Here is a 109,894-nt window from a genome sequence, read left to right as displayed (position 1 = left end):
GTGGCTGAGTTCAGGCCGGCTGGTGGACGCGCAGAATCGCGTGCTCGTCCTGCGGCCCATGGCTGCGTTCGTGATGACGCAGGCCGTGATCGGCGTGATTCGCAGTGCGCTTGCGCAGGACGAGACGCTGCTTGCCAGCCCGGAGATGGAAGAGGACCTGGTGCGCTTGATCCGGGGCTTCCTGCGCGAGAGCGTTTCGCCGCATCAGGCGGCCGCCGGGGGCATCGCCTGATGCGGTTCCTGTCTACATCAGGATGATGTCGTACTGTTCCTGATGGAACGTCGATTCCACCTGCAGCGAGATCGGCTTGCCGATGAAATCGCCGAGCATGGCCAGGTGCTGGCTTTCTTCCTCGAGGAACAGGTCGATGACTTGCTGCGAGCCGAGGATGCGGAATTCGCGCGGGTTGAACTGGCGCGACTCGCGCATGATCTCGCGCAGGATGTCATAGCAGACCGTGCGCGGGGTCTTGACCTGGCCCTTGCCCGTGCACACGGGGCATTGCTCGCACAGCACGTGCGCCAGCGACTCGCGGGTGCGTTTGCGGGTCATCTCCACCAGCCCCAGTTGCGAGAAGCTGTTGACGGTGATGCGGGTGCGGTCGCGCGACAGCGCGCGCTTGAGCTCCGAGAGCACCTGGTCGCGGTGCTCGGTGTTCTCCATATCGATGAAGTCGATGATGATGATGCCGCCGAGGTTGCGCAGCCGCAGCTGGCGCGCGATGGTATGCGCCGCTTCGAGGTTGGTCTTGAAGATGGTGTCGTCGAAATTGCGCGCGCCGACATAGCCCCCGGTGTTGACGTCGATGGTGGTCATGGCCTCCGTCTGGTCGATCATCAGGTAGCCGCCGGATTTCAGGTCGACCCGGCGCGACAGGGCTTTCTCGATCTCCGCGTCGATATTGAAGAGGTCGAAGACCGGGCGCTCGCCGGTGTAGTGCGACAGCCGCGGCAGCACCGCGGGCGTGTACTCCTCGGCGAATTCGACCAGCTTCAGGTAGTTCTCGCGCGAATCCACCTGGATCACGTTGGTGGCGTCGTTGACGAAGTCGCGCAGCACGCGCTGGGCCAGGTTGAGGTCCTGGTAGAGCAGGCTGGGCGCGGGCAGGGTGGTGGCGTTCTGGCGGATCGAGGCCCAGATCTTGCGCAGGTAGGCGATGTCGTTGCCGAGTTCCTCGTTGCTGGATTCCTCGGCGATGGTGCGCACGATAAAGCCGCCGCGCTCATCCGCCGGCACCAGCCCCTGCACGCGCGAGCGCAGCGCTTCGCGGTCGACCTCGCCCTCGATGCGCTGGGAGATGCCGATGTGCGGGTCCTGTGGCAGGTAGACCAGGGTGCGCCCGGCAATGCTGACCTGGGTCGACAGGCGCGCGCCCTTGGTGCCGATCGGGTCCTTGATGACCTGCACCATCAGCGCCTGGCCTTCGTAGAGCGTCTTCTCGATCGCCAGCGGCGCGGTGTTGCCGTTTTTTTCGGGGTCGCGCGGATGCCAGATATCGGCCACGTGGAGGAAGGCCGCGCGTTCCAGGCCGACATCGATGAAGGCGGATTGCATGCCCGGCAGCACGCGCACGACCTTGCCGAGGTAGATGTTGCCGACCAGCCCGCGCGACAGCGTGCGCTCGACATGGAGTTCCTGCACGGCGGCCTGCTGCACGATGGCCACGCGCGTTTCCTGCGGTGTGATGTTGACGAGGATGTCTTCAGTCATAGTGGATGAAACTCGTCGCCGGCTGACCGGCCAGATGGTTGTCCGCACTTTGCCGCCACGCGCTCCGGGGGCGACGTCACGGCCATGGGGTGACGGCCATGGGGTGACGGCCACAAGGTGACGGAAGGTCGATGGCGGGGTTCTCAGAACCGCAGTTGGGCCTGTCTGAGCAGCGCAGCCGTCTCGAACAGGGGCAAACCCATGATACCCGAATAGCTGCCGCCGATTCGCGCCACGAACTCGGCGGCGCGGCCCTGGATGCCGTAGGCGCCGGCCTTGCCGGCCGGCTCGCCGCTGGCAACGTAGGCCGCGATCTCGCCAGGGGTCATGGCGCGGAAGCTGACCTCGGAGACCGATAGGGCATGGCGCAGGCCGAGCGTGGACACTACCGTCACCGCCGTCAGGACGCGGTGGGTGGTGCCGGACAGCGCGGCCAGCATGCGTGCCGCGTCGGCGTCGTCGGCGGGTTTGCCGAGGATCTCGCCGCCGAGGCAGACGGTGGTGTCCGAAGTCAGGATGGGCGCGTCCGGCAGGGCCCGCCGTTCGCGCCGGCGCAGCGCGGCCTCGGCCTTGAGCGCGCACACGCGCTGCACGTAGTCGTCGGGGCTTTCGCCAGGGAGTACGGCTTCCAGCGCCTCGGCGTCTTCATCGCCATCGGCCAGCAGCAACTCGTAGGCGACGCCAAGCTGGGTGAGCAATTCGCGCCGGCGCGGGCTCTGGGAGGCGAGATAGAGGAAGGAATGGGTCACGGCAGGCAGTCGGGGAATCCGGGTAGGGGAGCGCCAGCGGGCGGTATGCGCCGCTCCGGCCGCATTGTACCTGCCTGCCCTGGGCAGCCGGCAGGACGGCAGGCGCAAGCCGCTCAGACCCGGTGATACGGATGGTTCTGCGTGACCGACCAGGCCCGGTAAAGCTGTTCGGCCAGCAGCACGCGCACCATGCCATGCGGCAGGGTCAGGCTGGAGAGCCGGATCAGGGTCTGGGCACGGGCTTTCAGGGCGGGATCGAGCCCGTCGGCGCCGCCGATCAGGAAGGCGACATCGCCGCCTTCGCGCTGCCAGTCGCCCAGTTGCCCGGCAAGCTGCACTGTCGTGAGATCGCGCCCGCGCTCGTCCAGCGCCACGATGCGGCATTGCTTGGGCAGCGCCGCCTCGATGCGGGCCGCCTCCCGCTGCATCACGGTGGTGGCGTTATTGCTGGACGAGCGCGCTTCGGGCTTGATTTCGCGCAGCTCGATGCGCAGCTCCGGGGGCATGCGCTTGGCATACTCCGCGAAGCCGGATTCGATCCAGCCGGGCATCTTGTGGCCAACGGCCACGATCAGCAACTGCATGGCGGGAGGCGGCCCGGCCCGGCTCAGGCCGAGCGGGTGGTGCGCTTGCGCGCGGCCGGGGCCTTGGCGGCAGGTGCCTTGGCAGCCGTTTTGGTGGCCGTCTTGGTGGCGGTCTTGCGTGCCGCGCCGGTGCCGGCAGCGGTCTTGCGCGGTGCGGCGGACTTGGCCGGCGCCTTGCGTGCCGGGGCCGAGCCCAGGGCGCTGGTCAGGCGCTTTGCCACGGCCGGGGCGCGGTTGGTGGCGATGGCATCCGGATCGGTGTCTTCGTGGCCAAGCGGCGGCGAAGGCTCTTTCATGCCTTCCGGCAGGCGGGCCAGGGCGGGGCGCAGGCCGCTGGCGCGGCGCGCGGTGCGCACCACCGGGGCGGCGTCGTCTTCCTCGTCCATCGGCTCGCTGGCCTTGGCCAGGCCCTTCTTGGCGGCGGACAGCTTCAGGCGTACCGGCTTGTCGCCCCAGATTTCCTCGAGGTTGTAGTACATGCGCAGTTGCGGCTGCATGATGTGCACGACCGCGTCGCCGCAATCCACCAGCACCCATTCACCCGTTTCCAGCCCTTCCACCGCGATGATATGGCCGCCGGCATCCTTGACGGTATCGCGGACCGAGGCGGCCAGCGCCTTGGTCTGGCGGTTCGAGCTCCCGCTGGCGATCACCACCCGGTCGAACAGTTCGGTCAGGTGGGTGGTGTCGAACACCTTGATGTCCTGCGCTTTGACATCTTCGAGGCCGTCGACGATGGCGCGTTGCAGTTTGCGAATATCCATGGTGCTTTTCAGTTCAGCTGAGATCGGTTTTGGGGCGGGCCGGGATGGGCAGATCCGACTGGGTCGGCCGATACAGGCCGCGGCTCGCGATGTAGTGTGCCACGCCGGGCGGCAGCTGGTCATCTGCCGGTTGTCCGGCAGCCAGGCGTTGGCGTAGGGCGGTGGAGGAGAGGTCGACGGCAAGCGTCTGGTCGATCCACATGCGGCCGGAGGGCATGGATTGTATCAGGTCGGTGGATGCGCGCCGCGCCGCGAGCTCTTCCCGTACCGGACCGTCCAGTTCCCCGAGGTCGAAACCGGGCCGGGTCGCGACGCAAAGATGGACATCGGCGAACAGTTCCTGCCAGCCATGCCAGGTGTGCAGGCGCAGCAACTGGTCGGCCCCCATGAGCCAGGCCAGCGAGGCGGTGGGGCCATAGCGCTCGCGCAGTTCGTGCACGGTGTCGACGGTGTAGCTGGGACCCGCGCGATCCACTTCCATGCGGCTGGCATGGACCCGCGCGCGGGTGTCCGACAGCGTCGCCGCGGCCAGCTCGGTCATGGCGAGCCGGTCGGCGGCAGGGGTTACGTCGTCGCCCTTTTGCCAGGACTGGCCGGTCGGGATCCAGACCAGTTCGTCCAGTTCCAGATGCTCGATGCATAGCCTGGCCAGCGCCACATGGCCGATATGCGGCGGGTCGAAGGTGCCGCCGAGGATGCCGAGCCGGTAGGGGCGGGCGCCATGGCCGGCAGTGCTGGAGGCGGTGGATGCTGCGTTGGCGGTGCGCGGTGCTGCGTTGTCGTATTCCATAGGGTTGCCGTCAGGCCCACTCGCGTACTGGCAGGAAATCGGTGTACAGCGCGCTTTCCGCGCTGCCCGGCTCCGGCTGCCAGTCGTAGCGCCAGCTGGCCAGCGGCGGCATCGACATCAGGATCGACTCGCTGCGCCCGCCCGATTGCAGGCCGAAATGCGTGCCGCGGTCGAATACCAGGTTGAATTCCACGTAGCGGCCGCGCCGGTAAGCCTGGAAGTCGCGTTCGCGCTCGCCATAGGGTGTGTCCTTGCGCGCCTGCAGGATCGGCAGGTAGGCGTCCAGGAAGGCATCGCCCACGGACTGCATCATGGCAAAGCTGCGCTCGAAGCCAAGCGCGGAGAAGTCATCGAAGAAGATGCCGCCGATGCCGCGTGCCTCGCCCCGGTGCTTGAGGAAGAAGTATTCGTCGCACCACCGCTTGAAGCGCGGATAGAGGTCCTCGCCATAGGGCGCGAGCGCGTCGCGGCAGGTGCGGTGGAAGTGGGTGCAGTCGCCGGCATCGCCGTAGTACGGCGTCAGGTCCATGCCGCCGCCGAACCACCAGACCGGCTCGGCGCCTTCCTTTACCGCCATCAGGCAGCGCACGTTCATGTGCACGGTGGGCACGTAGGGGTTGCGCGGGTGAAATACCAGCGAGACGCCCAGCGCCTCGAAGCCGCGGCCCGCCAGTTCCGGACGGTTGGCGGTGGCCGACGGCGGCAGCGCGTCGCCCTGCACGTGCGAGAAGCCCACGCCGGCGCGCTCCATCACGGCACCGCCTTCCAGTATGCGGGTGCGGCCGCTGCCGCGCAGGCGCTCGGTGGGCGGCTTCTCCCAGGCATCGGTCGAGAACGGCTGGCCATCGATGGCGGCGACGGCGTCGGTGATACGGTCTTGCAGACCGAGCAGATAGGCACGGACTGCCTGGGAATCGATCATGGTGTGCGGGCGGGTGGGCCGGAGCGGTGACGGCCGGACAGGTCTTTCCAACCTGCCCGGCCGTCATCGCGATGTCATGATTGTACTGGCTGGCGCAAGCCTTGGCCGGATCGGGTCAGTTTGGCCAGGGCAATCGTACAGGGGTGGGGGAAATCGTAGCGAGCGGCCTATGGCCGGTCCGGGGAGCGCAGCCGTACATGGGTAAGGCGAGCACCACCGGACCGGCCATGGGCCGCTCGCAGCAGATTTATCCGTTCCTTTACCGCTTGATCGCGCGGTAGCCGATGTCGGTACGGTACTGCATGCCGTCGAAGTGGATCTTCTCGGCGGCGGCGTAGGCCGCGCGCTGCGCCGCCTTGACGGTATCGGCCAGGCCTACCACGCACAGCACGCGCCCGCCCGTGGTCAGCAGCACGCCGTCCGTGAGCGTGGTGCCGGCGTGGAAGGTCACGCTGTCGTCGGCCTCGGGCGGGATGCCGGTGATGGCGTCGCCCTTGCGCGGCGCATCGGGATAGCCGTGCGCCGCCATCACCACGCCCAGCGCGGTGCGGCGGTCCCAGTCAAGCTCGATCTCGTCGAGCTTGCCGCTGACGGCATGCTCCATCACGTCGACCAGGTCGGTCTTCAGGCGCGCCAGGATCGGCTGGGTTTCCGGATCGCCCATGCGGCAATTGAATTCCAGCGTCTTGAGGTTGCCTTCGGCGTCGATCATCAGGCCGGCGTAGAGGAAACCGGTGTAGACGATGCCGTCCTTCTCCATGCCGCGCACGGTCGGCATGATGATCTCGCGCAGCGCGCGCGCGTGCAGCGCAGGCGTGACCACCGGCGCCGGCGAATACGCGCCCATGCCGCCGGTATTGGGGCCGGCGTCGTGATCGAGCAGGCGCTTGTGGTCCTGGCTGGTGGCCAGGGCGAGCACGTTCCTGCCGTCCACCAGCACGATGAAGCTGGCTTCCTCGCCCTCGAGGAACTCTTCGATCACCACGCGCGCGCCGGCATCGCCGAGGCGGTTGTCGGCCAGCATCATGTCGACCGCGCTGTGCGCTTCTTCCAGCGTGGCGGCAACCACCACGCCCTTGCCGGCGGCCAGGCCGTCGGCCTTGATCACGATCGGCGCGCCCTGCGCGTCGATATAGGCATGGGCGGCGGCGGCGTCGTTGAAGGTCTGGTAGGCGGCGGTCGGGATGCCGTGCCGCTGCATGAAGGCCTTGGCGAAATCCTTGGAGGATTCCAGCTGGGCCGCCGCTTGCGTCGGGCCGAAGATGCGCAGGCCCTTGGCGCGGAAGATATCGACGATGCCAGCCGCCAGCGGGGCCTCGGGGCCGACCACGGTGAAGTTCACGCCTTCGCGCTCGGCGAAGGCGGCCAGCACTTCCGGATCGGTCAGCGGAATGTTCTGCAGACGCTTGTCGAGCGCGGTGCCGCCGTTGCCCGGCGCCACGTACACCACCTGCACCTTGGGCGACTGGGCCAGTTTCCAGGCCAGCGCGTGCTCACGACCACCCGAGCCGACAACCAATACTTTCATGATCTACTGCCAGAAAAAATGACGCATGCGAAATGCGAAAAGCGGCAGCAATGGCTTATCGAGCCGCGCTGCCGCCGTGAGGCGAGGTCTTACCCGATCCCCGCCTTACTCCTCGATCACCGCGTTGGTGAAGACTTCCTGCACGTCGTCCAGGTTCTCCAGGGCGTCGAGCAGCTTTTGCATCTTGACGGCGTCGTCGCCGGTGAAGCTGACTTCGTTCTGCGGCTTCATGGTGACGTCGGCCATCTCGGCCTTGAAGCCCGCGGCTTCCAGCGCGGCCTTGACCGTGGCGAAATCGTTGGGCGGGCACAGCACTTCGATCGAACCGTCGTCGTTGGTGACGACGTCGTCGGCGCCGGCTTCCAGCGCGGCTTCCATCAGCTTGTCCTCGGCGGTGCCGGGAGCGAACAGGAACTGGCCGCAATGGGTGAACATGAACGCCACCGAGCCTTCCGTGCCCATGTTGCCGCCGTTCTTGGAGAAGGCATGGCGCACTTCGGCCACGGTACGGGTGCGGTTGTCGGTCAGGCAGTCGACGATGATGGCCGCGCCGGCGAGGCCATAGCCCTCGTAGCGGATTTCTTCGTAGTTGGCGCCGTCCAGGCCACCCACGCCGCGCTGGATGGCGCGCTGGATGTTGTCCTTGGGCATGTTCGCGTCCATTGCCTTGTCCATGGACAGGCGCAGGCGCGGGTTGGAGTCGGGATCCGCGCCGCCGAGCTTGGCGGCGACGGTGATTTCCTTGATCAGGCGCGTCCAGACCTTGCCGCGCTTGGCGTCAGCGGCGGCTTTCTTGTGTTTGATATTGGCCCATTTTGAGTGACCGGCCATGATTCTCTCCGAAGCGGAAAACGTTTGACGCGCGCGCGTTGGCGGGAGCGCGCCGGCCTTGCCGGGCGAACGATGCAGGGTCGCCCGGCACGGCCGGATGATGTTGTGTGTCTGGGAGCCGGCCTGGGGGCTGGCTATAATCAGCCCGGTATTTTATCACGCGGCCCCGCCGCCGCTGGCACCCCCGATGCGGGGATGGCCAGGGGGCGGGGACGGTCGCGGCCACGCCGCTGCGCTGCCTGCCAACCAGAGAGATCATGGCCGAACCTATCATCATCGCCAAGAATGCCGCGCTGGAACTTGCCCTGCTGCCCGAGATGGGCAACCGGCACGGCCTGATCACCGGCGCCACCGGCACCGGCAAGACCGTGACGCTGCAAAGCCTGGCCCAGGGCTTCTCCCAGTTGGGGGTGCCGGTCTTCATGGCCGACGTCAAAGGTGACCTGACCGGCATATCCCAGCCGGGCAAGCTGTCCGACAAACTCAAGGCGCGCCTGGCTGACCTCGGCCTGCCCGAGCCGGTCTGGGGGGGCTGTCCCACCACGCTATGGGATGTGTTCGGGCAGAAGGGCCATCCGGTGCGCGCCACGGTCTCGCATATGGGGCCGCTGCTGCTGTCGCGCATGCTGGAGCTCAACGACACCCAGCAGGGCGTGCTCAACCTGGTGTTCCGCATTGCCGACGCCAACGGCCTGCTGCTGCTCGACGCCAAGGACCTGCGGGCCATGCTGCAGTACGTGGGCGACAACGCCGGCCAGTTCACCACCGAATACGGCAATATCTCGGCGGCCTCGATCGGCGCCATCCAGCGCGGCCTGATGTCGCTGGAGTCGCAAGGCGCCGACGTCTTCTTCGGCGAGCCCATGCTCAACCTGGACGACTTCATCCAGACCGAGAACGGGCGGGGCGTGGTCAATATCCTCGCCGCCGACAAGCTGCTGAATTCGCCCAAGCTCTACGCCACCTTCCTGCTGTGGCTGCTGTCGGAACTGTTCGAAAAGCTGCCCGAGGCGGGCGATCTCGACAAGCCCAAGCTGGTGTTTTTCTTCGACGAGGCGCACCTGCTGTTCAACGATGCGCCCAAGGCCCTGCTCGACAAGATCGAGCAGGTGGTGCGGCTGATCCGCTCCAAGGGCGTGGGCGTGTATTTCGTCACGCAGAATCCCGCGGATATCCCGGACACCGTGCTGGGCCAGCTTGGCAACCGCGTGCAGCATGCGCTGCGCGCTTTCACGCCGCGCGACCAGAAGGCGGTCAAGGTGGCGGCGACCACCATGCGCGCCAATCCCGGGCTGGATATCGAACAGGCCATCGGCGAGCTGGGCGTGGGCGAGGCCCTGGTGTCGCTGCTCGATGCCAAGGGCATTCCCGGCATCACGGAGCGCGCCTGGGTGCTGGCGCCCGGCAGCCGGATCGGCCCGATCACCGACGACGAGCGCAAGCAGTTGCTGGCCAGCTCGCTGGTGGCCGGCACCTATGAGCAGACCATCGATCGCGAGTCGGCTTACGAGAAGCTCAAGGGCAGCCCGGCCGCGCCGGCGCCCGGTTCCGCCCCCGCCACGCCGGCCGGCGGCGTGCCCACGGCCGGCCCGCCGGAGCAGGCGCCGGCACAGGGCGGCGGCTGGCTCGAGCAGGCCGGCGAGATCTTCGGCGGATTGACCCGGGGTACCGGCAAGACCGGTCGCGGCGACTCCATCCTGGAATCGATGGCCAAATCGGCTGCGCGTACGGTCGGCTCGCAAGTCGGGCGCGAACTGATCCGCGGCGTGCTGGGCAGCCTGCTGGGTTCCGGCAAGAAGAAGTAGGAGAAGCAGGCGGCAGCCCGGGCGGCGGTTGGCGCCGGCCGTCGCCGGGAACGGCTTTCAGCCGCGGCGCGCCGCTTCCGCGTCTTCCCGCATCTTGCGCAGGAACAGCCGGGTAAAGAAACAGCCCATGCCGATGATGAAGGCAATGACGCCGAGGCTCATCAGCCCGGTGCCGGTGGTGAACAGGATTTTCAAGGCTGCCATCTGGGTCTCCCTGGTCAGGCGTGGCACGCACGGATAGCGTGCCGTTGCCGCCAGTCTAGGCAGACCCCTTGCAGCGGGGATTGAGGCGGATCAAGCCGGGCGCATACAGTCCCGGCCACGCCCATTGCCGGGCGTGTTTCAGCGCCCGCTCCCGCGGGAACGTCAGTTCTTGGTGCCGAACAGGCGGTCGCCCGCGTCGCCCAGGCCGGGGATGATATAGGCGTGCTCGTCCAGGTGGCTGTCCAGCGACGCGACGAACAGCTTCACGTCGGGGTGCGCCTTCTGGAAGACCTCCACGCCTTCCGGCGCCGCCACCAGCGCGACGAAGGTGATCGCATCGTCCTTGACGCCGCGGCGCTTGAGCACATCCACCGCATGGGCGGCGGAGTAGCCGGTGGCGACCATCGGGTCGCACAGGATAAAGCTGCGGTCTTCCACGTCGGGCAGGCGCACCAGGTATTCCACCGGGCGGTGCTGGTCGTCGCGGTAGACGCCGATATGGCCGATGCGGGCCGAGGGAATCAGCTCGACCAGGCCGTCGCTCATGCCCACGCCGGCGCGCAGCACCGGCACGATGGTGAGCTTCTTGCCGGCGATGACGGGCGCGTCGATTTCCACCAGCGGCGTCTCGATGCGGCGCGTGGTGAGCGGCAGGTCGCGCGTGATTTCATAACCCATCAGCAGCGTGATCTCCCGCAGCAGCTCGCGGAACGTGCGCGTGGAGGTGTCCTTGTCGCGCATATGGGAGAGCTTGTGCTGGATCAGCGGGTGATCGAGGATGTACAGCTTTGGGAAACGCGGATCTTGCTTCATGGCGGGTAGGCGGCGGCTGGGGAGGGGAGGAGAGCGCGATGGCCCGTTGCAGCCGGATTGTAATGGATGCCGGCCCGCCCGCTGCCGGCGGTGCCCCGGTCCCCAAGGGGCGGGGGAACCGGCCGGACGCAGGCGGCGCGCTGGCGCTCAGTCCATCGAGATGCTGGCGCTCTTGGCTATCTTGCCGAACTTTTCGTACTCGGACAGCGTCAGCGATTGCAGGTCCGCCGCGCTCGACCCCTTGGGGCTGAAGCCGGCCTGGACCAGCTTGTCCCTGACGTCCGCCTTGCCCAGCGCCTCGACAAAGGCGGCATTGAGCGCGTGCACCACTGGCGCGGGCAGGCCGGCGGGGCCGTAGACGCCGAACCAGGGCTCGATCGCGTATCCCGGCAGGCCGGCTTCGGCCAGCGTCGGCACATTGGGCAAGGCCGGCGAGCGGCTCTTGCCGGCCACCGCCAGCGCGCGCAGCTTGCCGCCCTGGATATGCGGCAGCGAGGCCGGCAGGTTGTCGAACATCACCTGCACGTGGCCGCCCAGCATATCGTTGATGGCCGGGCTGCTGCCTTTGTATGGCACATGGGTCAGGCCAGCCTGCGTCATCTGCGAGAACATCGCACCCGCCAGGTGCATCGAGGTGCCGGTGCCCGCGGTGGCGTAGGTCAGGCTGGGGTGGGCCTTGGCATAGGCGATCAGTTCGGCCACGTTTTTCACCGGCAGGCCGTTGCTGACCTCCAGGACGATGGTCGAGGTGCCAAGCAGGCTGACGGCGGTGAAATCCTTGCGCGGGTCGAATGGCACATGCTTGTAGATGTGCGGGTTGAGCGCATTGGTCGAGATCGCGCCGAAGCCGATGGTGTAGCCGTCCGGCGCGGCCTTGGACACGGCCTCCATGCCAATATTGCCGCCCGCGCCGGGGCGGTTTTCCACCACCACGGGCTGGCCCAGTTTCTCGGCGACTTTCTGGCCCACCGTGCGCGCCACCAGGTCGGTGGTGCCGCCGGCGGCGTAAGGCACGATGAAGCGGATCGGCTTGACGGGGTAGTCGGCCGCGCGGGCGCCGGCAGGCAGCCAGCCTGCCGCCAGCGCGGCGACCGCGGCCGCGGCGGCCATCAGCGGATGGCTGTGGCGCGCGCCGCGGGCTAGCGGGGTTTGACGCTGGCCGTTGGGGCGGGTGCCGGAGACCGGCGTGTGCGAGGAAAGAAGGAAAAGCTGAACTGCCGTCATAAATGCTCCCGGTTTTTCTTATGGGGCGCGTGCGGAACGCGCCGACCGGCGAGCTTACGGCAGTTTGCGAATGCCTGCCAGGTTGCGCGGATACGCACGGCGCCGGGGCATCGGGCGGGCGCCGGTGCAGTTGCCTCTTTTCGCATACAATGGCTCGCGTCTTCAGCGGTCCGTCCCGCGTCCAGCGGCGCGCGGCCTCCCTATCCGGTTTTCCCCGTGTCCGCATCCCAGCTCTCCAGCACCGTGTTTCCCGCCCAGCCGGCATCGCAGCGAGCCGGCCTTGCCGTGGCCGCCGTCGGCGCCATCCTTTTTTCCGGCAAGGCCATCGTCGCCAAGCTGATGTACCGCTACCAGGTCGACGCGGTCATGGTCATCAGCCTGCGCATGCTGTTCGCCGCGCCGCTGTTCATGGCGATCGGGTGGTGGCAGTCGCGCCGGCTGCCGGCGCTGTCCTGGGCCGACCGGGGCCGCATCGTCTTTCTCGGCGTCATCGGCTACTACCTGTCGAGCTTCCTCGACTTCCTCGGGCTGCAATACATCACCGCCGGGCTCGAGCGGCTGATCCTGTTCCTGACGCCGTCCTTCGTGCTGCTGGCCAGCGCCGTGCTGTTCAAGCGCGGCATCGGCCGCCGGCAATGGTTGTCGCTGCTGCTCGCCTATATAGGCATCGTGCTGGTTTTCGCGCATGATCTCGACGTGAGCGGCAGCCAGGTCTGGCTGGGCGCCGCGCTGGTGCTGGGCAGCGCACTCACCTACGGCATCTACCTGATCGCCTCGGGCGAGCTGGTGCAGCGCATCGGTTCGCTGCGCCTGGTGGCGTATGCGATGTGCGTTTCCACGGCCTGTTGCGCGGTGCAGTACCTGGTGCTGCGGCGGCCGCTGGCCGAGCTGTTGCAGCCGGCTCCGGTGATGTGGCTGTCGCTGGTCAACTCGGTGTTCTGCACGGTGCTGCCGGTATCGCTGACCATGGTGGCGGTGGCGCGCATCGGCGCGCCGATGGCGTCGCAGGCGGGCATGCTCGGGCCGGTGTCGACCTTGTTCCTCGGCTTCTGGTTGCTGGGCGAGCCGATCACCGGCGTGCAGCTCGCCGGCAGCGTGCTGGTGATGGGCGGGATATATTTGCTGTCGGCGCGGCCGGGGGGCTTAGGGCGCATCGGACGCATCGGACGCATCGGACGCATCGGTGGTATCGGTGCCAGCCGGCACGGCGGCCAAGGCGAGGCACGGGCAGAATAACGAGCAGGCGGGTGGCCGCCTCGATGACACAAAGGAGTAACTGAGATGGATCTAGGATTGCGCGGCAAGCATGCGCTGGTGTGCGGCGCCAGCAAGGGTCTCGGTTTTGCCTGCGCCGACGCGCTGGCCGCCGAAGGCGTGGACGTGGTGATCGTGGCGCGCGGCGCCGAGGCGCTGGAGAAAGCGGCGGCGGACCTGCGCGCGCGCCACGGCCGGCGCGTGGTGGCGGTGGCCACCGACATCACCACCCCGGAGGGGCGCAAGCTGGCGCTGGATGCCGTTGCCAAGCTGGGCAGCCTGGACATCCTGGTCAACAATGCCGGCGGCCCGCCCCCCGGCAATTTCCGCGACTGGGACCGCGATGCCTGGCTGGCCGCGATCGACGCCAATATGCTGACGCCGATCGAGCTGATCAAGGCCACCGTGGACGGCATGATCGCGCGCAAATGGGGCCGCATCATCAACATCACCAGCGGCGCCGTGAAGGCGCCGATCGACGTGCTCGGCCTGTCCAACGGCGCCCGCTCGGGCCTGACCGGCTTCGTCGCCGGCCTGGCGCGCGAAGTCGCGCAGCATGGCGTGACCGTCAACAACCTGCTGCCCGGCCCGTTCAACACCGATCGCCTCTACAAGACCATGGAAGGCGGCGCCAAGAAGGCGGGCCTGTCCGTTGCGGAGGTCGCCGAGCGCCGCGCCGCGCAGAACCCGAGCCGCCGCTTCGGCGAGCCGGCCGAGTTCGGTGCCACCTGCGCTTTCCTGTGCAGCCGCCAGGCGGCCTATATGACCGGGCAGAATGTGCTGCTCGACGGCGGCGCCTACCCGGGCACGTTCTAAGCGGTTGCCTCGATACTGCCCGGTGTGGCGGCGTCGCTGCCGACCGGGTGTTTTCCGCCGGGCCTTGCCGGCCCGGTCTTTGCTGATTGGCCAGGATGATGCCGATGACTCCCCCCCGTATCGCGCTGATCGCGCACGACCACAAGAAAGACGACATCGTTGCCTTTGCCGGCCGTCATCGCGATTTTCTTTCCCGCTGCGAGTTGCTGGCGACCGGCACCACAGGCGGCCGCCTGAGCGACGAGATCGGCCTGACGGTGACACGCATGCTGTCCGGCCCCTGGGGCGGCGACCTGCAGATCGGCGCGCAACTGGCCGAGGGCCGCGTGGGCGTGGTGATCTTCCTGCGCGACCCCATGACGCCGCAGCCGCACGAACCCGACATCAATGCGCTGGTGCGCGCCTGCGACGTGCACAACGTACCCTGCGCCACCAATGTGGCGACCGCCGATCTGCTGATTGCCGAGCTGCGGCGCCTGTATCCGGAACCGGGCGCTTCGGCCTGAGTTCCCGCACGCAGTCCGCGCATTGCACATCGATGCGCCCGCGGGCATTCACGGTGCCGGTGGCATCGACGTCATCGACGGCATCGATAGCCATCCACCAAAACCAGGATAAATGGAGCGACACATGAGCAAGGCTATCCGTATTTTCGAGACCGGCGGTCCCGAGGTGATGCAGTGGATCGATGTCGAGGTCGGCGATCCCGGCCCCGGCGAAGTCCGCGTGCGGCACGAAGCGGTCGGTCTCAACTACATCGACGTCTATTTCCGCACCGGACTGTACAAGCAGCAGCTCCCGGCCGGCCTTGGCATGGAAGGCGCCGGCGTGGTGGAGGCGGTGGGTGATGGCGTGCCGCACCTGAACGTGGGCGACCGCGTGGCCTATGCCGGCCGTCCCACGGGCGCTTACGCCCAGGTGCGGGTGATGCCGGCGGATATCGTGGTGCGCCTGCCGGATGCCATTTCGTTCGAGCAGGGCGCGGCCATGATGCTGCAAGGCCTGACCACGCAATACCTGGTGCGCGACAGCTACCGCGTGCAAGCCGGCGACACCGTGCTGCTGCACGCCGCCGCGGGCGGGGTTGGCCTGATCGCCAGCCAGTGGCTCAAGGCGCTGGGCGCGACCGTGATCGGCACCGCCGGCAGTGATGAAAAAGCCGCGCTGGCGCGGGCGCACGGCTGCGATCACACCATCGTCTACACCCGCGAATCCTTTGTCGACAAGGTCAAGGAAATCACCGGCGGCAAGGGTGTCGCAGCCGTCTACGACTCGGTGGGCAAGGACACATTCAATGGCTCGCTGGACTGCCTGGCGCCGCGCGGCACCATGGTGGTGTTTGGCAATGCGTCGGGTCCGGTGCCGCCGTTCGATCTTTCCGTGCTGGGCAACAAGGGCTCGCTGCGTATCACGCGGCCGACGCTGATGACCTATGTGGTGCATCGCGAACTGCTTGAGCCGATGGCGGCCGAGCTGTTCGAGATGGTCACCAGCGGCCGGGTCAAGGTCGAGGTCCGCCAACGCTACGCGCTGGCGGATGTGGCGCAGGCGCATCGCGACCTGGAAGGCCGCAAGACCACCGGTACCACTATCCTGCTGCCCTGAGCGGCAGCCGGTGCGAGCCTAGCCGGCGGCTAGCGCGCCCGCACCGTCCGGGCGCCCGCGCGCGCCTCGGCCTGCCGCAGCACGTGCGGCGGCAGGCATTTCAGGATGAAGTGCACCGCCAGCGGGATCAGCACCACGTCGTCCATGAGCCCCAGCACGGGGATGAAGTCGGGAATCAGGTCGATGGGCGAGATGGCATAGAGCACCAGGCCAAACGTGGCCGGCCGCAGCCAGCGCGGGGCGTCGGGGTGGCGCAGCGCGAACCACAGCAGGCGGCCGTCGCGCCGCACCAGTGTCCACAGTGCCGAAAATCGTTTCCACATGAGAGGCCTCCTTCACTTGGCATGCGCGGCGTGGCCCGTTCGGCCACTTGCAGATAGCTTGGGCCAAACCACGGCGCTTCAAGTTCCGTGCTGGCGCTTCAGGAGAGACGGGGGAACAGCCAGGAGGGGGCTGGGGGGACGGGCGGCGGGGCGTGGCAACCCCACCGCCTTGCCGGCATGTCCGCGCTGGCGGGCATGCCGGGTATAACGCAGAGTGCAGTCCGGCGCTCAGCCCGGGATCTTGCCTTCCACGCCTTCCACGTAGAACTTGATGCCGTGCAGGAAGCCGTCGTCGGCCACCTGGTCCTTGGCCAGCTGCTCCTTGCCGGTATTGTCCTTGAGCGGACCCTTCCAGATCGGCGCGGAACCGTCGACCACGCCCTTCTTGCGCTCTTCCACCAGGGCCTTCACGTCATCCGGCACCACGGCGTTGAAGCCCTTCAGGTCGATCATGCCCTCCTTCAGGCCCCACCAGGTGGTGCTGTTCTTCCACTGGTTGGCGAGCACGTCGCCCACCACCTTGTTGTAATAGACGCCCCACGAGATCACCGAGGCGGCCAGGTGGGCCTTCTCGCCGAACTTGCTCATGTCGCTGTCCCAGCCGAAGGCATACACGCCCTTTTCCTGCGCGGTCTGCACCACGGCGGCGGAGTCGGTGTTCTGCATCAGCATGTCGACGCCCTGGCCGATCAGCGTGGTGGCGGCTTCGCGCTCCTTGCCCGGATCGAACCACTTGTTCACCCACACCACCTTGACGGTGGCCTTGGGATTCACGGTGCGCGCCCCCAGGGTGAACGAGTCGATATTGCGGATCACCTCGGGGATGGGCACCGATGCCACCACGCCCATCTTGCCGGTCTTGCTCATCTTGCCGGCGACCACGCCGGCCAGGTAAGCGCCTTCGTAGGTGCGCACGTCGTACTGCGCCAGGTTCTCGGCGGTCTTGAAGCCGGTGGCATGCTCGAACTTCACGTCCGGGAATTCCTTGGCCACCTTGAGCATCGATTCCATATAGCCGAAGGTGGTGCCGAAGATGAGCTTGTTGCCTTGCGCGGCCAGGTCGCGGAATACGCGTTCGGCATCGGCGGCGGATTCGGGCACGTTCTCGACGAAGGTGGTCTTCACCTTGTCGCCGTACTTCTCTTCCACGGCCTTGCGCCCGGCGTCATGGGCATAGGTCCAGCCGGCGTCGCCGACCGGTCCGATGTAGACGAAGGCGACCTTGAGCGGTTCTGCCTTCTGCTCCGCGGCGGGTGCCGAAGCGGGGGCGGCGCTTTCGGCCGGTTTTTCGGCTTCCTTCTTGCCGCAGCCCGCGAGAGCCAGCACGGCGGTGGCGGCAAGTGCCGCCAGGGTTTTCCTGCGCGTGACGATCATGATTTCTCCTTGTAATGATCTGGGTACTGATTTCTTGACTAAGGTTGCAGCCGTGGCTCTGAATCGAGGGCTTTGAGTTCGAAGTCTCTGGCGGACTTCTGAAAAACAGGGGCTGCCGCGCGGCCCGGCATGGTGTCCGGCGCGCGGCAACGGCATGGTCAGGCGACGCCCGGACGGAAGGGCTTGCCCAGCGAGGCCGGCATGTTCAGGCGTATCCAGGCCGGATTGCGCGAGATCAGCGCCAGTACCACGATGGTGGCCGCATAGGGCAGCATCGAGAGGATCTGCGACGGCATGGAGACGCCAATCCCCTGCAGGTAGAACTGCAGGATGGTGACGCCGCCGAACAGCCATGCGCCGGCCAGCACGCGTCCCGGCCGCCAGGTGGCGAAGGTGGTCAGCGCCAGCGCGATCCAGCCGCGACCGGCCACCAGGTTCTCCACCCACATCGGCGTGTACACCAGCGACAGGTAGGCGCCGGCCAACCCACAGCAGGCGCCGCCGAACAACAGCGCGCCGAAGCGGATCAGGCGTACCGGATAGCCCAGCGCATGCGCGGATTCCGGCGATTCGCCGACCGCGCGCAGCGTCAGCCCGGCGCGCGTGCGGAACAGGAACCACATGATGGCGCCGCACAGGAACAGGCTGAAATACACCATCCAGTGCTGCTGGAAGAAGGCCGGCCCGAAGAAGGGAATATCGGCCAGCCAGGGAATCGACCTGGCCTGCGACGGCATGGCGAAACCGACGAAGCGCTGGCCCATGAAGGCCGACAGCCCGGTGCCGAAGATCGACAGCGCCAGGCCGGTGGCCACCTGGTTGGTCGCCAGCACCAGCGCCAGCCACGAGAACAGCGTGGCCATCAGCATGCCGGCCAGCGCGCCGGCGGCGAAGCCGAGCATGGGCGACTGCGTCTGGTAGCCGACCATGAAGCCGAACGCGGCGGCCACCAGCATCATGCCTTCGGCGCCGAGGTTGAGCACGCCCGAGCGTTCGTTGATAAGCAGGCCGAGCGCGGCCAGCAGCAGCGGCGTACCGGCGTTGATCGCGGTGGCGATAAGAGGGGCGAATTGATCCATGTCTTGTGGGCTCTCGCTCAGGCGGCCTTGGCGCGCCAGCGCAGGCGGTTGTCGATCAGCGTATCGCTGGCCAGCAGGAAGAACAGCAGCATGCCCTGGAACACCGAGCCGATCGCCGATGGCAGGCCCAGGCGCGACTGGGCCATTTCGCCGCCGATATAGAACAGCGACATGACGATGCCGCCGAACACGGTGCCCACCGGATGCAGGCGCCCGACGAAGGCCACGATGATGGCGGTGAAGCCGTAGCCGGGCGAGATCGACGGCAGCAGCTGGCCGATCGGGCCGGTCACCTCGAAGGCGCCCGCCAGGCCGGCGGTGCCGCCCGAGATCATCAGCGCGCTCCACAGCGAACGGCGCGCCGAGAAGCCCGCATAGCGCGCCGCCGCCGGCGCGGTGCCGCCCACCTGCAGGCGATAGCCCGCGAAGCTGCGGAAGATGAAGACGGTCATCAGCACCACCAGCACCAGCATTACCGCAAAGCCCGCGTGCAGGCGCGAGCCCGACAGCAGGTTGGGCAGCAGGAACTCGGAGGAGAACACCTTGGACTGCGGGAAGTTCATGCCGTTGGGATCCTTCAGCGGACCGTTGACCACATACAGCATCAACTGCTGCGCGATATAGGTCAGCATCAGCGACACCAGGATCTCGTTGGCGTTGAACTTGTCCTTGAGCGCGGCGGTGAGCGAGGCCCAGAACATGCCGCCGATCACGCCGGCCAGCGATGCCAGCACCAGCACCACGGTACCGTTGACACCATTGCCGGGCACGTCGAAGTACAGCACGGTGGCACCGGCGAAGATGCCGCCGAGGATCAACTGGCCATCGGCGCCGATGTTCCAGATATTGGCGCGGTAGCACACCGACAGGCCGAGCGCGCACAGCACCAGCGGCACGGTTTTGAGCAGCACCTCGCCGATGGCGCGGCGGTCCTTGAGCGGATCGACCAGGAAGACCTTGAGCGCGGCCATCGGGTCCTTGCCTAGCAGCAGGAAGAGCAGGGCGCCGAAGGCCAGCGTCAGCGCGAGCGCGATGAAGGGCGAAGCATAGGCCATGCGGCGCGAGGGCAGGCCGCGCGGCGCCAGCGAGACGGGAGAGCGGGACAGGAAATCAGCCATGGAGGACGGCCTCCTGTTGCTCGCGCCGGCCGCCGGGCCCGCCTTCCCACAAACCGCTCATCCACAGGCCGACCTGCTCGCGCGTGGCGTCCTGGGTGGGGATCGACGGCGACAGCCGGCCCTTGGCGATCACATGCAGGCGATCGCAGATGGCGAACAGCTCGTCCAGTTCCTCGGACACCACCAGCAAGGCGCAGCCGGTGGCCTTGAGCGCCAGCAGCTCGTTGTGGATCTGCGCTGCGGCGCCGACGTCAACGCCCCAGGTGGGCTGGGCCACGATCAGCACCTTCGGGCCGCTTTCGATCTCGCGGCCGACGATGAATTTCTGCAGGTTGCCGCCCGACAGGCTCTTGGCCAGCGCTTCGGGTCCGCTTGCCTTCACGCGGAAGCGGCCGATGATGGCCTGCGCCAGTCCCGCCGCCGCCTTGGGCGCAATCATGCCGCGCCGCACATAGGGTGCGGACTGGTGCGAGAGCATGATGTTCGCGGCCAGGCTCATGGCCGGCACGGCGCCACGGCCGAGGCGTTCCTCGGGCACGAAGGCCAGGCCGGCGCGGCGCCGCTGGCGCGCGTCGAGCTTGCCGACTGGCTTGCCGTCCAGCGTGACGGCATTGCGTTCGGCGCGCACGTCTTCGCCCGACAGCGCGGCCAGCAATTCCTGCTGCCCGTTGCCGGACACGCCGGCAATGCCGACGATCTCGCCCGCGCGCAGGTCCAGCGAGATGCCGGCCAGTTCTGTTGCGAACGCATGCGCGCGCGGCAGCGAGAGTTCGCGCACGGCCAGGCGGCAGGCACCGGGCTCGGTCTGCACGCGCGTCTCGCGCGGCGGCTCGCCGCCGATCATCAGGCGCGACAGCGAGGCCGCGCTCTCCTGGCGTGGATCGCACACGCCGGTGACGCGGCCCATGCGCATCACGGTGGCGCTGTGGCAAAGCTCGCGGATCTCGTCGAGCTTGTGGCTGATGTAGAGGATGCTGGTGCCCTCCGCGGCGAGCTGGCGCAGCGTGACGAAGAGCGTCTGCACGGCCTGCGGCGTCAGCACGGAGGTGGGCTCGTCCAGGATCAGCAATTGCGGACCGGCCAGCAGCGCGCGCACGATCTCCACGCGCTGGCGCTCGCCCACCGACAAGGTGTGCACATGCCGGTTCGGCTCGAGGGGCAGGCCGTAGCGCTGTGCCGTCTCGCGGATCTGCTCGGCCAGCTGCTTCATATTGGTGCCGGCATGCGGGCTGCCGCCGGCGCCCTTGTGTTGCCGCGGCAGGCCCAGGGCGATGTTCTCGGTGACGGTCAGCGTATCGAACAGCGAGAAATGCTGGAATACCATGGCGATGCCCAGGTTGCGGGCATCGTGCGGGTTGTGGATGGCGGCGTGCGCACCGTTGAAGTGCATCTCGCCGGCGTCCGGCTTGACCGCGCCGAAGATGATCTTCATCAGGGTGGACTTGCCGGCGCCGTTCTCGCCGAGTACGGCATGGATCTCGCCGGGCGCGACGACCAGGGAAACGTCGTCGTTGGCGGTGACGCCGGGGTAGCGCTTGCTGATATGCGCAAGCGCCAGCCGTGGGGTTGTGCTTAAGGTCACTGAGGCGGCTCGAGTTGTTATGGCAGCAACGTGGATCGATGTTCGTATGGCGGCAGCACTGCCTGCAGTGCGTGGGGCAGCATCGCCGTTTCGCATTGCAGCATCCATCATGGGTTCGTGATGCCGTTTATTAACGCAGGATTATATAAGTGCGCGGGGTTCGGACCACCCGGAAAGGACGGTTTTGGCGGCCCCGCAACGGATACAGGCAGGTTGCAAGTCGCATGCCGGGCACATGGCGGGCACATGGCGGGCACATGGCGGGCTCTGGCGAGCGGGAGGGCGGCCGGCTCGCCCGTGGCCAGCGCGGGAGGTGGGGAGATAGGGATAAAGGAGAGAAATCCAGTGGGCAGGGCGCCCACCGGATATGAGGCCGGGGAGGCGCGATGCCACCCCGGCGATGGCCGGCGCGTCAGGCGCCCTGGCTCACCGCGATCTGGTTGAAGCGGCCTTCGCGGAAATCGGCCAGCGTCTGGTAGATCTGCTCCTGTGTGTTCATCACGAACGGCCCATATTGCACGATCGGCTCGCCCAGCGGCCGCCCCGCGATCAGCAGGAAGCGCGCATCGGCATTGGCGGTGACGTTCACGCCGTCGGCACCCGCCGCATTGTCCAGCACCCCCATGCGCTGTGCTTCCAGCACCGCCGCGTTATCGCCCGTGCCCACCGCGATCTCGCCGCGATAGGCGTACAGGAAGGCATTGTGCCCGGCCGGCAGCGCCTGCGAGAAGCTTTGCCCCGCCGGCAGCGTCACGTCCAGGTACAGCGGCTCCGTGACCGGACGTGTCACCGCGCCGGCCACGCCATGCGAGGCGCCTGCCAGCACGCGCACCGTCGCGCCGTTCGGCAGCGCCACGGTGGGCACGGCGGCAGCCGGCAGGTCGCGGTACCACGGCGCCGTCATCTTGTCCGCGGCGGGCAGGTTCAGCCACAGCTGGAAGCCTTCCATGCGGCCGTCTTCCTGCTCGGGCATCTCCGAGTGCACCACACCGGCGCCGGCCACCATCCACTGGGCACCGCCGTTTTCCAGCAGGCCCTCGTTGCCGGCGCTGTCGCGATGGCGCATGCGGCCGGCCAGCATATAGGTGATGGTTTCGAAACCGCGGTGCGGGTGATCGGGGAAGCCGCCGATATAGTCGTCGCGGCTGTCGGTGCCGAAGGCGTCCAGCATCAGGAACGGGTCCAGCCGGCGCTGCAGGTTCTGCGTCAGCACGCGGGTCAGCTTGACACCCGCGCCGTCCGAGGTGGCGATACCGCGCACCACGCGGTCGATCGCGCGCGAGCGCTGCACGGTCTCCACTGCGGTGGCCGGGACGATGGGGGCGGTAGTGCGTTGTTCCATGATCGATCTCCTGTTGGCCGGGCAGCGGCCCGGCGTTGGCGAGGGTGGCGGCAATGGCACGCGACCCGTTGGCTACCCTCCCAATTTAAGGGTTTGCGGCAAATCCGGTAGAGGGCGGCCGGGCAACAGATTGTTCTGCCGGTGGCACGCTCGCCATGCTCGGATGCAACGTTTCTGGAACAGCGCGGGCCGCGCCGGGATGGCCGACGAAGCGCGCCAGATGCCGGTGAAAAGTGGCGTGAAAGCGCGATACTGACAAGATCGATGGAAATGGGTATAATACGGCTCTCGTTGTCATCCGATGCTGCGTAATCATATCGGGTTGCCAAGGGTGCGGACCGCGCGTTTTTGTGGTGCCGGTCGTTCCCTTCCCTCCCTGCGCAGCACCGGCCGATTGATCCGGCGGCGCGTCGGAACCATCAAATTTGCGCTGCCACTGGCCTCCCGTTTCTGCGTCTTCGCAGCGGGTTGCGCCGCTCCAGGGACCCCCGCCTTCATCGGCATGGTGTCCCGTCAATTGGGTTTCCGCCCCCAGGGCGTGGAACCCGGCGCCCGTCCACCGGCTCATCTGCCGGTCATGGCGGGCAAGGCAATCTAGTCTGGGCCGGCGGCCCCCATTGCATCCGCCCGCGCCCATCTTGTCGTCCGTCGATCCGGATGTGGCTGCTCGCGCCCACATGCGGCGCGCGGAGAGAGGGGAATATGTCCAAGCAATCCGTCCAGGCGCTGGCCTGGGGATGTCTCACGCTCGTCGCGCTGGCCGGTCTGGTCGCGTGGATCGGCGTGGACGTCATCCGGCAGTATCAAGACCGCCTGTGGTACGACGTGGCCGATCACCTGCGCCTGGTGGCGTGGTCGATGGGCCTGGCCCTGGCCACTGGCATTCCGGCCGGCGTGGCCCTGAGCCGGCCCTGCATGCGCCGCTGGGCCGACCGCCTGATGCAGGTCTTCAATATCGGCAACACGGTGCCGTCGCTGGCGGTGCTGGCCCTGGCCCTGGCGGTGCTCGGCATCGGCGAGCGGCCGGCCATCCTGGCGCTGTGGCTGGCCTCGCTGCTGCCGATCGTGCGCAATACCTGCGAGGGCCTGCTGGGCGTGTCCCCGGCCCTGACCGAAGCCGCCCGCGGCCTTGGCATGACGGCGCGCCAGCGCCTGTTCCAGGTCGAGCTGCCCAATGCCTTGCCGGTGATCCTGGCGGGGGTGCGCATCAGCCTGGTGATCAACGTCGGCACGGTGCCGCTGTCGTTCCTGATCGGCGCCAATAGCCTGGGCGAACTGATCTTCCCCGGCATCTACCTGAACAACCAGCCCCTGCTGCTGCTGGGCGCCGCGGCCACCGCGCTGCTGGCCCTGGGCCTGGACGGCCTGTTCGCCGCCGCCGGCTATTGCTACCTGCGCAGCCGCGGCCTGGCGCGCTGATGCGCGTACCGACCATGAAGGAGAACCCGATGCATTTCATCACAAGCGCGCTGGCCGGCGCGGCCCGCGTGGCGCGTGGCCAGGCCCGCATGCTGGCGAGTCTCGCCGTGCTGGCCGCGGTGGCGGCGCTGGCGCTGCCGGCGCACGCCGACCCCATCCGCGTGGGCGGCAAGAATTTCACCGAGCAACTGATCCTGTCCTCGATGACCACGCAGTACCTGGAGGCCAAGGGCCTTGCCGCCGAGCTGACCTCGGGCCTGGGCAGCACGCTGATGCGCCAGGCCATGGAGAGCGGACAGCTCGACGTGGTGTGGGACTACACCGGCACCGCCCTGATCGTATTCAACAAGGTCGAGGAAAAGCTCGCAGCGCAGGAAAGCTACGAGCGCGTCAAGGCGCTCGATGCGGCGCGCGGCCTGATGTGGCTGGATGCCTCCGGCATCAACAACACCTATGCGCTGGCGATGCCGCGCAAGCGCGCCGAGGCTGCCGGCGTGACCACGCTGTCGGCCTTCGCGGAGAAGATGCGGGCGGCCGGGGAGGGCACCGCGCATCCGTTCGCCGTCGATATGGAATTCGCCGCGCGCCCCGACGGGCTGGAGCCGCTGAAGACGCTCTACAAGCTGCCGTTCGCGCGGCGCGACGTGATCCAGCTCGATCCCGGGCTGGTCTATACGGCACTGAAGAACGACCAGGTCGAGCTTGGCCTGGTCTACACCACCGATGGCCGCGTCAAGGGCTTCGATCTGGTGCTGCTGGAGGACGACCAGCATTTCTTCCCGGCGTACAACGCCGTGCCCGTCGTGCGCAAGGCGACGCTGGAACAGCATCCGGAACTCGCCGGTCTGCTCAACGCGCTGTCGGCAAAGCTGGATAACGAGGCCATGACCGAGATGAACTACCGGGTCGATATCGGCCAGCAGCCGGCCGACAAGGTGGCGCAGGAATTCCTGCGCAGCCACGGCCTGATCTGAGAGGGGACGCATGGATTTGCTGACCTACCTCCAACATAGCTGGCCGACGCTGCTCAAGCTGACCGGCCAGCATCTCGCGCTGGTCGGCTCGGCGGTGGGGCTGGCGATCGTCGTCGGCGTGCCGCTGGGCATCCTGTGCGCGCGCTTCCGCTTTCTCGCCGCGCCGCTGCTGACGCTGGCCACCATCGTGCTGACCTTGCCGTCGATCGCGCTGTTCGGCCTGATGATCCCGATCTTCGCGCGCTTCGGCCACGCGCTCGGCTACGTGCCGGCGGTGACCGCTGTGTTCCTGTATTCGCTGCTGCCGATCATGCGCAATACCTGCGTGGCGCTTGCCAATGTGGACGACGGCATCCAGGAAGCCGGCCGCGGCATCGGCATGACCACCTGGCAGCGCATGCGGCTGGTGGACCTGCCGCTGGCCGTGCCCGTCATCCTCGGCGGCGTGCGTACCGCCGTGGTGATGAATATCGGCGTGGCAACCATCGCCGCCATCATTGGCGCCGGTGGTCTTGGGGTGCTGATCCTGCAAGCGATCAGCCAGAGCAATATGAGCAAGCTGGCGATCGGCGCGGTGCTGGTCAGCGTGCTCGCCATCGTGGCCGATGCCTGCCTGCAGTGGTTGCAGCGGGCGCTGACACCGAAAGGAATTCGCTGAACATGATTGAACTCGACCAACTCACCAAGACCTTCAGGCAAAAGGATGGCGCGGAAGTGCGCGCCGTGGATGCTGTCTCGCTGACGGTGCCCAAGGGGGAAATCTGTGTTTTCCTCGGCCCGTCGGGTTGCGGCAAGACCACCACGCTGAAGATGATCAACCGCCTGATCCAGCCCAGCTCGGGCCGGGTGCTGATCGATGGCGAGGACACTTCCCGCGTGGACGAAGTGACGCTGCGCCGCAAGATCGGCTATGTGATCCAGCAGATCGGCCTGTTCCCCAACATGACCATCGAGGAAAACATCATGGTGGTGCCGCGCCTGCTGGGCTGGGACAAGAAGCGTAGCCGCGAACGCGCGCGCGAACTGATGTCGATGGTGCAGCTCGATCCGGACAGGATGCTGACGCGCTATCCGCGCGAATTGTCCGGTGGCCAGCAACAGCGCATCGGCGTGATTCGCGCGCTTGCCGCGGATGCCCCCGTCCTGCTGATGGACGAGCCGTTCGGCGCGGTCGATCCGATCAACCGCGAGAGCATCCAGAACGAGTTCTTCCAGATGCAGCGCCAGCTCGGCAAGACCGTGATCATGGTCTCGCACGATATCGACGAGGCGATCAAGCTGGGCGACCGCGTAGCGGTTTTCCGCCGCGGCAAGCTGGTGCAGTTCGACCATCCCGATGCCTTGCTTGCGCATCCCGCCGACGATTTCGTGCAAGCTTTCGTCGGCCATGACAACACGCTCAAGCGCTTGCTGCTGGTCCGTGCCGGCGACGCCGCCACCATGGCGCAGCATTGCAGCGCGGAGATGCCGCTGGCACAGGCTTTCGGCCTGATGGACGAGGCCGACGTGCGCCACCTGCCGGTGGTGGACGCGGCGCAGCGTGCCCTGGGCTTCGTCACGCGGCGCGATGCGCGTGCGGGGCAGGGCGTGTGCGCCGATGCGATGCGGCCCTTTGCCGCTACCGCCGCGTTCGACGAACACTTGCGCATCGTGCTGTCGCGCATGTACCAGCACAACACCAGCTGGCTGCCGGTGGTGGATGCGGATGGCGCCTACCTTGGCGAGGTCACGCAGGAATCGATTGCCGACTATCTCAGCTCGGGGCGCTCACGCGGCAATGCGCCGGTGATTCAGCCGCCGCAGGCGCCTGTGGCGATCGAGCGCATCGCGGCGTGAACGTGGCGGCGCGGGCCGCCACGGACGGCATGCGTGCCGCGGCGCTGGCCGTAGCGATGGTGGCACGCGGCAGCAAATCCCGGCAGGTGCCGCAATCGCCCCGGTGTTTGCGCAGCGTACCTGGCACCTGGAACTATTTGAGCAGCAGACGTTCCATGCAGGCTCTGCGCTCTTCCTTCTGGGCAGTGGTTCCCTGATTGGAAAGCAGGGATTCCGACAATTCGTAACTGTATAGCGCGAACGCCCTGGCCCGCGCCTCCGGGATGTCGAACCCGAGCGCGCTGAAGCACTGCGCAATATAGGAAAGCCGCTTGGCATCGACTTCGTCGAGCACCTGGCGCACGCGCTCTTCGCGGCGGGCCCAGGCGCGGATGGCGAGCTCCGTCGAGGCCGCCTCCTGCGCGGCGGTGCCCCGGAACGGCAGCGTGAGCAGATCCCGCACCAGCTCCCTTGGCGCCAGTCCCCGGCGTTCGAACCGATAGATGATCTGTTCGGTGGCTTCGTCGCGCCAGGCGGTCAGCATGCGGTGCAGCAGGTCATCGCGATCCTTGAAGTGCCAGTAAAAGCTGCCGCGCGTGACTTCCAGTTCCTTGGCGAGCACTTCGACGCGCACCGCGTCAATGCTCCGGCTGACCAGCAGATTGCGTGCAGCCTTGATCCAGTCTTCCGGTGTGAGTTGGTTGCGAGGGGCCGCTGAACTCGCCCCCGTGCCTTTGGGCATAGTGCCTCCACGAAAAGTTGCCAGCATTGTACTTCCCTCGTTCAATACATATATGTACGGAAAGGTTGTGTGCCGTCCACGGGTAAACACCAATAAATTTGCGTTAAATCAAGCTTGACCCGGTTCGCTTCGCTTCATAACATACACATACGTATGTGTATGGAGATTTTGAAATGAGTCAGAATGAAGGCGTCGGCTTGACCTTGACCGCCGCGGAGCACCAGACCAACTACTTCGACCAGGGCGCGGGCAAGCCGCTGTTCCTGCTGCATGGCTCGGGACCCGGCGTGTCCGGCTGGTCGAACTGGAAGGGCGTGATGGGCGAGCTTGCCAAGACCTTCCGCGTTGTCGTTCCGGACATCGCGGGCTTTGGCTTTACCGAGTTCAAGGAAGGCACGAAGTACGACATCAAGCTATGGGTGCGGCACCTGGTCGGCATCATGGATGCGCTGGATATCGAGAAGGCTTCGTTTGTCGGCAACTCCTTTGGCGGCGCGCTTTCCGTCGGCCTGGCAGTGTTCGATCCCAAGCGCGTCGACCGCCTCGTGCTGCTTGGCACGCCGGCCGGGGAGTTCGAGCAGACCCCGGGCCTGCGCTCGGCATGGGAGTACGAGCCGTCGCCGGAGAACATGGAAAAGACCATGCGCCTGTTCCCCTTCGACCAGTCGATCATCACGCCGGAAATGGTGCAGTCGCGCTACGAGGCCAGCGCCCGTCCCGGCGCACAGGACGCGCTGCGCAAGCTGCTGCCCAAGCCGAACGCGGAAGGCCCGACCATGGTCAAGGGCTTTCCGGAAGCCGCCATCGCCAGGATCGAGGCGCGCACGCTCGTACTGCACGGGCGCGAAGACCGCGTGGTGCCTCCCGCATGCGGCCAATTGCTGGCCCGCGCGATCCCGCAGGCGGACCTGCACCTGTTCGGCCAGTGCGGGCACTGGGTCCAGACCGAGCGGCGCGCCGACTTCCTGCACCTGGTCGCCACCTTCTGCGCATAAGACCATGAGCCGCAACGTCCTCGAAAAGGTCCTCCACCAGTTGACGGTGGACCGCTCGGCCAAACAGCGCTTTCGCGAAGATGCCGACGCCTATCTGCGGCGCTTTGCCCTTGGCGAGGCGGAGCGGGCCATGCTGACGCAGTTCGACGTGCTCGGCCTGCAGCAGGCCGGCGTCAACCCGATGCTCACCATGGGCTTCTGGCAGGAGCTGTCGCCGGACCGCGATATGCGCGCCTACATGAAGAAGCTGCGCCCGGTCGGATCGGCCGAGGCGCTGCACAGCGCCGCATTGAAGCGCTAGGAACAGGAGCAGAGATGGGAAAGATCGTAGGTGGCTTCCTGGTGCCCCATGACCCGGTGATGTTTGTCGCCCCCGAGGCGCCGGCGCCCGCGGTGCGGGAGCGCATGTGGAACGCCTTCAGGACTTGCGCGGCGCGGCTGGCGGAACTGGCGCCCACCAGCGTGGTGATCGTGGGCGCGGATCACTACATGTTGTTCGGTACCGGCTGCCTGCCCAGCTACCTGATCGGCACGGGCGATGTGGACGGCCCGCTGGACGCGATGCCCGGGCTGAAGCGCGGGGTGATCCCGAACAGCGAAGCGCTGGCATCGCATATCGCGAGCGCCGGCCACGCGAGCGGCTTCGACTGGGCGGTGGCGCGCGCGCTGACGGTGGACCACGCGATCGGCATTCCGAACCAGCTGATGGTGCAGCCGATGCGCGAAGCAGGACACACTGTCGGCACCATCCCGGTGTACCTCGCCGCTGGCGTGGACCCGTATATCCGCATGGCGCGCGCCATCCAGGTCGGCCGCCAGATCCGCGACGCGGTGAACGCCTATGCGCAGGACGAGCGGGTCGTGGTGATCGGCAGCGGCGGCATCAGCCACTGGGTCGGCACCGCGGAGATGGGCCGGGTCAACGAGACCTTCGATCGCGAGATCCTGGCTTATGCCGAATGCAACGACCTGCAGGCGCTGGCTGCGCTCAGCGACGAATACATCCTCGCCAACGGCGGCAACGGCGGCATGGAAATCCGCAACTGGGCCTGCGCCATGGGCGCGCTGGAAGGCGCGCGCGGCGAGACCATCGCCTACGAGGCCGTCCCGGAATGGGTGACCGGCCTGGGATTTGTCCAACTGCATCTGCAGTGACCGGCGATGAGCCGGGCAAGAAGGAACTATCGCAATGAGCAATAAAGTCTTCCTGATCCAGCGCGAGGCGCTGGCGCCGGGCCAGGTGTGCAAGGTCGAGACATCGCGCTGCCCCCTGGCTGTCTACAACATCGACGGCGAATACTTCGCCACCAGCGACGTGTGCACGCACGCGACCGCGTCGTTGTCCGAAGGCGAGATCGTCGATGGCGACCTGATCGCCTGTCCGGTCCACGACGGCCAGTTCCACATTCCTACCGGGCAGGCCGTCGGGTTCCCGTGCACGGTAGACCTGCGCACGTACAAGGTAATCGTCGAGGCTGACCGGATCTACGCCGATCTGGACCAGGAATCCGAAGCGGCGTCTTCGGCCATCTGAGGCCATCCAAGAGGCAGAACATGACACACGAATGCAGCGGAAACTGCGAACGCCTGCGCAAGGATCCGGCCAGCGCGCCCCTGCGCGACCTGGATCGCCTGCTCGATCTCGACACCGGCAGGCTGTCGCGCCGCGTCTACTGGGACCAGCGCATCTACGAGCAGGAGCTGGAGAAGATCTTCGCCCGCAGCTGGCTCTTTCTTGCCCACGAGTCGCAGATTCCCAAGGCGGGGGACTATGTCACCACCTATATGGCGGAAGACAACGTGATCGTGGTGCGGCAAAAGGACGGCGCCATCCGTGCCTTCCTGAACACCTGCCCCCATCGCGGCAACAAGCTGAACTTCACCGACGCCGGCAATGCGCGGGGCTTCGTCTGCAACTACCACGGCTGGAGCTTCGGCATCGATGGCGCTCTGCGCGGCATGGCCGGCCAGGAGTTGTTCGAGGCCAGCGGTATGGACCGCGCGGAGCACGGGCTGCATCCGGTCGCCAAGGTGGCGAGCTACAAGGGGCTGGTGTTCGGCAATATGGATCCGGACGCGCCTTCGCTGGACGAATTCCTTGGCGACTTCCGCTATTACCTGGACGTCATGCTGGACATGGACGGCGAAGGCACGGAGTTCGTCGGCGGCTGCGTGAAGTCGGTGATCAACTGCAACTGGAAGGTCCCGGTCGAGAATTTCATCGGCGACATCTACCACGCCCTGTGGACGCACGACTCCGCCGCGCGCGCCATGCTCGGCGGGCCGGTGGCCGAGGTCTACAAGGACCCGGATTCCTACCACGTCAATTTCAACGGCCACGGCTGGGAGTTCAACCTGGATGTCGTCGGCAATGCCGCAACCCTGGGCGACAAGGAGATCCGCAAGTACCTGTACGGCATCCAGCCCAAGGTGGCAAAGCGGCTCGGCGAGTTCCGCTCGAAGATGATCGGTTCGATCTCCTCGGTCAGTGTGTTCCCCAACCTTTCCTTCCTGCCGGGGCAGAACACCTTCCGCGTCTGGCATCCGCGCGGCCCGGGCAAGATCGAGCTGCACACCTGGACCATCGTCAACCAGAGTGCGCCGCAGGACATCAAGGACCGCTGGCTGAAGGGAACCATGCTGACGTTCTCGCCTTCCGGCGTATTCGAGATGGACGACGGCGAGAACTTCGAGTTCTCCACCCGCACCAACGCCGGCTTCGTCACGCGCCAGCAGGACCTGTACATGGGCCTGGGCCGCGACTCCAGGCTGGAGGATAGCGAACTGCCGGGCAACGTCTATCGCAACCAGGTGAACGAAGCCAATCACCGGGCGTTCTACCAGCGCTGGATGGACCTGATGCAGGCGCGTGCATGGGATGACGTTCCGGTGCGCGACAAGCCCAGCCTGCCGGAGAGCGCATTCGTCAACAACAGCCTGAAGGAGGTCGCATGAGCGCGCTTCCGCAACCGCAGCCGGCAGCCCCGGCGCCGCAGGCGGTGGACCTTGCCACCGCCCACCGGATCCAGCAATTCCTGTATCGCGAGGCTCGCTTGCTCGACAGCGAGGCGTGGAGCGACTGGCTGGCGTTGATGACCGAGGATATCCACTACTGGATGCCCGCCATCGAGAACCGCCGCCGCGCCGACAAGCTCGGCGCCTACGCCATCGGGCGGGGCGCGTATTTCGACGACAACCACTTCGACCTGTCACGCCGCGTGGCCCGCTTCAAGCAACCCTCCGCCTGGGCCGAAGACCCGCCTACCCGGCATGTGCACGTGATCAGCAATATCGAAGCGTACGCGGGTGCGGCGGACGGCGAGTTCATTGTCCACTCGGTATTCGTCAACTACCGTAGCCGGGGAGAGGCGGACAACGATCTGCTGCTGGGCCGGCGCGAGGATGTGCTGCGCGCCGACGGCGAGGGTTTCCGCATCGCTCGCCGCAAGATCGTCATCACGCAGTCCCTGCTGATGTCCAAGAACCTCAATACCTTCTTCTGACCATGGGCTGGCTCGATAACGATGTGGCATTGGTGACCGGTGCCAACTCAGGCATCGGCCTGGCGGTCACGCGCAGGTTCCTGGCCGAGGGCGCGGCCGGCGTTGGCGTGCTGGTGCGCAATGCCCAAGGCGCGGACGCCATGCGGGCCGAGTTCGGCGGCCGCGTGGCGATCACGGTTGGCGACGTGCGCTCGGAAGACGCCAACGCGGAGGCGGTGGAAGCCACCGTCAGGGCGTTCGGCAAGCTCGACACCCTGGTGGGCAACGCCGGCGTCTGGGATCACTTCGCCACGCTGCGCAAGCTGGATCGCGGCGTGGTCAGTGCGGCCTTCCGGGAAGTATTCGATGTCAACGTGCTGGGCTACCTGCTGGCGGCCCATGCCGCGGCGGGCGCCTTGCGGGAAACCCGCGGCAGCATGATCTTCACCTTGTCGAACTCCAGCTTTTATGCCGGCGGCGGCGGTCCTGTGTACGTGGCGTCCAAGCACGCGTGCGTGGGCCTGATCCGCCAGCTGGCCTATGAACTGGCGCCGGAGATCCGCGTGAACGGCGTGGCGCCCGGCGGCACGGTGACGCCATTGAAGGGACCGGAGTCGCTCGGCAAGCAAGAATCCAGGCTGTCGGAGATTCCCGGTTTCTCGGACGCCGTGGCGAACTCGGTGCCACTGGGCTTCATCGCCCAGCCGGAAGACCACACCGGGCACTACGTGCTGCTGGCCTCGCGCACCAATTCCCCGGCAACCACGGCGGCCATCCTGCAAAGCGATGGCGGGTGGGAAGTCCGCGGGCGGCCCGGTCGCCGCTAGCCGATTATCAGCCGACAGATCGGCAAGAACGGACAAGGAACAGACAAGATGAATGCCCCCAACGCGCCCCCCAACGCCTCACCCAGCGCTTCGCATGCAGCCGTGCGCAACGTTTTCGCCAAGGCGCGCCTGCCGGTCATGGCAGCGCCGATGTTCCTGGTGTCCGGCCCGGAACTGGTTACCGCCAGCCTGAAGGCTGGCATCGTCGGTACCTATGCCGCGCCGAACGCGCGCAACCTCGCCACACTCGACGCCGCGCTGTCGCACATCGCGGCCGAAGCCGCCCGCTGCCCGGACGTACCGTGGGCGCTGAACATGATCGTCCATAGCAGCTACGACCGCTTCGAGGCGGAAATGGAATTGGTCGAACGGTATCGCCCTGGCATCGTTACCACCGCGCTGGGCAGTCCCCGCCGCGTGCTGGAGCGCGTGCACGGCTATGGCGGGCTGGTGATGGCGGATGTCGTTTCGCCGGCGCTCGCGCGCAAGTCGATCGAGGCCGGCGTCGACGGACTGGTGCTGGTCACCAGCGGCGCCGGCGGGCATACCGGCACCTATCATCCTTTCGCATTCCTGGCGGAGGTGCGCCGCTTCTGGGACGGGCCCATCGGCCTGGCAGGCGCTATTTCCAGCGGCGCCGAGATCCGGGCCGCGCAATTGCTGGGAGCGGATTTCGTGGTGGTCGGCACGCGCCTGATCGCGACGCGGGAGAGCATGGCGGCTCCCGCCTACCGGGACCTGCTGGTGGCCAGCAGCATGGAAGACCTGGTGCAGTCCAGCGCCGTATCGGGCGTGCTTGCGAACTGGCTCAGGCCGACCGTGGCGGCGGCAGGCTTCACGCCGGACAAGCTCAAGGAGGAGACCAAGATCGACTTCTCCGGCGATATCGCTTCCGCGCCGAAGGCGTGGCGCGACGTGTGGTCGGCGGGCCATGGCGTCGGCGCCATCGGTGCCGTGCGCACCGTCGAGGACGTGGTCGCGGAACTGGCCGAGGGCTTTGCGCAATGCCTGTCCCGGGAGACGGCACAGCTCGCGCAATTGCTGCCGCGCTATCGCTCGCAGCAAGCCGCTGCCGCGGAGCGCCTCGCGGCTGCCTGACCAGGCATGCCGCCGGGCGGACAGGCAGGCTGACAACAGCATCTCCAGAACATTCCCAGAGCATTCCCAGGTAGACAACAATGACAGACAACCCCATCCAGCAAGCGGCCGATGCGCTGTACCAATCCCGCCGCGAGCGCAGCCCCATCGCCAGGGTCTCCGAGACCTTCGGCATCGGCGGGCTGGAGGCGGCCTATGCCGTCGCCGCCGCCAACACGCGCCGTGCCCTCTCCGACGGGCGTGCCATCAGCGGCAAGAAGGTGGGCCTCACGTCGAAGGCGGTGCAGGCCCAGCTTGGCGTGGACCAGCCGGATTTCGGCGTGTTGTTCGCCGATATGGAGTTCCTGTCCGGCAGCGCGATTCCCTTCGGCTCGCTGATCCAGCCCAAGGCGGAAGGGGAGGTGGCATTCGTCATCGGCCGCGACCTCGATGACGAGAGCCTCACCTGGGGACGGTTCCTTCGCGCCGTCGAGTTCGCCTTGCCCGCCATCGAGATCGTCGATAGCGCCATCCAGGACTGGAAGATCACGCTGGTCGATACGGTGGCGGATAACGCGTCGTGCGGCCTCTATGTCCTTGGCACCGATCCGAAGCGCGTCTCCGACCTGGCGCTGGCCGATTGCGCGATGCGCTTCGCCCGCAATGGCGAGCCCGTTTCCGCAGGCAATGGCGCGGCGTGCCTTGGGCATCCCCTTCACGCCGCCTGGTGGCTGGCCCGCACCATGACGTCGATGGGCGAGCCGCTGCGCGCCGGCGATGTCGTGCTCTCCGGCGCGCTTGGCCCCATGTTCAAGATCGTCCGCGGCGACGCGCTGCATCTGGAAATCGAAGGACTGGGGCAGGTGCGCTGCCACGTGGATTGACGTGAAACGCCCGTCGCAAGAACGGGCAATAGGAGACTGCAATGCAAATCAAGCACGCTGCAATCGCGGCGGGGATCGCCCTGTCCGCGTGGGCCGCAACCGCGGTTGCGCAAACCGCCGAGGTGACCATCGGCGTCACGCTATCGGCGACAGGCCCGGGCGCCTCGTTGGGCATCCCGGAAAAACAGGCGATCGCAATGCTGCCCAGGACACTGGGCGGCAAGCCGGTGCGTTATGTCGTTCTCGACGACGCCACCGATCCGTCCGCCGCATCGAAAAATGCGCGCCGCCTGATCCAGGAGGAGAAGGCGGACGCCATCATCGGCTCTTCGACCACGCCAGCCTGCCTGGCCGTCGCCGCCGTGGCCGCGGAAGGCAAGACGCCGTCCATCGGCCTGTGCCCCTTCGTCCCCAAGCCCGAGTTGATGAACTGGGTCTTCTCGCTGCCGCAGTCGGTGGCAGTGATGTCGACTGCCCTGGTCGAAGACATGAAGGCCCGCAAGATCTCCACGCTGGGCTTTGTTGGCTACAGCGACTCCTACGGCGAAGCCTGGCTCAAGGACATCGAGCCGCGCGCGCAGGCCGCCGGTATCCGCGTCACGGCGGTGGAGCGCTTTGCGCGCACCGACCAGTCGGTGGCGGGGCAGACCATCAAGCTGCTTGCCGCCAGGCCCGATGCGGTGATTGTCGCCGGCAGCGGCACGCCGGCCGTGCTGCCGATGGCCACCCTGCGCGAGCGTGGCTTCAAGGGCACGATCTACCAGACGCATGGCGTGGCCAACAACGATTTCCTGCGCGTGGGCGGCAGGTCCGCCGACGGCGTGGTGTTGCCGGCCGGGGTGCTGCTGGTGGCGGAACAACTGCCGGCGGATCACCCCAGCAAGGCGGTGGCTACCGGCTTCGTCCAGCGCTATGAAGCCAGATACGGTGCCGGCTCGCGCGATCTGTTCGCCGCCTATGCGTATGACGCCTATCTGGTGCTGGACCGTGCCGTTGCCGCTGCGGCAAAGACGGCGCAGCCGGGCACACCGGGTTTCCGGCAGGCGCTGCGCGACGCCATCGAGGGCACGGCGGACCTGCCCGGCGCGCATGGCGTGATCAATATCAGCAAGACCGATCATTCCGCCTACGATGCGCGCGGCCGCATCCTGGTCAAGGTGCAGGGGGGCACATGGACGCTCGCCAAGTGAACCCGCTACCCTCCATCATTCCAGCGCGCCGGGCCGCGGCGCCCGATGCCGGCCCTCGGCTGGCGGAACCGGATATCCTGCGCACGGACCATGCCGACGGCAGTTTCGTCCTGCGCTCGTCGGTTCCCCTGGGGGATTTCGATCGTTGCGTCGGCGACTGGCTGACCAGGTGGGCGGCCAGGGAGCCTGACCGCGTCTTCCTGGCGCAGAGGCGGGGGGCGGGCTGGCAGACCGTGAGCTACGGCGAGGCTTGCGCCACCGTGCGCAACATCGGGCAGGCCTTGCTGGATCTGGGCGTCGCCCGGGACGACCCGGTGGTGGCGCTGTCTGACAACAGTGTGAACCTGGCCTTGCTTTCGCTGGCAGCCATGCACGTGGGCCGCCGCATCGCCGTGGTGTCGTCCGCATACACCAGGATGAGCAGCGATCATGGCAAGCTGCATGCCATTCTCGCCAGCCTGCATCCCGGTCTGGTCTACGCGGAAGATGCGGCGCAATACGGCGCGGCGATACGGAGTGCGGAGCTGCCGTGTCCCGTGGTCTATACCGCGGGCGCCGCCGCCGGCGAGATACCGTTCACGGACTTGTGCGCGGCCAGTGCCGGGCCCGGCGTGGATGAAGCGTTCCACGGCGTCACGGGCAGCACCGTCGCCCGCATCCTGCTGACCTCGGGGTCGACCGGTGCGCCCAAGCTGGTGCCGAACACGCATCGCATGCTCTGCGCCAACCAGCAGATGATCGCGCAGTGCTGGCGCTTCGTCGACGAGGGGCATCCTGTCGTGCTCGACTGGCTGCCGTGGAGCCATACCTTCGGCGCCAACCACAATTTCAACCTGGTGCTGCGCAATGGCGGATCCCTGTACATCGACGATGGCCGCCCGGCGCCCGGCCTGATCGAGCGGACCATCGAGGGTATCCGGCAGGTTCGTCCCACGCTGTTCTTCAATGTGCCCAAGGGCTACGACGCGCTGCTGCCCTCCCTCGAGGCGGACGAGGCGCTGGCCGGGGCGCTGTTCGGGCGGCTGGACATGCTGTTCTTCGCGGCAGCGGCGCTGCCGCAGAAGACGGCGGACCGCCTGCGCGCGGTGGCGCGGGGCGTGCGGCACCAATCGTTGTTCTTCACGACGGAATGGGGCTCGACGGAAACCTCGCCGGTGGTGACCAGTGCGCACTTCTTCTCTTCGGATACCCGCAACATTGGCGTGCCGGTCCCCGGCGTGGAGCTGAAGTTCGTGCCCTGCCAGGAAAAGCATGAGCTGCGGGTGCGTGGCCCGTCGATCTTCGCCGGCTATATCGGCGACGAGGAGAAGACGCGGGCGGCCTTCGACGAAGATGGCTTCTACCGCATGGGGGATGCCGGCCGTCTTGCCGATCCCGCCGATCCGAATCGTGGCGTCATCTTCGACGGCCGCGTGTCGGAAGACTTCAAGCTGACCACGGGTACCTGGGTTTCCGTCGGCGCGCTGCGGGTGCGGGCGGTGTCGGCGATGTCCCCGTACGCGGTGGATATCGTGGTTGCCGGACACGACCGCGATGAAGTCGGCTTGCTGGTGTTCCCCACGGCGAAGCTGCGCACGCTGGCCAACGACCAGGACGGCACGCTTTGCGGAAAGTCGCTGGGGCTGGTGCCGGAAGTCAGGCGGGCGCTCGGCGCCGTGCTGGCCGACCTCTGCCGTGGCGCCGGCTCTTCCCAGCGCCCGGCCCGCGCGGTGCTGCTTTCCGCGCCGCCGGCCATCGAGCGGGGCGAAATCACCGACAAGGGCTATATCAACCAGCGCGCGGTACTGGCATTGCGCGCCGACGATGTCAGCCGCCTCTATTCGGACTGCGAGTCCGTGATCTTTCCGGACAGGATCTGAACTTGAATCTGAATCCGAATCCGAATCTCACAGAGCTACAGGAAGCAAACATGACGCAAAGACTGACGGCCGCAATCATCGGCTCCCGCCATATCGGCGCCGACGCGCAGGCACGGAAAACGGAACATCAAGATGGCGCCCGAAACTGAGGCACAACTGGCCCGGCCCGAGGATGGGGCCGGAGCGCCGGCAACGCTGACCATCGAGCCCGCGGGTGTCCAGCTGCGGTGCACCCCCGGCGAATCGCTGCTCGAGACGGCGCTGTCGCAAGGCTTTTTCCCGAAGCACAGTTGCCGCCGGGGCGAGTGCAATGCGTGCGAGGCACGCGTGATCGCGGGGGAGGTCGCGTATCCCGCCGGCTTCATACCGGAAGGCATACGCCCGGGGTACTGCCTGACCTGTACCGCGCGGCCGGTGACCGATGTCACGCTGGAAGCGCCGGAAGTATCCCGTATCCCGGGGCGGCGCGTGGTCCAGGCCCCGGCGCGCGTGGCAGAGGTGCGCCGGGTCAGCGCGGATGTTGCCATCGTATCGCTGCGCGTGCAGGCGGGGACGGGCTTTTCGTTTTCCCCTGGGCAGTATATGGATGTGATACTGCGTGACGGCACGCGGCGCAGCTACTCGATGGCGAACGCGCCCGACGCGCACGGCACGGTCGAATGGCATGTCCGGGCCATGCCCGGCGGGCGGTTCTCGCCGCATGTGTACGAGAAGCTGAAACCGAGGGACGTGCTGCGCCTGGCGGGGCCGTTTGGCGCATTTGCGCTCCAGGATTCCGATGCGCCGGTCATCCTGCTCGCCTCCGGTACGGGGTATGCCCCGATCGCTTCGTTCATGCGCAGCCACCACGCGGCGCTTTCAAGGCGCGGTGCCGCGCTCTATTGGGGCGGCCGGCGCAAGGAGGATCTCTATGCCTACGAGGAGGCGGCGCAGTGGGCTGCGTCGAGCGAACGCTTGCGCTTCGTTCCCGTGCTCTCCGAGCCGGGCGGACCCTGGGGTGGCCGCACCGGCTTTGTGCACGAGGCAGTGGCGTCCGACTTCCCGGATCTTTCCCAGCACGAGGTCTATGCCTGCGGCAATCCGCTGATGGTGGACGCCGCCAGCCATGTCTTGACGCGCGACAACGGGCTGAGTCCCGCCGGATTCCACAGCGACGCGTTTATCACCGCGCTCAGGCCGGCAAGATAGGTACGCGTTTTCGCTTCATGGCGGTGGCGGGCTTCAGCCGCGGCCCAGCTGGCCGTCGGTAAGCCGCCAGGCGCCCAGCGGATTGCCATCCTGCAGCGCGGGCGGCAGCCATGCTGCCGGCACGTTCTGGTAGCACACCGGACGCAGGAAGCGATCGATGGCGGAGGCGCCCACCGAGGTGGCGCGCGTGTCGGACGTGGCGGGGAACGGGCCGCCATGCACCATCGCATACGATACTTCCACGCCGGTGGGATAACCGTTGAACAGCACGCGCCCCGCCTTGCGCTCCAGCACGGTCAGCAGGCTGCGGGCCGGGGCGCTGTCGCCCGCATCCGCTTGCACGGTGGCGGTGAGCTGGCCTTCCAGGCGGCGCGCCACGGACAGCATTTCCTCATGGTCGCGGCATACGACCAGCACCGAGGACGGGCCGAACACCTCGGCTTCCATGCGATGGTCCGCGAGGAAGCGCGCGGCGGTGGTTTCGAACAGCGCGGGGCGGGCCTGGTTGGGGCCGGTCGGCGCCTGGCCTGTGCCGATGCGGCGCAGTCCTTCGATGTCGCCGAGTTGGGCCACGCCGTTGTCATAAGCCTGGGAGATGCCCGGGGTCAGCATGGTGGCCGCGGCTTTTTCCGCCAGTGCGGCAATGGCACCCTGGCGGAACACATCGAGCGCCGGGCTTTCCACCGCCAGCAGCAGGCCGGGGTTGGTGCAGAACTGGCCTATGCCCATCACCAGCGAATCCACCAGGTTGCGCGCGATTTCCTGCGCGCGTGCATCCAGGGCGGCCGGCAGCAGGAACACAGGATTGATGCTGCTCATCTCGGCATAGACAGGGATCGGCTGGGGCCGGCTGTTGGCCGTTTGCACCAGTGCCAGGCCGCCGCTGCGCGAGCCGGTGAAGCCCACCGCCTGGATCGACGGATGTGCCACCAGCGCCGTGCCGATGGCCACGCCCGAACCCACCAGCAGCGAGAACACGCCTTCCGGCAGACCGGCGTCGGCCACCGCTTTCTGGATCACGCGGCCGACCAGTTCGGAGGTGCCGAGGTGGGCCGAGTGCGCCTTGACGATGACCGGGCAGCCGGCTGCCAGCGCCGATGCGGTGTCGCCGCCGGCCACCGAGAAGGCGAGCGGGAAGTTGCTGGCGCCGAACACCGCGACGGGGCCGACGGCGATCTTCTGCATGCGCAGGTCCGGACGCGGCGGCGTGCGTTCAGGCAGGGCGGAATCGAGCGTGGCCGCTTGCCAGCGGCCATCGCGCAGCACGCTCGCGAACAGGCGCAACTGGTTGGCGGTGCGTCCCCGCTCGCCTTGCAGGCGTGCGACCGGCAGTGCGCTCTCGGCATGGGCGCGCTCGATCAGCGTGTCGCCCAGCGCTTCGAGGCCACTGGCAATCGATTCCAGCAATTGCGCGCGGGTTTCCGGGGCGGTGTTGCGATAGGTATCGAAGGCGGCCTCGGCCAGCGCGCAGGCGCGCTCGGCTTCGGCGGCGGCGCCGCCGTGGAATGCCGGTGCGAGCGTTTCACCCGTGGCCGGGTTGGTGGCATGGAGGATCTTGCTGGTGCCGCGCACAGCGCTGGCGCCTATCAGCATGTCGCCGGTGATGGTCATGAGCGTTTCCTGCTTTTCAACTGCGATCGAAAGGGGGCTCGCGCAGCGGCGCGAGCGGGAATTCGGGCTTGCCCGGCATGGCCGCCGAGGCGGTTCCGGCAACACCTGCCCGTGTCTCGGGAGCGGCCTGCGCGCGCCGCCCGCATGTGGCTTTGCGGCTAGCACGACAGACTGGTTCCTTGTGGGGGGGGCGCGCGGTCCTTTTGGTTATAAGACATCCTATAACATAAAACGGTCCTGCGGCAAGCAGGAAAACCCGGTCCCCGGGTTCTCCTGGCGCCGGCCCTAGCCGGCTTCCACTGCGGCCGAGGCCTTGCGCAGGCGCTCGCGGCTGTTGGTCAGGTGCATGCGCATGGCGGCCTTGGCGCCTTCGGGGTCGCGCCGTTCGATGGCGTCGTAGATGTTCTCGTGCTCGATATTGACGCGTTCGAGATACTGCTCGCGTTCCTGCGTGCTGACGTGCAGGCGGCTGCGCGGGATCACCATGGTGCCGAGATGGCCCATGATGTCGGTGAAGTAGCGGTTGCCGGTGGCGCGCGCAATGGCCAGGTGGAACTGGAAATCTGCGCTCACCGAGTCCTCGCCGCCCGCCGCGGTGCGCTTGAGTTCGTCGAGCGCCTGGCGCATCGCGGCGAGATGCTCGTCGCTGCGGCGGGTCGCCGCCAGGCTGGCCGCCTCCGCTTCCAGGCTGACGCGGAATTCCAGCATGGCCAGCACATCCATGGCGGTCCCCATGGTGGCGGGGTCGATGCGGAAGGGCGAGCCGCTTTCGGCGCTGCGCTCCAGCACGAAGGTGCCGATGCCGTGGCGGGTCTCGACCAGGCCGCTGGCCTGCAGCCGCGACAGCGCTTCGCGCACCACGGTGCGGCTGACGCCTAGCGCCGCCATGATCTCGGACTCGGTCGGCAGTTTGTCGCCCGGCTTGATCTGGCCCTGCAGGATGCGTTCGCTCAGGTTGCTCACGGCCTCTTCGGCAAGCGTGCGGCCGCGGCGCCGTAGCGGAGTGGAGGAGGCAAGCATGGGGTTCGACATGATGATGAGCGAGGACTTGACCTGATCGGAATGCGCTAATTATACTGCGCTCCAAGAGATACGACGACGGATAACAGGCTTCCTGCGCCTTTTAAGCAACGCGCGCTGAAACCTGTGCAGACTACAAAGAACCGGCGCCAGCCGGTCCATGCAAACCGAGACAACCCGAGCCGCCCGGCAATCCCGCTCAAGCCCAGTGGGGCGCGGGCGGCTTATCCCGCCGGAATTCGAGATGACCCAAACGCCTGCCCCTGTCCCCGCAAACCGCGATGCGTCCCCGGCCGTGCGCCTGGCCGGCACGCCCACCGTCACCGACCTGACCGTCGTGCCCGTGGCTGGCCACGACAGCATGCTGATGAACCTGTCCGGCGCGCATGGTCCCTTCTTCACCCGCAATATCGTCATCCTGAAGGACAGCGCGGGCAATACCGGCGTCGGCGAGGTGCCCGGCGGGGAAGGCATCCGCCAGACCCTGGAGGATGCCCGTGAGCTGCTGGCAGGCCAGTCGATCGGCGACTACCAGGCCTTGCTCAATCGCGTGCGCAGCGCCTTTGCCAGCCGCGACGCGGGCGGGCGGGGCCTGCAGACCTTCGACCTGCGCATCGCGATCCACGCCGTCACTGCGCTGGAGGCGGCGTTGCTCGACCTGCTCGGCAAGCATCTCGGCGTGCCCGTGGCCGCGCTGCTGGGCGAGGGGCAGCAGCGCGATGCGGTGGAGATGCTGGGCTACCTGTTCTATATCGGCGACCGCAACCGCACCACGCTCGGCTACCGCAGCGAGCCGGATGCCGACGACGCCTGGTTCCGCCTGCGCAACGAAGCCGCGATGAGCGCCGAGGGCGTGGTGCGCCTGGCCGAGGCCGCGTATGAGCGCTACGGCTTCAACGATTTCAAGCTCAAGGGCGGCGTGCTGCGCGGCGACGAGGAGATGGAGGCCGTCCTGGCCCTTGCCGAGCGCTTCCCCAGGGCACGCATCACCCTCGATCCCAATGGCGCGTGGTCGCTGGCCGAAGCCGTGCGCCTGTGCCGCGACAAGCGCGGTGTACTCGCCTATGCAGAAGACCCGTGCGGCGCCGAGGACGGCTATTCGGGCCGCGAGATCATGGCCGAGTTCCGTACCGCCACAGGCCTGCCCACCGCCACCAATATGATCGCCACCGACTGGCGCCAGATGGGTCACGCCGTGCGCCTGCAAGCGGTGGACATCCCGCTGGCCGATCCGCATTTCTGGACCATGCAGGGATCGGTACGGGTGGCGCAGATGTGCGCCGACTGGGGGCTCACGTGGGGCTCGCACTCCAACAATCACTTCGACATTTCGCTGGCCATGTTTACTCATGTGGCCGCCGCCGCACCGGGCCGCGTCACCGCCATCGACACACACTGGATCTGGCAGGACGGCCAGCGGCTGACCAGGGCGCCGCTGAAGATCGAGAACGGCAAGGTGGCCGTGCCGACCCTGCCGGGCCTTGGCGTCGAGCTCGATATGGAGCAGGTGGCGCTGGCACACGAGCGCTACAAGAACCTGGGGCTGGGCGCCCGCGACGATGCCGTTGCCATGCAGTTCCTGATCCCGGGCTGGAGCTTCAACAACAAGGCCCCCTGCATGGTCAGGTGAGCGCGCGGCGCAACGCCGGTCCGGGAACAAGCAAGCAAAAAAGCCAAAGAGCAAGAAGCAACCCCGTCAGCAATCAGGAGACAACGATGTCCGATAGCCACCAATCATCCTGTGCGGCCCGCCCGCCCGCCGCGCCTGCGCGGCGTACCTTCGGCCGCCTGGCCGCCGCCATGATCGCCACCGTGGCGGCGCTGGCCGCCGCCGGCACCGTGAACGCGGCCACCCCGGCGCAGGCCTGGCCGCAGAAGGCCGTGTCGGTGGTGGTGCCGTTTCCCGCGGGCGGTTCCACCGACACCATCGCCCGCATGCTGGCCGTGCCGCTCAACGAAAAGCTCGGCCAGCCCTTCGTGATCGACAATCGCCCGGGCGCCACCGGCGCCATCGGCGCGACCATGGTCAAGCGCGCGCCTGCCGATGGCTACACCCTGATGGTGGCCTCGATCGGCGTCTACGCCGTGAATCCCTTCCTGCAGAAAAACCTGCCCTACGATCCGGCCAAGGATTTCGATCTGCTGACGGTGGCGGTACGCGCGCCCAATGTGCTGGTGACCAAGCCGGACTTCCCCGCGAAGAATCTGCAGGAACTGGTCGCGTACATGAAGAAGAATCCGGGCAAGGCCGCCTTCGCAACCTCCGGTGCCGGATCGTCGGATCACCTGACCGCCGCCTTGTTCTGGCAGAAGTCCGGGACCGAGGGACTGCATGTTCCCTATAAGGGCGGGGCGCCCGCGATCTCCGATCTGCTGGCCGGCCAGGTGGACGTCTCCTTCCAGAACGTGAACGCGGTGCTCCAGCACATCCGCAGCGGCAAGCTGAAGGCGCTCGCCGTGACCGGCGACCAGCGCTCGCCGGTGCTGCCCAATGTGCCCACCATGGCGGAGGGCGGGGTGAAGGGCGTGGATGTCTACTCGTGGCAGGCCGTGGCGGCGCCGCGCGGTTTGCCGAAGGAGGTCAAGGCCCGGCTGCATGCGGCCCTGGTCAGCGCGCTGGCCGAGCCGCAGATGCGGCAGAAGCTGGCGGAGAGCGGTTTCGAGGTGGTGGCCAATACGCCGGAACAGTTCGACCAGTTCGAAAAACAGGAGCTCCAGCGCTGGAAGGGCGTGATCGAAGCCGGGAAGATCACCAGCGAGTAAGGTCACGGCCACCCGGCACAGGTTTCCCGCTCCTTGCCCTGCCAGTCGGCAGGGGTTTTTTATCCCGGCGGCGGCGGTTGCCGTTGCGCGGGGAGCCTGGGCTGAGCGTGCCGGTGCAAAGGCTGATAGGCTAGTGCCGCATGCACCCTGTGGGGCCGCACCGTCTACGCTCTCCATGATCCGCTTCTGCAAATCGCCTCTCTGCCTGCTGATCGAAACCCGCTGGCTGATTCCACGCCGCTTCGATGGCTTCGCGCCCGGTCCGCTGATCCTGCTGCGGCCCGGTGCGAGCCACGCGCTGATCGAGCACGAGAAAGTGCACGTGCGGCAATTCTGGCGCTCGGGCGGCACGATGGGCATCCTTTACCTGCTCAGTCCGCGCTGGCGCCTGCGTTTCGAACTGGAGGCCTATCGCGAGCAGCTCAGGCATTGCGAGCCCGGCGCCGCGCATCAGTTCGCGCGCATGCTGTCCCGGCACTACCGGCTGAACATATCGGAGGAGCAGGCGTATCGCCTGTTGACGGCGCCGCGGCAGGCTTAGCGGAGACGGCTGCACCCGTGGATGGCGAAGGCCGGCGTCACGGTGCCAGTGGCCAGTCCAAGGGGGGTGAGGCCACGGCAGGACTGCCCGCGATGCCGGATTGCGGAGGAGGGGAATCTGGCGGAAGCGGTGAGATTCGAACTCACGGATGGGTCACCCCATCGGCAGTTTTCAAGACTGCTGCCTTAAACCACTCGGCCACGCTTCCTGAAAGGATGTGCACGCATTGTAGCGCGGGCAGGGAAGGCCCAGGCCCGTGCGGCATGCTGCTTTGACGCTGGCGTAACCGCCAGCGCCGCGCATTATAGCAAGGCTGCGCGGCTTGGTCGCGCACCACGCGGCATTTTGCCTTGTCGGTGTCTGTCGGACGCGGCGGAACCTTCATTCCTGTACTCTGCTCCTAATATGCGTAGTAGGGCGCGGGATGTCGCTGCCGTGCCCTTCCTGTTCCACGCATTTGCGGTCAATGAGGAGGATGTTCCGATGAATGGCAAGACTTTGTTGGGTGTGGCGGCTGCCGCCGCGGTGGTTGGCATGGCGGGTTGCGCGGCGCCGGGCGGTGGTTACGGCAATGGCTACGGAGGGGGCTATGGCGGCGGCTACGGTGCTCCGCCTCCCCAAGCCGGGTACCAGCAGCCCCCGCAAGCCGGGTACCAGGCCCCGGGCGCGAACACCTATCAGGCGCCCCCGAATTCCGTGTTCTATGGCAAGGTCGAGTCGATCGAGCCGGTGACGACCCAGCAAAGCAGCTCGGGCCTGCTCGGCACGGTGATCGGCGGCGTGGCAGGCGGCCTGCTGGGCCATCAGATCGGCGGGGGCCGCGGCAATACCGTGGCGACCATCGGTGGCGCGGTGGCGGGCGGCCTGGCCGGCAACCAGATCGAGAAACACGCCAGCAGCGGCACCGACACGGTCTACCGCGTCAACGTGCGGCTGGACGATGGCCGCATGGCTACGGTGACGCAGCGCGACGTAAGCCGTTTGCGCATCGGCGCCCGCGCGCAGGTTGCCGGCGATATGGCAACGCCGTACTGATGGTTGTCCGGCCGCCGTGCGGATGCGCCCGCATTCCGGCGGCGGCCTGGGATTTGCCCGTTGCCCGGATCGGTTGCCTCGATTCGGCGCGATCACCCCGCCGCGATCACCCCTTCAGGAACATTTCCTGCAGGTCGTTCAGGAAGCGGCGCCCGAGTTCGGTGGGCTTGATGGTGGCGAGGTCGGCTTCGAGCAGGCCCTTTTTTTCGGCCGCCGCCAGTTCGCGGCTGATGGTGTGCAGAGGCAGCCCGGTGTGGTTGAAGAACGTGCTGGCCGGCACGCCATCGGTCAGGCGCAGCGCATTGAGCATGAACTCGAACGGAAGGTCGGCAGCGCCGACGTCGTGCTGTTCCTGCACGGCGTTGCCCGCCATCGCCTGCGCCATATAGGTGGCGGGATGCTTGTGGCGCATCTGGCGCAGCACCCGGTGCGGGAATGAGAGCTTGCCGTGCGCGCCGGCCCCGATGCCGAGGTAGTCGCCGAAGCGCCAGTAGTTCAGGTTGTGGCGGGCTTCGCGATGCGGCCGGGCGTAGGCGGACGTCTCGTAGTGCCGGTAGCCTGCCTGTGCGGTGCGCGCTTCGATCAGGTCCTGCATTTCGTAGGCGCTGTCGTCGTCGGGCAGGGCCGGCGGGAACTTGGCGAACAGCGTATTCGGCTCCAGCGTCAGGTGGTAGAGCGACAGGTGCGTGGTGTTGAACGACAGCGCCGTTTCCAGGTCCTGGGCGCATTCTTCCAGGGTCTGGCCCGGCAGCGCGTACATCAGGTCGAGATTGACGTTGTCGAAGTTGTCCAGCGCGATGCCGATCGCTGCGCGCGCTTCGCCGCCGCCGTGGATGCGGCCGAGCGCAGCCAGGTGGCGGTCGTTGAAGCTCTGGATGCCGATCGACAGGCGGTTGATGCCGCTGGCGCGATAGCTGGCGAAACGCTCGGCCTCGAAGGTGCCGGGGTTGGCCTCCATGGTGATCTCGGCGTCGGCATCGAGCGGCAACAGCGTGCGGATATCGGACAGCAGCCGGTCCATGCCGGCGGCCGACAGCAGGCTGGGCGTGCCGCCGCCGATGAACACCGTATGCACCGGCCGGCCCCACACCAGCGGCAGCGATTGTTCCAGGTCGGCTCGCAGCGCATCCAGGTAGGCATCCTCGGGGATGTCATGGCTGTCGGCCGCGCCGGGCACGGCATGCGAGTTGAAATCGCAGTAGGGGCACTTGCGCACGCACCAGGGCACGTGCACGTAGAGCGACAGGGGTGGGGACGCCGGCAGCGAGAGCTGGCCCGGCTGCAGCCACAGCGATTTGGTGTCGGCCGGGGCGCTGGCGCCGGTGGACGCCAGCGGGACAATCGGGATCATAGGCAGCCGTTCATGAAGCCTGGCGTACGCAGGCGCTCGGTCAGCGCCTTGAGCGCGAGCGCCCGATGGCTGACGGCATTCTTTTCATCGGCGCTCAGTTCCGCCGCGGTCTTGCCCAGGTGAGGCAGCAGGAAATGCGGGTCATAGCCGAAGCCGGCATTGCCGCGCGGCGCGTCGACCACCTCGCCTGCCCATACGCCCTCGGCGATCAGCGGGCGCGGGTCGTCGGCATGGCGCACCAGCACCAGCACGCAGTAATAGTGGGCGTGGCGATTGAGCTTGCCCGCCAGCTGCGAGATCAGGTGCGCATTGTTGGCGGCATCGGATTTCGGCTTGCCCACCAGCTGCGCATAGCGCGCCGAGTAGACGCCCGGCGCGCCATCCAGCGCGTCGACGCAGATGCCGGAATCGTCGGCCAGCGCGGGCAGGCCCGCCAGGCGGCTGGCGTGGCGAGCCTTGGTGAGGGCGTTCTCCACAAAGGTGGCGAAGGGCTCTTCGGCCTCGGCAATGCCGAGCTGTCCCTGCGGAATCACCTCGAACCCGAGCGGCGCCAGCAGCGTGCCGAACTCGCCGAGCTTGCCGGGATTGTTGGAGGCGAGAACCAGGCGTTGCATCGCTTCCACCGTATCAGGCCAGTTCCAGCGCGCGGCGCTGGTGTGCCACCAGTTCGGCGATGCCTTGCTCGGCCAGGCGGGTCATGGCTTCGAGCTCGGCGCGGCTGAACGGCACGCCTTCGGCGGTGCCCTGCACTTCGACGAAGCCGCCGCTGCCGGTCATCACCACGTTCATGTCGGTGTCGCAGTTGCTGTCCTCGGCATAGTCCAGGTCGAGCACGGCCACGCCGTTCACCATGCCGACCGAGACGGCGGCTACGAAATCGCGGATCGGGCTGGCCTGGATCTGGCCTTCGCGCAGCATCGCCGAGACGGCGTCGTGGGCGGCCACGAAGGCGCCCGTAATGGCCGCGGTGCGGGTGCCGCCATCGGCCTGCAGCACGTCGCAATCCAGGTGGATGGTGTACTCGCCAAGCGCGGACAGGTCGAAGACCGTGCGCATGGCGCGGCCGATCAGGCGCTGGATTTCCTGGGTGCGGCCGGTCTGCTTGCCGCGCGCGGCTTCACGGTCGGAGCGGGTGTGGGTGGCTCGCGGCAGCATGCCGTACTCGGCGGTTACCCAGCCTTCGCCACTGCCTTTCTTGTGGGGGGGCACCTTGGCCAGCACGCTGGCCGTGCACAGCACCTTGGTGTCGCCAAAGGCACTCAGGACGGCGCCTTCGGCGTGGCGGGTGTAGTGTCGGGTCAGGGTGATAGGGCGCAGCGCATCGGCAGCGCGTCCGCTCGGTCGCATGTGGAGTTTTTCTCGGGAAAGGTGTTCAGAGATGGGATTTTAACGCCGCCGCGCCGCTCGTGCCCGTCGGCGCGCGGCCGGGGCCGGCGCGGCGGCGAAATTCCCGCACCTTTGCGGCGCGGGCGGTACATCTTGCCGAAGCTCGCCGCGATATGCCGGACCGCAGCCCGGAGCGCGCCCGGTGTGTGCCCGGGCAGGCCCTCAGCGCATGAAATTGCTGGTCTTGTCGATCGCGGCGCGGATCTCGGCGATGGAGCGCTCGATTTCTTCCTCCGACAGCAGGTCGGTATCGCCGCCGTTGTTCTCGAGGATCGAGGTGGTGAAGGTATTGAGCGGCAGGGTCTCGGTGGCGACCGATTCCTCGGTGGCGGGATGGGCGTCGAGTTCCCACATCATGGCGATCGCGGTGGTGTTGTCGGCACCGTCGCCCGCATTGTGCAGCGCCTGCTCGATCAGGTCGGGAATGGCGTGTACCACGGACAGGTGCGTCACTTTCTCGACCAGCAGTTGTTCTTCGATGCTGCCCCACAGCCCGTCCGAGCACAGCAAGGCGACATCGCCGGGTTCCAGCCGCAGCGGGCCGCCGATATCGATCAGCGGCAGGTTGGGCGAGCCCAGGCAGTTGTAGAGCTTGTTGCGTTCGGGGTGGTTGGCCACCTGCATCGGCAGCACGCGCTCCTGCTGCAGCAGGTTCTCGATCTTGGAGTGGTCGCGCGTGCGGGTCAGCAGGCCGCCCTTGCGCACCAGGTAGAGCCGCGAATCGCCCGCGTGGGCCCAGTGGATCTGGCCGTTCTGGACCAGGCAGCAGACCACGGTGGTACGCGGCACGTCGGCCAGCCGGTTGGCCTCGGCATAGCGATGGATCTCCCGGTGGGCCAGCATGATGGTGTCCTGCAGGAAATCGGCAGGATTGCGGATCGCGGGCCGGGCCTGGGCCTGGAACTGGCGCGCCAGCGTCTGCAGGGCCTGTTGCGCGGCGACTTCGCCCAGCGCATGGCCGCCCAGGCCATCGGCCAGCACCATCAACAGGGCGTCTCGCGTGAAGCAATAGCCCATGCGGTCCTGGTTGATGCGGCGGCCGCCTTTTCTGCTTTCCTGGTAGACGGAGAATCGCATGTTGGCAGTAGGTAAATCAGTTCTTGGGAGACGGCGGCGCCATCTGCGGACCGGTGCGGCAGAGCGCGCGGGCGGGCAGCGGGGCGACGGCTTTCATCATAGTTGGTAATGGCGGCGGAGGGCGCTGCGCAGGGTGCGCGCAAGAGGCGGGGAGCCGGCCATTTTATGCCTTATTCGCCGCCTGAATCGATCTGTTTGGCCCGGATTGCCGTGGCGGGTTCTTCGCGCTTGCGCAGCAGCGTCAGGAACCGGCTCGCAATGGGCCGTTCGGCGGCCGGGGCGGCGGCGGGCGCTGCCGCCTGCTCGCCCAGCGCGTTGCTTTGTTCGCGCAGCTCTTTCTGCAGGCGGAACACGCTCTGGGGCCGCTCGGAGGGCGTCAGGCGCAGGCACCATTCGACCAGGTCGACCAGGCCGTCGGTGTAGCTGGTGCGCAGCCGCGTCATGGCGTCCGCCATGCGGTCGTCTTTTTCACGCTGGTTGGCTTCCTGCGGCGGCATGCCTGCCATGCAGGCATAGAGTGTGGCGCCCAGGCTGTAGATATCGGTCCAGGGCCCCAGTTCGGAGTGCTTGCCGTACAGCTCGGGCGCGGCGAAGCCGGGCGTGTACATGGGCTGGAAGCGCGCCGCTTCCATGGTCAGTATCTGGCGGGCGGCGCCGAAATCCAGCAGGATGGGCGACTCGTCCTCGCGCAGGTAGATGTTGCCAGGCTTGATGTCCAGGTGCAGCAGCTTGTGGATATGCACCTCGCGCAGGCCGCTCATGAGGTCGTGGAAGACCTTGCGGATGAAGTGTTCGCGCAGCACCTTGGCGCGGCCCTGCTGGCGCGCTTGCAGGATGTGTTCCTGCAGCGTCTTGCCCAGCTCGTAGTTCATCACCATGTACACGGTGGAATTTTCCCGGAAGAAATTCACCACGCGCACCACGCTGGGATGGGAGATCTTCGCCAGCGAGCGGCCTTCCTCGAAGAAGTACTTGAGCCCAAGCCGGAACGACGCCGCGCTTTCCTCGGGCACCACGGGGATCAGTTCGCCGGGGTTGCGGCGTGCCAGGGAGGACGGCAGGTACTCCTTGATCGCTACGGGGGAGCCGGTCCCATCGGTGGCCAGGTAGACGAAACTGAACCCCCCGCTGGCCAACTTCTTTACAATACGATAGCTGGACAGCAGCGTGCCGATGGGCAGCGGTGCGCTCTTTGGAGGTGATGCGCCCTTGGACTCTGTCATAGGATTGGGAACCTGGATTGCCTCCGGATTGTCCTGACTAATCGTTGAGTTGTAAAGAACACAATAGCGGCCTTTTTGGGCTTTCTTTTCGGCGTTCAAACGGCGTGGTTGCTGGGCTGTCAGCCCCGCCGGCCGCTTGAGCGCATGCGGCCAGATGGCCATTTCGCGAGACTATCCAATGATCCACAGCATGACAGGCTACGGCCTGGCTACCCGCCAGGCGCCACTGACGGACACGCACGGCGCGCCCACCGGCAGGACGGCTTCCGTTTCCGTGGAATTTCGCACTGTCAATTCGCGTTTTCTCGACCTGCTGTTCCGTGCTCCCGAAGAGTGCCGCGCCTTCGAGCCGGCGTTGCGGGAAATGCTCATGGCGAAGCTGTCGCGCGGCAAGCTGGAATGCCGTATCAACCTGCAGCGCGCCGATGGCGGCGCCGGCGGCACCACGCTGGCGCTGAACGACGCCTTGCTGGCGCAGATCCGCTCCGTCGAGGCTACGGTCGCGGCCACGTTCACCGCGGCGGGCACCCTGCGCATGGGCGAGATCCTGCGCTGGCCCGGCGTGCTGGTCGAGCCCGAGCTGTCGCAGGATGCGCTGCGCGAGGCCGTGACGGGTGCGGCCAGCGAAGCGCTGGCCCAGTTGCTGGAAGCGCGCCGCCGCGAGGGCGAAGCGCTCAAGGCCACCCTGGAAGAGCGCATCGAGGCCATGCTGGCCATCGTCGAGCGCCTGACGCCAACCATCCCGCAATTGATCTCGCATCACCAGGAAAAGCTCACCGAGCGCCTGCAGGAAGCCTTCAACCTGGTGGCACCGAACGGCATGCCATCCATGAGCCGCGACGAGATCGGCGAGCGTATCCGCCAGGAAGCCACGGTCTACGGCATCCGCATCGACATCGCCGAGGAACTGTCGCGCCTGCAGGCGCACCTGAACGAAACCCGGCATATCCTCAAGAAGGGCGGGCAGGTCGGCAAGCGGCTGGATTTCATGATGCAGGAGCTCAACCGCGAAGCCAACACGCTGGGCTCCAAGGCCGCCGCCAAGGAGCTGGCCGATGCCTCCATGGAGCTCAAGCTGCTGATCGAGCAGATGCGGGAACAGATTCAGAACCTGGAATAATCATCATCATCATGAGTGAAACGTCGTCCCATATCGCCATCGACACGGCCTACCCCGGCAACCTGTTCATGGTGGTGGCGCCTTCCGGCGCCGGCAAGTCCACGCTGGTCAACGCGCTGCTGGCGCAGGACCCGGCCATCCGCCTGTCCATCTCCCACACCACGCGCGCGCCGCGTCCCGGCGAGCAGGATGGCCGCGAATACCACTTCACCACGGTGGACGCCTTCCGTGCCGCGCGCGATCGCGGCGAGTTCCTCGAGTGGGCGGAGGTGCATGGCAATTACTACGCCACCTCGCGGGTCTGGATCGAGCAGCAGATGGCCCAGGGCAACGATGTGCTGCTGGAGATCGACTGGCAGGGCGCCCAGCAGGTGCACCAGCGGTTTTCCAACGCGGTGGAGATCTTCATCCTGCCGCCGTCGCTGCAGGCGCTCGAAGAACGCCTGAACAAGCGCGGCCAGGACGAGCCCAACGTGATCGTGCGCCGGCTGCTCGCTGCCGGCAGCGAAATGGCCCACGCATCGGAGTCGGACTACGTCATCATCAACGAGGTGTTCGACCATGCGCTGGAGCAGCTGCGCAGCGTGATCCGCGCTACCCGTTTGCGTTTTTCGTCGCAAAAGGCCCGTCACACCGACCTCTTTATCGAGCTCGGGATTCATTGAGCCGGAGCGCGGCGGGAACGTTTCTTGCCGCGTGCTGTAAAATAGCCGGCATCGCATTAGGTTTTGTCCCGAGGTGGATTTGATATGGCGCGTATTACCGTCGAAGATTGTCTGAAACACATCCCGAATCGCTTCGAGCTCGCGCTCGCGGCAACTTACCGGGCCCGTCAGCTGGTGCAGGGTCACACCCCCAAGGTCGAGGCCAAGGACAAGCCCACCGTGGTGGCGTTGCGCGAGATCGCCTCGGGCCAGATCGGCATCGAGATGCTCAAGAAGGTACCGACCTGATTTTCGGGCGGCCGTGGCCAATCCTCGCAGCGCGTACCTTCGCATTCAGACTCTGCCAGCGTACCTGTTCGAGTACTTGAATACCCAGCCGGATTCCAGAAGCCGCCCCCATGTCTTCCTCCCAGCCTTCCTTTCCTGCCGCGACGGCGAGCCCCCTGGCCGCGCCGGAGCGTTCGCGCGGAGAAGCGCCTGGTGATGCGGGCGGCGATGCCCTGCCTCCCGTTCAGCGCAAGCGCGCCGGGTCCGGTCAGTCGACCGTGACGGCGCGCACCGGTGCCCCCAACCTTCCCGATCCGCTCGGCAACGATGTTGTCGGCGAGCGCGGGGTCGCGCCCGCCATGGGCTCGGGCAAGGGCAGGGCGGTCCAGGCGGCGGCCGAAAGCGAGTTGAGCGCGGCAGCGGCCGCGCCGGGCGACGCGCTCTTTATCGACGCGGTGCTGGCGCAGTCCTACCGTCACTTCTTCGGCCCGACTTCGCAGCCGGCAGTGCCGCCGCGCCAGCAGGTGATCTCGATCACCCGGCTGATGGAGAAGCTGGCGTATCTCAAGCCCGCCGACCAGGCGCTGGTGCGCGAGGCCTTCCAGTTCTCGGACGAGGCGCACCTGGGCCAGTATCGCCAGAGCGGAGAGCCCTACATCACGCATCCGGTAGCGGTGGCGGAACTGTGCGCCGACTGGAAGCTGGATGTGCAATCCATCATGGCGGCGCTGCTGCACGACGTGATGGAAGACCAGGGCATCACCAAGAGCGAGCTGGCCGAGAAGTTCGGTCCCAAGGTGGCCGAACTGGTCGATGGGCTGACCAAGCTGGACAAGCTCGAATTCCAGAGCCGCGAGCAGGCGCAGGCGGAAAGCTTCCGCAAGATGCTGCTGGCGATGGCGCGCGACGTGCGGGTGATCCTGGTCAAGCTGGCTGACCGCACCCACAACATGCGCACGCTCGATTTCGTGCCGCCCGAAAAGCGGCGCCGGATCGCGCTCGAAACCATGGAGATCTACGCGCCGATCGCGCATCGGCTGGGTCTCAACACCACTTACCGCGAACTGCAGGAGCTGTCCTTCAAGGTCGGTTCGCCGTTCCGCTATGCCACCCTGGAGAAAGCGGTCAAGGCCGCGCGCGGCAACCGCCGCGAGGTGGTCAAGCGCATTCTCGAAGCCGCGCAGAAGGGCCTGGCCGACGCGGGCATCGTGGCCGAGCTGTCGGGGCGGGAAAAGACGCTCTACAGCATCTACCGCAAGATGCACGACAAGCAGCTGTCGTTCTCGCAGGTGCTCGACGTCTACGGTTTCCGCGTGGTGGTGGAAACCCAGATGCATTGCTATATGGCGATGGGTGCGCTGCATGGGCTGTACAAGCCGATGCCGGGCAAGTTCAAGGACTACATCGCCATTCCCAAGATCAATGGCTACCAGTCCTTGCACACCACGCTGGTGGGCCCTTTCGGCACGCCCGTGGAGTTCCAGATCCGCACGCGCGACATGCACCAGATCGCGGAAGCCGGCGTGGCGGCGCACTGGATGTACAAGCACCAGGCCGACCAGGCCAACAATATCCAGCAGCAGGCCCACCAGTGGCTGCAGTCGCTGCTGGATATCCAGAGCCAGACCGGCGATTCGCAGGAATTCCTCGAACACGTCAAGATCGACCTCTTCCCCGATGCGGTCTACGTGTTCACGCCCAAGGGGCATATCCGCGCGCTGCCGCGCGGCGCCACCGCGCTCGATTTCGCATACGCCGTGCACAGCGACCTCGGCAACCAGTGCGTGGCGGTCAAGATCAACAACGAGCTGCTGCCGTTGCGCACCGAGCTCAAGAGCGGCGATATCGTCGAAGTGGTGACGGCACCGTACTCCAAGCCGAATCCGGCCTGGCTGGCCTTCGTGCGCACCGGCAAGGCGCGCGCGGCAATCCGCCACTATCTCAAGACCACCCGGCTCGACGAGGCCATCCAGCTGGGCGAGCGCCTGCTGGAGCAGTCAGCGCGCCAGCTCGGCATCGAACTCAAGGCGTTGCCGCAGTCGGTGTGGGACCGCATGGTGCAGTGGACCGGCAACAAGCAACGCGAAGACATTTTCGCCGACCTGGCGCTCGGGCGCCGCGTGCCCGCCGTGGTGGCCAAGCGCATGGAGATCCTGCTGCAGGAACTGTCCGGCGACGTCGACAGCGCGCTCCTGGCGGCGGTGCAGACCTTTGCCGGCGAGGAAGCCCCGGCGGTGCCGATCACCGGCGACGAAGGCATGTCGATGATCTTCCCGGCATGCTGCCGGCCGATTCCCGGCGATTCCATCGTCGGCTACCTGGGCAAGGGCGAGGGGCTGCAGATCCACGTGCAGGACTGCAAGGTGGCCAAGCGCCTGCACAGCAAGGATCCGGAGCACTGGATCGACGTGATGTGGGCGAAGAAGACCACGCGGGCCTTCGATGTGTCGATCAAGGTGATGGTGCACAACGTCAAGGGCATCGTCGCCCGCGTGGCGGCGGACCTGACCTCGGCCGACGCCAATGTGGCGCACGTGGCGATGGAGCAGCAGGAGGGCGGCCACCAGGAGGCCACCTATATGCAGTTCATCATCCAGGTGCAGAACCGCCTGCACCTTGCCAATGTGATGCGGGCGCTCAGGCGCAATCCCGACGTGATCCGCATCTTCCGCGACCGCAACGACGGCTGACGCCGCCGCGGGCCGGCGCCTCAGGCCCGGCCCGGCTGCGCCGCCTGCCGCTCGGGATAGCGGACTTCCAGGATATCGATCTGCTCGACCCCGTTCGGCGTGCGCAAGGGCACGGTATCGCCCTCGCGCGCCTTGATCAGCGCGCGCGCGATCGGCGAGATCCAGCTCACGTGGTTGCTATCCAGGTCGACCTCGTCCATGCCGACGATGGTGACGGTGGTTTCTTCGCCCGCCTGGTTCGCATAGGTGACCGTGGCGCCAAAGAAGATCTGATCGTTGTCCCCCTGCAGTGAAGGGTCCACCACCTCGGCCTTGTCCAGGCGCCGGGTCAGGAAGCGGATGCGGCGGTCGATCTCGCGCAGGCGCTTCTTGCCGTAGTGATAGTCGCCGTTCTCGGAGCGGTCTCCGTTGGATGCCGCCCATGAGACGATCTGGACCACCTCGGGGCGCGCAACATCGATGAGATGCATCAGTTCGTCGCGCAGGCGCTGGTAGCCTTGCGCCGAGATGTAGTTCTTGCTGCCGGGCGGCAACGGGGTCGCGCCTTCCGGAAGGTCGTCATCCTCGTCACCGGACGACTCTTTGACAAATGCCTTGTTCATGGTTTGGATCACATCTACGGGCTGTCATTATAGGAAGGCGAAGCCTCTACCAAGGAAAAGCAAAAAAATGTGGGCCAGGGGGTTCCAAAAGGCTGAAAGTTCGCTATAATCTCTTTTCTCGAGTGCGGCTGTAGCTCAGTTGGATAGAGTACTTGGCTACGAACCAAGGGGTCGTGGGTTCGAATCCTGCCAGCCGCACCACCGATAAAAGAAGGGCTTCCAGAAATGGAAGCCCTTTTTCATTCCGTGCTTCCATTCGCCAAGTAACGACCATTCTACGGCGTCCGGCGCATGCCCGCGCCGCAGGGGGATCTTCGATTGAGACGTGTCTCATCGTCTGCGGTACTCCCGGCCGCTAAGCTTTGATCCGGAGCGCGTCATCCCGATGCGCATTCCTGGCCTGATCGCTCTCTTGCCTGGTACTTGCCCTGTGCTTGCCGCAAACTTGCGGATTTTCCCGATTTGCCACGCCAAGCGATCGCCCACTCCTTCGAGGGAATCCTGCGATGCGATCATTGCCATGGCTCGTTGCTGCCTCGCTGCTGCTCTTGCTGGCCGGTGCGGCAGGCCGCGGCCGCAAGCGGCGGGCCCTGAAGGCGTTGCCGCCGCCGGGCCCCGGCCACCGGCCAAATCCGCGGGCGGGCGAGCGCGGTCATGGCATGCCCGCAGACGGCGCGGCGCCCGCCGGCGCCGCGTGCACGCGCAGCTTGCTGGTGGGCCTCCTGCACGACCAGTGTTTGAGTCTGAAGGTCGACGCTCTTGCCTCCGGTGCCGATCCGCGCAAGCAGGCGGAGGCGCTCGCCAGTGCCTGGCATATCCATACCGCCGGCGAGGCGCGCGGCACGTTGGCCTGGCTGCTCGAGGAGGGGCATCGCGCGCTATACCCGCAGGTTTGCCGGATCCTGTTCGCGGTGCCGCGCGCCGAGCGCGAGCGTCAGATCGTGCTGCTGGACGATGTCTTCGATCCCGTGCACCTTGCCCTGTGCGTCGACAACCTCGAGCGCGCCATGCCGGCGCTGCGCGCGAGCCGTTTTGTCGCCTCGGGCGCCGATCTCGCGCGTGGCGTGCTGGCCTGGGACATCGGCCGCGCCATCCATGTCGCGCGGCTGGCCTACGACTGCGGGATGCAGAACGAGGCTCAGGCGTGGGCCGTGATCGAGCGCGCGGCGGCAATGGTCTTCGCGCACCTGGAGTCCTGGGAGGCGGTCGCGGGAAGCTACCTGCTGGGGCGTGCGATGTGGGGCGGGCCCGGCACCGGCCTGAAGCGGCATCTCTTGTTCGGCCAGCGTTGCCTGGACGATCCGGCCAGCCCCTGGCGTGCCGTGCCGTACCGCGCTGCGCCCCCGCTTGCGTAGGCATGCCGGCGTGTGCCGCCTTGCGGGTCCGATGCCGACGGGCTAGGCTGGTTCAGGCGCATAGCGGACGCAGCCGCGCAAGACCGACGCTCGAGCGTCGTGCTGGCAGCGGATAACCCGGGAGGATCCCATGAGCAATGCAGACTGGCGTGTGGAGGCATATCGGGGCATGGATGTCTACGTCCTGGTGTCATCGCAGCGCGACGATGGCGTTGCGACCGTCGGCGATGTCGGCCAGTGGCGATACGAAGTGAGGGTCTGCCAGGAGGGGGCGGATCCGTCCGATGCCGGCGACACCGAGCGCTTGTCGGGCGATGGCGCGCGCTTTGCCACCCGGCACGCGGCGGAGGTGGCTGCCTTCAGCGCGGCCTATCATCTGGTCGACAGGCTTCTGGGGCCGGTGGAGGGCTAGCGCCGGCCCTTTTTCGCTGCGATTGCCATTTCGCGAAAAGGCCTATTTGCGGCACACGGCTCTTGTGCGCAGACGTGGCGGGGCGGCGGGGCGCTTTGCCATACGCGCCTGTCTTCGGGCGGGGCAGGCGAGTGCCTTGCCGTTGTGGCGTTGCCATGCGCAACACCACGCATCACGTCGTGATATGTCCACTTCATTCGTCTTTGTGCATGCGCGGGGCTTCGCGTTGCTCCGCGGTCTGCCCGGATAGCAGGTTTTTCATGAGGGCGTAATAAAACAATTGCACAAAACGATTGCAATACCGGGCCAGATGTTACATAATCTCACTTCTCGGACGCGGGGTGGAGCAGTTGGCAGCTCGTCGGGCTCATAACCCGAAGGTCGCAGGTTCAAGTCCTGCCCCCGCAACCAGTATCTCTTCCGGTTTTGCCTCCTGGCCGTTCTGGCCCTGCTTTACAAACACCCCTCAGGAATTACAGAGTCGAAGCCGTTCCAGTTCGGCGGAAGCTTGCGTTGCGCACGCACCTGGCTATGCACGGGCTGCGATGTCGCGATGCTCAACGACGTCCGTGGCCACCGCCCCGGCCGCCTCGCTGACCAGAGCCGCCCCAGCTGCCACCACGGTAGTACGCGCGGCCCGCGCCGTAATGGCGGGGATAGCCGTGCCAGCCTGGGCCACGATAGCCATAGCCACCCGAGCGGTAGTACACCGCGCCGCCGTAGAAACCGCCATAGTACGGCCACGGATACCCGTAGTAGCCGTAGCCCAGCGGCGCAGGCGGATAGACCGTGCCCCCCTCATAGAGACCGTAGGGATTGTAGGCCAGGGGGTAGTCGTCATAGCCATCGTAGTAGGGATAGCCTACGCATGCGCCCACCGACAGCAGGGAAAAAGCGAGAAGCAGGCGGAGCAGGATGCGATGCATGGGCGTTGACTTCGGCAATGGAGCGTACCGGGGAGCACATCCGGCAGGTGCCGCCGGACAACGATTGGAGACCGCTACCCGCGACGGAGTTCATTGTCGCGCACCCGGCCATGCAGGGCCAGGCCAGAGCCCGGAATTCAGGCTGGCGCCCGGGCCAGTTCCGCCGCGCGCGCAAAGGTGTCGCGCACCTGCGGCTGCCCCTCGCGAGCCGCGGCCTCGGCGCGTGCCGCCAGCCGTTCGATCAGCACGCTCAGGTTGTTGCCCGCCGGCGCCGTCTTGCTCGCGCCGCATTGCCCAATGGCCTCGCGTACCAACTGATCCAGTTCCTCCGCGACATCGGCGCCGTCGAAGGCGCTGATGGACAAGGCGGAAATCTGCTCGAGGTAGAGGTTGACCAGCGCTTCGTCGTGTACCGGTTCGGCCATTTCCGTCTCCTTGGCAAAGTGGGGGGATAGGATTCATTGTAGTGGGCCGCATGCTTGAGGGATGTCCGGGCACGGGCGACAGCACCCGGTTTCGCGGGGGAATTCCGCCGGGCTTGCGCCATGTCAAGCTCGGATAAATGTTAATGATTCGTATTTGCCGTGACGGGGCGCTTTCTCTTACAATCGCGGCTTGCCCGAGCTACCCGCCGTGTTGTCGGATCCTGACGGCCGGCGGATGCCGGCCAGCCAAATCGTCTTGCCGAGGTAGAAGAAAACATGATGCTGCAGATCCCGGATGTGCTGACACCGACACAGGTGGCCCAATGCCGTGCCTGGATTGACGCAGCCGACTGGACCGACGGCAATGCCACGTCCGGGCATCAGTCGGCCCTGGCCAAGCGCAATTTGCAGTTGCCCGAGGGCTCGCCGGCTGCGCGCCAGGCCGGCGATCTGATCCAGGATGCGCTGGGGGCGAATCCGCTGTTTATCTCAGCCGCGCTGCCGCTCAAGGTCTATCCGCCCCTGTTCAACCGCTACGAGGGCGGCCACGCCTTCGGCAACCATATCGACAACGCCATCCGCCACCTGCGCGGGACCAATTTCCGCATTCGCAGCGACCTTTCCGCCACGCTGTTCCTGACTGCGCCCGAGGACTACGACGGCGGCGAACTGGTGGTGGAAGACACTTACGGACAGCAGCGCGTGAAATTGCCGGCGGGACATATGGTGCTATATCCGGCAACCAGCCTGCATCATGTCAGCCCGGTCACGCGCGGTGCGCGCGTGTCGTCGTTCTTCTGGATTCAGAGCATGGTGCGCGACGAGGGACAGCGTTCAGTCTTGTTCGATCTCGATACGCAGATCCAGCGGGTAGCGCAGGCGATGGGCCATAAGGAGCCCGCCGTGGTCGGGCTCACGGGCGTCTATCACAACCTGCTGCGGCGCTGGGCGGATGCCTGACGATAGTGCACTTCTTCCGCTGCCATGACGGCGCAAGGGTACGCATCGAAGCATGGCGGAAGGGCGCGGGAAAGGGGCGGCGGGACAGTGGGACAGTGGGAGGGATGATAAAGAGGAAAGCGGAACGCGGCGCCAGGTGCCAGCCCGGCGCCGGTGGCGCCCGGCTGGCGTCAGCGGGCGCGTGGCGGTGCCGCAGGGCTACCTGCGATCCCGGTGCTGCGACGGCAAGGGCACGACGGCAACGCGCCGCCGCGCGGGTTTGAGCGCCCGGCCAGGCCAGAACACATAGGTGGTATGCGGATCCATCGGCTTGCCGAAATAGGATACCCAGACCTGCACGCCCTGTTCGGTTTCGGCAACGATGGCGGCCACTGCGCGGGCCGCGACTGCGGGAGACTTGAGCAAGGTGGCCAGCGCTTCCACGCCTTGGACCACGTGGTGCTTGACACCACCGAACCACGCGTACTGACGCATGGCTGACAACAGACGCTCGGTCATGACGCTAATGTTTTGTTAATGATGCAGATAAGACCGGAGCTTACACGCTTTGTTCAGTGCCGATCGATGGGTCTTGTCTATCGCTTACCCTGAGTCATGGAATCTCGCAACGTGGCGGTCAGGGGGGGCGTGGGCGTCGTTGCCGTTTCCGCGATGTCGATCGCGCGCCGCGTTGACAAGGCGATGCCCGGGGATTAGCTTGCTCTCCAGGGGCGTGCGGATCCCGTGCGCCTGCGATGTCCTCTCGCGCTTTTCCTGGGAGCTTGCCGATGACCGAAGACATGCTGCTGCAACTGATGGCCGAAGTCGAAAAGGAAGACCCGATCGACTATGCCGATCTGCCCTTCGACGATGCGACATTGCGCGGGCTGGTGTGCCGGCTGGTGGCGCAGCGTTCCAGCGCGATGGAGTCCGCCGGCATGCCGGTGGACGCGCTGCTGGCCACCATGTGGGCCTCGACCGCCAAGCTGGTGCTGGAGAACATGGTGCTCAACGCACGCCTGCTGACGCTGCAGGGCTTGCCGGACGATGCCAGCGCACTGATCGACCGTATCGCCCGGCAATCGCGCGGCACGCCCTGAGGCGCAGCGTCCCTTGGCCAGCCGATCAGCCCTATGTGGCGGATTGGCAGATTGGCGAACTGTTGCGTGACGCCTCGATCTCATTCAGCAGGGCGCTGCCCGTTTCGATACACTATCGGTTTTCGTCGCCCCCGGATGCCGTGCTGTTGCCCGCGAATGCAACGACGCGCGGTGTTGCTGACATGGAGGATTTCGGGTGATCAAGTGGATAATCGTCGCGGCGTACCTGGGAGCGATCCTGTACGTGCATTTCCGCGGCAAGGTGAGGCTGCGCATCTGGCGCCAGTTGCTGGACCATTCGGCGCTGGTGGCGCCGATCAACTGCTTCATGTACATGTTCTCGGGCGTCCCCCGCACGCCCTACATTCCGGTCGAGCGCTTTCCCGAGCTCGAAAGGATCCGCGCCGCCTGGCCGGAGATCCGCGATGAAGGCCTGGCCCTGACGGCCATGCGCAAGATCAAGGCTGCCGACAAGAACGACGACGCCGGCTTTAACTCGTTCTTCAAGTACGGCTGGAAGCGTTTCTACCTGAAGTGGTACGAGGCCCGCCACCCGTCGGCCGAGGTCCTGTGCCCGCGCACGGTCGAGCTGCTGCGCGGCTTGCCCAGCGTGAAGGCGGCGATGTTCGCCGAGCTGCCGCCCGGCGGCAAGCTCAATCCGCACCGCGATCCGTTCGCGGGTTCGCTGCGCTATCACCTGGGCCTGGCCACGCCGAACGACGACCGCTGCTTTATCGAGGTCGACGGCGAGCGCCACAGCTGGCGCGATGGCGAGGGCGTGGTGTTCGACGAAACCTATCTGCACTGGGCGGAGAACAAGAGCGACAGCAACCGTCTGATCCTGTTCTGCGACATCGAGCGTCCGATGCGCTTCGGCTGGGCCGGCAAGGTCAACCGCTGGCTGGGCCGCAAGGTCATGACCGCGGCCAGCTCGCCCAACGAAGAGTCCGACCAGACCGGCGTGATCAACCGCCTGTTCCGCATTGTCTGGCTGGGCGGGCAGTATCGCCGCCGCTTCAAGGCCTGGAGCCGCCCGGCGTATTACGTGGTGAAGTTCGGCCTGATCGCCGCGGGCGTGGCGCTGATCGTCTACCTGTAGCGCAGGCTTGGGTGCATCGCGCAACGGGAAGGGCCGGCATTGCCGGCCCTTCCCGCTTCTCCCCCCGTTTCCGTCGCAGGCCGTCCTATTCCCGCCGGCGTTCCTGTTCGTCGTCCAGGGCCTCGTAGTGAGCGCGCTTGGCCTGGTACATGCGGGTGTCGGCCAGCTTGACGGCATCGCTCAGGCGTTCGCCTGCGGCGCATGTGGCGGTGCCGATCGACAGGCTGAGCGCCGTACCCGGATAGAACTGGTTGTTGAGCTCGACCACCTGATGGATCTGCTCCACCACCGTGGCAGCACCGCGCTCGTCGCGCGCCGGTAGCAGCACCATGAATTCATCGCCGCCCACCCGCGCAACGCAGGCCTGGTCTCCCACCGCCTTCTTCAGCGCTTCGCCGGTGCGGCGCAACAGGGCATCTCCGTCCCCGTGGCCAAGCTGGTCGTTGACCTGCTTCAGCCCGTTCAGGTCGACCGCGATCACGCTGACGGGCCATGGGCCCTTGCGGCCCAGGCGCGCGAGTTCGTCCTCGTAGTAGGCGCGGTTGTAGAGCTTGGTCAGTACATCGTGCTTGCCGAGGAACTCCACATAGGCTTCGGCCTTCTTGCGCGCCGTGATGTCCGTCAGGGATACCAGTACCTGGTCCCAGTCCGCTTCGCGGCCGGGAAATACCGACCACTGCATGAACACGTCCACCGCGCGGCCGTCCAGCGCATAGTTGACGACCTCGCGCTGCTGCCAGAGCTTCTCGTTCCAGAGATCGATCAACTGTTCCGCGAACTGGACGCGCATATTGTCGCGGAATACATCCCCGAGGCGCGACAGCAGCTCCTGCTTGCTCGACGCGCTGAACATCAGTAGCGTCTGCTGGTTGACGTCCAGCACGCGGATCTCCTGCATGCAGCGCGAAATAAAGTCCGGATGCACATTGAGGAAGGTGCGGAAATCCGTGATGCCCGCGCCGCGGACTTCGTCGAGCAGCAGCTTGACCGCGCTGAAATCCTCGACCCACAGCGATACCGGCGAATGCTCGAACAAGCCCAGCGCATATTGCCCGCTGCGGCGCAGCTCGCGCTCGGTGGCGACCTGCGCGGTGATGTCCTCGATCGATAGCAGCACGCGCTCCCAGGTCTCCTCGAAGCCGGGCATGACGGTCGCTTCCAGCCGGATGTCCAGCCGCTTGCCTTCCAGCGTGTAGTTGACGGTCTGGCTTGAGAAATGCTGCCCGCCGTCCCATAGCTGGCCGAGTTCCTCTACGTGCTGGTCGAACATGTCGTCGCGAAAGACGGTGTCGAGATTGGCCACCAGATCGGACAGGTCGGCGGCGCGAAACAACGCCAGCGTGCGCCGGTTGACGTCCAGCACGCGGATCAGTGCCGAGCAGTGTGCCACTTCCCGTGGATGCGCGCGCAGGTAGCCGCGCAGGTCGGTAATGCCCTGGGCACGCAGCGCCTGGAAATGGCGGCGCACGCCACTGAAGTCCTCCAGCCATAGCGAGACGGGTGCAAGCTGGAACAAGGTACGGTAATTGTCGTCAAGGTCCTGTGTGTGCGATGCGGCCTTCAAGGCGGTCTCTCCCTGTTTCCCAAGAGCGCGCCATGGCAGGTTGGCCGGCTGGCGCGCAGGCGGCATGACTTGTTTGGTGCTGCCCGGGCTCTCGGCCCGGTACGTTGCCATGCGCGCTACGGCGATAGCATAGGGCAGCCCGGCTGAAAATGGGGCGGTGTGGCAAAAAACACGAACGCCATGGCGGCGGACCGGGCCGCACGCCACGCGGGGCGGCACCGGCCGGGGAGCGGATCCGGCCCAGCGGCCTGCTACTTGCCGGTAGCGTTCGGCGCCGCCAGCGTGCGCTGGAAGAACGCCACCACTTCCGCGTTGAATTGGCGATGGAACCGCGCCCGCGAGAATCCTGCGCCCTCGACGCAGATCTCCGGCACCAGCGCAGCCTGCGCGGCAGTGCAGGGGGCGAGGAAATCGTAGTGGCCTGCGCCGGCAACTTCGTGATATTCAGGGGCGGCCGGGAGCGCCTGGCGCACCGCGTCGGCGAAGTCGGGCTCGGGCAGGATGCGGTCGTCGTCGGCGCGCCACAGTTGCAGCGGCACCCGGACCCGGGCCAGCCCGTCCGGGGCGAAGGCATAGCCGAGCGCCGGCGCGGCGATCACTGCGGCCTTGAGGCGCGGGTCCCAGCCCGTGTCGGCGGCCGGCCGCGCCGTGGGCGGCAGGGCAGTATCGGCATGGTCGCGCAGGTATCGGCATGACCATTCGTCCGGATGCGCCTGGCAGTGCGGTCCCACCTTGCCCAGGTCCGCCTGCCCGCCGATCGCCGCCAGTGCGGTGAAACCACCGGCGGAGAAGCCGAAGATGCCGATGCGGCGTGCGTCGATGCGCGCATGATCGGGCCACTGCGTCAGCAGGTAGTCCAGCATTGCCCTGACCTGCAGCGGTCGTTCGGCGATGCGCGCCACGCGGCTCAGGTCCTGGTAGTTATCCCCCGTGTGGGTCGGCGCCGCCACCACGAAACCGGCCTGCGCCAGCGCCTGGGCCGTGTCGCGATGGCTGCCGAGGCTGCCGCCGGTGCCGTGCGAGATCAGCACCAGGGGCAGTCGCGTGCCGGCCACCGCCGCCCCGGGTGCAAGCTCTTGCTCGAATGGCCCGGGTGCATGCGGGGCAGCCGTGGCGTCGGCGGGATACCAGATGCCGACCTCCAGCGGCACGTCGTTGCCGACCGGGACGAGAAGCCGCATGAAGCCTGTTGCGGCATGGGCGTTGCCGAGGCCGAGGCCCGACAGCACAAGCCCCAGGGCAAGGCAGCCGCGCAGGAATGGCGCAAAGCGGGTGGACAGGACAGGTCGGGAGGCGTGGCGCATGGCGGGTCGTTGGATGAAGGGGGGCGTGATATTGGAGGCGGGCCCGGCTGGCTGCGTCAACCGGGGACGCCCCGGGTGGCGGCGGGCGGCCGCACCGGCAGCAGTAGTTCCGTCTCGCATAGCGCGGGCAAGGTGCCGGGTTCGCTGTGATACAGCTCCAGGGCGGGCCGGTGGTCGGGTTCGTGGCCGCTGGCGGGAAGCCAGGCCGAAAACAACATCTCCCAGGTGGCGTTGATCAGGGTATGCGGTCCGCGCAGGGTGAAGCTGGCATAGAGGCCGCCGGCGACGGTCATCGCCGTCAGTCCGCCCGCGGCGCCGGTGTGGCCCGGCTGGACGAATCCGGCGAAGTAGCTGAAGCCGGCGTCGCTCTCGGGGTCGCCTTCGCAAACGCCTGCCAGGCTTGCGGGCGCCCGGCCCTGCCAGCATTCCGCCTGCGTCGCGAGTGCCGCCAGGCGGCGGAACGTATGGGGAATCATGGACAAAGGGCCCTGATGGCGCAGTCCGAGCAGTTGCAGCGGCGGCAGTTTGCGCAAGCGCACGGCGCCGGGCCCGGCGCCGTAGCCCTGGCTCAGCCGCTGCAGCTCGCTCGGGCTCAGCGAGGTGAACTCGCGGAAGGCTCGGGCGAACGATTGCGCGCTGTCGTAGCCGACTGCCCCGGCAATGTCGACCACGGGGCGGTTCGAGCCGACCAGCAGGCTGGCTGCGTGGTGCAGGCGGATGCGGCGGATGGTGTCGGCCAGCGCTTCGCCGGTGACGGCGCGATAGACCCGGTGGAAATGGTAGGGAGAGAACGCAGCCAGCGCGGCCAGGCTGTCGAGCCTGTGCTCGGCGGCGGGATCGGCCGCGATGGCTTCGACCACGCGTGCGATGCGCTGGCGGTAGCTGGTTTCGGTGGAGGCTTTCATGCCCTCGGGTGTCCTGAGCGAGGTTGCGGCGAACTGCCGTGGGGCATTCGCGATTCGGGACACCAGATTACCGCGCCGGCGCGGGCGATGCTGCGCGCGGATTGCTGCTTTTGCTGCCAGACGGACGGACGGCTCAGGAGGCGGGCGTGAGGGCGGCAGCGCCCAGCGTGGCTTGCCGGCGTGCGGCATGTTCCTGCTCGGCGATCAGTTGCAGCGTGACTGCCTGCAGCAGGGAGCCGGCGGTGAGATGCGAGGCCAGTGCGCGGAGCTCGTCGAGCTTGCCGCCGCGCGCGGTTTGGGGATGCGTCATGTCTGTCTGAAGGTGCTCTGAAACAGTACCGATGGTATCGGCAAGCTGGGGGCGCCTGCTTTGTCCTTGGTCATGTTTCGTGCTTCCGGCGTCGCTTGCCGCGTCATGGCCGGCCCTGGTCTCCGCACGTCCCTGGCGGTGCGCGTGGTCTGCGCGGCGCGCGCCGCAAAGGCGCAGGGTGGAACCAGCGGCGTCGATGGCGAGCGGGAGGGAAGGGTGCGGCATCTTGTGACTCCTGGAGAACGCGGTTTGCCGGTTTTGGCAATGTTCGCCAGATTGCCTGCACCATCCGCCGCCGCCCAGCGTGCTGCGATGAACGGCGCGATCGGAGGCGCGAACGGTGTCGCGCGGCGACGGGAGCGGCGCTTTATGCCGTGCCCGCAATCGTTGCCTGGCGCCGCTTCTGGCTGCCTTGGGCGTCGCCCGGCGGCTGCGGCCTGCCCGCCGCGCGCGCCACCACGGCAGCGAGCTTGCGCAGCGCGCGTTCGATTTCCGGCGAATACGGCGTGCCGCAGTTCAGCCGCAGGAAATGATCGAAGCGGTTGGAATTGGAGAACATGACCCCTGGCACCACGCGGATGCCGGCCGCCATCGCCTGGTCGAATACCGCTTCGGACGATACCGGCCCGGGCAACTCCACCCACAGGTGCAGGCCGCCGTTCGGGTTCGAGGCGCGCGTGCCGGCAGGAAACTCGGCGGCGATCGCCTGCGCCACTTGCGCGCGCTGGTTGCGCAATTGCTCGCGCAGGCGCCGCAGGTGGCGCTCGAAGGCACCCGACCCCATGAATTCGGCAACCGCGATCTGGGCCAGCAGTTCGTTGGGCCGCGACTGGCTGTACTTGAGCATTTCCACGCGAGCCTGCCACCTGCCCGCCGCAATCCAGCCCAGCCGCATGCCGGGGGCCAGGATCTTGTGCAGCGAGGCGCAATGGATCACACCGCCGTTGCGGTCCCAGGACTTGAGGGCCGCGAGCGGCGCGTCGCCGTCGGCCAGCGCGGAGAAGCAGTCGTCCTCGATCAGCGCGATCTCGCGCGCCTCGCACCACGCCACCAGTTGCGCCTTGTTGGCATCCGGCATGATGCTGCCCAGCGGATTCTGCAGGTTGGGCACCACCACCACGGCGCGGATGTTGTCGTAGGTCTGCGCCGCCAGTTCCAGCGCTTCGAGCGAGATGCCGGTCTGCGGACTGCTGGGGATCTCCAGCGCCCGCATGCCCAGGCTCTCGAGTATCTGCAGCAGTCCGTAGTAGGTGGGCGACTCCACGGCGATCACGTCGCCCGGGCGCGCCACCGCGCGCAAGGCCAGGTTGAGCGCTTCGGTGCAGCCGTGGGTGACCAGGATGTCCTCGGGCGCCACCGTGATGCGCGAGCGCAGCGCGTGCCGCGCCAGCACGGCGCGAAAGGCCGGGTGCCCCTCGGCGTCGGCTGCGCTGCCGAACAATTGCGGGTAGCGCCGCAGCGCGCGCGCAGCGGCATTGCGCAGGGCCTCCGCCGGATACAGCGACGGGGCGCCGCAAGCGCCGGCAAAGTTCACCTGGACCGGTTGCTGGTGCCCGCGCGCCGTGATGGCTGAGATGCGTTCATGGATGCCGACGTATTGCGCCGGGTCCGGCAGGCTGGCGACCGGTTCCTCGATCGGCGCCAGCGGCTTGTGCCGGGCATGCCGCACGAAATAGCCCGAGCGCGGCCTGGCCTCGAGCAGGCCGTCGCTTTCCATCTGCCGGCATGCCTGCAGCGCGGTGGACAGGCTGACGCCGTGCAGCTCCATCAGGGTGCGCACGGAAGGCACGCGATCGCCGGGCTTCAGGGCGCCGGTTTCGATGGCATGGAGGTAATGCTGGGCGAGCTGGCGATAGAGCGGGGCGGATTCCATGCGGCATGGTGGCGCGGCGGCAGCCGTCGCAACAGATACAGATCAGGGGCTTCTGTATCGTAACAGATGGCTTGATACGCCTCTGTTATGGCTCGCGCAGTGCGGGCGTGTGCCTGTTGAGGTCCGGCGCTGCCCGGTAGTCTGGAACCCTGTCAAAGCCAGTGAGCCGGCATCATGCAAAGCTACCGTTCAGACCCGGTCATCCCCGCCGTCCAGCCCAATCAGCCCGCCCGCGGCGCGCAGGGCGGCAGCGGCCCCGAAGGGCAAACGCTCGACCTCGAAAGCAGCCGCGTGTTGCGATTCCATGCCCGGGCAGGCACGACGCTCTATGTGCTGGAGGGCGAAGTGGAACTGTCCGAGGCCCCGCGCTGGCTGGCCGGCACCATGTGGCGGCAGCCGCAGCGCTTGCCGGCCGGCAGCGTGGTGGCGTTGCCGGCCGGCTGGGTGGAAGTCCTGGCCCGGCGTGCGGCGACGCTGCGGCTGCAGGCGAGCGTCCCCCGCCCTTGGTGGCGCCGCTGGCTGGCGCCGGCGCGGCGCTGAGTCGACGCCACCCGCGCTTACGGTGGCGAAGTGATGCTGTATGACCGCTATACCGAGGATCGCGACGCCATAAGGCGCCATCTGGCGCAGACGCAGGGGCTGACGTTGATCCCGCCCCAGCTCGGCGATCTCACCTTCCCCGTGCCGCTGCAGGCCTGAGGCGGGGAGGTGCCTCCTTGGCGGCGAGGGCCGCCCTCAGTCCCTGGCGTCGTGCACGCTCAGCATGGCATGGGCCACCATGTCGAGCGCCGGCCGCGTGTCGCCGTTCTTGTCGGTCCAGACCTTGGGCGTCAGGCTGCCCGATAGCGCCACCGACTCGCCGTCCTCCAGCGCCAGCAGCGCCGCGCGCACCTTGTCGGCAAACGCAATCACGTTGACGATCACGGTGTCGCCATCGTTGATGGCAGCCTTGAGCCTGGCGGTGACAAACTGGCTGCCGCCCTGGCCGGTGCGTTCGCTGGCGTGGCCGTGCAGCCGGCCGCTGACTAATGCATCGATCATCTGTTCTTACTCCTGGGTTGTCTGGTCTGGCAATGGGCCGCGCGTGCGCTCCGGGCGCGCGCGCGGCCTGCCGGGGTGCGGAAGATCTCACAATTTCGCTGCCTCGGGGCAGAGAATGGGGCGCGGCGCCCGAAAAACTATAAAATTGCGGTCCGGCCAGCCCGACGCTCACCCAGAGTGCAGTCCGCGCCCCATGCAGGGCCAGACCCACCGGCCGCAGAATTCCAGGTTCCCATGCTACGTCTAAGTGAAGTCAAACTCCCGCTCGACCACGCCGAGAGCGATCTCGAGGCCGTGGTGCTCGCGCGCCTGGCCGAACTCGGTGTCAAGGCCGATGGCCTGACCGGGTTCACCGTATTCCGCCGCGCGCACGATGCCCGCAAGCGCTCCGATATCAAGCTCACCTACATCATCGACATCGAGGTGAAGGACGAAGCCGCGGCAATCAAGCGCATGGCCGGCAAGCCGAACTGGAGCGTGACGCCGGACATGGCCTACCGCTTCGTCGCGCAGGCGCCCGCGCCGGGCACGACGCTGCGCCCGGTGGTGATCGGCATGGGCCCCTGCGGGCTGCTGGCCGGCCTGATCCTGGCGCAGATGGGATTCAGGCCCATCATCCTGGAGCGCGGCAAGGAAGTGCGCGAGCGTACCAAGGATACCTTCGGCCTGTGGCGCAAGAGCGTGCTGAATCCGGAGTCCAACGTACAGTTCGGCGAAGGCGGGGCCGGCACCTTTTCCGACGGCAAGCTCTACAGCCAGATCAAGGACCCGAAGCACTACGGCCGCAAGGTGCTCGACGAATTCGTCAAGGCCGGCGCGCCGGAAGACATCCTCTACCTTGCCCGCCCGCACATCGGTACCTTCCGCCTGGTGAGCATGGTGGAGAAGATGCGCGCCGAGATTTTCGCGCTCGGCGGCGAGATCCGCTTCGAGACCCGCGTCGAGGATATCGACATCGAGCGCGGCAAGGTGCGCGGCCTCAAGCTGTCCAACGGCGAATACCTGGAAGCGGATCACGTCGTCCTGGCGGTGGGCCACAGCGCGCGCGATACCTTCGAGATGCTGCATGCGCGCGGCGTGTTCATGGAGGCCAAGCCTTTCTCGCTGGGTTTCCGCATCGAGCATCCGCAGGGCATGATCAACCGCAGCCGTTTCGGCAAGTTCGCCGGCAACAAGCTGCTGGGCGCCGCTGACTACAAGGTGGTGCACCACGCCAGCAACGGCCGCGCGGTTTACAGCTTCTGCATGTGCCCTGGAGGCACGGTGGTGGCCGCGGCCTCGGAGCCGGGCCGGGTAGTGACCAACGGCATGAGCCAGTACGTGCGCGCCGAGCGCAATGCCAATGCCGGCATCGTGGTGGGCATCACGCCCGAGGATTATCCCGGCGGCCCGCTGGCCGGCATCGCCTTCCAGCGGCATTGGGAAGAGCGCGCGTTCGAGCTTGGCGGGCGCAACTACAACGCACCGGCGCAACTGGTGGGCGATTTCATCGCACGGCGGCCCTCCACCGCGCTGGGCTCGGTCGAGCCGTCCTACAAGCCGGGCGTCACGCCGACCGATCTCTCCACCGCCTTGCCCGACTACGTGATCGAGGCCATCCGCGAAGCGCTGCCGGAACTCGACAAGAAGATCGCCGGCTTTGCCATGCACGATGCGGTGCTGACCGGCGTGGAAACGCGCACGTCGTCGCCGCTGCGCATCCGCCGCAAGGACAACTACCAGAGCATGAATGTGGAAGGCCTGTACCCGGCCGGCGAAGGTGCCGGCTATGCGGGCGGGATCTACTCCGCGGCCATCGACGGCATCGAAGTGGCCGAGGCGGTTGCCTTGAGCATCGTCAACGGCAAGCCGGCCTGAGCGCCGGGCCCGCCGTGATCGGCCGTTATCAACCGTTCTCGGCGGGCCCGGCGCCCAGGTAGGCCGCGGCGCCCAGCCCGGCCGCGCGCCCGCTGGCAAAGCAGGCGGTCAGCAGGTAGCCGCCGGTGGGCGCTTCCCAGTCCAGCATTTCCCCGGCGCAGAATACGCCCGGTATCGCGCGCAGCATCAGCTGCGCATCCAGGGCCTCGAACTCGACCCCGCCCGCGCTGCTGATCACTTCATCGAGCGGGCGGGCGCGCAGCAGGCGCACGGGCAGCGCCTTCAGCGCCGCGGCCAACCGCGCCGGGTCGGCGAATTCTTCCTTGGACAGGCATTCGCGCAGCAGCCCGGCCTTCACGCCGGTGATACCCAGCTTGCTTTGCAGATGGCTCGACAGCGAGCGCGCGCCGCGCGGGCGCTGCACCGCCTCGGCCACGCGCTCCGCTGTGAGGCCGGGTGCCAGGTCGAGCTGGATCACGGCCTCGCCGGTGGTTTCCAGCAGGTCGCGCATGGGCGCGCTCAGCGCATAGACCAGGCTGCCCTCGATGCCGCCCGCGGTGATGACGAACTCGCCCGGGCGGTAGTGCTCGCCACCATCGCGATCGCGCAGGCCGATGGCGACCGCCTTCAACGGCTGGCCGGCGAAGCGCGTGCTGAAGTGCTCGCTCCAGGCCACGTCGAAACCGCAGTTGGCGGGGCGCAAGGGGGCTACGCCCACACCGCGCGCGGCCAGCAGCGGCACCCAGGCGCCCGTCGAACCGAGCCGCGCCCAGCTGCCGCCGCCCAGCGCCAGCACCACCGCGCCGGCCTGCACCAGCCGCTCGCCGTCGGGCGTGGCGAAGCGTAGCTTGCCTGAAGCACTTCCCTGCGCGTCCTCCCAACCCAGCCAGCGATGCCGCATATGGAACTGCACGCCGGCTTCGCGCAGGCGGTGCAGCCATGCGCGCAGCATCGGCGCGGCCTTCATGTCGGTGGGGAAGACGCGGCCCGAGCTGCCGACGAAGGTGTCGATGCCCAGCCCGTGCACCCAGTCGCGCAGTGCCTGCGGATCGAAGCCCGCCAGCAAGGGCGCGATCTGCGTGCTGCGGCTGCCATAGCGCGCCAGGAAGGGCGGCATCGCTTCCGAATGGGTCAGGTTCATGCCGCCGCGCCCGGCCATCAGGAATTTGCGGCCGACCGATGGCATCGCGTCGTACAGATCCACGCGCACGCCGCGCGCCGCCAGCACCTCGGCCGCCATCAAGCCGGCGGGGCCGCCGCCGATGACGGCAATGCTGGCGGTGGAGGTGGGGGCGGTGGGAGCAGGCATGGCTTGAATCCGGGGGATCTGTCGATCGTGGCAGGGCAGGCGCCGGGCGGCGGATCGGATTATATAGGGCGGGGCGGTGGCGAAGCGGCAACTGTTAATATCCCCGTTTTCATCGCTTTCTTCCCGCGCGCCATCGCTTTCCAGCCGTCTCCCATGCCCCTGCCGCCATTCCTGTCATTGCGTTTCTCCGCAGCGCGAGTTCTCGTGCCGGTGCTGTTGGGTCTGCTCACGGGAGGGCAGGCAGTGCATGCGCAGGAAACCGCGCAAGGGCTGCAGGAAAAGGCGATGCGCGGCGATTTCCTGGCCCAGCGCAACCTGTCCTATTGCCTGCAATCCGGCTGCCTGGGGCTGGAGCGCGACCGCGCCAAGGCCTGCATGTGGCGCAAGGTCATCGTGCTGTCCGGCGACCGCCATGTCACCGACCTGGATAACGCCAACCTGGAGTACGTCTGCGGCAAGCTGGGGGCAGCCGAGCGCGACGGGGCGATGCGCCAGGCCGAGGCGCTGGCGCGGCAGATCTACGGGCCACGCCGCTGAGTGGCATTGGCCCGCCGCGGGCGCGCACGCGGCGGGCGCTAAAATGATGGTTTAGCGCCGTCCTTCATTGCCATGCCTACCGCTTCGCCATCCAGCCAGTCCGTCGTAGATGCCACCCAGCAATGGCTGGTGCGCGCGGTGATCGGCCTGAACCTGTGTCCCTTTGCCAAGGCCGTGCACGTGAAGCGGCAGATCCGCTACGTGGTGAGCGATGCCACCGGCACCGAGGGCCTGCTGGCTGGCCTGGAAACCGAATTGCGCACGCTTGCGCAGGCCGATCCGGCCGAGATCGATACGACCCTGCTGATCGTGCCGCACGCGCTGGCGGATTTTCTCGACTACAACGATTTCCTCTATTTCGCCGAGCGTCTGCTCAAGAGCATGCGCCTCGACGGCATCCTGCAGATCGCCAGTTTCCATCCGGACTACCAGTTCGGCGGCAGCGAGCCGGAGGATATCGAGAACTACACCAACCGCGCGCCTTACCCTATCCTGCACCTGCTGCGTGAAGACAGCATCGCCCGCGCCGTCGAGGCCTTTCCCGATGCGGCGGATATCTACGAGCGCAACCAGGAAACCATGCGCCGGCTTGGCCACGACGGCTGGCGCAAGCTGATGGGCGAGGCTGGCGGGGAATAAAAAACGCGCCGTGAGGACGGCGCGTGCACGGGACGCTGGCAGCGCCGGCGGCGAGGGGAGGGGGGCGACCTCAGCCGGCAGCGGCATCCGCCGCTTCGGCGGCCGGCTCCTGCGCATAAAAGCGCCCGCGCATTTCCTCCAGCCCCAGCGTTTGCAGCACTTCGTTCAGGCGCTCGGCCGGGCGCCGGCGCGGCAGGTCCTTGTACTGCGCAATGATCAGCTCGTTCTTCATCGAGTGCTCCCAGCCCACCAGTTCGGTCACGCTGACCTGGTAGCCGTGCGCCTCAAGCTGCAGGCAGCGCAGCACATTGGTGACCTGGCTGCCGAACTCGCGCGTATGCAGCGGGTGGCGCCAGATCTCCGTCAGCGGATTGCCCGCCAGCAGCTTCCCCTTGTTCTTGCGCAGCACGCCGGCCACTTCGGCCTGGCAGCAAGGCACCACCACGATGTATTTGGCGCGCTTTTCCAGTGCGAAGCGGATGGCGTCGTCCGTGGCCGTATTGCAGGCGTGCAGCGCGGTAACGATGTCGACGGTGGGCGGCAGTTGCCCGGAAGCGATCGATTCCGCCACCGACAGGTTCAGGAACGACATGCCCTTGAAGCCCAGCCGGCTGGCCAGTTCCTGCGAGCTGCGCACCAGTTCCTCGCGCGTCTCGATGCCGTAGATATGCGACTGGTCGAGTTGTTCCTTGAAGAACAGGTCATACAGGATGAAGCCCAGGTAGGACTTGCCGGCGCCATGGTCGACCAGCGTCACGTCGGCATGATCCTGCTTGAGATCCTGCAGCAGCGGCTCGATGAACTGGAACAGGTGGTAGACCTGCTTGAGCTTGCGGCGGCTGTCCTGGTTCATCTTGCCGTCGCGCGTGAGGATATGCAGCGCCTTGAGCAGCTCGATCGACTGGCCGGGGCGGATTTCGTGGGGGCTGGATGCCGGTGCGGCGGGCGTCTTCGACGCCGGTGACTTCTGGGCCATCTGGGATGTTCGAACCTGGGGGAAAGCGGTGAGGCGTGCGCCAAAGCCGGACGACGCTGCGCCGGTACAGCGGCAGTTTACCGAAAGTCGGGACGCGCCGGGTGAGTGGCGCAGCGGGCGCATGCCGGCGGCGGCGCCCGCGGCACCTCAGCGCAGGCAGTAATCCACCGGCGCCAGGGGCGCCGGCAGGTCGGTTTCGCCAAGCGCTTCCTTCAGCCCGATCTCGATGGTGCGGCACAGCGCATCGAGCGGCAGGTCGTTGGGCGAGGTGCCGAACGGCTCCTCCAGTTCGTCGCCCAGCGCATCGAGGCCGAAGAAGGTATAGGCCACGATGCCCACCACGAAGGGGGTCATGAAGCCGATGGTATCCACCAGCCCGAACGGCAGCAGGAAGCAGTACAGGTAGGCGGTACGGTGCAGCAGCAGCGTGTAGGAGAAGGGGATGGGCGTATTGCGGATGCGGTCGCAGGCCACCGCCGTGGCTACCATGGCCGATAGCGTACCGTCGATGGCCGCGGCCAGGCACGGGTCCACGCGTTGCAGGCGCACGCACTCGCCGAGATCCTCGCCCATGCGCATCATCAGCAAGGCCGGCGCATCGGCGCTGTGCCGCAGGGCCAGGTGCTCGTCCGGCTGCAGCCAGCCGGCGTCCAGGCCGGCATCGGCGCTGTCGCCGCGCAGGCGGTTGCGCAGCGCGTAGGCATAGGCAATGGCGCGCCGGATCATGCGTGCGCGGGTGTCGTCGGGCGTGCCGGGATGCTGCGGGGCGGCAGCGGCGATCAGGCCGAGGCACTGGCGCGCGAGGTTCTGGCTGCGCAGCACCAGTTCGCCCCACAATTTGCGGCCTTCCCAGAAACGGTCGTAGGCGGCGGTGTTGCGAAAACCCAGAAAGATCGCCAGCGGCAGCCCGATCAGCGTGAAAGGAATCGCCGTGAGCGTGACCTTGTGCTGGAAGAACGCGCCGTGGGTCATGGTGACGGCGATGGCCAGCAGCACGTTCACCAGCAGCACGCGCCAGATACGGGACAGGATCGAGCCTCGCAGGACCAGGAACAGCCTGAGTCCCGATGGGCGGTCTCGCACAATCATCTGTGATCCTCTTGTATAGCGGTGGTGTGGCGGCGGTGTTGCGGCGCGGCATTCCGTCGATGGGCAGAAGTGTACATTTTTCGCCCCGGGGTTGGGTTGGGGTGGTGCCGTGGCCGGCGGATCGCAATCGCCCCGCTCAAGTTTGCGCAGCGGCGGCCGTTGGTGTTGTGTGCGCCAAAAATGACATAAACCAGCGGCGCGCGACAAATACCCCGGCCCAGGCTTGCCCATCCGGCCCCGAGCGCCAGGCGCCCGCGCCAGTCCGGCATACACCGATGAGCCATCGACAGCCATAGCGCCGTGCTTCCTGGCCCGGTGCCGACGCATTGCGGCACGGCGGCGAGACGGTGCGCCAGGCCGGGGCCGCGAGCGGCGCGGCGGACGGGGGCCATGCGCCAGGACACGATCCATCAAAGGGTGAACCGAATGGAAAACCGGGGACAAGACACAGCAGAGGCAGCAGCGGCGGCAAACACGGCGCAAGCGACAGGGGGCTTGCAGGTGAGGCTGGAGGAAGGCACCCGGCAGTTGCGTGCGCTGTTCGCTGCCACGGCGGGCCGGCTGCCGCCAGATCGGGCCGGGCTGGAGGACGTACTGGCCGGCTGCGGCTGGGCCGAGGCGAAGCTGGACAGCACGGCGATCAGTGCGTTTCTCTCCCAGTGCCAGCGTGCCGCCGAGGGCGTGCCGCCGGTCGAGGCGCTGATCGGTGAGCTGACAGACGGGTATTTCGAGCTGTCCGTGAGCAGCGACGGCCTCAGCGTGCGGCTGAACCTGCTGCCGCCCCAGGGCGGGCGCGCGGTGACGCGGGACGATATCCGCACGGCGCTGGCGGAGCGCGGTGTGGTGGCGGAGCCGGATCGGGAGGCCCTGCGCGGCGCGGTCGAGGCCGGTCTTTGCGACGGGCTGGAAATTGCAGCGGGCCGCGCGCCGCAGTCCGGCACGCCAGCGCGCTTCGACAGCCTGCTGGCGCCGCGCAAGCCGCTCGCGCCCGAGGACGAGAGTGGCCGCATCGACCTGCGCGATCTCGGCAACCTGCTGCTGGTCAATCCCGGTACGCCGCTGATGCGGCGCATTCCCGCGCGCCAGGGCCTCGACGGCATCGATGTCTTCGGCAAGGCCGTGGCCGCGGTGCCTGCCGCGGATCCGCCCTTTGCCGACGGCCTGACCGGCGTGGCTCCCGATCCGGCCGACCCGGAAGTCCTGCTGGCGGCGATCTCCGGCTCGCCTGTGCTCTCGGCGCAGGGGGTATCGGTGAACCCGGTGGTCGATGTGGAAGCGGTGGACATGCACTCCGGCAACGTCAGCTTTGACGGCACCCTGCGGGTGAGCGGCGATATCAAGACCGGGATGACCGTACGCGTGTCCGGCGACGTCATCGTCAGCGGCACCGTCGAGGCCGCCCATGTGGAGGCGGGCGGCAACGTGGTGGTCAAGGGCGGCATCATCGGCAAGGCCGAGGGCTCGCACCAGGGCGGCGATTCTGCCGCGGCGCTGGCGCGGGTACGTTGCAAGGGCTCGCTGCACGCGCGCTTTATCGAGAGCGCGGTGGTGGAGGCCGGTACCGACATCGCGGTGGAAAGCGGTATCCGCCAGAGCGAGGTGGCGGCGGGGCACAGCATCGTCGCCGGCAGTCCAAAGACCGGCCAGGGCAATATCACCGGCGGGCGCTGCCGGGCCCGGCTGGCTGTGCGTACCGCCACCCTTGGCGCGTCCGCCGGCACCGCCACCATCGTGCAGGTCGGCACCAATCCCTATGCGGAGGCCGAGAAGGCCGAGGTCGAGGCCCGGCGGCGCCAGCTGGAAACCGAGCAAGGCAAGGTGCAGCAACTGGTCAGCTTCTTCGCCAAGAATCCCGAGAAAGCCGTCGGCGACCTGCGCGAGAAGGCGCGCGCCACGCTGTTCAAGCTGACTCGCGACGCGATCGAGCTCGACGCTCGCCTGGCCAAACTCGCCGAGCAACTGCACCCGTCCCCGGAGGCGGTAATCGAGGTGAGCCGGCGTATCCACGGCGGGGTCAGCGTGCAGATAGGGCAGAAGTCGATGAAGATCATGGAAGACAAACCGGGCGGCCAGATCCGCGTGATCGAGGATCGCATCGCCCTGGTCTGAGCCGCGCTTGCGGGCGTGCTGCCGCACCGTCCGGTCCGCCGGATTCCCGCCCGCAGTCTTCCGTCCTCCGTCGCCACCGGCAGTCGAATCTGCTGCCTCGCGGCATGCCGCCGGGCGCAAGTTGCGGAACTCGCTGCGGAACACGTTACGTGACGCGTAACACGCCTTTGCGCGGGCCGGTCCGCGCAGCGCGTTCCCCGATTCCAGCAAACCCTTGCCCGGCAAGGCTGCGCGGCCCGTATCGCATGCCGCGCACGCGCCGCGCGTGGCTGGCACGTGCCTTGCGCTATGTCCCGGCAGGCGCCCTCGATGACGCCGTTCTCAAAACGAAGGAGGAATCATGGACGTGGCATTCAGCAGCCGGGCAGGGGTCGAAAGCTTGATACCGCGGGGTCTCTCGTCGGAGCGGCCGGCGGCCGGCTTCGCGCCGGCAGCGCGCCCTGCGGCGGCGCTGCGCGCCGTGGTGGTCGACGAATCCGCACTGCTGCGCCTCGGCCTGACCCGCATGCTGGAGAGCATGCCGGGCGTGGCGCGAGTGGACGGCGTGGATCCCGATGAGCTCTCGGTGCATTCGTCCATCATCCGCGAGGCCGGGCTGCTGGTCTTCGGCATGCCGCACGACGTCACCAGCGGCTGGCGCTTGCTGCGCAAGCTGCGCGGCATGCTGCCGGCGCAACGGGTGCTGCTGCTGTCGGACAATATGTGGCTGCACATGCCGGCGCCGGAGATGGGTTACGGCATCTGCTGCTGCCTGCCCAAGACGGCAGCCCTGGTCACGCTGGAGGCGGCCATCGGCAGCATGCTGGAGGCCGAGGTGCTGGCTGCCTGAGGGCTCTTCTCCTGCTTTCCCGAGGCGCACCGCGGCGAGCGCGCCGCCGCGACGCTCGCGGCCCTCCGCCGTCTGCGATGCGGGGACGAGCCTGCAATGCACGATCAGCGGGTGGATTCCGGCGAGGCGCCCAGGGCAGCGCAGCTGCTGGCGCTGCACCTGGGGCACCTTTCATCACTCGGAAGTATGACTGGCGTTCACCTGTCTGTAAATACAGACATATAGCAATTCAGAACGTCGAATGACCGGTCTATGTTGATCGTTCGCCACAACGGCCTGCCCCTGGAACGGCCGCTTGCGGCGATCGACGAGGGAAGCGTCGAACATTCTCGAGCCCCCACATAAGACAGGAAGAATATGCTAAAAGCTGCACACGAAGCGGTTGCCCCATCCGTGCTTTCGATTTCCCCGGGATTGACGCCGGGCGGGCTGCGCGCCATCGCGCTGGCCACGCTGGCGCTAACGCTGGGCGCATGCGGCGGCGACGATCCGGTTGCCACCACGCCGGCAACGCCCGTCACGCCGGCCGCGGTGGCGGGTTGCGAGCTGAACGGCACCACCGGCGGCGAAGCGGTGGTGTTGCCGGGCGAGCCCGGTGCCCCGGAAATCGCGACGGGCTACGCGCCCAAAACCACGGTCTACGCCAAGAACTATATGGCGGTGACCAATAACCCGGTCTCGACCAAGGCCGCATGCGACGTGCTGAAGAACGGCGGCACGGCGGTGGATGCCGCGGTGGCGGCGCAGATGGTGCTGAATCTGGTCGAACCGCAATCCTCGGGCATCGGCGGCGGCTCCTTCATTATGTACTACGATGCGGCCACCAGGCAGGTCACTGCCTACGACGGACGCGAGATGGCGCCGGCCGGCGCCGACGAAAACTATCTGCAATGGAAATCGGCGACCGACACGACCGCGCCCGTGCCCACCGCCATCCGCAGCGGCCGCTCCATCGGCACGCCCGGCACGCTGCGCGTGCTGGAGCTTGCCCATGGCGAGCACGGCAAGCTGGCCTGGAAGGATTTGTTCTCGCCGGCCATCAAGCTGGCGACCGACGGTTTCCCGATTCCGCCGCGCATGGCCGCGTCGATCGCCGGCGCCGGCACGGTCGCCAATATCAAGCGCGATGCCGAGATGGCGGCGTATTTCCTCAACGCCGACGGCACGCCGCGCGCGGTCAATACCATCATCAGGAATCCGGCCCTGGCCAATGTGTTCAGCGCGGTTGCCAGCCAGGGCGCCGACGCCTTCTACAAGAACGGCCCGATCGCGCAGGCCATCGTCGACAAGATCCAGACGACCTACGGCGGTACCACCACGCCTGGCGTGACCACCGTGGCCGACCTGGAGAACTACGCCGCCAAGAAGCGCGCCGCGGTTTGCACCACCTATCGCCAATACGAGATCTGCGGCATGCCGCCGCCTTCCTCGGGCGGCATCGCGGTGGCGCAGATCATGGGCATTCTCGAAAACTATGAGATGTCGCGCTACGCGCCGACGAGCATGGACAAGAACGGCGGCCGCCCGAGCGTGCTCGGGGCGCACCTGGTGGCCGAGGCCGGCAACCTGGCCTATGCCGACCGCAATAAATACGTGGCCGACACCGACTTCATCGGCCTGCCCGGCGGCAGCTGGGAAAGCATGCTGAACAAGCCGTACCTGCGGCAGCGCGCGGACCTGATCACGACCGTAGGCTCGATGCCGCTGCCGGCCCCCGCGGGCAATCTGGGTGCTGTTCCGCTCGCGCCGTCGATCCTGGACGAGCACGGCACCACGCATCTGTCGCTTACCGACAAATATGGCAACGTGGTCTCGATGACCACTACCATCGAGTCGGGCCTCGGCTCCTATCACTTCACCAACGGCTTCCTGCTCAACAACCAGCTGACCGATTTCAACGCCGCCCCCAAGGACAGCCTCGGCACGCCTATCGCCAACCGGCTGCAGCCGGGCAAGCGTCCGCGCAGTTCCATGGCGCCCACGCTGGTGTTCAAGCGCAATGCCGACGGCTCGCGCGGCGACTTCTACATGACCACGGGTTCGCCGGGCGGCGCTACCATCATCCAGTACGTGGCCAAGACGCTGGTCGGCGCGCTGGACTGGAAGATGGACGCGCAGCAGGCCGTGTCGATGATCGACTTCGGTTCCAACAACGTCAGCATGATCGTTGGCGGCGAGCACCCCAACGTGGACGCGCGCGTGCCGGCCGGCGGCCTGGCCGGCGACAACGATCCGCTGGTCAAGGGCTTGCGAGCGCTGGGGCATACGGTGAACGTGGGCGCGCAATCGAGCGGCCTGAGCGCCATCATCCGCACCACCGTTGGCGGCGCACCGGCCCTGGTGGGCGGCGCCGATCCGCGGCGCGAAGGCGTGGTGCTGGGCGATACCTTCAAGCCGTAGGCCAGGATCGCCGGCCGCATTCCGGCCCCTGGGACACGCCGGCGCTGCTGACGGCGGCGTGGCGTGCGTAATTACCGCAGCCGCTTGCAGAAATTTCTCAGTGCAGAATCAGATTAGTCTGGCTGATCGCGACTGTCTCAAGCGCTAAAGTGACTACATACCGCTCTCACCCCGGGGGCGGTATTCCCGATGGGGCCTAATCCCTTGGCTCCTTTTCATAGCGCTACATGCTTCATGCATGTAGCGTCTTTTTTTGTGCGGCGGATTTACGAGACCGGTAGATTCACCAGACCCGTATCTTGATCTGCAGCGATATGCAGCCGTCGACCTTCCCCCGCATCGTCGGCACGTAGATCAGATTGGCTCCCACGCGCCCGAACTCGACACTGATCACCGGTGCGACCATCGGCGACCAGCCGCCATTGTTGACGTCCGGATATCCCCGCACCGCGCCCACCGCAGCGCCGATCCGGATCGGCCCCAGGTGCAGGGGCTGCCAGCTCACGGTGGCGTAGGTCGAGTGGTAGCGCATGCTGTTGCGGTACTCGCCCGCGGACAAGGTGAAGTCCTCGCTGACGCGAAAATCAGCGCCAAATCCCCAGTTTTGCGCATTGTAGTGCGCTGCGTGATTGAAGTGGTATGAAAGGAATCCCGCGTTCAGCCAGACCTGCCGCGCAAAGGCGGGCGCGGGCGCGGGTGCCGCCGCTGCTGCCGGGGTTGGCGTCTCGGGTGCCGGGACTGCCGGAGAAACTTCCGGCAATGGTGCCGGGACATCTGGCGGCGCACCTTCGTCCGCGCGTGCCGGTGCCGAGCCCAGCGATGCGCACAGGGCGAGCACCACGAAGACTCCACGCGAAAAATGGCAATATCTCGCCGCACCAGGGATTGGATAAGCATCCATGGCCGCTTCCTCTATTCTTGTTTTGGCTGAGATTGGCCGGGCCCGGCGCGGTCAGCGCGCGGGTGCAGCCATCCTGCGATTCCGGCGTTGCGCCGGCAGCCCTATGTGGTAGCGGTCTGCATGGTGTTCCCCGGTTGCGAAGCAAGTGCGAACCCGTGCCGGGCGCATGCCGGCCGGTTCGTCGTATGTCTGACGGGTGCCTGGAATCGGCTGCCTGCCGTTGTATTTGTCGTGATACCAGTCTGGTGCCTTGGCGTCGTCGATTCAATCAATCGAACGTCGTAGGCTGATGGAAGAGGGGGTAGCCGGGAGGTTGTAAACGTTTCGCTCGGGCCAGCCGTTTGGCGGGTGGGAAACGTGCGGGGAGGGGGAAGGGTTTGCCCGCAGCCGGAGGTTGGCCAGGGGGGCGGCAGTTTTGCCTCGGGCTAGCCGTGTCAGTTGTCTTGCTTGGCTGATCCTGGCGGGATATTCAGGTGGTGTCGCAGGGTGTCCGTGGAAGGCCCCGCAAGGCCATGGCATGGCATCGGGCACATGCCGTCCGGACGTCGTGCGGCATGCGCCCGGCTCACGAGGGAGCGCCGGCAGTCGACGCGGTCAGCGCAGGAGCCATGGGACGCCAGGCCAGCCCGGTGCCGCCGCCCGCGAACTCGCCGCGCATTGCGTGCGCGTCGGGAAAATCGGCTGCATCGAGCCAGACGGACAGGTAGGCGCCCATCGCGTCCAGCAGCGTGTCCGAATTGATGCCGGTAGGGCCGCCGACTTTCGGGCAGATGACCAGGTGAGTGCCCTCGTGCGAGTAGACGCGCAGCGTCTTGACCAGGTCGGCGGGTTGCAGGCGGTGCTCCGAGCAAGGCACGCCCTCGAAGCCGAATGCCATCAGGAACTCGTCCTCTTCCGCCTGTCCTGTGCAGAGAATGACCTTGGGGTGGACTCGCCTGCGCAACCCGGCGATAAAGCGGAAGCGGCCGCCTTGCCGGCAGAATTCCACATAGCGCCAGTTCGGGCTGAGATAAGGATTGCGCCGGAAGGTTTCGATCTGCGACAGATCCATCTGCTGGGGCTTGGGCAAGGGATAGAGGTTGAGCTTGAATTCCCAGCCCCGCGGACCATAGAGATGCCGGTCGAAGTAGCTGCGCCAATCCAGTTCTGGCACCGGTTCGCGCAGCACCGCGGCCCGCGTTGCCGCCATGATGCGGGCCAGGCGTTGATGCGTTTGCCAGCGCTGCATATCGTGGCGATGCCGTTCGCGAAACGCGCTGTCCCATGCCGGTGGCTCGTGCAGCGGCGTCAGCGGGGCGCCTGGCGCGGTTGCGAGGAGATGAGGTTCCTTGTCGCAGATCCACACGGCTGCGCCGATGTTGCCACCTTCCATGCCTGCGTAGGACGAAAAGTACGCGTCGAGTTCGTCGCTGCTGAAAACTGATGTCATTCGATTTCTCGTTCTTCCTGTCGACCCGTTCAGGTGAGCTCCCGGCAATGCGCATGGCACGACGAAAGGGCGCTCCCGCCCGGCAACGGCCTGGCGCCGCGCCGTTGCTGCTGGTCCAGCCCCAGCCTTGTCATCGTTGCCTGTGGTTGTGTGCGGTGCCGGCATTGCGCGGGCAACGCGCTCGATGGCCGGCGCGGTCACGTGCGGTGCTGCCGCCCCGCGCCTGCCCTGGCAAGGAGTAAAGGCAAACGCCATGCCATGGATTCCATCAGCGTCGCCAGCCGTGGACGGGTGCGCACGGGAGGCCGCCCAGCCAGGCCGGAACCCGCGCCAGATAAGGCTTGGAGGGAATCGGGCCCGCATGCGGCAGGGAAGGGGTAGCGCCCTGGAACCCGTCGTCGACCGACGGCAAGGTGTTACGCGTTACGTAACACACCGGCATGGTGGAACGCGCCGCCCCTGTCATGGCGGCCGTCCGCCCGCGTGCGACATGGAGGGAGAAAGGGGCGCGATCGCGTGTGTGCGACCTGCGGTGCATGGAGTGGGTTGGCGGCGTTTCCACTGCAGGCACGGACGGCGGAATCGGGGCGAGGCTTAATGCCTTTGACTGATGCGGCCGTCAGCCCAATTGCGCGGCATCGGATTACGCGCCATGAAGGCGATCCCGCCAGGGGCCGGGCAGGCTGTCGGTCTTTGGCAGAGAGCACCCGCCCGTGGCGATGGCCGTGACGAACGGCGTGGGCCAGGCTGCCGCGGCGAAGCGGGGCTTTGGCGGGGGTAGGACCGTGCCTGCAACAGGGGCAGCCTGTCCCCTCGCTGTCAGCGCTTCCAGGTGATTGGCGCGGTGGCGGAGCAGGCTGCCACCTTGCCGGACCAGCTCCTGCTGATGGTGAGTTTGACGAGCCGCCCGTCGACAGGATCGATCTGCCGTTGCCGCCGCTCCGCCAGGCTGTTGGCCACGTTGGCCAGGGTTGCCTTGCATGCCGCTTCTGCCGAGCTTGATCGCACGGTGAACTGCTGATAGCGATAGTTGACCATCAGTGTGAAGCCGTCCGGCACGTACTCGACCGTGTACTCGGTGTCCATGTCATACGTGGACATTTGCCGGTCGGCATGGGGCATGGGCGTGGTGCAGGCTGCCGATACCAGGCAGGCCATTGCTGCCAATACCTTCATGTATCTCACCGCGAGATCTCCATAGAATCTGTCCGGGACAGCGAATCCCGTCCTGGCTTGTGTGCTAGTCCGGAGCCGGATGTTACCAAGGAATGGCGACGCGGGAATCAGGGCTGTCATTGGCGTCACGGACGATATCGAAGGCTGGGGCCGTGCGTACCGGCATGTCGGCATTGCGCGCTGCCAGATATTGGCAAGGCCCGCTTTTCTCCGATGGGGGGTGGACTATGCGGTGCGGCAGGACGGGGGCATGCTGCGCCCGCTACGCCAAAGGTGGCGTCGGAAAAGAAAAAAGCCCTTGAGAATCAAGGGCTTAATTCAATTATGGTGCGAAGAGAGGAATCGAAAAAGATCCGTAATCCGGCATGAAATAAGGGATATGTGGGTGATGGATGCGATTCATACCCCGTTGCATACCCCCAAATTCTTTCGATGCCTGCACATCGGGGGCGGTTCGTGAGGCGAGTCAGCAACTTCTGGGGACCTTTCTTGCGCCAGCGTTGGCAAGCGACGACAATATGCCGTCAAACCCAACGAGTGCCTAATGCACAACATCTGATCGGTCGCTGCCTGCCGGACTGATGCGTTCTTCTGATAGGAGTGGCTTTGATTAGCGTTCTGCACGCCGATGCGTACTGCGGCTTCTCGGCCTGGATCAACGACCACGATTCTGGCCCGGCCCCGACGCTTCTCTTCGTCGCTCTGAGGAGTGGAGAGCCTGCCGCCAGTTGACGTCAATGGGCGATAGCCAAGAAAGGTTTGGCACGATTCCTCAATTCATCGCCTTGCGCAAGAAACCATTTGCGTAGCCGCATTCTTTCCCCACGCTGCTGATCCTTCGTCTCCTGTGACTCGTATAAGAGGTCGCTGGGCTCCAGAAGCGAAGCAAGGATGGATGCCTTGTGATACAGCGAGCCCAGATACTGCGCAAACTCCTCGTCGAAGAGCCAAACGGCGCTTTGCGTGCCATCCAGGAACTTGAACATTGCTTCCTCCGTAGGTCTCGCCTGGGCTATTACGTGACCAATGAGGTTGCCGGCGGCTTCGTACAAGGCCAATCGACGCTCGAAGAGATCTAGCTTCAGCTTATTCCGGTTGGTCTCCCACTGTTTCCAGGCGATGTAGCCGGCCACACCGCCAATTGCAAGGGTTGCGATTGCTGAGAACAGTGGGGCGAGCGCCTTCACGACCTCAAGCCAGTAGGGCAGAGTTGGAGCCCCCACGCTCGACACGCTGTCTGTCATGCGGGGAACGGATTGGGGCAGAATAGAGGCGCAGAATTGCGCCCAGGTTGGGCTATCGATCATGGGATATCGGCAGGCTCGTAGTGCGAGCGTTGCATTGTGCCTTCGGCGGACCGTCACGAGTGTCAGCATGCAGCACCGCGCTCGGTACCCTGAAAGCTCTGATTATCCTCCGCGTTGGTGTTCGGAGCGAGACGAAATACACCGGGGGGCAGATTCGCTATGCCCGGTGAACCGTGTCTTTGTTTCCTTGCGCCATATCGATGATGAACTCATCGATCTCCTCCACTCTTCGCTTCAACTTCGCAATCGAGGTCTCGCGTGGGGCGTGAGTTGCGGTGCTCTCGGGGAGGTGTAAAAAGGCCGAGGCTCGTCACGTACAGAGTGACGCCACACCAGCACTCTCGCAAACCAACGGTTTGCAGGCTACTTCCCAAAGTGATGCGCCTTCCCATGTTTATGTGCGTGCCGATGGCATCCCCACTGTCGAGGGGTGATCCATTGCGACGCTTGCAATCCAGGCAAACGGCTCATAATCTTGAGTCAGTTACTCGCCTCTCTAGAGGCATCGACATAGCTGTGAAGTTCGGCAGCCATTCCTAGAAATTCCCGCCCTGCTGTAGGGCCGGGCTGTGCAGACGCCTACGTCTTGCCTGCGACGTGCGCTTGGTAGCTCCGCTATCGAGTTCGCATTGGGTCATCTACTCCCAGCCAGAAATCCTTTAGTTGTCCGCGCCAATCGGTTTCCCAGCGCAATCACATCTCCAATAGGCAGCCATTCGCTATCAGTTCCATAGCGCCGGCTCGCATCTCGCCTCGATTCGTCATCCCTTCTCGTTATTAGCGCTCCGACCCGGAGCCCAGCAGTTCGCGGCTACGGGACTGGCGCCCCGAGTCGATCGACAAGCCAACTCACGAAAGCAATCGGAGAGAAGTGATCTCCCGCGGCGGCCGGCTGCCCTATTAGGGGCGGCTGGATGCTGCAGGCTGAGTCGGCTTGCCGCCTCGGAACACTCCTGACCTCACCAGACTGAGGCTCGTGCTCTCCTTTTGTTGCCCTCCGCGGCGACGCTGTTACGTCGTCTTCTTCGTGAGTTTTTGGAGGGCATCTGAGCTCGAGCTTCTAACCTGGCTAGTTGGAGTGTGTATGTCCCAGAATTCACTAACGGCTGACCTGTGCCGTTGCGCGCGCCGTGCGCGTGGAAAACAGGCAAACCTCACCGGTAAAGGGCGAGAGCAAGCACTCGCGCGCTTTGCGCGGTTCCTCTGGTGCGCCGGGTACCAGTTGCACCAGACTGGCCAGCTGAGGGAGAAGCATTTGTTCGCGTGGGCCGACGACATGCGGGCCAGAGGCCTATCTGCGCGCACGATCGCAAACAACCTAGCCCACGCGCGCACCGCGTTGGAGGGCATCGGCCGCCGATCCTTCGCCGATAAGATGAGCAACGCGACTCTGGGCGCAGCCGGCGCGAGCCGCAACGGAACGAAGACCCCAATGTCACAGGAGGCATTCGCAATCTTCCTTGCATCTGCTCAAAGACTGGATGTGGGCGTGGCTATCGCGCTTGAGTTGGAGCTTGAGCTAGGGTGTCGTGCCCAGGAGGCCATCATGTCTCCCGAGGCACTGAAAGGCTGGGAGCGGGCGCTGGCGAATCCCCTGACGGATGGCTTTGTCGATATTGTCCGAGGCACCAAGGGCGGCCGGTCACGACGGTGCCCTCCATTGGACCGTGCGCGTGCGTTGGAGATTGTCCGTCGCGCTACCGCATTGTGCGACGAGCGCCGCGGAGTGCTGATCCAGAAGCCTAGTCTTGGGCAGGCTATGAACCGCTACCATTACGTCGTACGGCAGATCGGCATGGAGGGCCGGAGCGCTCCGCATAGCCTGCGGTACGCATATGCCACAGGACACCTTGAGCGGTTGATGGCTACTGGCGCGACGGTAGCGGAGGCAGCGTCAGCCGTTTCCACATACCTGGGCCATGGCGACGGGCGGGGTCGGTGGGTGGTGCGCGTCTATGGCCAGGATGCGCTGGCCGCGTTGGGGGAATGACATGCACGAGCATATTGGAATCCTTCCGCGCGATGGCCATTCCCGTTGGAGGCAGATTGCGCCATTCGTTGGGGTGTCCCGCGAGACCTGGCGAAAGCTCTGCCTCGTCGGTCGGGCGCCCCAGCCCGTGGTGCTGTCGGCGCGCTGCACGGTATATCGCAATGCGGATATTCACGCGTGGCTCATCGCACCAGCGAGCTATCAAGTCGCTTCAACGCGAGAGATCATGGAGGGCGATCATGCGTAGTCTTCTCTCAAAAATGGCCGCAATTTCCGGGCTGCAGCTCTTGTTGTTTGCAAACCCTTGTAAACCGTGGGCATTTCGCTATACTGCAGTTGTCTTCGGAAACAACGAAGACCGGGTTTGGCGACCTGAATTGCACAAGGCGGACAGCCGCTTCGAGCGGCTTTTTTCATCCGCATGCGCTCGCGCGCGCCTTCATCAAAGGCGGGTCGGGCGGGGCAGCCTTCGGGCTGGCCGGTACCTTGTGCGCCGGTTCGCCAACCCCGCCGTCAGGCCCGCCACCCCTCCCTTATCGAAGGACGGCAGGCTTCCATCCCCCGGATGCAGGAGGTCGTGATGCCGAATACCAACAACGCTCAAGCAAAGCTGGCCGAGATATCGGATGCTAATAAGGTCCGTTCTATCTGCAGCAATGCTGCTTCTGGCCGTTACAGTGCCATGTTCCTCGCGGAGTCAAACCTGCCGATCATCACGAGCGGCATGGCTGCCGTTGCCCTGCTGATTGCAGAATCATCGGAGCGAGATATGGCCGATAGCGGCACTGTTGCCGACGCTGCATACCTGCTCGCCAGTTTGGCGTCACTGGTCGAGGAAATCGCCAGCGGAGGTGCGAAATGAACGCCCCTAACGTTCGCCTGCCAGCCGTGGTGGCCCAATTGAGTGCGCTGGCCAACTTCATGTTCGCCGATGGCCGGGAGGCTTTTGAGCTGTTGACCGACCACAGCAAAGCGAACCTGCGCGTCATGTTTGACATGTTGCGCGACGATTTTGACGAACTGGTTGCGGGAGGTGAGCAATGAGTTCGCTCGCTATCCGCAAAGTCGTCAGCCCCGCTCGGGCCGAAAAGAGCCTCTGGTTTCCACGCAGGACCGACCAAACGCAAACTTCCATCTGAGGACCATGTTTTTCGAAGACACAACATAACCCCATTTGCGCCAATCTCTGCAGTGCCGGCGCGCATTCTTTATGGAGCTGACCATGAGGCTCGAGCACTACCCCACCCGCGACCGGAGCTATGGCATCTGGCACCGCGCGCCATCGATCCGTCGATTCCTTCGGCCCGAACAAGCCGAAGCGCTGACGATGGTAGACCTGGACTCCGTTGTGTACACGGAATACGAGCATCGCGGCAAACTGCCCTTGGCGCTGGTGGAGGTAGCTCAAGACATTGGCCAGGAGAAGCCATGCGGCGTAATCCGCGGGCTGGCTCAGCTCGCCGACGTGCCGGCCTACGTGGCGCTCTACACGCCGTCCCCGCTAGCCAATCCGTCAAACCCGAATTGGTCAGATATTGAGAGTTTCCGGGTACGGCGGCTTTGGCCACATCCAGAGGAGCGCTGGCGGGTGCTGACGCCGAGCGAGTGGGCCCAGGCACTGGTTCAGATCCGCGGTTGGCAGTTGCGGCGGTTCGCGGAACGAGAGGCCGCCAATGATGCGCGATATTGATGCTCAAGTCTTTGTCCGAGGGATCTGACGCAACGCCCGCGGCGCGGGCCGAGGGGCACTTCGCGCTGCCGATCACAAACCAATTTGCAAAGGGGATGGAATCATGGCTGAGGCTGATTTTTCGCTGCCGCCCACCGTCGACATACGCATCACAGCCGTTGTCGCGCGCGATTACGAACGGCGCGGCGTGTTCCCGGCGTTGCGACTGGAGCGTGCCTTAAAGGTCATCAATGGTGCCACCGGCGTGTACCGGGTGAGTCTTGATGAGGCGCGTGAAATCTACGGCGATGCGCAAGAACGGCGACGAACCCGCGATCTGCCGCGTGGCGTGCCGGTGGCATTCTCTGCGCTTGCGAGTTACTTGGCGACGGCGATTCGGGCAGAACAGCGTAGAGGGCTGTGTGACGACCCCGGGTATGACGAAGCCACAAAGAGGGTGCAGGACGAGAACCCCGCCCGGTTCAAAGTTGGCGAAGCTGCGATGCTGCGAGACGGTCGCATTGTGGAAATCGTGAAGGAATACAAGCTCTGGCGCGTACGCACCGACGATGGCATCTATGTGGATGAGGAGGGCGACCGCATAAGCTACAAATTCGGCTACGTCGCGCGCGCGCCGGGCGGAGAGCCAATCTTCTACCCTTCGCATTACCTGTTCGAGCCTAACGGCAGCGTGCGCTACCTCAAACTCGTCGCCTAGCCGAATTGCCGCAGCCGCTGTCGTCCTTGGCTGTTTCAGTGACGGCCAACCAGTTGCATAATCGTTACCGCCGCGCCTAGATCGGCCAATCGAAAACCGGGCACCCTACCTGGCTGGCGCGGCTTCCTTATAGGGTTTGCGCTGAGGGGGCGCACCGTGAACGACAATGTAAAAGTGGAGGCGGAGCGTGCCTCAATCGTCGAGCGGCTTCAGTCCGGCCAGAAGCGTCATCTCTTGGCGATCAAGTTGGGCGCGCTTGACCGCAGTACGCTGGAGTGGGACTTGGCGACTGCGCGCGCTCTCATCGACGAGTACAAGACGCAGTTAGCTGAGGCCATGAGACAGCGAGGAGAGTTCGATTGCCTGAACGATGTCCTTATCGAAATTCTACAAAGGGCGCCCGATCTCATTCGCTCGAAAGATGCTAGAGAGCGGGCAAATGCCGGACACGCCAACTCCCCCAAGGCCAACCTAAAGAGAGTTGCGCGCGAATGGTTTGATCGCTGGTGCGCGCAACCTGAAACGCATGCGAAGAAGGAGGAATTTATCGAATGCTTCCAGGACGCCCATCCGGACGGCATATCTGACCGAGCACTACGGGAGTGGCTTACTGCCTGGAGCAAAGAAGCCGGTGTGGCCCCCTGGAAACGATAGTGGCGCGTGCACGTCTGCGTGCAGACGTGCACGTCTACAGGCACGCGCGTTCAAGGTAGCCGGGAAAGAAAATACAGTGAAACCATGCAAACGCCAGCGTTGCATGGAAACGGTAGCGAAACCGCCATGCAATGCCCAACCAACTAAGGAGGCAAAGCATGGCAACCACCGAAGCAGCCCAAATCATCGACTTGCCGGCATCGGGTTTTAGCCGTTGGAAGCAACTAGCGCCGTTCCTGCCTGTCAGTCGTGAGAAGTGGCGGCAACTAGGCGTCGATGGAAAGGCGCCGAAGCGAATCCGCTTGGGTGAGCGCTGCACCGTATGGAACAACAGCGAAGTTCACCGCTGGCTGCAAGATCCCCTTAACTACCAGGTGAGCTGAGGGGCGCAGCGATGCAAGATACCAACAAAAAAGCCGCAGCGTCCCATCAGGGCGCAACCGCGGCTCAAATATCAGAACACGCCGAGTCTAGCGGAAACAGCGCGGCTGCTCAACAGACCCGCATCCTGGCCGCGCTGCGTGCGCATGGCTCCCTCACGGCTCTCGAACCCCGCCGTCGCCTGGATTGTCTCCACCCCGCAGTCCGGGTAATGGAACTTCGCAACCTCAGTTACCTAATCAGCATAGTCTGGCAGTGGGACAACACGGCCGAAGGCCATCCACACCGCGTGGCGCGGTATTGCCTGCTGTCCGAGCAAACCCGGGAGGCGGTATGAACGTCCTCGAGCGCGAACAGCGCATCAAGGAACTGGCAGCCGAAATCGAGGCCAGCCGGGACCGCGACGAGCAGCGCCGCATGTTCACGCAGATGGCCGAGCTCATCCGAGGCCGCTCCGCGGAAGTCGTCGCACAGCTCGAGCGCGACAAGGGGCTGACGGTCAGTCAGGACGCTCATGCGAACGCTAGCTAAGCGCCTCGTGATCTGGATGTACTGCGCTGGCTGGATCTCCCTCGCCTGCACACAACGCATCTTCGACAAGTTCGACCTCGGTTAATTCTGATGAGCGCCGAAATCAATCCTCAGCTCGAAGACGGCTATACGAGGATCGCCAACGAGCTGTTTGACGCGATCCTGGCGTTTCCCTTCTCTGCGAGGCAACTGAAGGTCCTGATGACGATCATCCGCAAGACCTACGGCTACAACAAGAAGCTGGACGACATGTCTTCCTCGCAAATCAGCAATCTCTGTGGCCTGGCTCGCAGTCATGTGACCGCCGTGCTCGGTGAATTGGCCTCCATGAACGTGATCACAAAGCAGTCTGGGAAGTTTGGTTCGATCATCGGCATCAACAAGAAATGTGACGAGTGGCGTGATACCAAAACGGTACAGGGTGGTACCGAATCGGTATCACCTGATGAGTCACAAAGTGACGTGGAACGTGGTACCGATCTGGTACAGGGTGGTACCGAATCGGTACAGGTCGGTGGTACCGATTCGGTACACACAAAAGACAACCTTCCAAAAGACAAAAAACACACACAGTGTGTGTCCGAGGAGGAAGACCTAGCGTTCAAGCAGGCGTGGGCCATGTACCCGAAACGTGATGGAGGCAATTCAAAGGCAGCCGCCCTGAAGGCGTGGCAGGCGCGGATGAAGGCAGGGGTAGAACCGCGGGAGATGCTGGCCGGTGTTCAGCGCTACGCGACCTACTGCGAGAGTCGACAGATGGCCGGCACCCGGTACGTCAAGCAGGCCGCCTCGTTTTTCGGGCCGGATGGACATTACCTTGAGCCCTGGGGGCAATCGCAGAGCGGTGCGGATGATTGGTGGGTGAATGCAGGATTCGTCAAACGTTGGCAGGCGGAGAACGCTGGATGCACAAAGGCAAATGCCTGGCTTTGGCGCGACGGCAGGCCCACCAAACGCTTGGCTGGTGTGGAGATTGAACCTTGGGAGACTGTGCAATGAACGCGGGTGAACTGAGCCAACTGATGGCGGGCAACGTGAGCACGGTGGTGGAATACCTGCTGCCGAACGGCAAGAAGGCGGGCAAGGAGTGGAAAGCGGGCTCTGTGGCCGGTGAGGCCGGACAGTCCCTGTCGGTATGCCTGTCGGGCGCAAAGCGCGGCGTATGGCGCGATTTCAGCGCAGATCTTGGCGGCGATCTGCTGGACTTGTGGGCGGGCTGCCGGGGTATCTCGATCCCAGACGCCATGCGCGAAGCGAAGGCCTTCCTCGGCGTGCGAGATGCGATGCCGGTAAGGCCGATGCAGACCTACAAGCGGCCGAACCGGCCTGCATGCCACGCCCCGAAGGCCGGTGCCCGCGAGTGGCTGCTGTCGCGTGGGCTAACCGAGTCCACAATCGCGGCCTTCAAGATCGCCGAGCAGGAGCGCAACGGCAAGACCTATTGTCTGTTTCCGTACCTGCGCGATGGTGAGTTGGTGAACACGAAGTACCGTAATGTCGCCGACAAGAAGGATATGCGCCAGGAGGGCGGGGCCGAGCCATGTCTGTTCGGGTGGCACTTGATCGAGCCAAACCAGCGCATCGTTGCAATCTGCGAAGGCGAGATCGACGCGATGACGCTACATCAGGTCGGCATCCCTGCGCTGTCCATCAATGCTGGCGCTGGCAATCACCAGTGGATCGACTCGGATTGGAACTGGCTTGAGCGCTTCAGCGAAATCCTGCTGTGCTACGACCAGGACGAAGCTGGGCAGAAGGGGGCCCGTGAGGTGGCCAATCGCCTTGGCCTAGCGCGCTGCAAGGTGGTGCGCTTTGATACATCCAAGGACGCCAACGAGTATCTGCAGAGCAGCGCGGAGGCCGCTGACTTCGATCATTGCATCCGGACGGCCCAGACCTTCGATCCCGACGAACTGCGCTCCATTGCGGACTTCTGGAGCGGCGTCAAGGCGCTGTTTTACCCGGCCCGCGACGCCATCGCAAATCCCCTGCTCGCCTTCTGCGGCAAGACCGAGCAATGGTTCGAGTTCCGCCCGGGCGAGCTTACCGTCTGGACGGGCTACAACGGGCACGGCAAGTCGCTCATGCTCAATCAGGTGCTGATTGGCATCATGGGGCAGGGGGAGCGCATCTGCGTGTTCTCCGGCGAGATGCTGCCAGAGCGCCAGGGCAAGCGCATGGCCAAGCAACTGGGCGGCATTGACCGTCCGACGCCGGAGTACCTCGACCGCATGGGTGCTTGGCTGCGTGACCGCATGTGGATTTTCAACCTGCTGGGTACGGCCACCATTGACCGGTTGATCGAAGTATTCGGCTTTGGCTATCGGCGCTACGGCATCCGGCATTTCGTTGTCGACAGCCTGATGATGACCGACGTGCTCGAAGACGGCCCGGGTTCCATGACCTCGCAGAAGGAAGCAATGCGCAAGCTGACAGCTTTCGCTCGGAGTTGCGGTGCGCATGTCCATCTGGTGGCCCACCCACGCAAGGGCAGCGACGAGAAGCGCGCTCCCGGAAAGATGGATGTAGCGGGCAGTTCGAAGTTGACCGACGCCGCCGAGAACGTGTTTTCCGTATGGTCCGCTCAGCGGGAAGAAGGTGAGCAGAACGAGGACGAACCTGATGCCACGCTTGAATTGTTCAAGCAACGCAACGGAGAAGTGCAGCACAAGAAGCTGAGCTTGTTCTTCAACCGTGCGTGCATGCAGTACAGCACCGATGCACGTCGCCGACCTTACATCCACGTACCTTACACCTCAAACGACTGCACGGAGGCGGCATGAACTGTCGGCCAGGAGACCTCGCCATCATCATCGGCAGTGGCCTGCCCGCTGACCCGGACATCGGAAAGATCGTCAGGGTCGTTGAGGCCATCCCAGGCGTGGGTGAGCCGTGCTGGGGAATCGAGTGCAGCGTGCCGCTGCTCGTGGGCTACCCGTCCGGCGAAATGCGCTATGCCCGCGACGCCACCATCGCCGACCGCCATCTTCGCCCCATTCGAGGTTCGCTCCCGGCCGGGTTTGACGTCTCGAATGCCCGCCGCTACGACGCCCCGATGACGCCCCTGAACCCTTGAACTTATCAACAGGAAAACAAACACGATGGCTTTTCGCAAAGGACAGAGCGGAAACCCGGCAGGCAAGCCGAAAGGCGCGAAGGACAAGCGCACGGCGCTCCGCGAACTGCTGCAGCCGCACGCCGCCGACCTGGTGCGGAAAGCGGTGGAGATGGCGCTTGCCGGCGACACCACGGCGCTGCGTATTTGCGTCGATCGCATCATCCCTGCCGTGAAGGCGAAGGACGCGCCGATCAGCCTCAGCAGCCTATCCGGCTCCCTGGCAGACCAGGGGCGCACGGTCCTGGATGCCTTGGCCGCGGGCGAGCTAACGCCGGATGAGGCCAATGCCGTGATGGGCGTGATTTCGGCCCAGGCACGAATCATCGAAGTCGATGAATTGGAAAAGCGCATTGCTGCGCTGGAGGGAAAGAAAGATGGCGACCAACATCAAAGCGCGCATTGAGCGCCTGGAACAGCAGCAGGGCGGCGGTGAGCCCCTCATAGTCCATCTGATGCGATTCGGAGATGCGGAAGACCGGCGCGGCGTGTCCGTCAACGGCGAGATCGTGGCGTGCAAATCCGGCCAGACGGCCGCCGAGCTCGAGGAGCAGATCATCCGCGATATAAACCGCCAGAAGCGCGCCGGCATTTTTGTTGTCCATCAAGTTTGATACTCGCCGAGGAAAGCCATGAAGGCAAACCAAGCCCATCTCGACACCGCAGACGCGAATGATTCGACCGGCAGCGCGCTGGACGCAATCTTGACCCTAAATGTTGATCCCCCTGTCATATCAGGCTATTCCCCGCCGGGGATGTGGGCCGGCAAGGAAGGCGCGGGACGTGATGCTCTCGATCCACTGGTTCGATCTGTACTGGCGGCTTACCCCGTCGATCGCGCGAAACAAGGAGCCCCGGGGCCGACTGCCTTGCCTGGGTTCATCACGCCGTTCTTCTGAAGGAGTGGCCATGACGACTCAAACAGAATTTGACGCCTTGGTACGCGCCGCGCGGGAGAGCGTTGAGGCAACCATGGCGCAGCCTGGATCGTTGGCGCTAGCGTTCTCCGGCGGCAAGGATTCGCTCGCGTGCTGGTACTTGTGCCGCCACCTCGATCCTCTCGTCATCTGGATCAGCGCCGGCAAGGACTATCCGGAGACGCGTGCGGTGATTGAGCGCATCCGTAAGGAAAGCCGCTTCGTCGAGATCAAGACAGACCAGGCCGCGCAGAACGCGCGCTGTGGCCTGCCTTCCGAGATTGTGCCGGTTGACCATACGGATTTCGGCATGGTCTTCACTGGCCAGAAGCCCGTGCTGGTACAGAGCTACTTGCAATGCTGCTGGGAAAACCTGATGCAACCGATGCACCTAGCGATCAAGGAACTGGGCATCAAGTATCTGATTCGGGGGCAGCGGATGGACGAGGCCCACAAGTCAATGGCACGCCATGGAACCGTGTTCGACAGCATCACGTACCTGCAACCCATTGAGAACTGGACAAAGCAACAGGTGATGGATTTTCTGGCAACACAGGGCGACGTGCCGGAGCACTTCGTGCTTGACCACTCGTCGATGGATTGCTACGACTGCACGGCATTCCTGGCGCACTCTGCCGACCGTGCCGAGTGGTCGAAGATGCGGCATCCAGAATTGCACAGGCAGCATGTCATCCGCCTGCGCCAGCTTCGCGATGCGCTGGCGCCGGGGATGAGTGCGCTGTCTCAGCTTTGTGAAGGGCATGGCGAAGCCCGCCAGCACCACCACCACCACGAAGGCTCCCATGACTGACTACATAGCCGATCTGGAAGTCGCCCGAGCCGCCGCGCCTTATCACGATGATGCGCACGTCGGGAAAGTGACCGGCCAATTGGTGGAAAGCGGGTGTCGCATCCTGCAGATCTTCCGGTTTAGCGAAGACGACACAGAGCACGTCGCAGCGCTCGCGATGCTGGCGCGCTTTCCTGCCAATGCTCGTGTTCTGGACGTAGGCTGCGACACGGGGGTGATTGCCGAAATCATGGCCAGGCTGCGGCCCGACTTGAAATTCACACTGCAGAACTGCTCGGCGGCCCAGCTCGCCCTTTGCCCGGACTTCCCGAAGATCCATGGCGACATGGAGGCGATCGACGCGCTTGATGGAGGGTTTGACGGCCTGATGATCAATTACGCTATGGGCCATGCCGATCTGCTTCCGTTCCTGCGTGAGGCGGCGCGGGTGGTTCGCCCTGGCGGTGTGTTTTTCGCCTACGACCTAACGTCGCCAGATACACGCGGATTCGCCGAAGGGCTGGGCTACGTACCCTATTGCCCCGCCGATGTTGCGGCAGCAGCGCGCACTGCCGGATTTGAGCAGATCGAAACCGCCGCGCTTGGGGCCCGGGTGTCCGCCCTGTGGCGCTCGTGGTGCGCGGAGTCGTCCAAATTCGCCGGCATCATCGCCAAGACCGTCCCGGTTGCATATCGCTTTGTCCGCAGTGGCCGCCAACCGGCCGCGGGAGGCCCGCTGGCATGATTGACGGCGTAATCAGGCACCAGGCGATGCGGGGGGCTAAGCGAGCTACTTCTTGGCCCGTCCGCGCTCCTCGACGTCCAGGTCTCGGCGGCGATGAAGCCAAGCCCACAGGCGCTGGCGGAAGCCCTTCGGCGTAATGTCAATCCAGCCGTCATCGGGACGGCGAGTGCGACTCGGCCGCGACCGTAGCCAGGCCGCGAAGTCCCGGATTAGGACGTACATCAGCAGCGCGATAAACGGCGCCACCGCAGTCAGGTTCACGTTCATCGCATCCCCTCCGGCCACCTTCGGGTGGTCTGTATTTTAGAACCCCGGCGACACTTGGAAGGAAGAAGGCATGATTGATGGCGTTATTGCTGGGAAGATCTGCGGCCGCCCGGAAGCGCGGTCTGGGAAGGGCGGTAAGGCCTTCGTGGCCGCCAGGATGGTAGTCGCGGCGGGCGATGGCGGGGGCGTGCTGGTCAACGTGGTCGCCTATGCGCACGAGGCCCGGGCCATCCTGCTCGGGCTCGAAGACGGCGATACGGCAGTGCTCCAAGGCATTCTGACGCCCAAGGCATGGACGGACGAGGCCGGGGCAGTCAAACCCGCCTTGGATATGGTGGCAGGCTCTGTCTTGACCGCCTGCCAAGCCAGTCGAAGATCCGAAGCACGCGAAACGCGGGGGCAGTGATTGACACGGCGCATGGGAGTGCCAAGCCCCTCCTTTAGCGGGGTGCACAAAGTTGGCCGCGACGCCACACTACGAAGCTAGGCCGATGGCACGCTTGTCGAGCTAATTTTTGCATCCGTTGGGGGCTTGTGTGGGAAGAAGACAAGACCGCGAGATTGCAGGTCTCGTAGCGATTTCGCTAGTCGTTGGCGTTCCAATTTACTTCGCTGCTGTCTACGATTCAGTGGGCTGGATCACTCCTGCAGCCATTCTCGTGGCAATCATGGTTTGGATTGCCGCCTCCCGATCTGCCAAGCGACGGGCCAGACTTAGGTATCTTCGCGACAAGTACCAAGATGAGGTTGTTGTTCAACGCATCCTCGGTGGGCAAATCTGGCACAGCCAAAGCATTGAGCAACTGAAGGACTCGATCGGCGAACCGCTAGCGGTCGACCAGAAGACGCTCAAAACCAAGACCAGAGAGATCTGGAAGTATGAGCATCGTGGTGCAAATCGCTACGGTTTGCGCATCACTGTAGAAAATGGCTATGTCGCAGGCTGGGATCAAAAGTCATAGCGAAAGTCATGGAGGGCGCAAAACTGCACACCGAAGCGAGGGGAAGCGGGGATGAGTTGATTTCGGTTAGTTTGGTGACATACGGTAGTCCCGTTGGCTCCTACAATGAGTTGGGAAATCTGACGGCAGTAAGGCCGCGAACCATCAGGGAGTAACTATGAGAATGATGTGTGCTGCAATCCTATTGGCGTTTGCCGTAGCACCTACGTGGGCAAACTGCATCGGTTCGCCCGGATTCCAGACTTGCTATGACAACTCTGGGAACAGCTACCAGGTCAATCGAATGGGCAACACGACCACAGTTCAGGGGTACAACGCTCAAACTGGCTCGAGTTGGAATCAGACGTCGCAGCAGGTTGGTAACAGCACCTATACCAACGGTACCGCCGCGAATGGCCAGTCATGGAACAGCACCACCATGAACATGGGCAACGGTAATACCATGACTTACGGGACAGACTCGCGCGGCAATAGCTTTCAGCGGAACTGCAACCAATACGGATGCTACTGATGGATTCTAGGGCGTGAAGAGTGGGGCTATGAGCAGACACGAGGGGATGAGCCGAATCGCTAAGGTGATACGTGGCGCTGGATGGCTCTTTATAGGACTTGGAGTTCTTGTCGGAATCTACGCCGCGACAAGCGGTGGAGGCTCAGACCCGCAGTTCGTAATGTTTGCGGCGCCCATTGGCGGGGCGATTATCGGTGTGCCGCTTCTGGCCGTTGCTTGGGTCGTGGATGGGTTCGCGAAATGAGCGCCGATCGCGGTGAGCGATTCCTCCGCATGGCGGATGGAGCAGTCGCGACGGCCTCGCTGTTGATTGCTATGGCGCTCTTTCTGGGTGCGATCGGGGTGCCGCTCTACCAGACATATACGTGGATGAAAGTCGGCACATGGCCGTCACTGAGTGCCCTCGACGGAATCAAATGGCTGGCAGGCCCCGAAGCCTGGAATTCGTGGCTGTACTGGCCCGAGGACTGGATCGGTGTCCACAAGATACTCCAGGAGTGTCCTCTTCCCCTCGCTTTGATCTTGGTCGCCGTCGCACCTGCCTGGGTTTTCGGCAAGGTCTCGGCGAACTGAGGCCCACCATGCGGCTCTGATACGGCTTGGCAGATTGGCCCTCAGATGCTGACGCTCAGGAATCTGTTGTGCCCCGATCAGGCGATGTGCAACCGCGCGCGATATGCCGTCCTCTGTCTGTCGAGCGATTGGTGACTATCCTAAATCCAGCTTCTGCCGCGACTACCAGGCCGCAGTTTTTTTGTTTGTTCCGTCCCAATGGCAAAGCGGGCGTGGCTCTAAGCTAGCAACAGAGGATGATCTTGATAGCGAAAACTCTTGACGAGCGAGGATACTTCTGGTGGCGCAATGAGGCGATTCCAGAGGGTCATTTCGCGCCAGATAGTGCCGTGGCAGGCGTCCTTTCGATAGATGCGGACGGAACGATTCGTCTCGAACTGGATGGCTATTTGGCGAGCGAACATGGACCCTTGGCGTCCCTGATGGATCGCGGTGGGGAAGTGTCCCCGGAGAAGGCTATCCAAGGCAAGCTGAAAGATAGCAACCGAAACGTCTTGCTACTCGGCCTTCGAAAGAACGGGGGGCGCGTTAGCACTAGCGGGATCTCGTATGAAGGCTTCTTGGCAATGCAATGTCTTGTCGCAGAAAGAAGCAGCTTGCCGCCCCCGCATAGGCCATTGCGTTTCGATGCGCTTGAGGTCGACTTGACGGGATTGGAGGAATGGCTGCGTATTGGCAGTATCGAAACGACACGTTGGCGGTCACGAATCACAGCCAAGCATAAGCGGCCGAAGCCGGACGTGTATCGGATGGATGACGGAGTCTTGACGATCCGATACGACATTACCGGTCCTTACGCGACTCGCAGTCCGCGGCGATCCCATACCTTGACGCTCGTTGAAAGCGCGACACTTAGCTACGCGCCGACGCATCGTTTGTCGCTGTCTGATATGCAGTCGGAGTATTTCATGATGCAAGACTTGTTCATCTTGCTGACTGGCTGCGAATACGCTCTTGATTGGCCTCGGCTAAAGGCTGGGGGGAAGCTGTACGAGCTTTACTTTCCGCGCCATCGGAGTTCTGCCGAGGCGCCATCGTGGAGCGATTGTTGGACTAATTTTGTTGGGATTCGCGAACGGTTCGGAGAGATATTTTGCGCGTGGAGGCGCAAGCGTAACGAGTTTGGGCCGGGCTTCTACCTGTATCTGGGTACGCGTCGAGGGATGAAGCTATATATAGAACATCGCTTCGTGAACTTGATTTGGGGGCTGGAATCATTGCATCGTCGGAAAGGTGATGGGGCTAGTCAGTCAGCCAAGCTGCAAGCAAAGATAGAACGCATTCTGAAGCAGGTGGAAGGCAAGGCCGATAGAGCATGGCTTGTGAGGCGACTTCAGAATGCTGGGGAGCCGGCGCTGCACGAGCGTCTCTACGAGTCGTTTAGTGGCCTGCCGCTAGGGCTCGATTCCAATCATCTTCGCAAGTTCAGTGAAGATTGCGCGCGGCGTCGCAATGATATTTCTCATTTCGGTGGGCAGCGGCACGACGGGGCATATAAGGATTTCTTGCTCGATGTGGCAGCGAAGGCTGACGTAGTGGCATATCTTTATCACGCGTTGCTGCTGCGGGAAATTGGCGTCGACGCAGAGATCATCAAACGAAGTGTCTTGGATGGACCTCAATCGTTCCCGATAAAGCACGCGCTTCGGCAAGCTGGGCTATTGCCTCCTGAGCCGGCAAGTCATTGACCTGCTCGTCTTGGCGCTTCGCTTCCTTTGTCTCGGCCTGCGGAGCGTATGGGGACGGAAGGCTACGGCTCGCTCTCTCCGCTGTCAGCCGAAGTGCTTTCCTCCGCATAGGCCTGGCATCCCTCGACGAATGAAGTCGAGTTTCCCGAGCACTCGTCCGGATCGGTGATGCCATTCTCTTCCGCCCATTGGTACCCGGCCTCGTGTCCTGAGCAGTCGATGGTGCAGGGGTAGCCATGTGCCCAGGCGCCGCCATAGGGGCGCGCTTGCGGGAGGGCCGGGGGCGTCAAGGTATCCTGAGGAAACGGCGGGGCGCTGCTTGTCTCCGGCGCCAGCGTAATGGACTCCCCGCGCATGGCGCTGCGGAATTCCTCCCAGATTCGTGCCTGCTCTGCCGAGGACGCTGACTCAAACCCGCGCAGCTTCGCGAATTCCTGCCAGCTTGAAGCGGGTAGGGGCGGTAGTGCCTCGGGATTTGCATCGCCTGGCTGTGCGGTTGCGGTTGGTGCCGCAGGTTTGGCGGCTTCGTGCTGTTGGCCGCAGGCCATCAGCGGCAGGGTGAGTAGAAGGGCGGCGACTCTCATGGGGCTCGCGATGGCGTGATAACCCGGGTCATGCCGACCGCTGCAGCGCCACCACGTTTGCGCCCGACTTCTGGTCGATATAGTCGCCCCACCATTGCATGATCGCCTGGCGCTCATCCAGGCGCTGGGAGTGGTCATAAGCTCGGCTAACCTTATTTCCGATGGTGTGGGCGAGTTGTAGCTCGATTGCCTCACGATTGAAGCCACTGCGCTCGTTCAGCAGCGTGGAGGCCAGGCCGCGGAAGCCGTGGCCTGTCTGCTTGCCTTCAAACCCCAGACTCTTCAGTGCCTTGTTGATCGTCTCGCCGGAGATCGGTTGTTTGCCGGGGTCCTTGGTGCCGGGGAAGAGCAGGGCGTAGCGACCGGTGAACTCCTGCAATTGCTTCAGGAGCGCAATGGCTTGGCTGCAGAGGGGAACGACGTGTGGCTGGCCGTTAGCCTTCTGGCTAAGGGTGCCTTTCATACGTGCCGATGGCACCCGCCAGACGCGCTCCTCCCAGTCAATCTCATCCCACCGGCCCCACCGGAACTCGTTGGTGCGTAGGAAGGTCAGGATCATGAGCTTGATCGCCAGGCGCGTTTCTGGCGCACCCCGGTAGCCGTCGACCATCTCGAGCAGGCGTGGCAGTTCTGTCTCGGTAACGCGCGGATAGTTCTTCACCGGGGGCTTGGGGGCCAGATGCTCACGCAGGCCGGCTGTCGGGTCCCGGTCGGCTGCGCCGATGGCGCTGGCATGCCGGCAGATGCCGCCACAGCCCTCGAGCGCTTTGAGTGCGATGTCATGGGCGCCCCGGTGCTCGATCTTGCGCAGCATGGCCAGGACCATCGGGCCCGTGATTTCGGCGATGGGCCGCTTGCCGATTTGCGGGAAAACGTCCTTGGTCAGGATCGCGGTCATGCGCTTGTCGTGACTGGCGCTCCAGCCCTTGCGCTTGATGGCCAGCCACTCCTCTGCAACTGCCTGGAAAGTGTTCAGGGCGGCCGCTGCGGCTGATTGCTTGTCGATCTCACGTTGCAGGGCAGGATCTGTGCCGCTAGCCAGAAGCCGCTTGGCTGTCGCCCGCTTTTCCCTGGCCCCCGACAGGCCAACGGCGGGGTAGTCCCCAAAGGTCAGTAGATTCTCGGACTTCGTCCCAGGGCGCTTATATTTCAGCCGCCACTTCTTGCCGCCACTTGGAAGTAGATCCAGGTACAGGCCGCCTCCGTCGCGCAGGCGGTTGCCTCCATGCCCGCCGTACTTCGCTTGGCGGCACTGCGCATCGGTCAGGGGGAGGATTCTCTTGGACATGGCATACCCTTGAAGGTCCATACCCCCAAAAATATACTCCATACCCCCAAGCATACCCCCAAAAAATGTGGTTGATGCTGGGCAAAGTTTGCAAACGCTGGGCAACAAAAAACCCAGAGAGCGTTACGCTGTCTGGGTTTCTAGGCAATGCTGGTGAACCTTTGCAAATCTTATGGTGCCGAAGAGAGGAATCGAACCCCCGACCTTCTCATTACGAATGAGCTGCTCTACCGACTGAGCTACTTCGGCCCACCGATCCGTCCAACAACTGGATCGAGCCCGCAATAATAGCAGCGTTTATTTTGACAGGGAAGTCCCGCCGTGAAATTTTTCCGCCCGAAGCTGCCCGTGGCCGGGCACCGATGTGGCTGCCCGGCCATTCAGGCAGTGCTCTGCTGCCAGAGACCGAGGCGCTTCGCGTCGGCGAAGTCCCGGGCGGGCAGGCTGCACTGTAGTGGCGATCACCGGCTTGATCCGCTCGCCTGGCGATACATCGAGGTCTGCTTCCAGCGCATGGATTGCCTTGGCGATGGCTGCGTGGTGGGGGCGGAAGGCCATGCGCCGGCTATAGGGTGGGGGCCGGTGCCGCCAATCGAGCTTTACCGCCGGCATTGTCTCGGCAGGCCCAAAAGAAAGGGGACGCCGCAGCGTCCCCCTTTCTCATCGGTGCGATGAAGCCGCCGGCGGTCAGCCTGCCGTCTTCTCTTCCTGGTGGTAACGCGTGACGCGCTCCACTTCGTTCTTCGAGCCGAGGATCACCGACACGCGCTGGTGCAGTTTTTCCGGCTGGATGTCCAGGATGCGCTCGTGACCGTTGGTGGCGGCGCCACCGGCCTGCTCCACCAGCATTGCCATCGGGTTGGCTTCGTACATCAGGCGCAGCTTGCCCGGCTTCTCCGGCTCGCGCTTGTCCCACGGGTACATGAAGACGCCGCCGCGCGTGAGGATGCGGTGCACGTCCGCCACCATGGAGGCGATCCAGCGCATGTTGAAGTTCTTGCCGCGCGGACCTTCGTCGCCGGCCAGGCATTCGTCGATATAGCGGCGCACGGGCGGGGCCCAGTGGCGCATATTGGACATGTTGATCGCGAACTCCTTGGTGTCCTCCGGGATCGTCACGTCGGATTGCGTCAGCACGAAGCTACCGGCCTCGCGGTCCAGCGTGAACATGTGCACGCCGTTGCCAACCGTCAGCACCAGCGTGGTCTGCGGGCCGTACACGGCATAGCCGGCGGCGACCTGGCGGCTGCCGGCCTGCATGAAGTCGGCCTCGGTCACGGTCTGGCCGGGCTTGGGCATGTGCAGCACCGAGAAGATGGTGCCGATCGACACATTCACGTCGATGTTGGACGAGCCGTCGAGCGGATCGAACAGCAGCAGGTACTCGCCCTTGGGATAGCGGTTCGGGATCTCGTAGAACGAATCCATTTCCTCCGAGGCCATGGCGGCGAGGTGGCCGCCCCATTCGTTGGCGTCGAGCAGGACTTCGTTGGCGATCACGTCCAGCTTTTGCTGGGTCTCGCCCTGCACGTTGCCGGTGCCGGCCGAGCCGAGGATGCCGGCGAGGGCGCCCTTGCTGACGGAGTTGGAAATGGCCTTGCAGGCGCGCGCCACCACTTCGATCAGCAGCCGCAGTTCGGGCTCGATCGTATTGTGTTTGCGCTGCTCCTCGACCAGGTAGCGGGTGAGGCTGATGCGACTCATGGGTTTCTCCTTGAATGGCCGCAATTCTACATGGGCTACATGGGCTACATGGGTGCCAGCGTGCCAGGCCATTGCCAGCGGCCCGTGGGGTGCTGTCGCCGGCGGGCCCGTCGGGCCGGCCCGCCGGCCCCTGGCGCTGGATTACGGCGCCAGCGCCTTGCTCACGATCTCGCGCACGTCGCGGGACAGGTCGCTGGCTGCCGCGACCTGTTCCAGCGCCGCGCGCATGCGGTCGCGCAGCGGCAGCGCGTATTTCTGCCAGCGGTCCATCACGCGCGCCAGGCGCGACGCCACCTGCGGGTTGATGGCATCCAGCGCCAGCACCTGCTCGGCCCAGAAGGCGTAGCCCGAGCCGTCCTCGGCATGGAACTGGGCCGGGTTGGCCGCGCAGAAGCTGAAGATCAGCGAACGCGCGCGGTTGGGGTTGCGCAGGTTGAAGGCAGGGTGCTGCATCAGTGCGCGCACCGTGTCGATGGTGTGCTTGCCCGCATGGCTGCCCTGGGGGCCCACCGTACCGCGCTGCATGCCCTGCAGCGCGAACCATTTGTCGATCACCAGCGCGTCCTGCTCGAAGCGCTGGTAAAAGTCGGCCAGCGCGGCTTCGCGGCCGGGGGCGAAGGTGTTGACCAGCGCGCTCAGCGCGGCGGAGCGGTCCGTCATATTGTCGGCCGACTGGTATTGCGCCCCGGCCAGCGCCTGCATGGCGGCGTCGCCGCTATCGGCCAGGTAGCCCAGTGCCAGGTTGCGCAGCGCGCGCTTGCCGGACGACACCGCGTCCGGGCTGTACTCGCCCGGCGTGGCATTGGCCTCGAAGGCGGCCAGCCAGTCGGCCTGCAGCGCGCGTGCCAGCGCCTCCCGCATGAACTGGCGGGCGCGGTGGATGGCGGCTGGATCGGCCACGCCCATGCGCTCGGCCAGGTAGGCTTCGGCGGGCAGGGTCAGCGCCTGCTCGCGGAAGGCGGGGCTGAGCTGCTGGTCGTTGAGCACGGTGCGCAACGCAGCCACCAGGGCCGGATCGAGCTTGAGCTCGCGGCCGGCCTGGGAATCGGCCACCAGTTGCAGCAGCGCCCGCGTGGTCAGGCGCTGGCCTGCTTCCCAGCGGTTGAACGGGTCGCTGTCGTGGGCCAGCAGGAAGGTGAGCTGCGCCTCGCTGTATTCGGCATCGACGATGACCGGCGCGGAGAAGTCGCGCAGCAGCGAGGGCAGCGGCGGCTCGGCGCCGCGCGGCAGGTTGATGAAGCGGAAGCTCTGCTCGGCCTCGGTGAAGTCGAGCACGCGCGTGGTGGCGCCGGGCTGGTGCTCGCCTGCGAGCTGCAGGGGCAGATCGGCGCCATCGGCATCGAGCAGGCCCAGTGCGAAGGGAATATGGAAAGGCAGCTTGTCCGGGGTGCCGGGGTGCGTTTCGATACCGACCTTGGGGCAGCTTTGCGACAGCGTCAGCGTCAGGCTGCCATCGGCGCCGTCCCAAGCGGTGCGTACCGCCACCACCGGCGTGCCGGCCTGGCTGTACCAGCGGCCGAACCGGGTCAGGTCGCGGCCGTTGGCGTCGGCCATGGCGGCGCGGAAATCGTCGCAGGTCACGGCCTGGCCGTCGTGGCGCTGGAAATACAGGTCCATGCCCTTGCGGAATCCGTCGCGGCCCAGCAGGGTCTGGTACATGCGGACGACCTCGGCGCCTTTCTCGTACACCGTGACGGTGTAGAAGTTGTTGATTTCCTCGTAGCTGTCGGGCCGCACCGGGTGGGCCATCGGGCCGGCGTCCTCGGGGAACTGCACCTGGCGCAGCACGCGTACGTCCTCGATGCGCTTGACCGCGCGGCCGGATTCCGAGCCCATCATGTCGGCCGAGAATTCCTGGTCGCGGAACACCGTCAGGCCTTCCTTGAGCGAGAGCTGGAACCAGTCGCGGCAGGTCACGCGGTTGCCGGTCCAGTTGTGGAAGTACTCATGCCCGACCACCGATTCGATATTGCCGAAGTCGGCATCGGTGGCGGTCTGGGCGTTGGCCAGCACGTACTTGGTGTTGAAGATATTGAGTCCCTTGTTCTCCATCGCGCCCATGTTGAAGTCGCCCACGGCGACGATCATGAAGCGGTCGAGATCGAGTTCCAGGCCAAAGCGCCGCTCGTCCCAGCGGATCGAGTGGATCAGCGAATCCATGGCGTGGCGCGTCTTGGGCAGGTCCTGCGGTTCGACCCAGACCTGCAGCAGTTTTTCCTTGCCCGAGGCGGAGACGATGCGTTCCTCGATGCATTCCAGTTTGCCGGCCACCAGCGCGAACAGGTAGGCAGGCTTCTTGAACGGGTCTTCCCAGACGGCTTCATGGCGTCCGTCGGGCAGCTCGCGCTCGCTGACCAGGTTGCCGTTGGACAGCAGCACGGGATAAGCCGCGCGCTGCGCGCGCAGGGTGACCCGGAAGGTCGACATCACGTCCGGCCGGTCCAGGTAGTAGGTGATCTTGCGGAAGCCCTCGGCCTCGCACTGGGTAAAGAAGTTGCCGTTGGAAACGTAGAGGCCGGACAGCGATGTATTGGCGGCCGGCTGGCAGGCGGTGACGATTTCCAGCGTGCCCTGCGCGGGCAGTTCGGGCAGGGTCAGGCAGTCCGCGGCCTGGCGCGCGTCCGCCAGGGGTTTGCCGTCCAGGCTGACGCCGACCAGTTCCAGTTCCTCGCCGGCCAGCACCAGCGGGCCGGGCGCCTGGCGGGTGAAGCGCAGGGTATTGGTGACCACCGTGCGTGCCGGATCGAGTTCAAGCACCAGGTCGACGTGTTCGAAGGCGAAGGCCGGCGGAGTATAGTCTTTGCGATGGACGGTAACGGGCGTGTCGGTGCGCAGCATGAAGGAATCCTGTCCTCTGAGGGCCACTTTGGGCGTCATGGTCGCCACGGGACGGCAAGGGCGGCTGAACCGGGCAGGGCGGAAAGCCGCCGCCTGGCCGCATGCCGGCATGGCACTAAAGAACCCATTGTAGCCAAGCGAGGGCGCGCTGGCTCGGAGGTGGCGCGCCGGCGGCCGCGCCACGATGGAATTCAGCGGGCCCGGCGCGGTCTCAAGTACACATCGGACAATGAATCTGCAAGGGGCATCATGAAGGAACTATGGCTGGGCAAGGCGTGGGGGCGCTTCGCCGGCGGGCGCTGGAGCAGCAGGCTGATGGCAGGCGCGGCGCTGCTCGGCGTGGCGCTGCTGTCGGGCTGCGCCAGCACCGTCACGACTGAAGTGACAGCTTTCCAGCAGGGCAACTGGCAGAACGATCCACCGCGCACCTATGCCTTCGAGCGTGGCGGCGGGAAGGAAGCGCAGCTCGAGCAGCAGACCTACGAACAATGGCTGGCACAGGCGCTCGCCGGCCTTGGCTTCGAACAGGTGGCGCGTCCGCAGGCGCATTACCTGGTCAGCATGGAGTACGACAGCGACGCGCGGGTGCTGCGGGTGCAGGAGACCACCTACCCGGACCTCTGGTATCCAGGTCCTTATGGCCCGTACGGCCCGTACTGGGGGCCGTACTACCGCCCCTGGGGCCCCTGGGGCTGGGGTGCTCCGGGCTACTGGCCGCCGCAGACCACGGTGCGCGACGTGCCGGTGACGCTGTCCACCCTGCGTGTGTTCTTCAAGGATGCATCGACCGGGCGCCGGGTTTACCAGGTTACCGCCCGCCATCAAGGCGAGGGTGCCTCCCTGCAGGCCGCCATGCCTTACCTGATACGCAGCGCCTTCGCCCAGTTCCCGGCGGAGAGCGGCCGGCCGAGGCGCGTGACCTTGCCGCTGGATCCCGCCGACAAGTCGTAGGAGCTGAAGCGGGTATTGCCCGCGCGGCGGTAAAAACAGAATTGCCCGGCGAAAAGCCCCAAAACCCTGGATGCCCCAGCGGGAGGGGCTTCGCGCCGGGCTTGGGTGAGCTAGAATGACGGCTCGATTTTTCCGGCCCAAGCCGCCGGAGCCCGACCTGGCAGTCGCGATGGAAGATTCCGGCAAGCGCGCCGGATACGACCGGCGCGACCCCGGCGGGCACTGGCTGGGCCACTTCCTGGACGAGCATAATGACCAGCAAGACCGGCGGTGATGCACCGCAACATGCCCCGAATAGTCCTGAAGCGCAATTGCGCCTGGCCGCGCTGGAATACCACCGCAGCCCGACCAAGGGCAAGATCCAGGTAAACGCGACCAAGGCACTGTCCAACCAGCGCGACCTGTCCCTGGCCTACTCCCCGGGCGTGGCCTACGCCTGTGAAGAGATCGCCAAGGACCCGGCCATGGCGGCCGAGTACACCTCGCGCGGCAACCTGGTGGCGGTGATCACCAACGGTACCGCCGTGCTCGGCATGGGCGATATCGGTCCCCTGGCCGGCAAGCCGGTGATGGAAGGCAAGGGCTGCCTGTTCAAGAAATTCGCTGGCATCGACGTGTTCGACATCGAACTCGATGCGCGCGACCCGGACAAGATCGTCGAGATCGTGGCGGCGCTGGAGCCCACCCTGGGCGGCGTCAATCTCGAGGACATCAAAGCGCCCGAGTGCTTCTACATCGAGAAGAAGCTGCGCGAGCGCATGAACATTCCCGTCTTCCACGACGACCAGCACGGTACCGCCATCATCTCGGCGGCGGCGCTGCTCAATGGCCTGAAGGTGGTGGGCAAGGATATCGCCAAGGTCAAGCTGGCGGTATCGGGCGCCGGCGCGGCGGCCATCGCCTGCCTGGACACCATGGTGAGCCTGGGCGTGACCCGCACCAATATCTCGGTGGTGGATTCCAAGGGCGTGATCTATACCGGCCGC

General features: G+C 65.7%; 113 protein-coding genes, 4 tRNA genes and 2 pseudogenes (1 of these 119 cut by a window edge). 70 read left to right on the top strand and 49 right to left on the bottom strand.

The genetic code is table 11. The features are described from left to right. Window positions 1-232, top strand: partial view of a TetR/AcrR family transcriptional regulator gene (locus AC3FOF_RS27655; RefSeq protein ID WP_488728414.1) — the final stretch only. Its footprint begins 434 nt before the window's first position; 232 of the gene's 666 nt are visible here — the last part of the coding sequence; its start codon lies beyond the left edge, outside the window; the stop codon is at window positions 230-232. 12 nt (window positions 233-244) lie between these two features. On the opposite strand, the gene rng is transcribed toward AC3FOF_RS27655, so the two are convergent. From rng to AC3FOF_RS27615, 8 genes are all read right to left on the bottom strand, one after another. Further along, on the bottom strand, window positions 245-1,711 hold the full coding sequence (gene rng, locus AC3FOF_RS27650; RefSeq protein WP_017225129.1) for a ribonuclease G: 1,467 nt from the start codon (window positions 1,709-1,711) through the stop codon (window positions 245-247). A 143-nt stretch (window positions 1,712-1,854) separates the two neighbouring features. After that, window positions 1,855-2,460 carry a Maf family protein gene (locus AC3FOF_RS27645; protein ID WP_276267077.1) on the bottom strand — a complete coding sequence of 202 codons (606 nt, stop codon included), beginning with the start codon at window positions 2,458-2,460 and terminating at the stop codon, window positions 1,855-1,857. A 113-nt stretch (window positions 2,461-2,573) separates the two neighbouring features. Then, the gene (gene rlmH, locus AC3FOF_RS27640; protein WP_488728413.1) at window positions 2,574-3,044 is read right to left on the bottom strand and encodes a 23S rRNA (pseudouridine(1915)-N(3))-methyltransferase RlmH; all 471 of its coding nucleotides are present in this window, start codon (window positions 3,042-3,044) and stop codon (window positions 2,574-2,576) included. 23 nt (window positions 3,045-3,067) lie between these two features. Then, window positions 3,068-3,808, bottom strand: a complete 741-nt coding sequence (rsfS, locus tag AC3FOF_RS27635) for a ribosome silencing factor (protein ID WP_488728412.1) — start codon at window positions 3,806-3,808, stop codon at window positions 3,068-3,070. Window positions 3,809-3,821: 13 nt separating this feature from the next. Further along, on the bottom strand, window positions 3,822-4,598 hold the full coding sequence (locus tag AC3FOF_RS27630; protein ID WP_488728411.1) for a nicotinate-nucleotide adenylyltransferase: 777 nt from the start codon (window positions 4,596-4,598) through the stop codon (window positions 3,822-3,824). A 10-nt stretch (window positions 4,599-4,608) separates the two neighbouring features. Next, window positions 4,609-5,520, bottom strand: a complete 912-nt coding sequence (gene hemF / locus AC3FOF_RS27625; RefSeq protein WP_276267086.1) for an oxygen-dependent coproporphyrinogen oxidase — start codon at window positions 5,518-5,520, stop codon at window positions 4,609-4,611. Between the two features lie 259 nt (window positions 5,521-5,779). Continuing rightward, window positions 5,780-7,048 (bottom strand): phosphoribosylamine--glycine ligase, encoded by a 1,269-nt coding sequence (gene purD / locus AC3FOF_RS27620; RefSeq protein ID WP_488728410.1) that lies wholly within the window; start codon window positions 7,046-7,048, stop codon window positions 5,780-5,782. Window positions 7,049-7,153: 105 nt separating this feature from the next. Next, complete coding sequence (locus tag AC3FOF_RS27615) at window positions 7,154-7,879, bottom strand: YebC/PmpR family DNA-binding transcriptional regulator (RefSeq protein WP_017225600.1); 726 nt, start codon at window positions 7,877-7,879, stop codon at window positions 7,154-7,156. 257 nt (window positions 7,880-8,136) lie between these two features. Between AC3FOF_RS27615 and AC3FOF_RS27610 the strand changes: the two genes are divergently transcribed. Beyond that, on the top strand, window positions 8,137-9,684 hold the full coding sequence (locus AC3FOF_RS27610; RefSeq protein ID WP_488728409.1) for a helicase HerA-like C-terminal domain-containing protein: 1,548 nt from the start codon (window positions 8,137-8,139) through the stop codon (window positions 9,682-9,684). Between the two features lie 57 nt (window positions 9,685-9,741). Here the strand turns inward: AC3FOF_RS27610 and AC3FOF_RS27605 are convergent, their stop codons facing one another. The 3 genes from AC3FOF_RS27605 to AC3FOF_RS27595 form a co-directional block, all read right to left on the bottom strand. Continuing rightward, on the bottom strand, window positions 9,742-9,888 hold the full coding sequence (locus AC3FOF_RS27605; RefSeq protein WP_017224265.1) for a DUF3149 domain-containing protein: 147 nt from the start codon (window positions 9,886-9,888) through the stop codon (window positions 9,742-9,744). 162 nt (window positions 9,889-10,050) lie between these two features. Next, on the bottom strand, window positions 10,051-10,701 hold the full coding sequence (gene upp / locus AC3FOF_RS27600) for a uracil phosphoribosyltransferase (RefSeq protein ID WP_017224264.1): 651 nt from the start codon (window positions 10,699-10,701) through the stop codon (window positions 10,051-10,053). 147 nt (window positions 10,702-10,848) lie between these two features. After that, on the bottom strand, window positions 10,849-11,811 hold the full coding sequence (locus AC3FOF_RS27595; RefSeq protein ID WP_488728430.1) for a Bug family tripartite tricarboxylate transporter substrate binding protein: 963 nt from the start codon (window positions 11,809-11,811) through the stop codon (window positions 10,849-10,851). A 330-nt stretch (window positions 11,812-12,141) separates the two neighbouring features. On the opposite strand from AC3FOF_RS27595, the gene AC3FOF_RS27590 reads away from it, so the two are divergent. The 4 genes from AC3FOF_RS27590 (at window position 12,142) to AC3FOF_RS27575 (ending at window position 15,600) form a co-directional block, all read left to right on the top strand. Further along, window positions 12,142-13,161: a DMT family transporter gene (locus AC3FOF_RS27590; protein WP_488728408.1), complete on the top strand. Its 1,020-nt coding sequence runs from the start codon at window positions 12,142-12,144 to the stop codon at window positions 13,159-13,161. Window positions 13,162-13,206: 45 nt separating this feature from the next. Next, window positions 13,207-13,995: an SDR family oxidoreductase gene (locus tag AC3FOF_RS27585; protein ID WP_017226138.1), complete on the top strand. Its 789-nt coding sequence runs from the start codon at window positions 13,207-13,209 to the stop codon at window positions 13,993-13,995. A gap of 104 nt (window positions 13,996-14,099) precedes the next feature. After that, window positions 14,100-14,501 (top strand): methylglyoxal synthase, encoded by a 402-nt coding sequence (locus AC3FOF_RS27580; protein ID WP_035810213.1) that lies wholly within the window; start codon window positions 14,100-14,102, stop codon window positions 14,499-14,501. Window positions 14,502-14,625: 124 nt separating this feature from the next. Continuing rightward, complete coding sequence (locus AC3FOF_RS27575) at window positions 14,626-15,600, top strand: quinone oxidoreductase family protein (RefSeq protein WP_017226136.1); 975 nt, start codon at window positions 14,626-14,628, stop codon at window positions 15,598-15,600. Window positions 15,601-15,629: 29 nt separating this feature from the next. Here AC3FOF_RS27575 and AC3FOF_RS27570 read toward each other — a convergent pair whose 3' ends face one another. From AC3FOF_RS27570 to AC3FOF_RS27545, 6 genes are all read right to left on the bottom strand, one after another. Beyond that, window positions 15,630-15,923 (bottom strand): YkvA family protein, encoded by a 294-nt coding sequence (locus AC3FOF_RS27570; protein ID WP_488728407.1) that lies wholly within the window; start codon window positions 15,921-15,923, stop codon window positions 15,630-15,632. A 228-nt stretch (window positions 15,924-16,151) separates the two neighbouring features. Then, window positions 16,152-17,297, bottom strand: coding sequence for a BMP family ABC transporter substrate-binding protein (locus AC3FOF_RS27565; protein WP_017226109.1), 1,146 nt, complete (start codon window positions 17,295-17,297; stop codon window positions 16,152-16,154). A 158-nt stretch (window positions 17,298-17,455) separates the two neighbouring features. After that, window positions 17,456-18,376 carry an ABC transporter permease gene (locus AC3FOF_RS27560; protein WP_017226110.1) on the bottom strand — a complete coding sequence of 307 codons (921 nt, stop codon included), beginning with the start codon at window positions 18,374-18,376 and terminating at the stop codon, window positions 17,456-17,458. 17 nt (window positions 18,377-18,393) lie between these two features. Beyond that, entirely contained in the window at window positions 18,394-19,494 is a 1,101-nt protein-coding gene (locus AC3FOF_RS27555) for an ABC transporter permease (protein ID WP_017226111.1), read from the bottom strand. Further along, window positions 19,487-21,076 (bottom strand): ABC transporter ATP-binding protein, encoded by a 1,590-nt coding sequence (locus tag AC3FOF_RS27550; RefSeq protein ID WP_488728406.1) that lies wholly within the window; start codon window positions 21,074-21,076, stop codon window positions 19,487-19,489. The genes AC3FOF_RS27555 and AC3FOF_RS27550 overlap by 8 nt, the downstream gene beginning before the upstream one ends. 412 nt (window positions 21,077-21,488) lie before the next feature. Continuing rightward, complete coding sequence (locus AC3FOF_RS27545) at window positions 21,489-22,418, bottom strand: pirin family protein (protein ID WP_276265030.1); 930 nt, start codon at window positions 22,416-22,418, stop codon at window positions 21,489-21,491. Window positions 22,419-23,120: 702 nt separating this feature from the next. Here AC3FOF_RS27545 and AC3FOF_RS27540 point away from each other — a divergent pair. From AC3FOF_RS27540 to AC3FOF_RS27525, 4 genes are all read left to right on the top strand, one after another. Further along, window positions 23,121-23,837 (top strand): ABC transporter permease, encoded by a 717-nt coding sequence (locus AC3FOF_RS27540; protein WP_488728405.1) that lies wholly within the window; start codon window positions 23,121-23,123, stop codon window positions 23,835-23,837. An 89-nt stretch (window positions 23,838-23,926) separates the two neighbouring features. Next, on the top strand, window positions 23,927-24,811 hold the full coding sequence (locus tag AC3FOF_RS27535) for a glycine betaine ABC transporter substrate-binding protein (RefSeq protein ID WP_488728429.1): 885 nt from the start codon (window positions 23,927-23,929) through the stop codon (window positions 24,809-24,811). A 10-nt stretch (window positions 24,812-24,821) separates the two neighbouring features. Next, window positions 24,822-25,469, top strand: coding sequence for an ABC transporter permease (locus AC3FOF_RS27530; RefSeq protein ID WP_017231245.1), 648 nt, complete (start codon window positions 24,822-24,824; stop codon window positions 25,467-25,469). Window positions 25,470-25,471: 2 nt separating this feature from the next. Then, complete coding sequence (locus AC3FOF_RS27525) at window positions 25,472-26,647, top strand: osmoprotectant ABC transporter ATP-binding protein OsmV (RefSeq protein WP_488728404.1); 1,176 nt, start codon at window positions 25,472-25,474, stop codon at window positions 26,645-26,647. Window positions 26,648-26,780: 133 nt separating this feature from the next. Here the strand turns inward: AC3FOF_RS27525 and AC3FOF_RS27520 are convergent, their stop codons facing one another. After that, window positions 26,781-27,368 carry a TetR/AcrR family transcriptional regulator gene (locus AC3FOF_RS27520; RefSeq protein WP_017231243.1) on the bottom strand — a complete coding sequence of 196 codons (588 nt, stop codon included), beginning with the start codon at window positions 27,366-27,368 and terminating at the stop codon, window positions 26,781-26,783. A gap of 173 nt (window positions 27,369-27,541) precedes the next feature. On the opposite strand from AC3FOF_RS27520, the gene AC3FOF_RS27515 reads away from it, so the two are divergent. The 13 genes from AC3FOF_RS27515 to AC3FOF_RS27455 all read left to right on the top strand — a co-directional run bounded on the left by AC3FOF_RS27515 (window position 27,542) and on the right by AC3FOF_RS27455 (window position 38,870). Next, entirely contained in the window at window positions 27,542-28,363 is an 822-nt protein-coding gene (locus AC3FOF_RS27515) for an alpha/beta fold hydrolase (RefSeq protein ID WP_488728403.1), read from the top strand. Between the two features lie 4 nt (window positions 28,364-28,367). Beyond that, window positions 28,368-28,664 carry a hypothetical protein gene (locus AC3FOF_RS27510; RefSeq protein ID WP_276267566.1) on the top strand — a complete coding sequence of 99 codons (297 nt, stop codon included), beginning with the start codon at window positions 28,368-28,370 and terminating at the stop codon, window positions 28,662-28,664. 14 nt (window positions 28,665-28,678) lie between these two features. Further along, window positions 28,679-29,518, top strand: coding sequence for a DODA-type extradiol aromatic ring-opening family dioxygenase (locus tag AC3FOF_RS27505; protein WP_017231240.1), 840 nt, complete (start codon window positions 28,679-28,681; stop codon window positions 29,516-29,518). A 34-nt stretch (window positions 29,519-29,552) separates the two neighbouring features. Then, window positions 29,553-29,897, top strand: a complete 345-nt coding sequence (locus AC3FOF_RS27500) for a non-heme iron oxygenase ferredoxin subunit (RefSeq protein WP_017231239.1) — start codon at window positions 29,553-29,555, stop codon at window positions 29,895-29,897. Between the two features lie 20 nt (window positions 29,898-29,917). Beyond that, window positions 29,918-31,318 (top strand): aromatic ring-hydroxylating dioxygenase subunit alpha, encoded by a 1,401-nt coding sequence (locus tag AC3FOF_RS27495; protein WP_017231238.1) that lies wholly within the window; start codon window positions 29,918-29,920, stop codon window positions 31,316-31,318. Continuing rightward, the gene (locus tag AC3FOF_RS27490) at window positions 31,315-31,866 is read left to right on the top strand and encodes a 3-phenylpropionate/cinnamic acid dioxygenase subunit beta (protein ID WP_488728402.1); all 552 of its coding nucleotides are present in this window, start codon (window positions 31,315-31,317) and stop codon (window positions 31,864-31,866) included. The genes AC3FOF_RS27495 and AC3FOF_RS27490 overlap by 4 nt, the downstream gene beginning before the upstream one ends. 2 nt (window positions 31,867-31,868) lie before the next feature. Further along, a complete protein-coding gene (gene hcaB, locus AC3FOF_RS27485) occupies window positions 31,869-32,672 on the top strand; it encodes a 3-(cis-5,6-dihydroxycyclohexa-1,3-dien-1-yl)propanoate dehydrogenase (RefSeq protein WP_276267564.1) in 804 nt (267 codons plus the stop codon). A 48-nt stretch (window positions 32,673-32,720) separates the two neighbouring features. Beyond that, the gene (locus AC3FOF_RS27480) at window positions 32,721-33,770 is read left to right on the top strand and encodes an NAD(P)H-dependent flavin oxidoreductase (RefSeq protein WP_488728401.1); all 1,050 of its coding nucleotides are present in this window, start codon (window positions 32,721-32,723) and stop codon (window positions 33,768-33,770) included. A gap of 80 nt (window positions 33,771-33,850) precedes the next feature. After that, window positions 33,851-34,633 carry a 2-keto-4-pentenoate hydratase gene (locus AC3FOF_RS27475; protein WP_488728400.1) on the top strand — a complete coding sequence of 261 codons (783 nt, stop codon included), beginning with the start codon at window positions 33,851-33,853 and terminating at the stop codon, window positions 34,631-34,633. Between the two features lie 41 nt (window positions 34,634-34,674). Next, entirely contained in the window at window positions 34,675-35,823 is a 1,149-nt protein-coding gene (locus AC3FOF_RS27470) for an ABC transporter substrate-binding protein (RefSeq protein WP_488728399.1), read from the top strand. Continuing rightward, window positions 35,805-37,682, top strand: a complete 1,878-nt coding sequence (locus AC3FOF_RS27465) for a feruloyl-CoA synthase (RefSeq protein WP_488728398.1) — start codon at window positions 35,805-35,807, stop codon at window positions 37,680-37,682. Before AC3FOF_RS27470 ends, AC3FOF_RS27465 begins: the two co-directional genes overlap by 19 nt. Window positions 37,683-37,684: 2 nt before the next feature. Further along, entirely contained in the window at window positions 37,685-37,831 is a 147-nt protein-coding gene (locus AC3FOF_RS27460) for a hypothetical protein (RefSeq protein WP_488728397.1), read from the top strand. Then, the gene (locus tag AC3FOF_RS27455) at window positions 37,815-38,870 is read left to right on the top strand and encodes an FAD-binding oxidoreductase (RefSeq protein WP_488728396.1); all 1,056 of its coding nucleotides are present in this window, start codon (window positions 37,815-37,817) and stop codon (window positions 38,868-38,870) included. Before AC3FOF_RS27460 ends, AC3FOF_RS27455 begins: the two co-directional genes overlap by 17 nt. A 33-nt stretch (window positions 38,871-38,903) precedes the next feature. On the opposite strand, the gene AC3FOF_RS27450 is transcribed toward AC3FOF_RS27455, so the two are convergent. After that, window positions 38,904-40,481: an aldehyde dehydrogenase (NADP(+)) gene (locus tag AC3FOF_RS27450; RefSeq protein ID WP_488728395.1), complete on the bottom strand. Its 1,578-nt coding sequence runs from the start codon at window positions 40,479-40,481 to the stop codon at window positions 38,904-38,906. A gap of 285 nt (window positions 40,482-40,766) precedes the next feature. Next, entirely contained in the window at window positions 40,767-41,513 is a 747-nt protein-coding gene (locus tag AC3FOF_RS27445) for a FadR/GntR family transcriptional regulator (RefSeq protein WP_488728394.1), read from the bottom strand. A 232-nt stretch (window positions 41,514-41,745) separates the two neighbouring features. Between AC3FOF_RS27445 and gudD the strand changes: the two genes are divergently transcribed. From gudD to AC3FOF_RS27430, 3 genes are all read left to right on the top strand, one after another. Continuing rightward, window positions 41,746-43,131, top strand: a complete 1,386-nt coding sequence (gudD, locus tag AC3FOF_RS27440) for a glucarate dehydratase (protein ID WP_276267556.1) — start codon at window positions 41,746-41,748, stop codon at window positions 43,129-43,131. A gap of 170 nt (window positions 43,132-43,301) precedes the next feature. After that, window positions 43,302-44,264, top strand: a complete 963-nt coding sequence (locus tag AC3FOF_RS27435; protein ID WP_488728428.1) for a Bug family tripartite tricarboxylate transporter substrate binding protein — start codon at window positions 43,302-43,304, stop codon at window positions 44,262-44,264. A gap of 175 nt (window positions 44,265-44,439) precedes the next feature. Further along, window positions 44,440-44,805, top strand: a complete 366-nt coding sequence (locus tag AC3FOF_RS27430; RefSeq protein WP_017230757.1) for a hypothetical protein — start codon at window positions 44,440-44,442, stop codon at window positions 44,803-44,805. Window positions 44,806-44,923: 118 nt separating this feature from the next. Here AC3FOF_RS27430 and AC3FOF_RS27425 read toward each other — a convergent pair. Beyond that, window positions 44,924-45,013 (bottom strand) — tRNA-Ser (locus tag AC3FOF_RS27425). A gap of 275 nt (window positions 45,014-45,288) precedes the next feature. Here AC3FOF_RS27425 and AC3FOF_RS27420 point away from each other — a divergent pair. Beyond that, window positions 45,289-45,840 carry an outer membrane lipoprotein gene (locus tag AC3FOF_RS27420; RefSeq protein ID WP_488728393.1) on the top strand — a complete coding sequence of 184 codons (552 nt, stop codon included), beginning with the start codon at window positions 45,289-45,291 and terminating at the stop codon, window positions 45,838-45,840. 106 nt (window positions 45,841-45,946) lie between these two features. Here the strand turns inward: AC3FOF_RS27420 and hemW are convergent, their stop codons facing one another. The 5 genes from hemW to AC3FOF_RS27395 form a co-directional block, all read right to left on the bottom strand. Then, window positions 45,947-47,191: a radical SAM family heme chaperone HemW gene (gene hemW, locus AC3FOF_RS27415; RefSeq protein WP_017230759.1), complete on the bottom strand. Its 1,245-nt coding sequence runs from the start codon at window positions 47,189-47,191 to the stop codon at window positions 45,947-45,949. Next, window positions 47,188-47,805, bottom strand: coding sequence for an RdgB/HAM1 family non-canonical purine NTP pyrophosphatase (gene rdgB / locus AC3FOF_RS27410; protein ID WP_276267547.1), 618 nt, complete (start codon window positions 47,803-47,805; stop codon window positions 47,188-47,190). Before rdgB ends, hemW begins: the two co-directional genes overlap by 4 nt. 13 nt (window positions 47,806-47,818) lie before the next feature. Further along, window positions 47,819-48,538 carry a ribonuclease PH gene (gene rph, locus AC3FOF_RS27405; RefSeq protein WP_488728392.1) on the bottom strand — a complete coding sequence of 240 codons (720 nt, stop codon included), beginning with the start codon at window positions 48,536-48,538 and terminating at the stop codon, window positions 47,819-47,821. A gap of 201 nt (window positions 48,539-48,739) precedes the next feature. Next, entirely contained in the window at window positions 48,740-49,654 is a 915-nt protein-coding gene (locus AC3FOF_RS27400) for a PP2C family protein-serine/threonine phosphatase (RefSeq protein WP_017230762.1), read from the bottom strand. A gap of 170 nt (window positions 49,655-49,824) precedes the next feature. Beyond that, the gene (locus tag AC3FOF_RS27395) at window positions 49,825-50,877 is read right to left on the bottom strand and encodes a serine/threonine-protein kinase (RefSeq protein ID WP_017230763.1); all 1,053 of its coding nucleotides are present in this window, start codon (window positions 50,875-50,877) and stop codon (window positions 49,825-49,827) included. 178 nt (window positions 50,878-51,055) lie between these two features. On the opposite strand from AC3FOF_RS27395, the gene AC3FOF_RS27390 reads away from it, so the two are divergent. From AC3FOF_RS27390 to AC3FOF_RS27375, 4 genes are all read left to right on the top strand, one after another. Continuing rightward, a complete protein-coding gene (locus tag AC3FOF_RS27390) occupies window positions 51,056-51,997 on the top strand; it encodes a YicC/YloC family endoribonuclease (protein ID WP_035817844.1) in 942 nt (313 codons plus the stop codon). Window positions 51,998-52,008: 11 nt separating this feature from the next. Beyond that, window positions 52,009-52,662, top strand: a complete 654-nt coding sequence (gene gmk, locus AC3FOF_RS27385; protein WP_017230765.1) for a guanylate kinase — start codon at window positions 52,009-52,011, stop codon at window positions 52,660-52,662. 84 nt (window positions 52,663-52,746) lie between these two features. Continuing rightward, window positions 52,747-52,950 carry a DNA-directed RNA polymerase subunit omega gene (gene rpoZ / locus AC3FOF_RS27380; RefSeq protein WP_006162413.1) on the top strand — a complete coding sequence of 68 codons (204 nt, stop codon included), beginning with the start codon at window positions 52,747-52,749 and terminating at the stop codon, window positions 52,948-52,950. A 257-nt stretch (window positions 52,951-53,207) separates the two neighbouring features. Beyond that, window positions 53,208-55,619, top strand: coding sequence for a RelA/SpoT family protein (locus AC3FOF_RS27375; protein WP_035817847.1), 2,412 nt, complete (start codon window positions 53,208-53,210; stop codon window positions 55,617-55,619). A 20-nt stretch (window positions 55,620-55,639) separates the two neighbouring features. Here the strand turns inward: AC3FOF_RS27375 and greB are convergent, their stop codons facing one another. Beyond that, window positions 55,640-56,221: a transcription elongation factor GreB gene (gene greB, locus AC3FOF_RS27370; protein ID WP_276267544.1), complete on the bottom strand. Its 582-nt coding sequence runs from the start codon at window positions 56,219-56,221 to the stop codon at window positions 55,640-55,642. Between the two features lie 124 nt (window positions 56,222-56,345). On the opposite strand from greB, the gene AC3FOF_RS27365 reads away from it, so the two are divergent. The 4 genes from AC3FOF_RS27365 to AC3FOF_RS27350 all read left to right on the top strand — a co-directional run bounded on the left by AC3FOF_RS27365 (window position 56,346) and on the right by AC3FOF_RS27350 (window position 58,399). Further along, window positions 56,346-56,422 (top strand) — tRNA-Arg (locus AC3FOF_RS27365). 305 nt (window positions 56,423-56,727) lie between these two features. Next, window positions 56,728-57,576, top strand: coding sequence for a DUF1266 domain-containing protein (locus AC3FOF_RS27360; RefSeq protein ID WP_488728391.1), 849 nt, complete (start codon window positions 56,728-56,730; stop codon window positions 57,574-57,576). Between the two features lie 130 nt (window positions 57,577-57,706). After that, complete coding sequence (locus AC3FOF_RS27355) at window positions 57,707-57,988, top strand: hypothetical protein (RefSeq protein WP_017230357.1); 282 nt, start codon at window positions 57,707-57,709, stop codon at window positions 57,986-57,988. 335 nt (window positions 57,989-58,323) lie between these two features. Continuing rightward, window positions 58,324-58,399 (top strand) — tRNA-Met (locus tag AC3FOF_RS27350). A 146-nt stretch (window positions 58,400-58,545) separates the two neighbouring features. Here AC3FOF_RS27350 and AC3FOF_RS27345 read toward each other — a convergent pair. Together AC3FOF_RS27345 and AC3FOF_RS27340 are read right to left on the bottom strand one after the other, a co-directional pair. After that, on the bottom strand, window positions 58,546-58,932 hold the full coding sequence (locus tag AC3FOF_RS27345) for a hypothetical protein (RefSeq protein WP_488728390.1): 387 nt from the start codon (window positions 58,930-58,932) through the stop codon (window positions 58,546-58,548). 119 nt (window positions 58,933-59,051) lie between these two features. Beyond that, window positions 59,052-59,339, bottom strand: coding sequence for a hypothetical protein (locus AC3FOF_RS27340; protein WP_276267541.1), 288 nt, complete (start codon window positions 59,337-59,339; stop codon window positions 59,052-59,054). Between the two features lie 276 nt (window positions 59,340-59,615). Between AC3FOF_RS27340 and AC3FOF_RS27335 the strand changes: the two genes are divergently transcribed. Then, window positions 59,616-60,299 (top strand): Fe2+-dependent dioxygenase, encoded by a 684-nt coding sequence (locus AC3FOF_RS27335; RefSeq protein ID WP_276267540.1) that lies wholly within the window; start codon window positions 59,616-59,618, stop codon window positions 60,297-60,299. Window positions 60,300-60,497: 198 nt separating this feature from the next. Here AC3FOF_RS27335 and AC3FOF_RS27330 read toward each other — a convergent pair whose 3' ends face one another. Then, window positions 60,498-60,797: a hypothetical protein gene (locus AC3FOF_RS27330; protein ID WP_017230360.1), complete on the bottom strand. Its 300-nt coding sequence runs from the start codon at window positions 60,795-60,797 to the stop codon at window positions 60,498-60,500. A gap of 269 nt (window positions 60,798-61,066) precedes the next feature. Here AC3FOF_RS27330 and AC3FOF_RS27325 point away from each other — a divergent pair, with 269 nt between their 5' ends. Both AC3FOF_RS27325 and lpxO read left to right on the top strand, forming a co-directional pair. Next, a complete protein-coding gene (locus AC3FOF_RS27325) occupies window positions 61,067-61,378 on the top strand; it encodes a hypothetical protein (protein ID WP_017230361.1) in 312 nt (103 codons plus the stop codon). Window positions 61,379-61,574: 196 nt separating this feature from the next. Continuing rightward, window positions 61,575-62,477, top strand: coding sequence for a lipid A hydroxylase LpxO (lpxO, locus tag AC3FOF_RS27320; RefSeq protein WP_017230362.1), 903 nt, complete (start codon window positions 61,575-61,577; stop codon window positions 62,475-62,477). A gap of 85 nt (window positions 62,478-62,562) precedes the next feature. Here lpxO and AC3FOF_RS27315 read toward each other — a convergent pair whose 3' ends face one another. The 5 genes from AC3FOF_RS27315 to AC3FOF_RS27295 form a co-directional block, all read right to left on the bottom strand. After that, window positions 62,563-64,107, bottom strand: a complete 1,545-nt coding sequence (locus tag AC3FOF_RS27315) for a sensor domain-containing diguanylate cyclase (protein ID WP_488728427.1) — start codon at window positions 64,105-64,107, stop codon at window positions 62,563-62,565. 185 nt (window positions 64,108-64,292) lie between these two features. After that, window positions 64,293-65,345 carry an alpha/beta hydrolase family protein gene (locus AC3FOF_RS27310; protein ID WP_488728389.1) on the bottom strand — a complete coding sequence of 351 codons (1,053 nt, stop codon included), beginning with the start codon at window positions 65,343-65,345 and terminating at the stop codon, window positions 64,293-64,295. Window positions 65,346-65,401: 56 nt separating this feature from the next. Next, window positions 65,402-66,250 carry an AraC family transcriptional regulator gene (locus AC3FOF_RS27305; protein WP_488728388.1) on the bottom strand — a complete coding sequence of 283 codons (849 nt, stop codon included), beginning with the start codon at window positions 66,248-66,250 and terminating at the stop codon, window positions 65,402-65,404. Between the two features lie 133 nt (window positions 66,251-66,383). Continuing rightward, window positions 66,384-66,560, bottom strand: a complete 177-nt coding sequence (locus tag AC3FOF_RS27300) for a hypothetical protein (protein ID WP_017227841.1) — start codon at window positions 66,558-66,560, stop codon at window positions 66,384-66,386. Between the two features lie 367 nt (window positions 66,561-66,927). Beyond that, window positions 66,928-68,433, bottom strand: coding sequence for an aminotransferase-like domain-containing protein (locus AC3FOF_RS27295; protein WP_276267536.1), 1,506 nt, complete (start codon window positions 68,431-68,433; stop codon window positions 66,928-66,930). Between the two features lie 174 nt (window positions 68,434-68,607). On the opposite strand from AC3FOF_RS27295, the gene AC3FOF_RS27290 reads away from it, so the two are divergent. Then, on the top strand, window positions 68,608-68,973 hold the full coding sequence (locus AC3FOF_RS27290; protein WP_488728387.1) for a cupin domain-containing protein: 366 nt from the start codon (window positions 68,608-68,610) through the stop codon (window positions 68,971-68,973). Next, window positions 68,974-69,090: pseudogene (locus AC3FOF_RS27285) on the top strand (serine dehydratase); the annotation flags it as partial. 78 nt (window positions 69,091-69,168) lie between these two features. On the opposite strand, the gene AC3FOF_RS27280 reads toward AC3FOF_RS27285, so the two are convergent. Continuing rightward, the gene (locus tag AC3FOF_RS27280) at window positions 69,169-69,474 is read right to left on the bottom strand and encodes a single-stranded DNA-binding protein (RefSeq protein WP_488728386.1); all 306 of its coding nucleotides are present in this window, start codon (window positions 69,472-69,474) and stop codon (window positions 69,169-69,171) included. Window positions 69,475-69,708: 234 nt separating this feature from the next. On the opposite strand from AC3FOF_RS27280, the gene AC3FOF_RS27275 reads away from it, so the two are divergent. Beyond that, window positions 69,709-71,331, top strand: a complete 1,623-nt coding sequence (locus tag AC3FOF_RS27275; RefSeq protein ID WP_276267535.1) for an NAD(P)/FAD-dependent oxidoreductase — start codon at window positions 69,709-69,711, stop codon at window positions 71,329-71,331. Between the two features lie 28 nt (window positions 71,332-71,359). Here AC3FOF_RS27275 and AC3FOF_RS27270 read toward each other — a convergent pair whose 3' ends face one another. Then, window positions 71,360-72,640, bottom strand: a complete 1,281-nt coding sequence (locus tag AC3FOF_RS27270) for a TIGR03862 family flavoprotein (protein ID WP_488728385.1) — start codon at window positions 72,638-72,640, stop codon at window positions 71,360-71,362. A 153-nt stretch (window positions 72,641-72,793) separates the two neighbouring features. Here AC3FOF_RS27270 and AC3FOF_RS27265 point away from each other — a divergent pair, with 153 nt between their 5' ends. Beyond that, a complete protein-coding gene (locus AC3FOF_RS27265) occupies window positions 72,794-73,177 on the top strand; it encodes a hypothetical protein (protein WP_017227713.1) in 384 nt (127 codons plus the stop codon). 72 nt (window positions 73,178-73,249) lie between these two features. Continuing rightward, window positions 73,250-73,816: a DUF1415 domain-containing protein gene (locus tag AC3FOF_RS27260; RefSeq protein ID WP_488728384.1), complete on the top strand. Its 567-nt coding sequence runs from the start codon at window positions 73,250-73,252 to the stop codon at window positions 73,814-73,816. 70 nt (window positions 73,817-73,886) lie between these two features. Here the strand turns inward: AC3FOF_RS27260 and AC3FOF_RS27255 are convergent, their stop codons facing one another. After that, window positions 73,887-74,792 carry a class I SAM-dependent methyltransferase gene (locus AC3FOF_RS27255; RefSeq protein WP_488728383.1) on the bottom strand — a complete coding sequence of 302 codons (906 nt, stop codon included), beginning with the start codon at window positions 74,790-74,792 and terminating at the stop codon, window positions 73,887-73,889. Between the two features lie 147 nt (window positions 74,793-74,939). Continuing rightward, window positions 74,940-75,881 (bottom strand): bestrophin family protein, encoded by a 942-nt coding sequence (locus AC3FOF_RS27250; protein ID WP_276267977.1) that lies wholly within the window; start codon window positions 75,879-75,881, stop codon window positions 74,940-74,942. Window positions 75,882-76,307: 426 nt separating this feature from the next. Between AC3FOF_RS27250 and AC3FOF_RS27245 the strand changes: the two genes are divergently transcribed. From AC3FOF_RS27245 to AC3FOF_RS27235, 3 genes are all read left to right on the top strand, one after another. Continuing rightward, complete coding sequence (locus AC3FOF_RS27245) at window positions 76,308-77,990, top strand: flagellar assembly protein A (RefSeq protein WP_488728382.1); 1,683 nt, start codon at window positions 76,308-76,310, stop codon at window positions 77,988-77,990. Window positions 77,991-78,330: 340 nt separating this feature from the next. Next, the gene (locus AC3FOF_RS27240) at window positions 78,331-78,819 is read left to right on the top strand and encodes a response regulator (protein WP_276267975.1); all 489 of its coding nucleotides are present in this window, start codon (window positions 78,331-78,333) and stop codon (window positions 78,817-78,819) included. A gap of 357 nt (window positions 78,820-79,176) precedes the next feature. Further along, window positions 79,177-81,219 (top strand): gamma-glutamyltransferase family protein, encoded by a 2,043-nt coding sequence (locus AC3FOF_RS27235; RefSeq protein ID WP_488728381.1) that lies wholly within the window; start codon window positions 79,177-79,179, stop codon window positions 81,217-81,219. A gap of 283 nt (window positions 81,220-81,502) precedes the next feature. Here the strand turns inward: AC3FOF_RS27235 and AC3FOF_RS27230 are convergent, their stop codons facing one another. From AC3FOF_RS27230 to AC3FOF_RS27215, 4 genes are all read right to left on the bottom strand, one after another. Next, window positions 81,503-82,120, bottom strand: a complete 618-nt coding sequence (locus tag AC3FOF_RS27230; protein ID WP_276267973.1) for a hypothetical protein — start codon at window positions 82,118-82,120, stop codon at window positions 81,503-81,505. Window positions 82,121-82,685: 565 nt separating this feature from the next. After that, window positions 82,686-83,549: a transcriptional regulator gene (locus tag AC3FOF_RS27225; protein WP_488728380.1), complete on the bottom strand. Its 864-nt coding sequence runs from the start codon at window positions 83,547-83,549 to the stop codon at window positions 82,686-82,688. An 819-nt stretch (window positions 83,550-84,368) separates the two neighbouring features. Further along, on the bottom strand, window positions 84,369-84,725 hold the full coding sequence (locus AC3FOF_RS27220) for a hypothetical protein (protein WP_017229493.1): 357 nt from the start codon (window positions 84,723-84,725) through the stop codon (window positions 84,369-84,371). A 734-nt stretch (window positions 84,726-85,459) separates the two neighbouring features. Further along, complete coding sequence (locus AC3FOF_RS27215; protein WP_488728379.1) at window positions 85,460-86,032, bottom strand: hypothetical protein; 573 nt, start codon at window positions 86,030-86,032, stop codon at window positions 85,460-85,462. Window positions 86,033-87,116: 1,084 nt separating this feature from the next. On the opposite strand from AC3FOF_RS27215, the gene AC3FOF_RS27210 reads away from it, so the two are divergent. From AC3FOF_RS27210 to AC3FOF_RS27130, 17 genes are all read left to right on the top strand, one after another. Further along, complete coding sequence (locus AC3FOF_RS27210; protein ID WP_488728378.1) at window positions 87,117-88,022, top strand: integrase domain-containing protein; 906 nt, start codon at window positions 87,117-87,119, stop codon at window positions 88,020-88,022. Between the two features lie 580 nt (window positions 88,023-88,602). Then, a complete protein-coding gene (locus tag AC3FOF_RS27205) occupies window positions 88,603-88,884 on the top strand; it encodes a hypothetical protein (protein ID WP_488728377.1) in 282 nt (93 codons plus the stop codon). Next, complete coding sequence (locus tag AC3FOF_RS27200) at window positions 88,881-89,066, top strand: hypothetical protein (protein ID WP_416047927.1); 186 nt, start codon at window positions 88,881-88,883, stop codon at window positions 89,064-89,066. Before AC3FOF_RS27205 ends, AC3FOF_RS27200 begins: the two co-directional genes overlap by 4 nt. 178 nt (window positions 89,067-89,244) lie before the next feature. Further along, on the top strand, window positions 89,245-89,712 hold the full coding sequence (locus AC3FOF_RS27195; protein ID WP_488728376.1) for a hypothetical protein: 468 nt from the start codon (window positions 89,245-89,247) through the stop codon (window positions 89,710-89,712). Between the two features lie 103 nt (window positions 89,713-89,815). Then, window positions 89,816-90,409, top strand: a complete 594-nt coding sequence (locus tag AC3FOF_RS27190) for a hypothetical protein (RefSeq protein WP_488728375.1) — start codon at window positions 89,816-89,818, stop codon at window positions 90,407-90,409. 156 nt (window positions 90,410-90,565) lie between these two features. Continuing rightward, window positions 90,566-91,063 (top strand): hypothetical protein, encoded by a 498-nt coding sequence (locus tag AC3FOF_RS27185; protein ID WP_488728374.1) that lies wholly within the window; start codon window positions 90,566-90,568, stop codon window positions 91,061-91,063. Between the two features lie 158 nt (window positions 91,064-91,221). Next, a complete protein-coding gene (locus tag AC3FOF_RS27180) occupies window positions 91,222-91,446 on the top strand; it encodes a helix-turn-helix transcriptional regulator (protein ID WP_488728373.1) in 225 nt (74 codons plus the stop codon). Window positions 91,447-91,457: 11 nt separating this feature from the next. After that, complete coding sequence (locus AC3FOF_RS27175; RefSeq protein ID WP_488728372.1) at window positions 91,458-91,781, top strand: helix-turn-helix domain-containing protein; 324 nt, start codon at window positions 91,458-91,460, stop codon at window positions 91,779-91,781. Then, window positions 91,778-91,975: a hypothetical protein gene (locus AC3FOF_RS27170; RefSeq protein WP_488728371.1), complete on the top strand. Its 198-nt coding sequence runs from the start codon at window positions 91,778-91,780 to the stop codon at window positions 91,973-91,975. Before AC3FOF_RS27175 ends, AC3FOF_RS27170 begins: the two co-directional genes overlap by 4 nt. A gap of 90 nt (window positions 91,976-92,065) precedes the next feature. Continuing rightward, complete coding sequence (locus tag AC3FOF_RS27165; RefSeq protein WP_488728370.1) at window positions 92,066-92,974, top strand: replication protein; 909 nt, start codon at window positions 92,066-92,068, stop codon at window positions 92,972-92,974. Continuing rightward, complete coding sequence (locus AC3FOF_RS27160; RefSeq protein ID WP_488728369.1) at window positions 92,971-94,758, top strand: toprim domain-containing protein; 1,788 nt, start codon at window positions 92,971-92,973, stop codon at window positions 94,756-94,758. Before AC3FOF_RS27165 ends, AC3FOF_RS27160 begins: the two co-directional genes overlap by 4 nt. Continuing rightward, a complete protein-coding gene (locus AC3FOF_RS27155) occupies window positions 94,755-95,051 on the top strand; it encodes a hypothetical protein (protein WP_488728368.1) in 297 nt (98 codons plus the stop codon). The genes AC3FOF_RS27160 and AC3FOF_RS27155 overlap by 4 nt, the downstream gene beginning before the upstream one ends. A gap of 25 nt (window positions 95,052-95,076) precedes the next feature. After that, on the top strand, window positions 95,077-95,496 hold the full coding sequence (locus tag AC3FOF_RS27150) for a DUF5681 domain-containing protein (RefSeq protein WP_488728367.1): 420 nt from the start codon (window positions 95,077-95,079) through the stop codon (window positions 95,494-95,496). After that, window positions 95,468-95,704, top strand: a complete 237-nt coding sequence (locus tag AC3FOF_RS27145; protein ID WP_488728366.1) for a hypothetical protein — start codon at window positions 95,468-95,470, stop codon at window positions 95,702-95,704. Before AC3FOF_RS27150 ends, AC3FOF_RS27145 begins: the two co-directional genes overlap by 29 nt. Window positions 95,705-95,722: 18 nt before the next feature. Next, window positions 95,723-95,989 (top strand): hypothetical protein, encoded by a 267-nt coding sequence (locus AC3FOF_RS27140; protein ID WP_488728365.1) that lies wholly within the window; start codon window positions 95,723-95,725, stop codon window positions 95,987-95,989. Between the two features lie 10 nt (window positions 95,990-95,999). Continuing rightward, window positions 96,000-96,818, top strand: coding sequence for a phosphoadenosine phosphosulfate reductase domain-containing protein (locus tag AC3FOF_RS27135; RefSeq protein WP_488728364.1), 819 nt, complete (start codon window positions 96,000-96,002; stop codon window positions 96,816-96,818). After that, window positions 96,811-97,542, top strand: a complete 732-nt coding sequence (locus AC3FOF_RS27130) for a class I SAM-dependent methyltransferase (protein WP_488728363.1) — start codon at window positions 96,811-96,813, stop codon at window positions 97,540-97,542. The genes AC3FOF_RS27135 and AC3FOF_RS27130 overlap by 8 nt, the downstream gene beginning before the upstream one ends. A gap of 45 nt (window positions 97,543-97,587) precedes the next feature. Here AC3FOF_RS27130 and AC3FOF_RS27125 read toward each other — a convergent pair whose 3' ends face one another. Continuing rightward, a complete protein-coding gene (locus AC3FOF_RS27125; protein ID WP_488728362.1) occupies window positions 97,588-97,809 on the bottom strand; it encodes a hypothetical protein in 222 nt (73 codons plus the stop codon). A 70-nt stretch (window positions 97,810-97,879) separates the two neighbouring features. On the opposite strand from AC3FOF_RS27125, the gene AC3FOF_RS27120 reads away from it, so the two are divergent. The 4 genes from AC3FOF_RS27120 to AC3FOF_RS27105 all read left to right on the top strand — a co-directional run bounded on the left by AC3FOF_RS27120 (window position 97,880) and on the right by AC3FOF_RS27105 (window position 101,543). Continuing rightward, window positions 97,880-98,215, top strand: coding sequence for a single stranded DNA-binding domain-containing protein (locus AC3FOF_RS27120; RefSeq protein ID WP_488728361.1), 336 nt, complete (start codon window positions 97,880-97,882; stop codon window positions 98,213-98,215). Window positions 98,216-98,345: 130 nt separating this feature from the next. Further along, entirely contained in the window at window positions 98,346-98,771 is a 426-nt protein-coding gene (locus AC3FOF_RS27115; RefSeq protein WP_488728360.1) for a hypothetical protein, read from the top strand. A 751-nt stretch (window positions 98,772-99,522) separates the two neighbouring features. Continuing rightward, a complete protein-coding gene (locus AC3FOF_RS27110; protein WP_488728359.1) occupies window positions 99,523-99,855 on the top strand; it encodes a hypothetical protein in 333 nt (110 codons plus the stop codon). Between the two features lie 236 nt (window positions 99,856-100,091). Beyond that, entirely contained in the window at window positions 100,092-101,543 is a 1,452-nt protein-coding gene (locus tag AC3FOF_RS27105; RefSeq protein ID WP_488728358.1) for an ApeA N-terminal domain 1-containing protein, read from the top strand. 62 nt (window positions 101,544-101,605) lie between these two features. On the opposite strand, the gene AC3FOF_RS27100 is transcribed toward AC3FOF_RS27105, so the two are convergent. From AC3FOF_RS27100 to pepN, 5 genes are all read right to left on the bottom strand, one after another. Beyond that, window positions 101,606-102,127 carry a hypothetical protein gene (locus AC3FOF_RS27100; protein ID WP_488728357.1) on the bottom strand — a complete coding sequence of 174 codons (522 nt, stop codon included), beginning with the start codon at window positions 102,125-102,127 and terminating at the stop codon, window positions 101,606-101,608. Window positions 102,128-102,155: 28 nt separating this feature from the next. Further along, window positions 102,156-103,415 (bottom strand): tyrosine-type recombinase/integrase, encoded by a 1,260-nt coding sequence (locus AC3FOF_RS27095; RefSeq protein WP_488728356.1) that lies wholly within the window; start codon window positions 103,413-103,415, stop codon window positions 102,156-102,158. A gap of 173 nt (window positions 103,416-103,588) precedes the next feature. Continuing rightward, a tRNA-Thr gene (locus tag AC3FOF_RS27090) sits at window positions 103,589-103,664 on the bottom strand. 438 nt (window positions 103,665-104,102) lie between these two features. Continuing rightward, complete coding sequence (locus tag AC3FOF_RS27085) at window positions 104,103-105,119, bottom strand: class 1 fructose-bisphosphatase (RefSeq protein ID WP_017229494.1); 1,017 nt, start codon at window positions 105,117-105,119, stop codon at window positions 104,103-104,105. Window positions 105,120-105,260: 141 nt separating this feature from the next. After that, window positions 105,261-107,957, bottom strand: a complete 2,697-nt coding sequence (pepN, locus tag AC3FOF_RS27080; protein WP_276268051.1) for an aminopeptidase N — start codon at window positions 107,955-107,957, stop codon at window positions 105,261-105,263. 315 nt (window positions 107,958-108,272) lie between these two features. Here pepN and AC3FOF_RS27075 point away from each other — a divergent pair, with 315 nt between their 5' ends. The 3 genes and pseudogenes from AC3FOF_RS27075 to AC3FOF_RS27065 form a co-directional block, all read left to right on the top strand. After that, entirely contained in the window at window positions 108,273-108,908 is a 636-nt protein-coding gene (locus AC3FOF_RS27075) for a DUF4136 domain-containing protein (RefSeq protein WP_488728426.1), read from the top strand. Window positions 108,909-109,023: 115 nt separating this feature from the next. Further along, the gene (locus AC3FOF_RS27070) at window positions 109,024-109,182 is read left to right on the top strand and encodes a hypothetical protein (protein WP_276268052.1); all 159 of its coding nucleotides are present in this window, start codon (window positions 109,024-109,026) and stop codon (window positions 109,180-109,182) included. Beyond that, window positions 109,160-109,894, top strand: a pseudogene (locus AC3FOF_RS27065) (NADP-dependent malic enzyme); the annotation flags it as partial. The gene AC3FOF_RS27070 and the pseudogene AC3FOF_RS27065, both read left to right, overlap by 23 nt.

Source organism: Cupriavidus sp. 96C5-1 (genome assembly GCF_057798855.1).
This window is presented reverse-complemented; position numbering and strand designations above follow the sequence as displayed.

Coding starts and splice junctions, on each gene's coding strand:
- rng (WP_017225129.1), bottom strand. CDS start 1,711: ATGACTGAAGACATCCTCGTCAACATCACACCGCAGGAAACGCGCGTG.
- rlmH (WP_488728413.1), bottom strand. CDS start 3,044: ATGCAGTTGCTGATCGTGGCCGTTGGCCACAAGATGCCCGGCTGGATC.
- rsfS (WP_488728412.1), bottom strand. CDS start 3,808: ATGGATATTCGCAAACTGCAACGCGCCATCGTCGACGGCCTCGAAGAT.
- AC3FOF_RS27630 (WP_488728411.1), bottom strand. CDS start 4,598: ATGGAATACGACAACGCAGCACCGCGCACCGCCAACGCAGCATCCACC.
- hemF (WP_276267086.1), bottom strand. CDS start 5,520: ATGATCGATTCCCAGGCAGTCCGTGCCTATCTGCTCGGTCTGCAAGAC.
- purD (WP_488728410.1), bottom strand. CDS start 7,048: ATGAAAGTATTGGTTGTCGGCTCGGGTGGTCGTGAGCACGCGCTGGCC.
- AC3FOF_RS27615 (WP_017225600.1), bottom strand. CDS start 7,879: ATGGCCGGTCACTCAAAATGGGCCAATATCAAACACAAGAAAGCCGCC.
- AC3FOF_RS27610 (WP_488728409.1), top strand. CDS start 8,137: ATGGCCGAACCTATCATCATCGCCAAGAATGCCGCGCTGGAACTTGCC.
- AC3FOF_RS27605 (WP_017224265.1), bottom strand. CDS start 9,888: ATGGCAGCCTTGAAAATCCTGTTCACCACCGGCACCGGGCTGATGAGC.
- upp (WP_017224264.1), bottom strand. CDS start 10,701: ATGAAGCAAGATCCGCGTTTCCCAAAGCTGTACATCCTCGATCACCCG.
- AC3FOF_RS27595 (WP_488728430.1), bottom strand. CDS start 11,811: ATGGCCGCCGCGGCCGCGGTCGCCGCGCTGGCGGCAGGCTGGCTGCCT.
- AC3FOF_RS27585 (WP_017226138.1), top strand. CDS start 13,207: ATGGATCTAGGATTGCGCGGCAAGCATGCGCTGGTGTGCGGCGCCAGC.
- AC3FOF_RS27580 (WP_035810213.1), top strand. CDS start 14,100: ATGACTCCCCCCCGTATCGCGCTGATCGCGCACGACCACAAGAAAGAC.
- AC3FOF_RS27575 (WP_017226136.1), top strand. CDS start 14,626: ATGAGCAAGGCTATCCGTATTTTCGAGACCGGCGGTCCCGAGGTGATG.
- AC3FOF_RS27570 (WP_488728407.1), bottom strand. CDS start 15,923: ATGTGGAAACGATTTTCGGCACTGTGGACACTGGTGCGGCGCGACGGC.
- AC3FOF_RS27565 (WP_017226109.1), bottom strand. CDS start 17,297: ATGATCGTCACGCGCAGGAAAACCCTGGCGGCACTTGCCGCCACCGCC.
- AC3FOF_RS27560 (WP_017226110.1), bottom strand. CDS start 18,376: ATGGATCAATTCGCCCCTCTTATCGCCACCGCGATCAACGCCGGTACG.
- AC3FOF_RS27555 (WP_017226111.1), bottom strand. CDS start 19,494: ATGGCTGATTTCCTGTCCCGCTCTCCCGTCTCGCTGGCGCCGCGCGGC.
- AC3FOF_RS27545 (WP_276265030.1), bottom strand. CDS start 22,418: ATGGAACAACGCACTACCGCCCCCATCGTCCCGGCCACCGCAGTGGAG.
- AC3FOF_RS27540 (WP_488728405.1), top strand. CDS start 23,121: ATGTCCAAGCAATCCGTCCAGGCGCTGGCCTGGGGATGTCTCACGCTC.
- AC3FOF_RS27535 (WP_488728429.1), top strand. CDS start 23,927: ATGCTGGCGAGTCTCGCCGTGCTGGCCGCGGTGGCGGCGCTGGCGCTG.
- AC3FOF_RS27530 (WP_017231245.1), top strand. CDS start 24,822: ATGGATTTGCTGACCTACCTCCAACATAGCTGGCCGACGCTGCTCAAG.
- AC3FOF_RS27525 (WP_488728404.1), top strand. CDS start 25,472: ATGATTGAACTCGACCAACTCACCAAGACCTTCAGGCAAAAGGATGGC.
- AC3FOF_RS27520 (WP_017231243.1), bottom strand. CDS start 27,368: ATGCCCAAAGGCACGGGGGCGAGTTCAGCGGCCCCTCGCAACCAACTC.
- AC3FOF_RS27515 (WP_488728403.1), top strand. CDS start 27,542: ATGAGTCAGAATGAAGGCGTCGGCTTGACCTTGACCGCCGCGGAGCAC.
- AC3FOF_RS27510 (WP_276267566.1), top strand. CDS start 28,368: ATGAGCCGCAACGTCCTCGAAAAGGTCCTCCACCAGTTGACGGTGGAC.
- AC3FOF_RS27505 (WP_017231240.1), top strand. CDS start 28,679: ATGGGAAAGATCGTAGGTGGCTTCCTGGTGCCCCATGACCCGGTGATG.
- AC3FOF_RS27500 (WP_017231239.1), top strand. CDS start 29,553: ATGAGCAATAAAGTCTTCCTGATCCAGCGCGAGGCGCTGGCGCCGGGC.
- AC3FOF_RS27495 (WP_017231238.1), top strand. CDS start 29,918: ATGACACACGAATGCAGCGGAAACTGCGAACGCCTGCGCAAGGATCCG.
- AC3FOF_RS27490 (WP_488728402.1), top strand. CDS start 31,315: ATGAGCGCGCTTCCGCAACCGCAGCCGGCAGCCCCGGCGCCGCAGGCG.
- hcaB (WP_276267564.1), top strand. CDS start 31,869: ATGGGCTGGCTCGATAACGATGTGGCATTGGTGACCGGTGCCAACTCA.
- AC3FOF_RS27480 (WP_488728401.1), top strand. CDS start 32,721: ATGAATGCCCCCAACGCGCCCCCCAACGCCTCACCCAGCGCTTCGCAT.
- AC3FOF_RS27475 (WP_488728400.1), top strand. CDS start 33,851: ATGACAGACAACCCCATCCAGCAAGCGGCCGATGCGCTGTACCAATCC.
- AC3FOF_RS27470 (WP_488728399.1), top strand. CDS start 34,675: ATGCAAATCAAGCACGCTGCAATCGCGGCGGGGATCGCCCTGTCCGCG.
- AC3FOF_RS27465 (WP_488728398.1), top strand. CDS start 35,805: ATGGACGCTCGCCAAGTGAACCCGCTACCCTCCATCATTCCAGCGCGC.
- AC3FOF_RS27455 (WP_488728396.1), top strand. CDS start 37,815: ATGGCGCCCGAAACTGAGGCACAACTGGCCCGGCCCGAGGATGGGGCC.
- AC3FOF_RS27450 (WP_488728395.1), bottom strand. CDS start 40,481: ATGACCATCACCGGCGACATGCTGATAGGCGCCAGCGCTGTGCGCGGC.
- AC3FOF_RS27445 (WP_488728394.1), bottom strand. CDS start 41,513: ATGTCGAACCCCATGCTTGCCTCCTCCACTCCGCTACGGCGCCGCGGC.
- gudD (WP_276267556.1), top strand. CDS start 41,746: ATGACCCAAACGCCTGCCCCTGTCCCCGCAAACCGCGATGCGTCCCCG.
- AC3FOF_RS27435 (WP_488728428.1), top strand. CDS start 43,302: ATGATCGCCACCGTGGCGGCGCTGGCCGCCGCCGGCACCGTGAACGCG.
- AC3FOF_RS27430 (WP_017230757.1), top strand. CDS start 44,440: ATGATCCGCTTCTGCAAATCGCCTCTCTGCCTGCTGATCGAAACCCGC.
- AC3FOF_RS27420 (WP_488728393.1), top strand. CDS start 45,289: ATGAATGGCAAGACTTTGTTGGGTGTGGCGGCTGCCGCCGCGGTGGTT.
- hemW (WP_017230759.1), bottom strand. CDS start 47,191: ATGATCCCGATTGTCCCGCTGGCGTCCACCGGCGCCAGCGCCCCGGCC.
- rdgB (WP_276267547.1), bottom strand. CDS start 47,805: ATGCAACGCCTGGTTCTCGCCTCCAACAATCCCGGCAAGCTCGGCGAG.
- rph (WP_488728392.1), bottom strand. CDS start 48,538: ATGCGACCGAGCGGACGCGCTGCCGATGCGCTGCGCCCTATCACCCTG.
- AC3FOF_RS27400 (WP_017230762.1), bottom strand. CDS start 49,654: ATGCGATTCTCCGTCTACCAGGAAAGCAGAAAAGGCGGCCGCCGCATC.
- AC3FOF_RS27395 (WP_017230763.1), bottom strand. CDS start 50,877: ATGACAGAGTCCAAGGGCGCATCACCTCCAAAGAGCGCACCGCTGCCC.
- AC3FOF_RS27390 (WP_035817844.1), top strand. CDS start 51,056: ATGATCCACAGCATGACAGGCTACGGCCTGGCTACCCGCCAGGCGCCA.
- gmk (WP_017230765.1), top strand. CDS start 52,009: ATGAGTGAAACGTCGTCCCATATCGCCATCGACACGGCCTACCCCGGC.
- rpoZ (WP_006162413.1), top strand. CDS start 52,747: ATGGCGCGTATTACCGTCGAAGATTGTCTGAAACACATCCCGAATCGC.
- greB (WP_276267544.1), bottom strand. CDS start 56,221: ATGAACAAGGCATTTGTCAAAGAGTCGTCCGGTGACGAGGATGACGAC.
- AC3FOF_RS27360 (WP_488728391.1), top strand. CDS start 56,728: ATGCGATCATTGCCATGGCTCGTTGCTGCCTCGCTGCTGCTCTTGCTG.
- AC3FOF_RS27355 (WP_017230357.1), top strand. CDS start 57,707: ATGAGCAATGCAGACTGGCGTGTGGAGGCATATCGGGGCATGGATGTC.
- AC3FOF_RS27340 (WP_276267541.1), bottom strand. CDS start 59,339: ATGGCCGAACCGGTACACGACGAAGCGCTGGTCAACCTCTACCTCGAG.
- AC3FOF_RS27335 (WP_276267540.1), top strand. CDS start 59,616: ATGATGCTGCAGATCCCGGATGTGCTGACACCGACACAGGTGGCCCAA.
- AC3FOF_RS27330 (WP_017230360.1), bottom strand. CDS start 60,797: ATGACCGAGCGTCTGTTGTCAGCCATGCGTCAGTACGCGTGGTTCGGT.
- AC3FOF_RS27325 (WP_017230361.1), top strand. CDS start 61,067: ATGACCGAAGACATGCTGCTGCAACTGATGGCCGAAGTCGAAAAGGAA.
- AC3FOF_RS27315 (WP_488728427.1), bottom strand. CDS start 64,107: ATGCCGCCTGCGCGCCAGCCGGCCAACCTGCCATGGCGCGCTCTTGGG.
- AC3FOF_RS27310 (WP_488728389.1), bottom strand. CDS start 65,345: ATGCGCCACGCCTCCCGACCTGTCCTGTCCACCCGCTTTGCGCCATTC.
- AC3FOF_RS27305 (WP_488728388.1), bottom strand. CDS start 66,250: ATGAAAGCCTCCACCGAAACCAGCTACCGCCAGCGCATCGCACGCGTG.
- AC3FOF_RS27300 (WP_017227841.1), bottom strand. CDS start 66,560: ATGACGCATCCCCAAACCGCGCGCGGCGGCAAGCTCGACGAGCTCCGC.
- AC3FOF_RS27295 (WP_276267536.1), bottom strand. CDS start 68,433: ATGGAATCCGCCCCGCTCTATCGCCAGCTCGCCCAGCATTACCTCCAT.
- AC3FOF_RS27290 (WP_488728387.1), top strand. CDS start 68,608: ATGCAAAGCTACCGTTCAGACCCGGTCATCCCCGCCGTCCAGCCCAAT.
- AC3FOF_RS27280 (WP_488728386.1), bottom strand. CDS start 69,474: ATGATCGATGCATTAGTCAGCGGCCGGCTGCACGGCCACGCCAGCGAA.
- AC3FOF_RS27275 (WP_276267535.1), top strand. CDS start 69,709: ATGCTACGTCTAAGTGAAGTCAAACTCCCGCTCGACCACGCCGAGAGC.
- AC3FOF_RS27270 (WP_488728385.1), bottom strand. CDS start 72,640: ATGCCTGCTCCCACCGCCCCCACCTCCACCGCCAGCATTGCCGTCATC.
- AC3FOF_RS27265 (WP_017227713.1), top strand. CDS start 72,794: ATGCCCCTGCCGCCATTCCTGTCATTGCGTTTCTCCGCAGCGCGAGTT.
- AC3FOF_RS27260 (WP_488728384.1), top strand. CDS start 73,250: ATGCCTACCGCTTCGCCATCCAGCCAGTCCGTCGTAGATGCCACCCAG.
- AC3FOF_RS27255 (WP_488728383.1), bottom strand. CDS start 74,792: ATGGCCCAGAAGTCACCGGCGTCGAAGACGCCCGCCGCACCGGCATCC.
- AC3FOF_RS27250 (WP_276267977.1), bottom strand. CDS start 75,881: ATGATTGTGCGAGACCGCCCATCGGGACTCAGGCTGTTCCTGGTCCTG.
- AC3FOF_RS27245 (WP_488728382.1), top strand. CDS start 76,308: ATGGAAAACCGGGGACAAGACACAGCAGAGGCAGCAGCGGCGGCAAAC.
- AC3FOF_RS27240 (WP_276267975.1), top strand. CDS start 78,331: ATGGACGTGGCATTCAGCAGCCGGGCAGGGGTCGAAAGCTTGATACCG.
- AC3FOF_RS27235 (WP_488728381.1), top strand. CDS start 79,177: ATGCTAAAAGCTGCACACGAAGCGGTTGCCCCATCCGTGCTTTCGATT.
- AC3FOF_RS27230 (WP_276267973.1), bottom strand. CDS start 82,120: ATGGATGCTTATCCAATCCCTGGTGCGGCGAGATATTGCCATTTTTCG.
- AC3FOF_RS27225 (WP_488728380.1), bottom strand. CDS start 83,549: ATGACATCAGTTTTCAGCAGCGACGAACTCGACGCGTACTTTTCGTCC.
- AC3FOF_RS27220 (WP_017229493.1), bottom strand. CDS start 84,725: ATGAAGGTATTGGCAGCAATGGCCTGCCTGGTATCGGCAGCCTGCACC.
- AC3FOF_RS27215 (WP_488728379.1), bottom strand. CDS start 86,032: ATGATCGATAGCCCAACCTGGGCGCAATTCTGCGCCTCTATTCTGCCC.
- AC3FOF_RS27210 (WP_488728378.1), top strand. CDS start 87,117: ATGTCCCAGAATTCACTAACGGCTGACCTGTGCCGTTGCGCGCGCCGT.
- AC3FOF_RS27205 (WP_488728377.1), top strand. CDS start 88,603: ATGCCGAATACCAACAACGCTCAAGCAAAGCTGGCCGAGATATCGGAT.
- AC3FOF_RS27200 (WP_416047927.1), top strand. CDS start 88,881: ATGAACGCCCCTAACGTTCGCCTGCCAGCCGTGGTGGCCCAATTGAGT.
- AC3FOF_RS27195 (WP_488728376.1), top strand. CDS start 89,245: ATGAGGCTCGAGCACTACCCCACCCGCGACCGGAGCTATGGCATCTGG.
- AC3FOF_RS27190 (WP_488728375.1), top strand. CDS start 89,816: ATGGCTGAGGCTGATTTTTCGCTGCCGCCCACCGTCGACATACGCATC.
- AC3FOF_RS27180 (WP_488728373.1), top strand. CDS start 91,222: ATGGCAACCACCGAAGCAGCCCAAATCATCGACTTGCCGGCATCGGGT.
- AC3FOF_RS27175 (WP_488728372.1), top strand. CDS start 91,458: ATGCAAGATACCAACAAAAAAGCCGCAGCGTCCCATCAGGGCGCAACC.
- AC3FOF_RS27170 (WP_488728371.1), top strand. CDS start 91,778: ATGAACGTCCTCGAGCGCGAACAGCGCATCAAGGAACTGGCAGCCGAA.
- AC3FOF_RS27165 (WP_488728370.1), top strand. CDS start 92,066: ATGAGCGCCGAAATCAATCCTCAGCTCGAAGACGGCTATACGAGGATC.
- AC3FOF_RS27160 (WP_488728369.1), top strand. CDS start 92,971: ATGAACGCGGGTGAACTGAGCCAACTGATGGCGGGCAACGTGAGCACG.
- AC3FOF_RS27155 (WP_488728368.1), top strand. CDS start 94,755: ATGAACTGTCGGCCAGGAGACCTCGCCATCATCATCGGCAGTGGCCTG.
- AC3FOF_RS27150 (WP_488728367.1), top strand. CDS start 95,077: ATGGCTTTTCGCAAAGGACAGAGCGGAAACCCGGCAGGCAAGCCGAAA.
- AC3FOF_RS27145 (WP_488728366.1), top strand. CDS start 95,468: ATGGCGACCAACATCAAAGCGCGCATTGAGCGCCTGGAACAGCAGCAG.
- AC3FOF_RS27140 (WP_488728365.1), top strand. CDS start 95,723: ATGAAGGCAAACCAAGCCCATCTCGACACCGCAGACGCGAATGATTCG.
- AC3FOF_RS27135 (WP_488728364.1), top strand. CDS start 96,000: ATGACGACTCAAACAGAATTTGACGCCTTGGTACGCGCCGCGCGGGAG.
- AC3FOF_RS27130 (WP_488728363.1), top strand. CDS start 96,811: ATGACTGACTACATAGCCGATCTGGAAGTCGCCCGAGCCGCCGCGCCT.
- AC3FOF_RS27125 (WP_488728362.1), bottom strand. CDS start 97,809: ATGAACGTGAACCTGACTGCGGTGGCGCCGTTTATCGCGCTGCTGATG.
- AC3FOF_RS27120 (WP_488728361.1), top strand. CDS start 97,880: ATGATTGATGGCGTTATTGCTGGGAAGATCTGCGGCCGCCCGGAAGCG.
- AC3FOF_RS27110 (WP_488728359.1), top strand. CDS start 99,523: ATGAGCGCCGATCGCGGTGAGCGATTCCTCCGCATGGCGGATGGAGCA.
- AC3FOF_RS27105 (WP_488728358.1), top strand. CDS start 100,092: ATGATCTTGATAGCGAAAACTCTTGACGAGCGAGGATACTTCTGGTGG.
- AC3FOF_RS27100 (WP_488728357.1), bottom strand. CDS start 102,127: ATGAGAGTCGCCGCCCTTCTACTCACCCTGCCGCTGATGGCCTGCGGC.
- AC3FOF_RS27095 (WP_488728356.1), bottom strand. CDS start 103,415: ATGTCCAAGAGAATCCTCCCCCTGACCGATGCGCAGTGCCGCCAAGCG.
- AC3FOF_RS27085 (WP_017229494.1), bottom strand. CDS start 105,119: ATGAGTCGCATCAGCCTCACCCGCTACCTGGTCGAGGAGCAGCGCAAA.
- pepN (WP_276268051.1), bottom strand. CDS start 107,957: ATGCTGCGCACCGACACGCCCGTTACCGTCCATCGCAAAGACTATACT.
- AC3FOF_RS27075 (WP_488728426.1), top strand. CDS start 108,273: ATGGCAGGCGCGGCGCTGCTCGGCGTGGCGCTGCTGTCGGGCTGCGCC.
- AC3FOF_RS27070 (WP_276268052.1), top strand. CDS start 109,024: ATGACGGCTCGATTTTTCCGGCCCAAGCCGCCGGAGCCCGACCTGGCA.